Raw genomic sequence first — 114,274 nt, forward strand, 5'->3', positions numbered from 1 at the left:
CGGTGGTTTTAGCGGTGGGGAAACGCCCGGTCCCATTCCGAACCCGGAAGCTAAGCCCATCAGCGCCGATGGTACTGCACTCGTGAGGGTGTGGGAGAGTAGGACACCGCCGGACTTCTTTCAAGAGAAGGGGTTTGTGGGGGGACGAGCACCTGCGGTGCGCGCCCCGCCACAAACCCCTTTTCTGCGTCTGTCATCGTGGAGCGGGTGGAGCGACCACCCGAGGTAGCAGGAGGAATCGGTGTCCGAGTTCGGGCGAGGCGACGACGGAGGCCGTGACCGCGGTGACCGCCGGTCAGACCAAGGCCGCGGCGACCGCGGCGACCGCAAGCCCCAACGAGACTCCGGGGACGGCCCTCGGCGGGACCGCCCCACCGGAGGCGACCGCTACCCCCGCCGCTCCGACGACCGACCCCGCACTGACGACCGCCGCTCCGGCGGCGACTTCCGTCCGCGCCCGGACAGCGGCCGTTCCCACGACAAGGACCACGGCCGCCGCGACTTCCGCGATGGCGACCGTGGCTCGCGCGGCGGCGACCGCGACTTCCGCGGTGACCGTCCCTCCGGCTCCGGCGACCGCTCCTCCAGCCCGCGTGGCGACCGCTCCTACGGCGCCCCCCGCAGTGAGGGCGGCAACCGCTCCTTCGGTGGCGACCGGGCCAACCGCTCGTTCGGCGGCGACCGAGGTGCCCGTTCCTTCGGCGGCGACCGTGGCGGCCGTTCCTTCGGCGACCGTGACCGTTCCTTCGGCGACCGCGGCAGCCGCCCGACCAGCGGTGGCGACCGCCCCTCCGGCGATCGCGCGAACCGCTCCTCCGGTGGCAGTGACCGTCCATTCGGCGACCGCGGAAACCGTTCTTCCGGTGGCGATCGTCCGTACGGTGATCGCGGCAACCGGTCTTCCAGTGGTGGCGAGCGCTCCTACGGCGACCGGGGAAACCGGTCCTCCGGCAGCGGTGACCGCTCTTATGGCGACCGTGGCAGCCGCCCGACCGGCAGTGGTGATCGTTCTTACGGTGATCGCGGCAGCCGTCCGACCGGGAGCGGCGATCGCTCGTACGGGGATCGCGGAAACCGGTCCACTAGTGGTGACCGCTCTTACGGAAACCGGTCCTCCAGCAGCGGTGATCGTTCTTACGGTGATCGCGGCAGCCGCCCGACCGGCAGTGGCGATCGCTCGTACGGGGATCGCGGAAACCGGTCGTCGGGCACTGGTGACCGCTCCTACGGCGACCGGGACAACCGGTCTTCCAGTGGTGACCGCTCCTATGGTGACCGCGGAAACCGGTCCTCCAGCAGCGGTGATCGTTCTTATGGTGATCGTGGCAGCCGCCCGACCGGCAGTGGTGACCGCTCGTATGGCGACCGTGGGAATCGGTCGTCGGGCAGCGGTGACCGTTCTTATGGTGATCGCGGCAGCCGTCCGACCGGTAGTGGTGACCGCTCGTACGGGGACCGGGGAAACCGGTCCTCCGGCACTGAGCGCTCCTTCGGCGACCGCGGTGGTCGCTCCTTCGGTGATCGTGACCGCTCCTTCGGTGACCGTGGGAGCCGCCCGACCGGCGGTGACCGCTCGTTCGGTGCTGACCGGGGAGATCGGCCGTCCAGTGGCGACCGGGGTTCCTCCGGCGATCGCGGGAACCGCTCGTCCAGTGGGTACGGCGACCGCCCGTCCGGTGGGTACCGGGGCGACAAGGATTCCGGCACCCGGTCGTTCGGCGACCGTGGGCCCAAGAGTGGCGGCGGATATGGCGGACGCCCGTCTGACGCCAACCGCGGCACGCGTGACGAGCGCCCCTACGGCAAGCGGGACGACCGCGCGGCCCGTGGCGGCCGCGACGACCGGCCCCGCACGTTCGACCGGCCCAGTGGCGACCGGCCCAGCATCGACCGGGGCGGCGACGACCGTGGCTCCCGTGGTGAGCGCTCCTTCGGCGGTGACCGCAAGTTCGGTGGCGACCGGGATGACCGCCGCCCGCGTTCCGACGAGGACCGCGCCAGGCCCGCCGATGTCGAGGCCCAGGACACCCCCCAGACCCGGACCGACCAGGATGGCGACGTCGCTGGTGTCCGTGGCGCCCAGGTGGACGCGAGCGGCGCCGACGACGCGCGGGCGGAGCACCGCGAGCACCAGTCGAGCGACGCCCGGGTGGACGACCGTCCGGACCGTGAGCCCTCGGTTCCCGAGGGAGCCGACTACACCGCCCTCGACATCGAGGTGCGGGCCGGGTTGCGGAGCCTGCCCAAGACGCTGGCCGAGCGGGTGGGCAAGCACCTGGCCGCTGCCGGGATGCTGGTGGACGACGACCCCGAGCGGGCCCTCGCGCACGCCCGCTACGCCCGTGCGAGGGCGTCGCGGGTCAGCATCGTGCGGGAGGCGACCGGCCTCACCGCGTACCACGCGGGCGAGTGGGCCGAGGCCCTCTCGGAGCTGCGCGCCGCCCGCCGGATGACCGGCGGCGACCACCACATCGCCGTCATGGCCGACTGCGAGCGCGCCCTGGGCAGGCCCGAGCGCGCGCTGGAGCTGGCCCGCGAGGCGGGCCAGGACATCCCGTCCGACGTGGCTGTCGAGCTGCGCATCGTGGTCGCGGGCGCCCGTCGGGACATGGGCCAGCTGGAGGCGGCGGTGGTCGGCCTCCAGGGACCCGACCTCGATCCCAAGCGCCGCGACCCGTGGAGCGCCCGCCTGTTCTACGCCTACGCCGACAACCTCGCCGCGGCCGAGCGCTCCGAGGAGGCCATCCGCTGGTTCCTCGCCGCCGCCCAGGCCGACGACGACGGTGAGACCGACGCCGCGGAGCGCGCCTTCGAACTCGGCGCCAACGAGACCGACGTCGCCGCCGTCCGCCCGGAAACCATCGTCGAGCTGATGGCTCCCCCCGGCACCCGCGCCCCCCGCGAGCGCCCGGCCCCCGCTCCGGCCACCCCCGCGGTGTCCGACGCGGACAAGTCCGAAGACGACCAGTCGGACAAGAGCGACCCGTCGGGCGACAGCGACCCGTCGAACAGCGCTGAGCCCGCCGACAGCGCGGATTCCGCTGATAGCGCGGACTCCGCTGACAGCGCCGATTCCGCTGACAGCGCGGATTCGGCTGACAGCGCGGACTCCGTCGACAGCGCCGCCTCCGCCGGAAGCTCCGATGAGTCCGATGAGGACTCCGACGGCACCGGGCCGGACGACAGCGCCGACGACGCCGCTCGCTTCGACCCGCCCACAGCCGAGTCCTCCGCCGACGCCGAGAACTCCACCGGCAACCAGGACGCACCCGGCGATGCCATCGCGAACTCGGCCAACAGCCGGGACGCGTCCGCACCGGACACCAGCGACGACGCGGAATCCGCTGATTCGCAGGGCGTGACCGAGGATTCCGGTCCTGCCGGGACCGAGGACACCGCGCCCACCGGCTGGGTCGGCACCGGCGACGCGGACTCCGCCGATGACAACGGCGTCGCCACCACCGCGGGCTCCGGTCCTGTCGGGACAGGGGAAGCGGCACTGGCCGGCTCTGGCGACGACGCTGGTTCGGCCGACGACCACGGTGTCGGCACGACCGCGGGCTCCGGCCCCGTCGGCGCGGATGCCGAGGACGCGGGCCAGGAGCGGTCGGGCAAGGGCGAAGACCGGTAGGCGATGACCGGACGGCTGCTCGACACCTGTGACGCCCTGCTCCTCGACCTCGACGGCACCGTCTACCGCGGCGGCCACGCCGTTCCCGGGGTGCCGGAGGCCATCGGGGCCGTGCGGGCTGACGGGGTGGCCGTCCGGTTCGTCACCAACAACGCGTCGCGGTCTCCCGCTGACGTCGCCGAGCACCTGAACGGCTTGGGTGTCCGTGCGACCGAGGACGAGGTGAGCACCAGCGCCCAGGCGGGCGCGCTCGTCCTCGCCGACCGGCTCGACCGGGGCGCCGAGGTGCTCGTCGTCGGCGCCCCGGCCCTCGCCGACGAGGTGGCGAAGGTCGGGCTCCGGCCCACCGACCAGGCGGGCCCGGACACCGCCGCCGTCGTGCAGGGCCTCTCACAGGACCTCGGCTACCGGCTCCTCGCCGAAGCCGCCGTCGCCCTGCGCGCGGGCGCGCTGTGGGTGGCCTGCAACGTCGACAAGACCATCCCCACCGAGCGCGGCCTGCTGCCCGGCAACGGCGCGTTCGTCGCGGCGCTGCGCGCGGCCACCGACCTCGAACCGGTCGTCGCGGGCAAGCCCGCCGCCCCGCTGATGGAGGCCGCCATCAACGCCTCCGCCGCGCGGTCCCCGCTCGTCGTCGGCGATCGGCTCGACACCGACATCGAGGGGGCGATCGCGGTCGGCGTCCCGGCGCTGTTCGTGCTCACCGGGGTCGACACCCCCGCCACCCTGCTCGCCGCCGAGCCGCACCGCAGGCCCACCCACCTCGCCCAGGACGTCGCGGGCGTGTTCCGGTCCGCCGACGAGCTGGCGGTCGGCCCCAAGCCGTCCTGGGACCTCCGCGTCGGCGAGCACATCGCCATCCGCGGCGACGGCGACCCGCTGGACCTCCTGCGCGCCCTCTGCGCCGCGGTGTGGTCGAGCGCGGTGTGGTCGAGCGGGAAGGAATTCCGGCCCGAGGACGCCGGCGCTGATCGCGCCCTGACGGCGCTGGGTCTCACCGGGTTGCGCCGCGGCGCGGGCCCGGACATCGGATAGTTTGGTGGACGTGCACCCCCAGACCCCGCGACCCGGACCGCAGCCGACGCACGATGAGGCCATCGACGCGGCGCTCACCGGGCTGGTCGGGCTCGACGCGGTCCCCGTCGCCGAGCACGTGGCCCGGTTCGACGCCGTGCACGTTGCCCTGACGGCCGCGCTGGCCGGCATCGACAAGGTCTGACCGTGCCCAGGAGGGCGCGTCTCGACGCCGAACTCGTCCGCCGCGGCCTGGCCCGCTCCCGCGACCACGCGGGCACGCTGATCGCCGACGGGCGGGTCACCATCCGCGGCTCGGTCGCCGCGAAGGCCGCCACCGCCGTCGAGGCCGACGCCCCGATCGTGGTCCGCGAGGACCAGGCCGACGAGAACTGGGCCTCCCGGGGCGCCCACAAGCTGATCGGCGCGCTCGACGCCTTCGACATCGCGGTCGAGGGCAGGCGCTGCCTGGACGCGGGCGCGTCCACCGGGGGCTTCACCGACGTCCTGCTGCGCAGGGGGGCCCGCCACGTCGTCGCCGCCGATGTCGGCCGCGGCCTGCTGCTCTGGCGCCTGCAGACCGACGAGCGGGTCACAGTCCTGGACCGGACCAACGTCCGCGCCCTGGACCCCGCGGCCGTGGGCGAGGTCGACCTGGTCGTGGCCGACCTGTCCTTCATCTCACTCGGCCTGGTCCTGCCCGCCCTGCTGGCCTGCGCGGGCGAGCAGGGCGACCTGCTGCCGATGGTCAAGCCGCAGTTCGAGGTCGGCAAGGAGCGCCTGGGCTCCGGCGGCGTCGTCCGCGACCCCGAACTGCGCGCCGAGGCCGTCCGCACCGTGCTGGGCCACGCCGCCAGGCTGGGGCTGCGCGCGCACGGCGTGGTGGCCAGCCCGTTGCCCGGCCCGTCCGGCAACGTCGAGTTCTTCGCCTGGCTGCGCCGCGGGGAGCCGCTGCCCGATGGCGAGGCCGCGGCCATGGTGGCCGCGGCTGTGCGGGAGGGGCCTGCATGACCCGCGAGATCCTGCTGGTGGTCCACACCGGACACGAGGAGAACCGGCGCACCGCCGAGAAGGTGGCCGCCCGGTTCGCGGGCGCGGGCGTGCGCCTGCGCGCCCTCGACGACGAGGCCGCCGACCTCGACAACTCCTGCTACGGCTCCGTCGTGCCGTTCGACGACGCCGCGGCCAAGGACGTCGAGCTCGTCTTCGTCCTCGGCGGCGACGGCACCCTGCTGCGCGCCGCCGAGGCCGCCCGGCCCGCGGGCGTCCCCGTCCTGGGCGTCAACTTCGGCCGCGTCGGCTTCCTCGCCGAGGCCGAGTCCGAGGCCCTGGACGACGCCGTGGCCCGCGTGGTCGAGGGCGACTACCGCGTCGAGGAGCGGATGACCGTCGACGTCTCCGCCGAGCTCGGCGGCCGGGAACTCGCCCGCACGTGGGCGCTCAACGAGGCGAGCCTGGAGAAGTTCAGCCGCGAGCGCATCCTCGACGTGCGCATCGAGGTCGACGGCAGGCCGGTCTCCTCCTTCGGCTGCGACGGCGTGCTGTGCGCGACCCCCACGGGCTCCACCGCCTACGCCTACTCCGCGGGCGGTCCGATCGTCTGGCCGGACGTCAACGCCATGCTGGTCGTGCCCAGCAACGCCCACGCCATGTTCTCCCGCCCGATGGTCGTGTCCAGGAACTCGGTCGTGGCCATCGAGGTCGACCCCGACGGCCACCCCGCCGTGCTGTGCTGTGACGGCCGCCGCACCTTCGACATCCCCCCGGGGGCGCGGGTCGAGGTCGTCGGCGGCAGCCTCCCGCTGCGGTTGGCCCGCCTGCGCGACGACCCGTTCACCGACCGTTTGGTCGACAAGTTCGACCTGCCCGTGCAGGGCTGGCGCGCACGGTGATGCCATCCCCACGAGTCGATGGGAACCGCTAGGGTTCGCCGTGTGCTAGCCGAGATGCGCATTCAGGACCTCGGCGTCATCGACGAGGCCACGCTGGACCTGCACCCCGGGTTCACGGTGGTCACCGGGGAGACCGGAGCGGGCAAGACGATGGTCGTCACCGGCCTGCACCTGCTCTCCGGCGGCCGGGCCGAGACGTCACGGGTCCGCAGCGGCAAGACCAAGGCCGTGGTCGAGGGGCGATTCGAGAACCTGACCGGGAGCCGGGCCGCGGCCCTGGCCGCCGCGGCGGGCGCCGAGCCGGACGAGGACGGCAGCCTGATCGCGCTGCGCAGCATCGCCACCGACGGCCGCTCCCGCGCGCACGTCGGCGGCCGGGCCGCGCCGGTGGGGCTGCTCTCCGACCTCGCCGAGCACCTGATCGCCGTGCACGGGCAGAACGACCAGCTGCGCCTGCTGCGCCAGGGCGAGCAGCGCGCGGTCCTCGACCGCTACGCCGCCGAGGACGTCGCCGACGTCCTCACCGAGTACCGCAGGGTCCGCGACGAGTGGGTCGCGGTGGCCGCCGAGCTGACCGACCGCACCGCCCGCGCCCGCGAGCTGGCCCGCGAGGCCGAGCTGCTGCGCCTGGGTGTGCAGGAGATCACGGCCGTGGACCCGCAGCCCGGCGAGGACGACGAGCTGGTCGTGCGCGCCCGCAGGATGGCCGACGCCGAGCAACTGCGCGAGGCCGCGACCGGCGCGTCCTACGCGGTCTCCGGTTCCCCCGACGGCGACCCCGACGCGCCCGGCGCGCTCGGCCTCCTCGGGGAGGCCCAGCGCAGGCTCGCGGGCAGCGACGACCCCCGGCTGCGCGAGCTGGAGCCGCGCCTGACCGAGGCCGCCGTGCTGCTCACCGACATCGGCGCGGAGCTGACCTCCTACCTGGAGTCCCTCGACGCCGACCCGGCCGCGCTGGAGCAGGTCCTCGCTCGCCAGGCCGAAATCAAGGCGCTCACCCGCAAGTACGCCGCCGACGTCAACGGGGTCCTGGCGTGGGCGGCGCAGGCCAGTGAGCGGTTGGCCGGGCTGGACACCTCCGAGGGGGCGCTGGCCGAGCTGGCCAGCCGCCGCGACGCGCTGGCCGTCGAGCTCGCGGGCATCGCCGCCGAGCTGAGCGAGGCCCGCACGCACAGCGCCGAGTCCCTGGCCAAGGCGGTCACCGACGAACTCGGCGGCCTCGCCATGGGCCAGGCCAGCCTGCAGATCGGCGTGCGCCAGCGGCCCGCGGACACCGACGACCCGTACGGCCTCGACGTCAACGGCACGCGCCTGCACGCCGGGCCCGACGGCGTCGACGAGGTCGAGCTGCTGCTCGTCGCCCACGACGGCGCCCAGCCGCTGCCGGTGCACAAGGGCGCCTCCGGCGGCGAGCTGTCCCGGGTGATGCTGGCCATCGAGGTCGTCCTCGCGCACTCCGACCCGGTCCCGACCCTGGTCTTCGACGAGGTCGACGCCGGTGTCGGCGGGAGGGCCGCGGTCGAGATCGGCCGCCGCCTGGCCCGGCTGGCCCGCAGCCACCAGGTCATCGTCGTCACCCACCTCGCCCAGGTCGCGGCGTTCGCCGACCGCCACCTGGTGGTCGACAAGAGCGCGGCGGGCGGGGTCACCCGCAGTGACGTCCGCACGCTCGACGAGAGCAACCGCGTGATCGAGCTGGCCCGGATGCTGGCGGGCATGGAGTCCACCGAGACCGGGCGCGCGCACGCCGAGGAGCTGCTGGCCGTGGCCGACGGCGAGAAGCACGACCTCGCGCTGAGCGGGCGCCCCCGGCCAGGCAAGCGCAAACGCACCAGAGGCTGATACGCCATTTGGCGGTAAGTCCACGGCGTGGCGTCCTGGGGATCGGGCCGGGATTTGCCACCATCGGCGGCATGAAGCTGTCCGGACTGCTCAGCCGCTCCCGCCAGGGCCTGCCCGGGGTGACCGGAATCGCCAGGGTGGACCGGCGCACGTCCGAGCTGCTGCGGCGGCTGTCGCCGGGCGATGTTGCCGTGCTCGACCAGCTCGACCTCGACCGCGCCACCGCCGACGCGCTGGTGGACGCCGAGGTCGTCGGGGTGGTCAACGCCTCGCCGTCGATCTCCGGGCGCTTTCCCAACCTCGGGCCCGAGGTGCTCGTCGCCGCGGGCGTCCCGCTGATCGACGGGGTCGGCTCCGAGGCGCTGCGGGCGATCCGCGAGGGCAGCAGGCTGCGGCTGCACGACGGCGGGGTGTACGTCGGGGAGCGCGAGGTCGCCCACGGCGCGCGGCAGAGCGCGGAGTCGGTGGCCGACCAGATGATCGAGGCCAAGGCGGGCATGTCCGCGCAGCTGGAGGCGTTCTCCGCCAACACCATCGAGTTCCTGCGCCGCGAGCGGGCGCTGGTGCTCGACGGCGTCGGCGTGCCCGAGCTGCACGTCCCGATGCGCGGGCGGCAGGTGCTCGTCGTCGCCCCCGGCCACGAGCACGCCGCCGACCTCAAGCGGCTCAAGCGCTACATCTCCGAGCACCGCCCGGTCATCGTCGGCGTGGAGGAGGGCGCGGACAGCCTGCGTGCCCTGGGCCACCGGCCCGACGTCATCGTGGGCAACCCCGACGCCATCTCCACCGAGGCGCTGCGCTGCGGCGCCGAGGTCGTGGTCCCGGCCTACACCGACGGGCAGGCCCCCGGGCTGGGCCGCGTGCAGGACCTGGGCGTCGGCGCGGTCACCTTCCCGTCCTCGGGCAACTCGGAGGACCTGGCGCTGCTGCTGGCCGACGCGCACGAGGCGAGCCTGATCGTCACCGTCGGGTTCCAGGCCACGCTGCGGGAGTTCCTCGACCGCGGCCGGTCCGGGTCCAACCCGTCGACCTTCCTGACCCGGCTGCGGCTGGGCGGCAAGCTCGTCGACGGCAAGGCCGTGGCCACCCTGCACCGCAGCCGGGTCTCGATGGGCGCGGTGCTCCTGCTGGTGCTGGCCGCGCTGGTGGCCCTCGGCGCGGCGCTGGCGGTCTCCGGCGTCGGCACGGCGTACGTGGACTGGGCCGCCGGGGTGTGGGCCGCCGGGGTGTGGGATTCGATCACCGACTGGATCAAGGGGCTGTTCTCGTGATCTCGCTGCGCTACCACGTCATCTCGACCGCCGCGGTGTTCCTGGCGCTGGCCGTGGGAGTGGTCCTCGGCTCGACCACGCTGAGCCGGACGCTGCTCGCCGGGCTCTCGACCGAGAACAGCGACCTGGGCACCGAGGTCAGCAGGCTGGAGGCCGACCGCACCGGGCTCACCGCCCGCCTCGGCGATGCCGACACCTTCGCCGCCACCATCGGCCCGCTGGCCGTGCGCGGCGCCCTCGACAAGCGCACCGTCGTGCTGGTCACCACCCCGGACGCGCGGCCCGCCGACCGCGACGCCGTCGCCGAGCTGATCAGCGCCGCGGGCGCCAGGGTGACCGGCGAGGTGACCCTCAGCGACGCCTTCGGCGACCAGGCCCGCGCCGACGAGCTGAAGGAGATCACCACCCGCCTGCTGCCCGCGGGCGTGCAGCTGCCCACGGCCACCGACCCCGGCACCCTCGCGGGCGGGCTGCTCGGCCCGGTCCTGCTGATCTCCCCGAAGGACAACAAGCCCCAGGCCACGCCCGAGGAGACCACCGCGGCGCTGGCAGGCCTGGCCGACGGCGGCTTCCTCAAGGTCACCCCCGACCTCAAACCCGCCCAGCTGGCCGTCATCCTCACCGGCGGGGCCAACACCGGCGACGCCGCGGGCGACCGGGCGGCCGTCATCGCCCGCTTCGCCACCCAAGTCGACCGCTCCGGGGCGGGCGCGGTCCTCGCCGGTGGCGCCGGCTCGGCCGACGGCACCGGCGCCCTGGGCGTCGTGCGGGCCGACACCGCCGCGACGTCGGTTCTCTCCACTGTGGACAACGCGGACACCGCGGCTGGGCGCGTCGTCACCGTGCTGGCCCTGGTGGAGCAGCTGGACGGGCGGGCGGGCCGCTACGGCACCGCGGGGACCGCGCAAGGCGTCGCCCCCGGCGCTTCCGCCGAATAGAGAAAGCACTTACAGCATCAACTCACAGCGTCAACCCAAGGCCACGAACGACTGAATCCGCGCCCCGAACGGGTAAGCCCGTCGCCAGAGCCGACGGCGGACCCTCGGGCGCGTCGATTATCGAGCAGTCCACGCTCGACTAAGGGGATCTGGCATGTTCAAGAGGATCTGCGCCGTCACCGCCCTGGCTCTGCTCGCGACCGGCGCGCCCGCGTCCGCGAGCACTCCCGAGGGCGCCGCCGACGCAGGCTCGGCCGACTACGTCCGGGACGGCAGCCGCGTGAGCATCCCGGCCGTCGCCGCGTGCGACGTCCAGGGCCCGACCACCAACAGCTCCGGGCCCAGGGCCGAGGCGGGCGTGCGGTTCGGCAGCGGCACCTCCTCGTGCGCCACCACCGTCGTCAACCCCGGCACCGGCGCCACCAAGACGGTGTCGACGGCCTCGGGCACCGAGTTCGAGCTCTCGGCCCTGACGCGGGTCGGCGGCCCGAGCATCCGCGTCGCCGGTTACCGGGTCACGTGCACCGCCACCAAGGCGGGCACCGACGTCACCTGGACCTTCGACGGCATGTCCGGGCTGAGCCCGCTGCCCAGCCCGGTGCCGAGCAACTACCTCCGCGAGGTCCGCAGTTCCGCGGGCTCCCTGCTCGCCACGGTCATGTTCAACGAGGTCACGGTGCCATCGCCCAACGACGGCAGCATCGCCCTGACGATGATGCGCATCCGGTTCCAGCCGGGGTCGGACATGACCGGAGAGGTCCGGGTCGGCGACACGGCGTGTTCGCCGACGGCGTGAACCGGCGGGTTGTGCTGCGCGGGGTCCAGCAGGTGTTAGGGTGGACTTCCGTGGACCTGCGGCTGGTGAACCTGCCGCGGACGGACGCCGGACACCACGGGAGCCTCGTTGCAGCACGCTCGGACGACCAAGCACGTCTTCGTCACCGGAGGCGTCGCCTCCTCGCTGGGCAAAGGTCTCACCGCCTCCAGCCTGGGCCAGCTGCTCACCGCGCGCGGTTTGCGGGTGACCATGCAGAAGCTCGACCCCTACCTCAACGTCGACCCCGGGACGATGAACCCGTTCCAGCACGGCGAGGTGTTCGTCACCGATGACGGGGCCGAGACCGACCTCGACATCGGCCATTACGAGCGCTTCCTCGACCGCAGCCTCGCGGGCAACGCCAACGTGACGACCGGTCAGGTGTACTCCGCGGTCATCGCCAAGGAGCGGCGCGGGGAGTACCTGGGCGACACCGTGCAGGTGATCCCGCACATCACCGACGAGATCAAGTCCCGCATCCGGGCCATGGCCGAGCCCGACGACTCCGGGCGCACGCCGGACGTGGTGATCACCGAGGTCGGCGGCACGGTCGGCGACATCGAGTCGCTGCCGTTCCTGGAGGCGTGCAGGCAGGTCCGCCACGACGTCGGCCGGGACAACGTGTTCTTCCTGCACGTCTCGCTCGTGCCCTACCTGGCGCCCTCCGGTGAGCTGAAGACCAAGCCGACCCAGCACTCGGTGGCCGCGCTGCGCAACATCGGCATCCAGCCCGACGCGATCGTCTGCCGCGCCGACCGGGAGATCCCGGACGGGCTCAAGCGCAAGATCGCCCTGATGTGCGACGTGGACACCGAGGCGGTCGTGGCCGCCCCCGACGCGCCCTCCATCTACGACATCCCGCGCGTGCTGCACCGCGAGGGCCTGGACGCCTACGTGGTGCGCAGGCTCGACCTGCCCTTCCGCGACGTCGACTGGGCGGTGTGGGGCGACCTGCTCGACCGCGTCCACAAGCCCAAGGAGACGGTGCGGATCGCGTTGGTGGGCAAGTACGTCGACCTGCCCGACGCGTACCTGTCGGTCACCGAGGCGCTGCGCGCGGGCGGGTTCGCCCACCGGGCCAAGGTCGAGGTCCGGTGGGTGCCCTCGGACACCTGCGAGAGCGCGGCGGGCGCGGCGGCCGCTCTGTCCGATGTGGACGGTGTGCTGGTGCCGGGCGGGTTCGGCGTGCGCGGCATCGAGGGCAAGATCGGCGCGATCCGCTACGCCAGGGTGAACGGCGTCCCCGTGCTGGGCCTGTGCCTCGGCCTGCAGTGCATGGTGATCGAGACCGCCCGCGCGCTCGCGGGCATCGCCGACGCCGACTCCGCGGAGTTCGGCGACGCCACCGAGAACCCGGTCATCTCCACCATGGCCGACCAGCAGGACGTCGTCGCGGGCGAGCGGGACATGGGCGGCACCATGCGCCTGGGCTCCTACCCGGCCGCGCTGGCCCCCGGCTCGGTCGTGGCCGAGGTCTACGGCACCCGCGAGGTGACCGAGCGCCACCGCCACCGCTACGAGGTCAACAACGCCTACCGCGACCGGCTCGCCAAGGCGGGCCTGGTGTTCTCCGGGACCTCCCCGAACGGCAAGCTCGTCGAGTTCGTCGAGCTGCCGCGCACCGCGCACCCGTTCTTCGTCGGCACCCAGGCCCACCCCGAGCTCAAGAGCCGCCCGACCCGCCCGCACCCGCTGTTCGCGGGCTTCATCAAGGCCGCGCTGGGCTACCTGCAGGCGCAGCGCCTCCCCGTCGAGCTGGACGAGCCGCAGACGGTGAACGCGTGAGCGGCGACCGGCACGTCTTCGACGTGGTGTCCACCCGCGACATCCACGTCGGGCGCATCCTCGCCCTGCGCATGGACGAAGTCCGCATGCCGGGCGGTGACGTCGCCACCCGGGAGGTCGTGGAGCACCTGGGCGCGGTCGCCGTGGCGGCGCTGGACGACGAGGGCCGCGTCGTCCTCATCGATCAGTACCGCCACCCGATGGGCAAGCGCCTGTGGGAACTGCCCGCCGGGCTGATCGACCACGCGGGGGAGGACCCGCTGGAGGCGGCCAAGCGGGAACTGGCCGAGGAGGCCGGGGTCGGCGCCGAGCACTGGTCGGTCCTGGTGGACGTGGCGGTCTCCCCGGGCTTCACCGACGAGATGGTCCGCGTCTACCTGGCCACCGGCCTCACCGACAGCCCCCGCACGGCCATGGGCGAGGAGGAGGCGGACCTGGAGATCCACCGGGTCCCGCTGGCCGAGGCGGTCCGGATGACGATGGCCGGTGAGGTGCTCAACGCCGCCGCGGTCTCGGGCATCCTCGCCGCGCACATCGCGGTCTCGGGCGCTCCCACCAGGGACGCGCGCGCGCCGTGGCCGGACCAGCCGACGGCGTTCGCCGCGCGCGCCGAGGACCGGCCCTGAGCTGGTCGGGGCCTGCGCTAGGCGGGGTTAGTCGATCAGCCTGCGGCCTTCGGCGTCGGTGCCGCCGCTGACGAGCAGGATGATCCCGTCGATCAGGCACCAGACGCCGAACCCGCCGCAGGTCAGGAGTTGGGCGACGGCGATGCCGTAGTGGCCGGTGTAGAAGCGGCCCGCGCCGAAGGGGACCAGGATCTGCAGCAGCCCGGCGACGACCTTGGACTTGGGCGAGTACATCACCGGCGGCGGCGCGTAGTGCGGGTACACCGGCGGCGGCCCGTAGTACACGGGCGCGGGCGGCGGCGGGGGAGCGGCCCACACCGGCGGCGCCATGAACGGCGGGTACGGCGCGGGCAGGTCGGCGAACAGCGCGCGCAGGTCCCCGCGCGTGGTGGAGGTGACCACCGCGTCGACCCGCTGCTCGTACTCGTCCACGGAGAGCCGACCCGCGCCGAAGTGCTCGCCGAGGACGCGCATCGAGTCCTCGCGCTCAGCGGTTCCGATGCGGAGGTCGTCTCCCCCTGGGTCGTTCACGGTCGCCACGATACGTGGACGGCAGGGCGGGCGTTGGCGTTCCCTCGCGGCCCGAGCCGTTACCCTCACCCGGGTGGCGTCCTCCCGTGTCGAGCAGGTGGTCGACGGCTACCTGGACCACCTGGCCGTCGAGCGCGGCACCTCGGTGAACACCCTCGACGGCTACACCCGCGACCTGCGCCGCTACCGCGATCACCTGAGCGCCCAAGGCATCGAGGACCTGGCCGGGGTCGCCGAGCGGCACGTCTCGGCGTTCCTGGCCACCCTGCGCGAGGGCACCGAGGACCACCCCCCGCTCGCGGCGTCCTCCGCCGCCCGCGCCCTCGTCGCCGTCCGCGGGCTGCACCGCTTCGCCGTCCTGGACGGGATCACCGCCCACGACCCGGCGCGCGAGGTCAAGCCGCCCACCCCGCCGCGGCGGCTGCCCAAGGCGCTCCCGGTGGACGACGTCCTGCGGCTGCTCGACACCCCCGCGCCGGATGGCCCCGGCGGGCTGCGGGACCGCGCGCTGCTGGAACTGCTGTACTCCACCGGCGCGCGCATCTCCGAGGCCGTCGGCCTCGACCTCGACGACATCGACCCCACCGACCGGTCGGTGCGCCTGGACGGCAAGGGCGGCAAGCAGCGGATGGTCCCGGTGGGACGCCCGGCGCTGGCGGCCCTGGACGCCTACCTCGTGCGCGCCCGCCCGGTGCTGGCCTCGGGTGGGCGCGGCTCGCACGCGGTCTTCCTCAACGTGCGCGGCGGGCGGCTGTCCCGGCAGAGCGCGTGGACGGCGCTGAAGACCGCGGCCGGGGCGGCGGGCATCGCCGCCACGGTCTCCCCGCACACCCTGCGCCACTCCTTCGCCACCCACCTGCTGGAGGGCGGCGCCGACGTCCGGGTGGTCCAGGAGCTGCTCGGCCACGCCTCGGTGACCACGACGCAGATCTACACCCTCGTCACGGTCACGACGCTGCAGGAGGTGTACGTGAGCGCCCACCCACGCGCCCTGGGCTAGCGCCCGACCCGGAACCTTCACCACGTCTCGACACGCCCACGACGCGCCTGGCCGCGTTGCCGGGACGCCTCCGTACAACCAGTACGACGACGTCCCGGCGCCTTGCCGGCCACACCGTTGGACACGCCGATACATGGCCAAGGCTCCGAGTCGGGGCACTAGGCTCTGAATCGTGACCATCTCTGTTCCTTCCGACCGCCCGCTTCGTTGGGGAATCCTCGGCGCAGGCTGGATCGCGGGCGCCGTCGGCGCTGACATCGCCGCGTCGCGCGACAGCGAGGTCGCCGCCGTCGGCGCCCGTGACGCCGCCCGCGCCCGCAAGCTCGCCGACCGCCTCGGCGCGCCGCGCGCCTACGGCTCCTACGCCGAGCTGGTCGCCGACCCCGACCTCGACGTCGTCTACATCGCCACCACCCACGCCCAGCACCACGAGCACGCCCTGCTCGCCATCGCGGCGGGCAAGAACGTGCTGGTGGAGAAGGCGTTCACGCTCACCGCCGCGCAGGCCCGCGACGTCGTCGACGCCGCCGCCAGGCAGGGGGTGTTCTGCATGGAGGCCATGTGGATGCGCATGAACCCGCTGGTCCGCCACGCGGTGGAGCTGGCGGAGGGCGGTGCCATCGGGCGGGTGCTGAGCGTCACCGCCGATCACGGCCAGCGCTTCCCCTTCGACCCCGCCCACCGGCTGTTCGACCTGGGCGCGGGCGGCGGCGCCCTGCTCGACCTCGGCGTCTACTCCGCGACCGCGGCCTGGCTGTTCCTCGGCGAGCCGAGCGGCCTCGCGACCACCGGCCACCTCTCGCCCACCGGCTCGGACTCCACGCTGGCGATGCAGTGGTCCTATGAGGACGACCGCTACGCCCACGTCGCCTGCACGACGGAGGCGTCGACCCCGTGCCAGGTCCTGGTCACCGGCACCGAGGGCTGGCTGCGGATCGGCACCCCGCTCTACCGGCCGTCGGAGCTGACCGTGCACACCCGCGCCGCGGGAACCGAGGTGCGCACCGAGGCGCTGGCGGGCAACGGCTACGGCCCGCAGGTCGCCGAGGTGGAGCGCTGCCTGCGCGCGGGCCTGGCCGAGAGCCCGCTGGTTCCGCTCGCCGAGACGGTGGCCATCATGGCGCTCATGGACCGGGCCCGTGCTGACCTGGGGGTGCGATACCCGGCCGACGGCTGACAGGGGCCCCGCGCGCGGTCTAACCTGTGCGCCCGGAGGTGCCCGATGAGCGAGGTCGACGAGCCGCGGGAGCTGAGCCTGCCCGCCGTGCTGGCGGCGCTCAGCGACCCCACCCGGCTCGCGGTGGTGGCCCAGCTGATGGCCGAGGGGGAGATGTCGTGCGGGGCGCTGGAGGTGTCGGTGGCCAAGTCGACGCTCTCCCAGCACCTGCGGGTGCTGCGCGAGGCGGGGGTCACCCACACCCGGCCGGACGGCACCCAGCGGTTGCTGTCGGTGCGCCGGGACGACCTCGACCGGGCCTTCCCCGGGCTCTTGGACGCCGTTGTGGGCGCGCTCACTAGCGCGAACAGCTGATCCGTCCACGGCGAGCCGTGTTGGTGGGTCCCCCGCGCGCACTTACGCTGCGGTGGAGACCGACCGCAGGCGACAAGGAGCTAGATCGCCATGTCGACACTTCCGCCTCCGAGAGCCCGGCACGGTGGCGCTGTGGAGCTGAGCATCGCGCCGCGCGCCGCCACCGACGCCGACGACGACCTGGTCGACGACCTCGCGCCCACCGGTTTGGGCCCCAACGGGCGGCCGCGGCGGGTCATCCCCGAGCCGCCGCTGCTCGAGCGCCACGGCCCGGCCACGGTGCTGGCGATCTGCAACCAGAAGGGCGGCGTCGGCAAGACCACGTCCACGATCAACCTGGGCGCCGCGCTGACCGAGTTCGGCAGGCGGGTGCTGCTGGTCGACTTCGACCCGCAGGGCGCCCTGTCGGTCGGCCTCGGCATCCCGGCGCACCAGCTGGACCGCACGATCTACAACGCGCTCATCGGCCAGACCGTCGAGCTGCGCGACGTCGTCCTGCGCACCTGCGTCGAGGACATGGACCTGCTGCCCAGCAACATCGACCTGTCCGCGGCCGAGGTGCAGCTGGTCTCCGAGGTCGGCCGCGAGCACGCCCTGCTGCGCACGCTGCGCCCGATCATCGCCGACTACGACTACGTCCTCGTCGACTGCCAGCCCTCCCTCGGGCTGCTGACGATCAACGCGCTGGCCGCCGCCGACGGCGTGCTCATCCCGCTGGAGTGCGAGTTCTTCAGCCTGCGCGGGGTCGCGCTGCTGATAGACACCATCGAGAAGGTCCGCGAACGGCTCAACCCGAAGCTGGACATCACCGGGATTCTGGCCACCATGTACGACCCGCGTACGCTGCACTCCCGCGAGGTGATGGCGCGGGTGGTGGAGGCGTTCGGCGAGACCGTGTTCGACTCCGTCATCAACCGCACCGTGCGCTTCCCGGAGACGACCGTCGCCGGGGAGCCGATCACCACGTGGGCGCCGCGCTCGGCGGGCGCCCGCGCCTACCGCCAGCTCGCCCGCGAGGTGATCGCCCGGTGACCGCAGGCCCCAAGGGCGGCTCGCCCCGGCAGAAGCACGACACGAAGATCACCGTCTACGTCTCCGACGAGGAGCTGTTGGCCTTGGAGCACGCCCGGCTCGCGCTGCGCGCCCACCACGGCGTGGCCGTCGACCGCGGCCGCGTGGTGCGCGAGGCGGTGGCGGTCGCCCTGGCCGACCTCGCCGACAACGGCGCCGAGTCGGTCCTGGTGCGGCGGCTGCGCCGGGACAGCGGGCCGTGACCGCCGTGGCCGACCCGCCCGCCGACGGCCGGTTCACCGTCCGGCTGGCCAACTTCGAGGGCCCCTTCGACCTGCTGCTGCAGCTGATCTCCCAGCACCAGCTCGACGTGACCGAGGTGGCCCTGCACCGCGTCACCGACGACTTCATCTCCCACATCCACCGCGTCGGCCACGAGTGGGACCTCGACGAGACCACCGAGTTCCTGGTCATCGCCGCCACCCTGCTCGACCTCAAGGCCGCCCGGCTGCTGCCCGCGGGCGACGTCGAGGACGAGGAGGACCTGGCGCTGCTGGAGGCCAAGGACCTGCTGTTCGCGCGGCTGCTGCAGTACCGGGCCTACAAGCAGGTGGCGGCGCTGTTCAGCGAGCTGGAGGCGGGTGCGCTGCGCCGCTACCCGCGCTCGGTGGCGCTGGAGGACCGCTTCCAGTCGCTGCTGCCCGAGGTCCTGCTGGGAGTGGACGCGGCCCGCTTCGCCGAGATCGCCGCCGCGGTGTTCCGGCCGAAGCCGCCGCCCGAGGTGTCGATCGATCACCTGCACATGGGCCGGGTGTCGGTCAGGGAGACCGCCGCCCTGCTGCGCGTCCGGCTGGCCGAGCACGGGACGCTGACCTTCGCCGAGCTGACCGCCGACTGCGAGCACAACATCGAGATCGTGGCCCGGTTCCTGGCCCTGCTGGAGCTCTACCGGGAGGCCACGGTCCTGTTCGACCAGGCGGAGCCGCTCGGCGAGCTGCGGGTGGAGTGGACCGGCGGGACCGTCGAGGAGGCCAAGGCGGCCGCGGCGGTCTTCGCAACCGAGGACGAGGAGTACGGGTGATCGAGGAGGGCCACGCCCCACGGGACGAGCCTCAGCCGGACGTTGGGGTGGCCGTGGAGGACGAGGAGTTCCAGGAGCGGGAGCCGCTGGATGACGACGCGGTGTTCGACGCCGCGCTGGAGGCGGTCCTGCTCGTCGTGGACTCCCCGGTCGACGAGAACGCCCTCGCGGGCGCGCTGGGCGCCTCGGCCACCAGGGTCAGGCTGGGCCTGCACCGCCTCGCCGACGGCTACACCACCCGCCGCTCGGGCATCGACCTGCGCCGATCCGGCGAGGGCTGGCGTTTCTACACCCGCGACGCCTACGCGCCGTTCGTCGAGAAGCTGCTGCTCGACGGCCAGCGGAGCAAGCTCACCAGGGCCGCCTTGGAGACCTTGGCGGTCATCGCCTACCGTCAGCCGGTGACCCGTGCGCGGGTGGCCGCGGTGCGCGGGGTCAACGTCGACGGCGTGATGCGGACGCTGGTGGTGCGCGGGCTGGTCGAGGAGACCGGCACCGACCCCGAGACCGGCGGCCACCTGTACCGCACAACCGAGTTGTTCCTGGAGCGCTTGGGGCTGACGTCGCTGACGGACCTGCCCCCGATCGCTCCGCTGTTGCCAGAAGTGGATGCGATCGACGATGTCGTTGGGTAGTCCGGAAGGAATCCGGCTGCAGAAAGTCCTCTCCCAGGCGGGTATCGCCTCCCGCCGTGCCGCGGAGGACCTGATCGAGCAGGGCCGCGTCAGCGTGGACGGCGAGGTGGTCCGCACCCAGGGCCGCCGGGTCGACCCGCTGACGGCGGTGATCCACGTCGACGGGGTCCGGGTCAACGTGCGCGACGACCGGGTGTACCTGGCGATGAACAAGCCGCGCGGGGTCCACTCCACAATGGAGGACGACCAGGGCAGGCCGTGCGTGGGCGACTACCTGCGCCAGCGGACCGAGCGCCTGTTCCACGTCGGACGGTTGGACGCCGACACCGAGGGCCTGCTGCTGCTGACCAACGACGGCGAGCTGGCCCACCGGCTGATGCACCCGTCGTTCGGGGTGCAGAAGACCTACCTGGCCGAGGTCGCCGCCCCGGTGGGCCGCGACGTGGGCCGCACGCTGCGCCAGGGCATCGAGCTGGAGGACGGCCCGGTGAAGGTCGACTCGTTCAAGCTGGTCGACAACTTCGGGCACCGGGCGCTGCTGGAGGTCGTGATCCACGAGGGCCGCAAGCACATCGTCCGCCGCATGCTGGCCGAGGTCGGCTACCCGGTCTCCAGCCTGGTCCGCACCAGGATCGCCGACGTCGTCCTGGGCAACCAGCGGCCGGGCTCGATCCGGGCGCTGAACCGCGGCGAGGTCGGCTCGCTGTACTCGGCGGTCGGGCTCTAGGCCGTGCTCCACATCTAGGCGCGCTACCACGCAGGCTGGTGCGGCCAGGCCGTGCTCCACGTCCAGGACACGGCCTGGCCCACGCCGTCAGGCGGGCGTGGGCCGTAACCGGCGCTGCACCGCGGTCGCGACCGGTTCGACCACGCGGGCCGCGATGGGGCCGATGATCGCCATCAGCAGCACGTAGGCCGTCGCGAGGGGGGCCAGCTGGCTGTCCACCGCGCCCGCGCTGACCGCCAGCCCGGCGATGACGATGGAGAACTCACCGCGGGCCACCAGCGCGGCGCCCGCGCGGGCCCGGCCCATCCGGCCGATCCCCTGCTGCCGGGCCGCGAACCACCCGGTCGCCACCTTCGTCAGCGTCGTGACCACGGCCAGCGCGAGCGCGTACGCCAGCACCGGCGGAATGTCGCGTGGATCGGTGTTCAGCCCGAACACCACGAAGAACACCGCCGCGAACAGGTCCCGCAGGGGCTCCAGCATCTTCGTCGCGTTCTCCGCGGTGGAGCCCGAGATCGCGATGCCCAGCAGGAACGCCCCCACCGCCGCGGAGACCTGCAGCTGCGAGGCGATCCCGGCCACCAGCAGCGCCGCCCCCAGCACCCGCAGCAGGAACACCTCCGGCTCGGGGCTGTCCACCAGCATCGAGACGAACCGCCCGAAGCGCAGGGCGATCACCAGCACCACGGTGATCGCCACCAGCGCGATGCCCACCGCCGTCAGCCCGCCGAGCAGGGTCGCCCCCGCCAGCAGCGCCGTGAGGATGGGCAGGTAGATCGCCATCGCCAGGTCCTCGAACACCAGGATCGACAGCACGACCGGGGTTTCCCGGTTGCCCAGCCTGCCCAGGTCGCCCAGGACCTTCGCCACGATGCCGGAGGAGGAGATGTAGGTGACCCCGGCCATCGCCAGCGCGCCGACCGGGCCCCAGCCGAGCAGCAGGGCCACCACCGCGCCGGGCACGGCGTTCAGGACGATGTCGAGCAGCCCGGCCAGCCACGAGCGGCGCATCCCGGTGACCAGTTCGGCCGCCGAGTACTCCAGGCCGAGCAACAGCAGCAGCAGGACGACACCGATCTCCCCGGCGATCTCGGTGAACGGCTCGATGCCCTCCAGCGGGATCAGCCCGCCCGCGCCGAAGGCCAGGCCGCCGACCAGGTAGAACGGAATGGGGGAGATCCCGATGCGCCAGGCCAGCCTGCCGAGCAGGCCCAGGCCGAAGAAGACCGCCCCGAGCTCGATCAGCGAGATCGCGGTGTGCTCCACGCCCTGCCCTCAGCCGGTTTCGAGGACTTCGACGGCCTTGGCCAGCCCTTCGGCCGTGCCGACCGTCACCAGCATGTCGCCCCCGGCGAGCCGGAAGTCCGGCCGGGGTGACGGGTGGACCGTGCCGCCGCGCACGATGGCCACCACCGAGACGGCGGTGCGGGTGCGCAGGGCGGTGTCGCCCAGCGTCCGGCCGTCGAAGGGGGTGCGCGGGGACAGCGGGAGCTGGCGGGTGGTCACGCCGGTGACCTCCCGGTGCTGCTCCTCCAGCTGGGCGACCAGCAGCGGCGCGCCGAGCAGGTTGGCCAGGGCCCCGGACTCCTCGACGGTCAGCGGGATCGACGCCACGCACGAGTCGGGGTCGTCCTGCCTCGACACGATGAGGTCGAAGTGGCCGTCACGGTAGGTGATCACCCCGATCCGCCTGCCGGACCGGACCACGAAGTCCTGACGCGTGCCTATGCCCGGCAGCGGGGTCACCTCGACGTTCACCACACCACCGTAACAACCGCGGCGTCGGATTCGTTCCGCGCCGGGCGGGGCGTCGCGCCGAACAGCGCGGTCAGGCGGGGCAGCGGGGGCGTGGGACCCTCGGCGACCGGCCGCGGCGCGGGCGCGCAGTCCACAGCCTCGCAGTCCGTAACCGCGCAGTCCATAGCCGCGCAGTCCGTAATCGCGCAGTCCGTAGTCGCGCAGTCCACGGGGGCACAGTCCACGGCCGCGGCCAGCGACGCCCAGCCCGGGTGGTCGGCGACCGCCCAGCCACCGGCCAGCGCCCGCACCCGCGGCACCTCGGCGAGGCTGTCCGGGTCCGCGACCGCCCGGCCGACCGCGGGGCCGCCCAGCGACAGCAGCCACAGGTGGAACTCCCAGTACGCGTCGTGCACGAGCGGGCCGCCGAGGACGACCCGGGCCGCCGCCCGCAGGCCCGGGGTGTCGACGCGGTGGCGGGCGACCAGCAGGTGCTCCCGGAACTGCCCGGCGCAGCGCGCGGGCAGCCGCAGCAGCTCGGCGACCACGTACTCGGTGCGCTCGCGCTCGTCGGGGCGCTCGGCGGCCCGCTGGAGCAGGTCCCAGAACGCCTCCGCTGTCATCTCCATCCCTGTCAGCGCCACGATGATCAGGGTCGCACCTGGCACCGACAGTTCAGCGGAACAGGCTCCGCGCGATGATCTCCCGCTGGATCTCCGACGTCCCCTCGTAGATGCGCGGCGCGCGCACCTCCCGGTACAGGTGTTCGAGCAGGTGGCCGCGCTCCAGCGCGCGGGCGCCGTGCACCTGCACCGAGAGGTCGACGGCCACCTGCGCGGTCTCGGTGGCGAACAGCTTGGCCATCGCCGAGAGGTGCCCGGTGGCGCCGGGGGTCGCGTCGTGGGCGGCCGCGGCGTCGTAGACCAGCAGGCGGGCCGCGCGCAGCCGGGTGGCCACGTCGGCGAGCTGGTGCGAGACCCCCTGGAACGCCGAGAGCGCGCGGCCGAAGGCGTGCCGCTGCGCCGCGTGGGCGACGGCGGCGTCGAGCGCGGCCTGGGCCATGCCGACGGCGAACGCGCCGACGCTGGGCCGGAACAGGTCCAGCGTGCGCATCGCCACCGCCCAGCCGCCGCCGACCTCGCCGATCAGCTGTTCGGCGGTGACCGGCACACCGTCGAAGCGCAGGGTGCCGATGGCGTGCGGGGCCATCAGGTCCAGGCGCTCGCCGGTCAGCCCCGGGCTGTCGCGGGGGACGACGAAGGCGGTGATGCCGCGCGTGCCGGGGCCGGTGCGGGCGAAGACCGAGTACACCTCGGCCTCCGGCGCGTGCGAGATGTAGGTCTTGGTGCCGCTGAGCCGCCAGCCGCCGCCGTCGGGCTTGGCGGCCAGGGCCAGCGCCGCGGCGTCGGAACCGGCGTCGGGCTCGGTCAGCGCGAACCCCACGGCCACGCGTCCGGCGGCGATCTCCGGCAGCCAGGGGTCGGTGTGGCCGGTGAGCAGCATCGGGTAGGCGCCGAGCCCCTGCAGGGCGAACGCCGTCTCCGCCTCGGTGCAGTGCCGCGCGAGCCCTTCCCGGATCTGGCACAGCTCGACCGCCGAGATCGGCAAATACCCCTGCTGGGACCGCCGGAAGACGTGCTCCAGCAGGCCGTGCGAGGCCAGCGCGGCCAGCAGCCCGCGGTTGATCCGCCCCGGCATCCCCCGCTCGGCCGCGTCCTTCAGCGGCCCGGCGGCCAACTCCTCGGCGCGCTCGCGCAAGGTCATACGACCGCCACCCCGACCAGCTCGATCATCGCTTCGCGGTCGAAGAGCTCCACGACGCCGAACAGCGCGACCGCCGGGTAGTTGCGGCCGAAGTGCTTGCGCCACAACGGTGCCAGCCTGCCCAGCGCGGCCTTGTACGCGCCCACGTCGGTGACGAAGATCTGCATGGACACCAGGTCGCCCGGTCCGCCGCCCGCCGCGCGCAGCGCGGTCACCACGTTGCCCGCGGCGACGTCGAACTGCTCGACCACGCTCGACCCGACGATGGCCCCGGCCTTGTCCTGCGCGGTCTGCCCGCCCAGGTACACCGTCGTCCCCGGCGCGGCCACCACCGCGTGGGAGAACCCGACCGGCGCCGCCAGCTCCGGCACCGGCACCACCCGGTGCCGGGTCACCGTCCACTCCAGACCGGGCGCCTGCCTGCCGACCACGCCGCGTAGAACTCGGCGTGGTCCTCGGTGCGCATCATCAGCGCCTGGGCGATGGCCTCCAGCTCGATGGCGCTGCCCAGGTCCATGTCCTGCTCTCGGGTGAGCAGCACCTTCGTGGCCGAGTACGCCTGCGCGGGCCCGTCGGCCAGCCGCCGTGCCAGCGCGGTCGTCTCCGCGGGCAGGTCGTCGACGACCCTGGTGGCCAGCCCGATCCGCTCGGCCCGCTCCGCGTCGACGGAGTCGCCGAGCATCAGCAGCTCGGTGGCCCGGCCGAGCCCGATGAGCCGGGGCAGCAGGTAGGCCGAACCCATGTCGGCGCCCGCCAGCCCGACCCGGGTGAACAGGAACGCGAAGGACGCCGAGCGGGCCAGCAGCCGGAAGTCCGCGGCCAGCGCCAGCACCGACCCCGCGCCCGCGGCGACCCCGTTCACCGCGGCGATCACCGGCAGCGGGCACTCCCGCAGCGCCCGGACCACCGCGCCGGTCATCCGGGTGAACTCCAGCAGCCCGGTGGTGTCGAGCCCGCGCAGCGCGCCGATGATCTCCTCGACGTCGCCGCCCGAGCAGAAGCCCCGGCCCTCCCCGCGCAGCACGAGGACCTTCGCGTCGCCGCGGTGGGGCAGCTCGGCGATGAGGTCGCGCAGGTCGGCGTAGGCGTCGAAGGTGAGGGCGTTGAGCTTCTCCGGCCGGTTGAGCGTCACGGTCGCGACGCCGTCCTCGACGGTGAAGCCGAAGTGCTTCCAGTCCCCGGTGAACCCCGGCGACGCCCGGTACGGGCTCATGTGACTCCTCCTCCATCCAGGACCAGCGCCTGGCCGTTCACCGCTGCCGCGTCCGCCAGGTACTGCACCGCCGCGGCCACCTCGTCGGGTTCCAGCAGCCTGCCCAGCGGCGCCGCGGCGGCCAGTTGCCGCTCGGCCTGCTCAGGGGTGCGCCCGGTCAGCTCGACGATGCGGCGCACGGACTCGGCGGTCATGTCGGTGCGCACGAACGTCGGGCACACGGCGTTGCAGGTGACCCCGGTGCCGGCGACCTCGGCGGCGACCGCGCGCATCAGCCCGATGGCGGCGTGCTTGGCGGCGCTGTAGGCCGCGGTGTAGCGGGCGCCCGCCAGACCCGCGGTCGAGGCGACGGTGATGACGCGGCCGTGGTCGCGCTCGGCCATCCCGGGCAGCGCCGCGCGCGTGCACAGGAACGCGCCGAGGGCGTTGACGTCCATCGCGGAGCGCCACTGCTCGACGGTGGTGCGCGCCAGCGGGGCGCTCGTGGCCACGCCCGCGTTGTTGACCAGCACGTCGACGGCGCCCACCCGGTCGAACAGGGCGGTGACGGCGGCCTCGTCGGTCACGTCGCAGTCGGCCCGCCCGATGGCGATGACGTCGTCGCCGCGCGCGGCGAACCGGGCGGCGATCGCCGCGCCGATGCCGCGGGTGCCGCCGGTGACCAGGACCCGCGTCATGGCAGCGCCCTCCGGTCCAGCTTGCCGTTGGCGGTGCGGGGGAGGCCGTCGAGGAAGACCACGCGCTCCGGGGTCTTGTGCGGGGAGAGCCGGGCGCGGACGTAGTCGCGCAGCTCGTCCTGGCTGGTCTCGCGGTCGGCCACGACGTAGGCCCACGGTCGCACCAGGCCGTCGACCTCGTGGCCCGCCACCGCGCACTCGACCACGGCGGGGTGCCCGACCAGGCAGTGCTCGATCTCCGCTGGCGCGACCCAGACGCCGCTGACCTTGAGCAGGTCGTCGGCGCGGCCGCGGTAGGTGAAGGCGCCGTCCGGGCCGCGGGTCACCAGGTCGCCGGTGCGGACCGCGCCGGGCCAGGGGAAGGTGCGCGCGGACTTGTCCGGGTCGCCTTCGTAGCGCAGGGCGATGGTGCCGCCGCTGACCTCCAGCGTGCCGACCTCGCCCTCGGGCACCTCGTCGCCGTCGGGGTCGACCACGCGGGCGCTGTAGCCGGGGACCGGGACGCCGATCGTGCCCGGCCGCGGCGTCCCGGGGCGGTTGGACAGGAAGATGTGGTACGCCTCGGAGGAGCCGATCCCGTCGACGACCTCGACGCCGAAGCGCTCCGCCCACTTGCGGTGCAGCTCCGGCGGCAGCGCCTCGCCCGCCGACGTGCACAGCCGCAGGCAGCCCAGGTCCTGCTCGGCCGCGCTCGGGTGGGCGACCATCGCGGCCATCATCGTCGGGACGTTGACCAGGATGGTGGGCCGGTGCTCGGCGATGAGCGCGAACACCCGCTCGGGCGTGGTCCGCTCGGGGAAGACGATGCCCGCGGCGCCGACGCGGAACGGGAACAGCGCGGCCAGGTCGCGGGCGTAGCCGAAGAACAGCTTGGGGACGGGCAGGACGACGTCGTCGCGGCGCAGGGCGAGGACGCCCTCGGCGTAGTTGTGGTGGCTCAGCAGCGGGCTGCGCGCGGTGTGCACGCACGCCTTCGGCGCGCCGGTGCTGCCGGTGGTGAACTTCCACAGCACCTCGTCGTCGGGCCCGACAGGCGCGGTCTCGGCGTCCGGGTCGGCGACCTCGGCGAGGGCGGACAGGTCGAACTCGTTGTCGCCCAGGGCGAGCCCGCCCGCGTCTGCCACCAGGACGCGGCGGCCGTCGGTGCCCGCCTGGCGGACGCGGTCGATGGTGTGCGGGTCGGCGATGATGACGGCGGCGTCGGTGTAGCCGATGAAGTACGCGAAGTCCTTGGCGGGCAGGAAGGTGTAGACCTCGGCGGTGACCGCCCCGACCCGCTGCGCGGCGAACCAGGCGGCGACGAAGTCCAGCCCGTCGGCCAGGGCGAGCAGCACCCGCCTGCCGGGCCGCACGCCCAGCGCGCGCAGCACGCCGGCCAGCCGGTTGGCGCGGTCGGTGAGGGCGGCGTAGGTCACCGGGCCGTCGGCGGTCAGCAGGGCGGTGCGCTCACCGTCGCCGCGCTCGAGGGTGGCGTCGAGGAAGCGGGCGGCGAGGTTGGCGTCCATCAGCGGTCCCCGGTGAGGTCGGCGATGGCGTCCATGAGGAGTTCGGTGAGGGTGTCGAAGGTGGCGTGGCCCTCGGCGGCGGTGGCTTCCGCGGGCGCGCCGCAGTAGGCGCGGTCCATGCCCATCGCGGGGAAGTCGGCGCGGCCCGCGGTGACGTGGGCGGGGATGTCGACGTGGTGGCGGGGGAGGGTGGCCATGACCTCGGTGTCGACGAGGTCGGGTCGCTCGGCCAAGACCAGTGAGGTCTCGTAGCGGCCCGCGTGGCAGGAGCCGGAGCGGAACTCCTCGGTCAGCCGCTGGGCGTTCACCCGCCGCACCAGGTCCACGTGCCCGGTGCGCACCCCGCGCTCGGCCAGCGTCGCCACGGCCCGGCGGATCGTGGCGACGTGCTCGGGCTCGAAGTGGTTGTTGACGATCACCACGTGCGGGAAGCCTTGAGCGGCAAGGGAAGCGCAGACCTGGACGACGAGGTCGTGGAGGGTGTCCTCCTCGATGCCCACCGCTCCGGGGAACGCGGCGCCGTAGCGGGTGACGCCGTAGGGCAGGGCGGGCAGGACCAGCACCCGGCCGCGGGCGGCGGCGCGCTCGCACATACCCGCGGAGATCAGCAGGTCGGTGGCCAGCGGGGCGTGCGGGCCGTGCGGCTCGATCGCGCCGATGGGCAGCAGGAGGACCGGTGGGTCGGCGGTCAGCTCGCCCGCCGCCACCGAGGTCAGCTCGCCGAAGTGCATACCAGCTCCTCCAGTGGCGTGGGCCGGGGCGTGAGCACGCAGAGGTCGGCGCGGCCCGCGGCCAGGATGGTGTTGACCTCGTCGGCCGTGGTCAGGTAGCCGCCGACCAGGGTGGGCACGCCCGCCTCGGCGCGCACCCGGTCCGACAGCGCGGTCAGGTGGCCGCGCCCGTACTCCGGGCGGGTCTCGGCGACGGTGTGCCCGGCGCGCACGTGCACGATGTCGGCGCCGCGGGCGCGGACCTCGCGGGCGATCGCCACGCCGTCGTCGGGGGTGAGGCCGCCGGGGGCGAGGTCGGCCACGCAGAGCCGGACCACGAGCGGCCCGGCCCAGGCGGCGCGGACGGCGTCGAGGACGGCCAGCGGGTAGGCGCGCCGGTCGCCGCCGTGGGCGTCGGCGCGGCGGTTGGTCAGGGGGGAGAGGAAGCCTGCGAGCAGGTGCCCGTCGGCCATGTCCAGCTCCAGCACGTCCACCCCGGCCTGCCGGGCGTGTCCCGCGGCGGTGGCGAAGTGGGTGAGCACGCGGTCCAGGTCCGCGCCCGTCATCTCCGCGGGGGTGTCGCCGAAGGGGCCGTAGGGCACCGGTGAGGCGGCCAGCAGCGGCCAGCGCTCGGGGCGGGGCAGCGGGACGTCGGCGCCCTCGGCCGGTGGCCGGGTGGCGCCGCGCGCCCCGGCGTGGCTGAGGCGCAGGGCCAGGCGCGCCCCGACCGCGCGCACCGCGTCGGCCAGCGCGTCCCACGGCCCGGAGGAGTCGAGGACCGGCGTGTCGAGGCGGGCCCGGCCTTCGGGGGAGACCGCCACCGGGCCGACCGACACCAGTCCGGCGCCCGCCCGCGCGGCGTCCAGCGCGTCTGCGGAGTCCACTTCGGACACCCAGCGGTTGGGCAGCGCGAGGCCGCCGACGTCCAGTGGGGCGAACAGCGGCGGCGCGGTCACCGCACCCCTCGGTATCCGCCCGCCCGCGCCCGCGAACCACGCGTCGGCCACGCGCACCAGGTCCGGGTCGCGCGCGGCGAGGTTGGCGTGCGACACCCGGCCGCTGCGGGTGAGCAGGTTGACGGCGAACTGCACCGGCTCGAAGCCGGTGTAGCGCCCGGCGTTCAGGAAGTACGCCGCGCTGTCGGCCGCGGCCCGCTGGAACCGCTCGACCACCGGCTGTCGCTCCCCCTCGTACTCGGCCAGCGCCGCGGTCAGCTCGCCGTGCCTGCTCAGCGCGTCGGCGAGGGCGACGGCGTCCTCCATCGCCAGCTTGGTGCCCGAGCCGATCGAGAAGTGCGCGGTGTGGGCGGCGTCGCCGAGCAGCACGGTGTTGCCGTCGTACCAGCGCGCGCAGCGGACGCGGGGGAAGTCCAGCCAGCGCGACCGGTTGGACAGCAGCCGGTGGCCCTTGAGGTCCTCGGCGAAGACCTCCTCGCAGAAGGCGATGCTCTCCTCCTCCGAGACCCCGTCGAGCCCGGCCCGCCGCCACACCGGCTCGGCGCACTCCACGATCCAGGTGCCCAGGTGCTCGTCGAAGGGGTAGGCGTGCGCCTGGAACAGGCCGTGGTCGGTCTCCTGGAAGGCGAAGGTGAACGCGTCCAGCGGGCGGTCGGTGCCGAACCAGACGTACTTGCCGCCCTCGGGCCGCACGCTCGCCCCGAACCGCTCGGGGTCGCGGAATCGGCTGTTGGCCCCGTCCGCGGCGACCACGAGGTCGGCTTGCGGCGCCGCGTCGAGCTCGACGCCGAACCTCAGGTCCGCGCCGAGGGCGTGCGCCCGCCGCTGCAGGATCGCCAGCAGCCGGGTCCTGGCGATGGCCGTGAACTCGTGGCCCTTGGCGTGGACCAGCCTGCCGCCGAACCTGATGTCCACGGCGCTCCAGCGCGCGAAGGAGTCGGTGATCTCCTGGTGGGTGGCCGCGTCCGCATCGCGCAGCGCGCCGAGGGTGCCCGCGGAGAACACCACGCCCCAGCCGAAGGTGGCGTCGGGGGCGTTGCGCTCGAACACGGTCACCTCGTGCCCGGCCTTGCGCAGCAGGATCGCCAGGTAGAGCCCGCCGGGCCCGCCGCCGACGATCGCCGCCCTCACGCCAGCACCTCCGCCAGCCGGTCCAGTTCCGCCGGGTCGGCCGTGGTGGGGAACAGGATCAGCTCGTCGCAACCCTCGTCGGCGTAGCCGCGGACGAAGTCGCGGACCGCGCGGGCGTCGGTCAGCGCGCTCGCGGCGATCCGCTCGGCGAAGGGACCGGTGAAGGCGTAGTAGTCGCGCAGGTAACCGCGGCCGCGGTCGGCGTCGGTCAGCGCGAGGTAGCCCTGACCCCACAGCAGCGGCGCGCCCGGCCTGCCCAGGTCCTGCCACGCCGCCCTGGCCTTGGTCGCCGCGGAGCCGAACGCGCGCGGCGGGCCGCCGCCATGGGCGTGGCCGTCGCCGTAGCGGGCCATGCGGGACAGGGCTGCGCCGCTCGTGCCGCCGACCAGCAGGCCGATGCCCGGCGCGCCGAAGAGCGGGGCCGGGCCGATGCCCGAGGACGGGAACTCCCCGCGCAGGTAGGCCAGCTGGGTGGACAGGGCCCGGCCGCGGGTGCGGTGGTCGACGCCCGCGGTCTCGTAGTCGTCGCGGCGGGCGCCGACGGCCAGCCCGAGGGTGAGCCTGCCGGGGGCGAACGCCTCGACCGCGGCGGCCTGCTTCGCCAGGAGGGCGGGGGAGCGCAGCGGGCCGATGGCGATCATCGTGGCCAGGCCGACGCGCGTCGTCACCGCCGCGGCGGCGGACAGGGCGGCGAAGGGCTCGACGCTGTCGTAGCGGAGCCGGTCGAGCACGGCGAGCGTGCTGAACGGGCCCGCGTCGGCGCGCCGCGCCCAGTCCAGCAGGCCCGGCCCGTCCACCGACGGGACGGTTGTGGGCAGTCCGATTCCGACCTTCACCAGCCACACCACCCTGTGTGCTCGGCCATCGACCAAAACATTACGATTGACTCGGGTGGGGTGTCAACTAAACTGCGGACGTGCCCGAGACCGCCCCCCAGGACCTCGTCCTGTCCATCCTCGGGGCGCACCTGCGACCGCGCGCGACGGCCGCGGTGTGGTCCGGGGGACTGGTGACGCTGCTCGGCGGCTTCGGCTTCACTCCCGGCGCCAGCCGCGTCGCCCTCACCCGCCTGGTCAACGCCGGGCTGCTCGACCGCGCCAAGGCGGGCAGGCTCGTGCACTACACCCTCACCCCGCACGCGCTGGCCGTGCTCGCCGAGGGGGACGAGCGGATCTTCGGCCTCGGCGCCGAGCGCGCCGAGCGGGCGTGGACGGTGCTCTGGCACGCCATCCCGGAAGACCGCCGCGACGCCCGCGCCCGCCTGGTCCGCAGGCTGCGCTTCCTCGGCTTCGGGCAGGTCCAGGACGGCACCTGGCTGGCCGCCCACGACCGCGCCGACCAGGTCTCGGCGCTGTGCGCGGACCTCGGCGTCGAGAAGCACACCGGGCTCATGGTCGGCGCCCCCGTGCCGGACTTCTCCGAGTTCGTCCGCCGGGTGTGGGACCTCGACGCCCTCTCCGCCCGCTACACCGCCTTCGCCGACCAGTTCGGCCGCGCGCGCGCCGAGGACGACGCCGCCGCCTTCCACCTGCGGGTCCGGCTCGTGCACGCCTTCCGGCAGTTCGCCCTGCTCGACCCCGAGCTGCCCGCCGACCTGCTCGCGCCACCCCCCGACCGGGCCGCCGCCGTGCGGCTCTTCCACCACCTCTACCCCACGCTGGAAACCCCGGCGCTGCGGCATTTCAACGGAGTGATGACGCCGTGACCGACCAGTCGGCCGCCCTGACCTACACCTCGTACCTGGCCCTCGACGAGGTCCTCGGCGCCCAGCGCCCCCGCTCCGACGAGCACGACGAGCCGCTGTTCATCGTCATCCACCAGGTGTACGAGCTGTGGTTCAAGCAGATCCTGCACGAGCTGACCCACCTGCAGGCCCGGCTGGCCGCCGGTGACACCGCGCACGCCGTGCGGACCCTGCGCCGCGTCCTGACCATCCTCAAGGTCGTCGTCGCCCAGATCGACGTGCTGGAGACGATGACCCCGCGCCAGTTCACCAGCTTCCGGGCCCGGCTCGACTCCTCGAGCGGCTTCCAGTCCGCCCAGTTCCGCGAGCTGGAGGCGGTGCTCGGCCGCCGCGACCGGGGCGCCTTCGCCCACTACGCCGCGGGCGGGACCCAGCGCGCGGGCATCGAGGCGGCGATGAGGCGGCCGTCGCTGATGGACTCCTTCGTGGCCTACCTGCTCGCGCACGGGTACGAGGTGCCCCCCGCTGTGGCGTCGAGGGACGTCAGCACCGCGTGGACGCCGTCACCGGAGTTCCAGCAGGTGCTGCTGTCGGTCTACGACGACGACTCCGGACCGTCCGCGGTGGCCGAACACCTGGTCGACCTGGACGAGGGCATGCAGGAGTGGCGCTACCGGCACATGAAGATGGTGGAGCGCACCATCGGGGACAAGATGGGCTCCGGCGGCTCAGCGGGCGCGGAATACCTCCGCCGGACCCTGTTCACGCCGGTCTTCCCCGACCTGTGGGCCGTCCGGGGCGACCTGTGAGCCTCGCCGAGCACTACACCCGCTTCGACGTCGCCTCGCGGCTGCTCCTCACCGGCCACTCGCACCAGGCGTGGCCCGACGTCGCCCGCGACGCCCAGCTCGCGGCGTTCGACGCCGCGGCGTCCCACGTGGACGGCAAGTGGCTCGACGCGTTCACCAAGGCCGACCGCGTCCGGTCGTACTTCGGCGAGCTGCTCGCCGACCCCGACGGCGACATCGCCCTCGGGCAGAACACCCACGAGCTGGTGATCCGGCTGCTCTCCGCGCTGGACCTGGCCGCCCGCCCGCGCCTGGTCACCACCGACGGCGAGTTCCACACCCTGCGCAGGCAGGTCGCCCGGCTCGCCGAAGCCGGTCTGGAGGTCGTCCGCGTGCCCGCCGAGCCCGCCGACACCCTGGTGGAGCGCCTGGCGTCCGAAGTGGACGACCACACCGCCGCCGTGCTGGTGTCCTCGGTGCTGTTCGAGACCTCGCGCGTCGTCCCGGACCTGGGCGACCTGGCCGCCGCCGCGGCCCGCTCCGGCGCCGAGCTGCTGGTCGACGCCTACCACGCCCTCGGCGTCGTCCCGTTCCCGCTGGCCGAGCAGGGCCTGGCCGACGCCTGGATCGTCGGCGGCGGCTACAAGTACCTCCAACTCGGCGAGGGCAACTGCTTCCTGCGCCTGCCCGCCCACGCCCAGCGCCTGCGCCCGGTGCTGACCGGCTGGTTCGCCGAGTTCGACACCCTCGCCGCCGAACGCGACCCCGCCCACGTCGACTACGCCCCCGGCGGCACCCGGTTCGCGGGCTCCACCTACGACCCCACCAGCCACTACCGAGCCGCCGCCGTCGCCGACTTCTTCGCCGAGCAGGGCCTCACCGACCACGCCCTGCGCGCCATCTCCCTGCACCAGACCACCCTGCTGGCCACGGAGTTCGACGCGCTGGACCTGGCGCCGCGGGTCATCACCCGCGACCGCGACCTGCCGCGCACCTCCTACGGCGGGTTCCTCGCCCTGCGCTCACCGCACGCCGCCGACCTCCAGCGCGCCCTGCGCGAGCGCGGCGTCCTCACCGACAACCGCGGCGAGCACCTGCGCTTCGGCCCGGCGCCCTACCTCAGTGACGACCAGCTGCGCGCCTCGATCGCCGCGCTCGGCGAGGTCAGCCGCCGCCACGGGTGAGCCCCGCGGCGGCCGGGCGCGGGAGGCTCAGGGCGACCAGGCAGAATGTGGCGTCACGTGGGCACGGGTTCGGGAGGCAAGAGCGGTGGGTCAGGGTGAGCTGCGTGGTGTCGTCGCGATGGACGGCCCCTCGGGCACCGGGAAGTCTACCGTCGCCAAGCGGTTGGCCGAGCGCCTCGGCGCCGCCTACCTCGACACCGGGGCCATGTACCGGGCGGTGACGCTGGCGGTGCTGCGCGCGGGCATCGACCCGGCCGACGGGGTCGAGGTGCTGCGCGTCGCCGAGTCCACCGAACTGGGGCTCGACGCCGAGGTCGGCGCGGCCGTGCGCCTCGGCGAGGAGGACGTCTCCGCCGAGATCCGCGGCCAGGAGGTCACCCTCGCGGTGTCGGCGGTCTCCGCGGTGCCGAAGGTCCGCGAGCGGCTCGTCGGCCTCCAGCGCCGGATGATCAGCGAAGCCAAGGCGCGCCGCGGCGGGATCGTCGTCGAGGGGCGCGACATCGGCACCGTCGTCGTGCCCGACGCCGCGCTCAAGGTCTACCTCACCGCCACCGCCGACGCCCGCGCCGCGCGCCGCTCCCGCCAGGACAGCGCCGCGGGCCGCGCGGCAGGCCTGGACGCCACCCTGGCCGACGTCGAGCGCCGCGACCGGCTCGACTCCACCCGCTCGGCGTCCCCGCTGCGCCCGGCCGCCGACGCCGTCGAGGTCGACACCACCGACCTGGACATCGACGGCGTCCTCGACCGGCTCATGGACCTCGTCGACGACCGCGGCCTGCGCGCCGCCGCCGAGGCCAACGGCCGATGACCATGACCGATCAGCGCGGCGCCGACCTGCCGGACGGCGGCGTGCCGTGGCTGGCCGACACCGCCCGCTGGATCGGCACCTGGCTCTACCAGCCCGCCTTCCGCGTCCGGGTGCACGGCCGCGAGCGCGTCCCGCTGACCGGCCCGGTGGTGCTCGTGGCCAACCACAGCTCGCTGCTGGAGCCGCAGCTCATCTTCGGAATGCTGCCGCGCCGATCGGTGTTCCTGGTCAAAGAGGAGCTCTTCGCCGGGCTCGCGGGCCGGTTCCTGCGCGGGTTGGGGCAAATCCCGATCCGCCGCGGCGAACCCGACCGCGCGCCGCTGCTGGCCGCCGTGCGGGTGCTGCGCGGCGGCGGGCTCGTCGGGGTGTTCCCCGAGGGCACCCGCGGCGCGGGCGACGTCGCCGCCGCCGAGCAGGGCGCGGCCTGGCTGGTGCGCACCTCCGGCGCGGTGGTGCTGCCGGTCGTCACCCGCGGCACCCGGCGCCCCGAGGGCGTCCGCAGGCGATTTCGGCCCGTGATCGACATGCAGGTGGGCGAGCCGTTCGCCCTCGACGTCGGACGCGGGCGCACCGGCCTGGAAGAGGCCACCGAACAGATCCGGGTCCGGCTCGCCGGCCTGGTTCACGAACTGGATGAGAAACGACGGGCATGACCGAGATTGATGGCACCTGGGCTGATGAGTCCGACTGGACCGCGGCCGAGGACTTCGACGACACCGACGGCGGTGACACCACCCCGCCGCAGCCGGTGCTCGCCATCGTCGGACGGCCGAACGTGGGCAAGTCCACGCTGGTGAACCGCATCCTGGGCCGCCGCGAGGCGGTGGTGCAGGACGTGCCCGGCGTGACCCGCGACCGGGTCGCCTACGACGCGCAGTGGAGCGGGCGCAAGTTCACCGTGCTCGACACCGGCGGCTGGGAGCCCAAGGCCGACGGCATGGCCGCCGCCGTCGCCGCGCAGGCGGAGTACGCGATGCTGCACGCCGACGCCGTGGTCGTGGTGGTCGACGCCACCGTCGGCGCCACCTCGACCGACGAGGCCGTCGCCCGCGTGCTGCGCCGGTCCAAGCGCCCGGTGCTGCTGGTGGCCAACAAGGTCGACGACGAGCGCCTGCTGGCCGACACCGCGTCGCTGTGGTCGCTGGGCCTCGGCGAGCCGTACCCGGTCAGCGCCCTGCACGGGCGCAACTCCGGCGACCTGCTCGACGCGATCCTCGAGGTCCTCCCGGAGACCCCGCGCGAGACCTACACCCCGGTCACCGGCGGCCCCCGGCGCGTCGCGCTGATCGGCAAGCCGAACGTGGGCAAGTCGAGCCTGCTGAACCGCCTGACCGGCGAGGACCGCGCGGTCGTCGACTCGGTCGCGGGCACCACCGTCGACCCCGTCGACTCCCTGGTCGAGCTGGACGGGCAGGTCTGGCGGTTCGTGGACACCGCGGGCCTGCGCAAGCGGGTCAACTTCGCCAGCGGCATGGAGTACTACGCCTCCCTGCGCACCAAGTCCGCGATCGAGTCCGCCGAGGTCGTGGTCGTCCTGCTGGACGCCAGCGAGGTGATCAGCGAGCAGGACCTGAGGGTGCTGACGATGGTCGTGGAGGCCGGGCGGGCCTGCGTGCTCGCCCTGAACAAGTGGGACCTCGTCGACGAGGACCGCCGCCACGAGCTGGAGCGCGAGCTGGAGCGCGGCCTGGTCCGGGTCACCTGGGCGGAGCGGGTCAACGTCTCCGCGCTGACCGGTCGCGCCGTGCGGAAGCTGGCCCCGGCCCTGCGCACCGCGCTGACGTCGTGGGACCAGCGCATCTCCACCGGCCGACTGAACGGCTGGCTCAACGACCTGGTCGCCGCGACCCCACCGCCGGTGCGCAGCGGCAAGCAGCCCAAGATCCTCTTCGCCACCCAGGCATCCACCCGCCCGCCGACGTTCGTGCTGTTCACCACCGGCTTCCTCGAGGCGGGCTACCGACGCTTCCTGGAGCGCAGGCTGCGCGAGGAGTTCGGCTTCGCGGGCAGCCCGGTCCGGATCTCCGTGCGCGTGCGGGAGAAGAAGCAGCGCCGCTAGACGGCGTGCTCCCGCAGCAGCTTGGCGGTCAGCTCGGGTCGCTCCCACCAGAACAGGTGCCCCACGTCCGCCATGACCTCAAGGCGCGCGTTCGGGATCGACCCCGTGACGTGCGCGGCGTTGTCGAAGGTCACGACCTCGTCGGCGGTGCCGTGGATGACCAGGGTGGGGACCGCCAGGGCGCCGAGCTTGGCGACGGCGTCGTGCCTGAGCGCGGCCTGCTGCTGCATCACGATCACCGGCCCCGGCACGCGCTCGGCGAGGGATAAGTCGGTGAACTTGGCATACCAGGACTCGTCGGCGCGCAGCGTGGGCGAGAGGTTGGCCTCGTAACTGGCGCGCATGATCTTCCGAACGTCCCCGGTGGTACGCGCCTCAGCGATCCTGCGAAGGCCAGGGCTGGCCAGCCTGCCCCCGTCAGGCCCCGCGTAGGTACACCCCAAGGTGAGCGTGCGCACCTTGTCCGGATGCCGAACCGCCACCTCCTGAGCAACCATGCCCCCCAACGAGATACCCAAAACGTGCGCGTCCCCCCACCCAAGCGCACGCACGAGCGAGGCAGCGTCATCGGCCAAGTCGGTGATCTCATAGGGCGGCTCCGCCTGACTACTGTCACCAATCCCACGATGGTTGAACGCCACCACATCAAAGTCCCGCGCAAGATCAGCGAGGAACGCCTCACCCCACATGAGGTGGTGCCCCGCCAACCCCTGGATGAGCAACAGCGGCCTCCCCTCCCCCCGCCGCTCGTAGTGCAGTCGACGCCCACCCAGCTCAGCGATCGGCACAGCGAGTCCTCCTGTCCCCAGAACATCGGCGAGCCCAGATTAGGCGGGAAGACCCATGGGACAGACGTGGCCGCCAACACACCCACCCGCATCGCCCTAACCACGACAAGCCACCGCCACGTCACAGCCCACGTATGCCGCCCCCCCGACGCCGCCGAGTCCAACCCGCGGTCCGGGGACACCCCCCGGAACCCGCGGCCGACAGATCCCCCACCCCACATGAACCCCCACCACCCCCATGCGCTACTCTTCACCTCGCACGCACACCGCGAGCAAAGATCGGGCTGTGGCGCAGCTTGGTAGCGCACTTGACTGGGGGTCAAGGGGTCGCAGGTTCAAATCCTGTCAGCCCGACGATCTGAGAAACGCCCGTCGACTTGGTAGAAACACCAGGTCGGCGGGCGTTTTGATGTTCCTGGGATGATCTTTAGTTGATCGTCGTTTGTGGACGGTAAGATCGTTGTACTGGCGGGTAAGGAGCGAAACAGGAGAAGTGCGCTCCAGATCGCCTGTTGATCTGGTCAAGGGGTCGTGGTTGATCTTCCCGATCGGGTGAACTTCGCCAACTGCGTTGAAGTGTCCGCATTTGCGCAGGTCGGGCGCATACTGGATCTGGTTTGGGTTGGTTTTTGTCGGGTGGCGGCGGCCTGGGTGAAGATGCAGCTGTCGGTGTCGGTTGATGGGTGATGCGTGGGGTCGCGGCTGGTTGGGGTCGTCTGATCGCGGGGTGGGGAGAGGCTGTGGCGCGGGGTGTCAACGCTGGACCCTCACGCTGGCAGTGTGAGGGTCAGGGGTTCGAGTCCCCTCAGCTCCACAAGCGAATATTATTCAGATCACCCATCCTGCCTGCGTCAACAGGCACGGTGGGTGATCTTGTTTGTGGGTCTAATGTGGACAGTTGTGCACTGAACTGGAGCAAAACTGGAGCAGCGCCTGAAATGGCGTGAAACAGGGTCACGGGCTTGCTCCAGGATCGGTAGCCCGACTGGGTGGTGTTGAGGTACCTGCTTGGGGTCACCTCGCGGCGGGTACACGTGAGTGCATCGGCGGTGTTGCGCAGGTTCGAGTCCTCGGCGGGAGTACCAACCTCATCAATCAACCGTGGCCGCGCCGTGGCCCGCGTCCTCCTGCTTTTGGCCGCCCTTACCGCAATAGGCTTGCTGGTCCTTGCCTGCACAGCCTCTTCTGACGCGAGCCCGCCACCTCGGCAGTGTTCGTGCCGTCGCTGCGGTGTCCGCCACCAGCGGAATCGCACTGGTAGCTAGGTCTGCCGCACGCCCACACCGATCTGTCGAGACTTCCGATGGCCTGCACACCTTCCGCGTGGCATTGGTCCTACCCAGCCATCGATCCGCTGGGCCAGGTGGTTGGCGAGCTGAGCGTGGTGCGCCCAGTGGTGGCCACGGGTTGGACACTGAGGCATACGGCTCCGAAGCGGGCCGCTGTGGGCGTGGGATTTGGTAACCGTCGGTGAACTGGTGTGACTGTGAGGCCGCATGCATGGGGAGCGAATGTGACGCCTGCAGACGCCTCACAGCGAGGTTGGTCCCAAAGGTTCTTTGGTCTGGCACATCAGCCGTGACAGCCTCCACCCGGTCTGAGTGTGGAGGTGTGGTTGTGGGCGGGTTGGGAACCTATAGTGCGACCCGAAACGCCGGTAGGTTCCGAACCAAGCCCACGGCGCGTCAGTCTCCGTGCGCCCCAATTCTGAGATTTAATGGCTCGCTCACCCTGTAATTCGCTGATCAAGCAGGGCAGCACCGGCCCTCCGGGACCGGTGGGGATCGCAACACCTACGGCGATCGGCCCGTGCGGGTCGTCACCGTCGGCAGCACCGGCCCTCCGGGACCGGTGGGGATCGCAACAGGTACATGTGCGGGGTCGCGTGGAAGCGCATCAGCAGCACCGGCCCTCCGGGACCGGTGGGGATCGCAACCCTCAGGAACCCCACCAACCCGCCCTCACCCGTCAGCAGCACCGGCCCTCCGGGACCGGTGGGGATCGCAACCTCGACGAGGTGTGCCATCCAGCCGTCGATGTGGCGGCAGCACCGGCCCTCCGGGACCGGTGGGGATCGCAACCATCTCTGCCCTTGCCGCTGGGTTGGTCAGGGCACGCAGCACCGGCCCTCCGGGACCGGTGGGGATCGCAACACCCCGATCCCCGGTATGCCCGAGGACGACCAGGGGCAGCACCGGCCCTCCGGGACCGGTGGGGATCGCAACAACAAGGGTGGGTTCAACAAGTTCCACTCGTTCAAGCAGCACCGGCCCTCCGGGACCGGTGGGGATCGCAACCCCAACGGGGCCAACGACGACCTGGTCGACGCCGGCAGCACCGGCCCTCCGGGACCGGTGGGGATCGCAACGCTTACAAGACGTACGACGTGTAGCGCTGCGCTTAGCAGCACCGGCCCTCCGGGACCGGTGGGGATCGCAACTCCCACACCATCGTGTCGACCTCGAACTCGGCGACAGCAGCACCGGCCCTCCGGGACCGGTGGGGATCGCAACCGCATCTGCACCGGCGGCCCGTCGACCGTCGTCAGCAGCACCGGCCCTCCGGGACCGGTGGGGATCGCAACCCGCAGGCCGACCCGCCCCCGGACGTGTCGTCGAAGCAGCACCGGCCCTCCGGGACCGGTGGGGATCGCAACACCGATGCGGTGACGGTCACCTCGGCGCCGTAGCGGCAGCACCGGCCCTCCGGGACCGGTGGGGATCGCAACAACCTGGCGCAACAGGACATGGTCGCCATGCGCATGCAGCACCGGCCCTCCGGGATCGGTGGGGATCGCAACACCCAAGCGACGGCAGTCAACCAGGAAAGGTGAGGCAGCACCGGCCCTCCGGGACCGGTGGGGATCGCAACACGTGCAGTGCCTCGTGCAGTCCGCCAGCGCGAAAGCAGCACCGGCCCTCCGGGACCGGTGGGGATCGCAACCACGCGCGGGGCGCGGCCGGGGTCGAGCAGCAGCAGCACCGGCCCTCCGGGACCGGTGGGGATCGCAACGCCGACCCGAGCAGCACGACGGCGAGCCACGCAGGCGCAGCACCGGCCCTCCGGGACCGGTGGGGATCGCAACTTCGACCGGGACGGCATCCCCACCGTGCGCCCACGCAGCACCGGCCCTCCGGGACCGGTGGGGATCGCAACAGGTGCCGCACGTGGCTGCCGGGCGTGACCTCGCCGGCAGCACCGGCCCTCCGGGACCGGTGGGGATCGCAACGCGGGTCATCCAGGTTTGGAGGGCTGCGCGGATGGGCAGCACCGGCGCTCCGGGACCGGTGGGGATCGCAACTGCGCGGTCTCGGACAGGCGCCCGGACCACGCGGTGGCAGCACCGGCCCTTCGGGACCGGTGGGGCTCGCAACATGACCAGCTCGGCCGTGCCGCATACCACCAGGACAGCACCGGTCTTCGGAGCCAATGGGGGATTGCAATGACGGTCTTCGGGTCGGGGACGTACACCCCAGCTGTAGCACCGGCCCTCGGACCGGTGGGATCGCAACAGCACCGAGGACGGACAGCTCGCCGAGCTGCGAGCGCAGCACCGACTCTCCGGGGGCCGGGTGGGGATCGCGACATCAGGAACGCTGGGTCTCCCCTTCCACAGCGGCAGCACCGGCCCTCCGGAGTTGGCATCGAACTGCTCGACCGGCTTGGTGGAGTGCGCGTGGTGCCACCAAGGTCTTGACGCATATCTTGAGGTCGCCACGATGGGTTGGTGGACTTGCTCCCTGCTTGGCGACGCCTTGGTGACGTTCGAGCGTTGGGCGGCCTTTGGCTAGTTCATGCGGCCCCGAACCTCCGTTCGGCTGTTTGGGTGAATCTTCAAAGTGGCACCCGTCAGCGTGCGGTTTGTTGTCGGTGGGTGGGTTTAGGGTCGCGGTGCTCGGTCGGGGAGACGGAGCTGAAGGAGATTCCTGTTTGTGGGCGCATAGTCCTGGTCGTGGTGCCCAGTGGCACTCGTTGGCTGCTCATGTTCGTGCTACTGCTGATTTGGCTCGTGGGTTCGCGGATGGTTTCGGTGCCGGTGATCTGGCATGGGCCTTGGGGATCGCGCACGATGCTGGGAAAGTGAGGGATGTTTGGCAAAGGCGGCTGTTGCAGGTCGCGGCGTCGGGTGCCGCTGTCGGCACCGATCACAAGATGCTGGGCACGTGGCTGTTGTTGAGGCGGGCGCTGGGTGCCTCGGTCGCGGTGTTGGGTCATCATGGTGGTCTGGAGTCGCCGAGCAACTTGCAGGCGGTGAAGCCGGAGGGTGACGCCGCAGGGGATCTGGAGCGGTTCTTCACGCTGGTGCCGGAGGCGAGAGGCCTTCAGGAAGGGCCCTCACTGATTCCCGCGGCGTGGGGTGTGGAGCGAGGGGCGCAGGAGTTCGGGATTCGAATGGTGTTCTCCGCACTGGTTGATGCGGACCACTTGGACACCGCTGCACACTTCGAGGGCGAGGACGTGCGCGTTTCGTCTGCTGTGGACATGCGTTCGTTGGCGGAGAAGTTCGAGACAGGACGCCAGACCTTGCTGAAGGATCGCTCGAGGTCTGCGGTCGATGATGTCCGGGCGGCGTTGTTCGAGGAGGTCGTGGCGTGGTCGACGCGGGAGCGGGGTGTGTATCGGTTGCCCGCGCCGACGGGTTCGGGCAAGACCTTGACGGCGGGTGCGTTCGCGTTGCGGCATGCGGCTCATCATGGGATGTCGCGGGTTGTGGTGGCGGTGCCGTTCACGACGATCACCGAGCAGAACGCTGAGGTGTATCGGGGTCTGTTGGGGTCGGATGCGGTGTTGGAGCACCACTCGAACACCGAGGTGGACACTGATGACAGCTGTGTGTTCGGCCGCGGGAACCCGGCTTTCGGGGCGGAGAACTGGGATGCGCCGTTCGTGGTGACCACGACGGTGCAGTTGTTCGATTCCTTGTACGGGCGCAAGCCCGCGCGGTCGCGGAAGTTGCACCGGTTGGCGAACTCGGTGATCGTGTTGGACGAGGTGCACGCGTTGCCGGTGCATCTGCTGGAGCCGATCCTGGACGGTCTGCGTCTGTTGGTGCGGTACTTCGGGGCGACGGTGGTGCTGGCGTCGGCTACCCAGCCCGCGTTCGAGCACTTCGCTGCCGGTGAGAAGGCGGACATCAAGCCGCTGGTTGCCGATCCGGTGCGGTTGTATTCGTCGCTGAAGCGGGTGAGGTACGAGTGGCGCCTGGACCCGAAACCCACGATGGCGGACATCGCCACCGAGGTCGCGCACCAGGACCAAGCCTTGGTCGTGGTCAATACCGTCGACAACGCGCGCGCCATGTTCCGGCACGTCGAGCGAGCCAAACCCGGTGCCGAGTTGTTCCACCTGTCTACCCGCATGTTGCCACGGCATCGCCGTGACGTGCTCGACAAGGTCAAGAAGCGTCTCGATGGTCGCTCGCCGGTCACCGTGGTGTCCACGCAGCTGGTGGAGTGCGGCGTGGATGTGGACTTTCCCGTGGTGTTCCGTGCGCTCGCCCCTGCGGAGGCGCTGCAGCAGGCAGCCGGCCGCGCCAACCGTGAGGGCGGGCTGCCCGGCCTGGGGCGGGTGGTGGTGTTCGATGCCTCTGACGCGGTGGTCCCGCGTTTCTACCGGGCCGGTGTGGACAAGACTCGATCCTTCTTTGGTTCGGGAGTCGATCCCGATGACCCGGTGGTGCTGGACCAGTACTATCGAAGCCTCTACACCGGACTGAATCCGGAGGAACAGGAACGCCCGCTTTCGATTCGCAGCGCCAGGGACCGGTTGGATTTCCGGGCCATCGCCGAGGGGCCGACGATTTCGAGAATCACCCCACAGCGAAACGAGGCGGTCGAGGTCCGGGACCCGATGTTGGCGTTCAGGATGATCGACGACGACTCGGTTCCCGTGGTGGTGACCACCTTTGGTGACACAGCGCGGGTGCGGGAGTTGGTGCGCCTGGTTCGCGTGGGTGAAGGGCCGCTGCGGGCTGTGTTCCGGGAGTTGCGTGGGTACATGGTGCGGTTGCCGCGGCACCTGGTTGATAACCCGCAGGTAGCAGCGATGTGCAGGCCTCTGGTGTCGGGTCAGCGGCAGGTGTGGGAGTGGGTCGGGGAGTACGACGAGCAGGTCGGTATCGATGTCGACGCGATCGCTGAGGAGACTGTGTGGTGAGGCTTGATCTTCCGACCTCGGCGGGTGCGCCGCCGGTGGTCGTGCAGGTGTGGGGTCCCGGTGCGTTGTTCACCCGTCCGGAACTGAAAGTGGAGAGGGTGTCTTATCCGGTGATGACGCCGACCGCCGCGGTCGGTGTGTTGGAGGCGATCTTCTGGAAGCCGCAGTTCACCTGGCAGGTGGTGGCGATCGAGATGCTCCGCGAGATCAAGCAGTTCACCCAGCGCCGCAACGAGACCACCGACCTGGCGTCGCTGGCTGACGCGGCTTCCGGCAGGCGACGGGTGGACACGGTGGCCAACCGGGTGCAGCGCAACTCCGTGTGCCTGCGGGATGTCGCCTACCGCATCCACGCCCACGTACGCCTGCGCGATGATTGCCACAAGCCCGAATCCGCCTACCGCGACCAGTTCCGCCGCCGTGTCTCGCGGGGCAGCTGCTTTTCCCAGCCCTACCTCGGAACACGGGAGTTCTCTGCCTACTTCGGTCCCGCCGACGACACCCCCGCGTTCCGGTACACCGAGGACTTGGGGATCATGCTGCACGGCATCGACCATACGACCACGCCTCCGTCGTTCACCTGGTTCACCGCACGTTTGGACCGTGGGGTGCTGCACGTGCCCGCGTCGGGGATTCCCGCCGGTGTGGTGGCCTGATGCTGCTGCAGCGCCTGGCCGAACACGCCCGCCAGGACCCCGACGCCCGTCCGTTCCACCGCAAGCTCGCGTTCCGCTGGGAACTACGGCTGTCCGCAGACGGCGCACCGCTGTCGAAGGCGCTGGAAAGCCTGATGGTTGTCGATGACAAAGGCCGCCCCCGGCCATCCGAGCACACCGTGCCCGCAGTGGTGCGCACCGTGGGGGTGGCCGCCAACCTCGCCGCCGACGACGTCCAGTACGTCCTCGGATGGGTCGACGCGGATACCAAGCCCGCGCGCGCCGAGCAGTGCCACGCCGCGTTCATCGATCTCACCCGACGCTGGGCGGCCCGCCATCCGGACGACATCGCCGCTCGCGCGATGTCCCTGTTCTACGAGCGGAACGGACCAAACCTGCTCGCACCGACCGAAGACATCGGCAGCAAAGACCGCGTGCTGGTCACTGTCGAAGGCATGCCCGCCTACCGATCGACCTCGGCAGCGACGTTCTGGGCCGAAGAGGCCGCTCGCCGCAAAGGCGGCGCGAACAGCGGCTTGTGCCTGGTGTGCGGGCAGTATGGGGCATTGTTGGACACCATCCCCAGCAAGGTCCCCGCGCGATGGGTCCCTGGCGCCAGCAACGACGCCGCACTGGTCAGCATCAACGAGCGCGTCTTCGGCTACGACCTCACCACACAGCTGGATTGCACACCGATCTGCATCGGCTGCGGTGAAGCCGCCTCCAACGGCCTGGTCCGCGTCTTGACCTCTCCCCAAGCGGTCAACTACGGCGGTCAGGACAGCCGCCTGGCCTGGTGGCTGACGGACCCCGCGGCCTTCGACCCGATGAACCTCGTCTTCGACGGCGACCCGTCCGCGATCAAGAAACACCTGGACGCTGTGCACCAGGGCGACCAAGGCCGGTTCGAAACTCTCAGCGAGACGACCGACCTGTCTCGCTTCTGCGCGCTGAGCCTGGGCGGCAACGTCGCGCGGATCATGGTCCGTGACTGGATCGAGATGCCTTTGCCCATCCTGAATCGCAGAATCACCGCGTGGTTCGACGACCACCGCATCAGCCCGCTGTGGGCCACTGACAGCGAGTGGCAGAGCCTGCAGCGCATGGTGAGGGTCACCGGACGTTGGTTGAGACGGGAGAAGCGTTACGCTTTCCTCGGCGCCAAAGGAACTGATCGCCCCGACGGCGTCCAGCGCGACCTGCTGCGCGCCTTGCTCCGTGACGTGCCGCCGCCGCCCTCGTTGCTCGCGCACCTGGTCAATCGGATCCGCAGCGACGGCCATCTCGACACCACCCGCGCCGCGCTCATCCGCTTGCTACTCACTCGCTCTCATCTGTCCGTGGAGAAGCCGATGCCGTCACTCGATACCACCAGTAGCGACCCGTCCTATGTGTGCGGACGAATCTTCGCCACGCTCGAGTCCCTTCAGTACGCCGCCCTTGGCGGAAAGCTCAACACCACCTACGGCGACCGCTACTTTGCTGGAGCCATCAACAATCCGCGCGCCGCGGTGGTCAATGGGCGTAAAGACGCCAACGCATGGCTACGTAAACTCCGCCGTATCAACCGCGGCGCCGCGGTGAACCTTGACAAGGCCCTCGACGAGCTGTTCGACCTGCTCACCAGATCAGGCGGTTTGCCCAGTGGCACAAACGTTGCCCAGCAGTCGATGTTCCTGCTCGGCTACCACCACCAGCGCGCCCACAACTTCGCCGCCGCCAGCCCGCCTGATTCAACAACCGGTACCGCCTCGGAGGACACGACCGAATGACCACCGCCCACCTCAACCCCGCCGTCCGCCACGACATGGTGTTCCTCTTCGACGTCACCGACGGCAACCCGAACGGCGACCCCGACGCGGGCAACCGACCCCGCACCGATGACGAAACCGGCCAGGGTCTCGTCACCGATGTCGCACTCAAGCGCAAGATCCGTGACACCGTCGCCCTCGCCGCAGGCGACGACCCGCGCTACGGGGTGTTCGTCCAGGCCGGGTACGCCCTCAACCCACGCCTCGAGGCCTCCTACGCCGCGACCGGACTCACCCTCGGCGACAAGAAGATCACCGCCGATCAAGCGGAAACCGCGCGCAGCTGGCTGTGTGACCGCTACGTGGACATCCGTCTCTTCGGCGCCGTCCTGTCCGTCGGCAAGACCGGCAGGCTCGGGCAGATCCGCGGCCCACTGCAGGTCGGTATCGCTCGCAGCATCGACCCGGTCTTCCCCGCCGACCACGCCATCACCCGCGTCACCCAGACCAAGCAGGAAGACATCGACAAGGGCGAGTCCACCGAGATGGGCGGTAAGTGGACCGTTCCTTACGGCCTCTACAAGGCGGAGATCTACTACTCCGCCACGCGCGGCGGTCAGACCGGAGTGGACACTCGCGACTTCGAGCTGCTGTATCGCTCACTGGAGATGATGTTCGACCACGACCGCTCAGCCACCCGAGGCCGCTTGACCCCCCGCGGGCTGTATGTGTTCAGCCACAGTGACGCCTTCGGGTCCGCCCCCGCGCATCGGCTCACCGAACGCGTCCACATCAACCGCGCCACGACGCAGCGACCCGAGCCGACAGACCTGTCACGCCACGACTCTCCGGCCCGCGTCTTCACCGATTACAAGGTGACCGTCGACGAGACGAACCTGCCCGACGGGGTCAGCCTGACCACCGTGTTCTCGTGAGCCAGGTGGGGGAGCAGGTCCTGACTGGTCTATCTCGCGTGGACAGTATTCCGATCTCCGCGATCGAGCACTACGCGTACTGCCCACGTCAGGCCCTGCTCATCCACCAGGAGAACTACTTCGACGCCAACGTCGACACCGTCCGGGGCGACCTCGCCCACGAGGCTGTCGACCGCGGCGGCACGCTGACCGGTCGCGGTGGGACGGTATGGCGCTCGGTACCGGTGTGGAGCACCACTCTGGGTGTGCACGGCGTGTGCGACAGCGTGCACCTGCGCGAGGGTGTACCCGTGCCGGTGGAACACAAGTCCGGCTCCTACCGTCCGGGTGGGGCCGCTGATCTGCAAGTGGCCGCACAAGTGCTGTGCCTCCGGGAGATGTTCACCGCAGACATCCCCCACGGCGAAATCTTCGTCGGCCGAACGCGCCGACGCCACGAGGTCACCGTCGACGCCGCTCTCGTGGACCAGCTCAGCGCCACCGTCATCCAGCTGCGAGCAGCCCTGCAGAATCCGAGGCTGCCGCCCGCGGTCAACGACCGCCGCTGCCGCCGCTGCTCCCTGGAACCCGGCTGCGTCCCCACACTGCCCACCACACCCGCCGACCTGTTCAGCCCTCGACCGGTCGGGGACTGGACCGACTGAAACCGACGATGAACGAACTGCTGCGCACCCTCTACGTCACCACTCCCGGAACCAGCCTCCACCTCGACGGGGACACCGTCCGCGTCGTCCACCCCGACAAACCCGGCCGCCACCTGCTACCCCTGGTACGGCTCAGCGACGTCGTCGCGTTCAACGGGGTCACCGTCACCGACGACCTGCTCCACCGCTGCGCCGCGGACACCCGACCGGTCACCTGGGTCACCCGCAACGGACGCTTCCTCGCCCGCGTCCACGGCCCGCAGACCGGAAACCCACTGCTGCGGTTGGCCCAGTACCGCGCCCACGACGACCTCGAGCACCGAGCCACCCTCGGCCGTGCGTTCGTCGCCGGGAAACTCCACAACTACCGCCAACTCCTGCTGCGCACCGCACGCGACGCCACCGGCGCCCGCCAAACCCTCCTGCGCGACATCGCCGACCGGCACGCCACCGCCTTGGCGGACCTGCCGACCGCAACACACCCGGACACCATCCTCGGTATCGAAGGCCGCGCCGCCCGGGACTACTTCCAAGCCCTGCCTCACCTGGCAAAGGGCGCCCCTCCCGGACGAAGCCGAAGACCACCTTTGGACCCGGTCAACTGCCTACTCTCCTTCGGCTACGCCATGCTCCGCATCGCGGTGCAAGGCGCCTGCGAACAGGTAGGGCTCGACCCCCACATCGGCTATCTCCACGGCATCCGCCCCGCCAAACCCGCTCTCGCCCTCGACCTCATGGAAGAACTTCGTCCCCTGCTCGTCGACCGCCTCGTCTTCACTCTCATCAACCGCGGCCAACTCGACGAACGCCACACCCACACCGAACCGGGCGGCGCCGTCACCCTCACCGACGATGGCCGCAAGATGTTCCTCCACCACTGGTCCACCGCACGAGAACGCACCTGGCACCACGCCACCCTCAACCGCGACACCCCCGCCGCGCTCCTCCCATTCCTCCAAGCCCGCCTTCTCGCACGCCACCTCCGCGGCGACACCCCCACCTACCACCCCTGGACCATCACCTAACCCATGGAACTCCTCGTCACCTACGACATCGAAACCACCACCCCAGCAGGCGAACGCCGCCTCCGCCGCGTCGCCAACACATGCGAAGGCTACGGCCACCGCGTCCAGAAATCCGTCTTCGAAGTTGTCTGCACACCAGCCCAACGCCTCACCCTCCACGCCACCCTCACCGCCCTCATCAACCCCAGCACGGACAGCATCCGCATCTACCAACTCGACCGCGGAACCTTCACAAACGCCACCCACCTCGGCAACGCCTACACACCACCCCACCACGGACCACTCATCCTCTGACTCCAAACACGACCACCACCAAGGCTCGGAACCACAAGCGCGACCTGACACGCCGACAGGTCCCTAACTAGAACGTCGGCATGTCACGCCCGCAGTCCGCACCAGCAGGCATCCACAGACAATGAAAGAGCAGACTCCCCTGGTCATACAGCAGCACCGGCCCTCCAAGACCGGTGAGGATCGCAACATCCGGTCGCAGTGCCGCCGCCACGTCGCCCGGCAGCAGCACCGGCCTCCAAGACCGGTGAGGATCGTAACCGCGGTGCAGCGGGGCCACCAACATCGAAGACGCCACCGCCCATCTGGAACAGTTCATCGCCTCCCTCGGCGTAGAACTGGGCGAGCCGGTCAACCGCGGCTACCCACACATCCTGCTCGGTCGCGAGAACTGAGTCCCACCTTGTGCCCCATCGGCTGGGTACGCTTGGTTCGGAACCACAAGCGTGACCCAACACGCCGATAGGTTCCGAACCCGTCCGTCGGCGTGTCACGTCGATAGAGCCACATAACTTGCCTTCTACTGACGCTGAAGATCTACTATCCCTGCTCATGCAGGGCAGCACCGGTCCTCCGGGACCGGTGGGGATCGCAACCCGAAGGCAGTCGACCAGCGTTCCCCGCCGGAGGCAGCACCGGTCCTCCGGGACCGGTGGGGATCGCAACGAGAAGTGGCACGACAGCAGGCACCTCGCCTTCGCGCAGCACCGGTCCTCCGGGACCAGTGGGGATCGCAACTGGAACTTTCGCGCCCAGAACGTCGCCTTGCGGATGAGCAGCACCGGTCCTCCGGGACCGGTGCGGATCGCAACCGGTGGTCGCGGTGGTCTACCGCGTCCTCGACGAGGCAGCACCGGTCCTCCGGGACCGGTGGGGATCGCAACTGTGATGGCGGACGAGGCTGGACGTTCGTCGCACACGCAGCACCGGTCCTCCGGGACCGGTGGGGATCGCAACAAGCGGGACGCGGAGAAGCCCGTCCACATCAATGGGCAGCACCGGTCCTCCGGGACCGGTGGGGATCGCAACTGGAGCGCGTTCGGCGTCACGGTGACCGGCGCAATGCAGCACCGGTCCTCCGGGACCGGTGGGGATCGCAACTTGAGGTTGGAGTGCACGTTCACGAACCACGCCCCGGCAGCACCGGCCCTCCCGGGACCGGTGGGGATCGCAACCACCAGGTCGCCCAGACCGCGATTGCGCCACTCGCGCAGCACCGGCCCTCCGGACCGGTGGGGATCGCAACGCTCAGCGGCACCCCGCATCACCCACGGTCCCGGGCAGCACCGGCCTTCCGGGACCGGTTAACTCGTCACTGGCGAATACGCGGCTCTACCGGTTCTCGGCGTCGCCTTGGGCTTCCTCCTCCTTCGACATGAACTCCGCCACCTCTGCGGGCACGTCCCGTTTGAAGCGCGCACCCTCCACGTGTCCACCCATCAGCTCAAGCACGCAGGCACTCAACAGCAGATGTTCCGCGCGTCTGTTGCGATGGGACCTGTACCCGCGATGCTCGCTCTGACAGCTTGGTCGAACTGGGGGTGACGATCGGTCGCATGGCCCTGTACTACTACTACTACTACTACGCGCAGCAGGAACGGTATTCGACGAGTTCGGCTAGATCATTTTGGTCGCCACACGCGACAATGGAGGCAGGTCCGGCGGCGCGCGCTTCGAATGGGACAGCAGTCCGCCGGACACTCTGGTCGACACTTCCTGTGGATCGTGACCCGCAGGGATGAACCAATGCCCCAGCCGGGTGCCATTCCCTGCACCACCCTGCCCGACGCTTTCCGCCCCGGTAGTGCTGATCACGACAACACAATCGGTCAATGACGGACAGGGGTGCGGGGATGCGGTCGTGGTGGCGGACTGTGGTGGCGGCCGGGGTGTGCACGGTGGCGGCAACGGTGGTGCCGGGCACGGCACACGCCAAGGCGAGCCCACAGGGACATGTCCTGGCCGGGGTGCCGCTGCGGGTGGCGGTGCAACGGCTGGTCGTGGCCGAGGAGCAGCGGGAGGGCTATCAGCGCGACAAGTTCAAGCACTGGGTCGACGCCGACCGGGACGGGTGCAACACCCGCGCCGAGGTGCTGCTGGAAGAGGCTGTCGAGGAACCGGAGACCACCGGCCGTTGCACCGTGGTCGGTGGGCGCTGGTACTCCTTCTACGACGACGTCCACGTCGAGGGCGCCCGGGGTCTGGACATCGACCACATGGTGCCGCTGGCCGAATCATGGGACAGCGGAGCCTGGGACTGGACGCCAGAGCGCCGCCAGGCCTACGCCAACGATCTGGACGAGCCGGTCGCGTTGTGGGCGGTGACGGCAAAGTCCAACCGCAGCAAGGCAGACCAGGATCCCGCCACCTGGCTGCCGCCCTACCAGGCTTCTCTATGCCGCTACGTCGGCGCGTGGGTGTCGGTGAAGACCCGCTGGGAACTGACGGTCGACCCGGCTGAGCGCGACATGCTCACCGCCAAGGCCGCAGAATGCCCGAACGAGGAAATCATCGATGTAGGCATGAAGCCACAGTGACCCCGTCGGCACGAACGAAGGAGTCACGGGCAAGGTGACACGCATTGGGCGTGGAACGGGATCAGCAGGCTTCAGAGGGCGTGCGCCGGTCAGCAGCAGGCCAAGTGAGGTGACGTCAGGCCGACTTCCTCGGCGACCTCAATGCGGGCGGCTTGCTCGGGCCTCAGTGCTGGTCGACATGACCGGCGACCGGTGCGATCCCCGTGGGGGCCTCGCGCGTTCGAAGACCAGCAGCCCGTTCGGTGAGGAGATGAACACGCCGACGGCCGCGTGGTCGCAGTACTTGGTCCCGCTGCCGTGGCTACTGGTCGGTGGCGGGGCGGTCAACGTAGTCCCCTGGGTCGCTGTGCGACCACCACGAGCCAGTCTCAGGATTTGCGTCCTGCTGTGGAGGGATCTTGAACGGCTACGATGTGCTTTGGCGTCTTGGAAGGACGTCAAACTGCGCAGCTATCAACTGGGCTGGCGATCTGCGGTTAAGCGGTTCCGGTTTGTTGGTGGATGTGAACCGGCACCCAATTCTGGCTCAGGATTGTCAGATTGTGTGCGTCTGGTGTCTTGCGTAGGTGCCTGTCAGTTAAGCTTTGCGGGTGGTTGTGTGCTCCGGTAGCGCGCCGTTGGGGCTCTGGGCCGGTATGACTGGTGTTTGTGGCTGATGAGGTGCGCAACGAGCTGAGCGGTATGCTGGGCGGTTCGGTTGTGCAGGCGGGTCGGATTGACCGGGTGGTGTTTTCTGCGCCGGTGCCTGAGGTCGTGGTGGTGCCTCGTCAGTTGCCTGCGGCTGTGTCGGATTTTTGTGGGCGTTTGTCGCAGGTGGCGGCTTTGGAGGCGTTGGTGGAGGGGGCGTCGGTGATCGCGGTCGATGGTGCTGGTGGGGTGGGGAAGACGACGTTGGCGGTGTGGTGGGCTCATCGTGTTCAGGGGCGTTTTCCTGGTGGCACGTTGTTTGTGAATCTGCGTGGTTACGGTCCCAGCGAGCCGCTGTCCCCGGGGGTGGTGTTGACGGATTTCCTGATGGCGCTTGGTGTTGCGGAGGGGCGGGTTCCGGGTGAGGTGCAGGCGCAGAGTGCCTTGTTCCGTTCGGTTGTGGCTGCTCGGCGGGTGTTGGTGGTGTTGGACAATGCCGGGTCGGCTGATCAGGTTCGTTCGTTGCTACCCGGGTCGGTGGGCTCGTTGGCGTTGGTGACCAGCCGTTGGGCGTTGTCGGAGCTGGTGGCGTTGGATGCTGCCCGGCGGGTCACGGTGGATGTGTTCGAGCTTGATGACGCTGTGCGGTTGATGACGGAGGTGGTGGGCGAGGCCCGGGTTGAGGCCGACCCGGAGGGTGTGCGTGAGTTGGTGTCGGTTTGTGCGCGATTGCCGTTGGCGGTGCGGGTGGCCGCGACTCGGGTGGCGTCGCGTCCGTTCCTGTCGGTGGCCGATGTGGTGGAGGAGATTCGGGGGGAGCAGCGTGGCCTGATCGGGGTGGATGGGGCGTGGCAGGGTTTGGGTGGGGTGCGGTCGGTGTTCGACTGGTCCTACCTCCGGTTGGACCCGGATCACGCGCGGGTTTTCCGCCTGTTGGGGTTGCACCCCTTGCCGGAGTTCAGCACGCACGCCGTCGCTGCCCTCGCCGCCCTCGAGGTTGGCCCCACCGTCCGGATATGTGAGGGGTTGGCCGAGCACCACTTGGTCGAACCTGTCGCCCGTCACCGGTTCCGGATGCATGACCTGTTGCACGACTACGCCGCTCATCGCGCCGACCTGGACGAGACACCGCGGGCGCGGGAGGAGGCGGTGGCGCGGCTGTTGGGCTGGTACGCCGCGATGGCGGATGCGGCCGATCATCTGGTGTATCCGGTGTCGGCCCGGCTGCCGGTGGACCTTCCCGTGGTGCGGGCGCCGGTGTGGGATCGGGAGGGGGCGTTGGGGTGGCTGCGTTCGGAGCGGGCGGCGTTGTCGGCGGTCCAGCGCATGGCCGCGGATCACGACATGCACGCGGTGGTGATCGCGTTGGCGGTGTCGTCGCGTCATCTGGGGTTGGGGCCGCGGGCGTGGTGGCGGGAGGAGTTGCGGGCGAAGTCGCGTGGTGTCGAGGCGGCTCGGCTGTCGGGGGATGGGGCGGCCGAGGCGTTTTTGCGGATTCTGCGTGGCCATAGTCACCGGGGTTCGGGTGAGGACGTGGCGGCGGAGGCCGACTTCCGATCGGTGGTGGAGTCGGCGGAACGGTCAGGTGATCGGGTCTTGCGGCGGCGGGCGTTGGCGGGGCTGGGGTTCCTGCGCGAGGCACAGGGACGCCACGACGAGGCGGCGGAGTACTACCTGGCGATGTGGGAGGCGACGAGGCAGGAGGGGAACACCTCGGCCGAGGCCATCGCGTTGGGAAATCTGTGTCTGGTGAACGTGGCGCGAGGGCGGTTCGAGGAGGCGCTGGACTACGCGCAACGGGCTTGGCAGTTGCGCAGCGACACCGGCGACCCATTGATCATCGCCTACGCCGAGGACGACCTGGCGCTCGCACGGCAGGGGCTGGGTGAGCACGACACCGCGATCGGGTTGTGGGAAAGGGTGGTGGACGTCTACGCGCGGCACGGCGGCGCGGAGTCGTACCTGGCCACGGCCCTGGAGGCGATGGCGGCCTCGCTGGTCGCCACCGGCCGGGACGAGCGGGCCGTGCACGACCTGCGGCGGGCCGCCGGGATCCTGACGGACCTGGGCGACCCGCGCGCCGAGCTGGTTCTGCGACGTGCCGAGGACCTCGCGTCCGATCGTGCCGACGGGCCAGGTCAGGCGACGGACTCCCCACAGGTGGGACAGTCCGGCTCCGGCTCGGATGATTCGTAGAACGTGCTGTGCCGCATCGTGATGAGGTTGTATCCGATCTCGCGGTTCGCCCGCAGCCGGGGGATCCCGGTGATCAGGCTCATCACGGCGTGCCCGGCCAGGTGTCCAGCGATCCCGGCCGAGACCGCGTTGACCGCGTGCGTTCCGGTCGTCCCGCTCGTGTCCGGCCACGAGGTCGTCGGCGGTGATGCAAGCCGTTCCCGTGCGGCGGCGGCGCGCGCGCAGTCGTAGCACGGTCCCTTGCCGGGCACGAACAGCCCGATACCCGTTCTGGGCCCGTGATAGCCGCCGTGGACCCACGCTGTGCCGGTGTCCAGACACGCCCGATTGGTCCACGACCGGATCTCGCGTGGGGTGTCGGCGGCCATCAACAGCACGTCACATCCCGCCGCCAACCGCCGTAGCATCGCCACGCCGTCGATGGTGGTCCGTTCTCCGGTGACCTCGGCCTCGCCGTTGTGTCGGCGCAGCACCTCGACCGCGACCTCGGCCTTGGGGCGGCCGAGGTCGTGCTCGGTGTAGAGGACCTGCCGGTTGAGGTTGGACAGCTCCACCACGTCCGGTTCGACCAGGTGTAGCCGCCCCACCCCGGACTGGACCAGCGTGAGGGCGGCGGTGCTGCCGACTCCGCCGACACCGACGACCGTGACCCGCGCCTGCCGCAGCGCCAACTGCGCGTGCCAACTCGTGGTGCGTGGAGAGGTGTCCATCCACCACCACAATGCCCGACTGCGCCCGAACCGCTCCCGCTGGGCTTCGGAGAGCGCATCGCCGAGTGGTTCGTCGGCGTCCTCCAGATGGCCTGCGGCGGCCAACGTGTCGATCGCGGTGCGGACCGTGTCGGCAGGTACCTCCGGGTGACGGTGGATCAGGTCGGCGATCACCTGATCCACCATGCGCGTGCCGTCCAAGAGGAGCAGCAACGTCCACACCGTGCCGTCCGGATCCGGGATCACCGCGGCGATTCCCGGCAGGGAACCGCCGATCTGCACCAGATCCTCGCCGAGGCGGACCGGCAGGTGCTCGTACTTGATACGGGGGCGGTGCATCACACTTCTCCTGTCCACATCGTGTTACGCCTCGTCCGTCCGCTTGTCCTTGCACGGGGTCCGATCCCGCGTGACCGGGATGAACGTGATGATCATGTCCTCACCCCCTTCCCCTCCCTGCCGAGGCGGAGAGGGGAGAGGAACATCAGACACCCTTGCGGTGGCTGCCGTTCGTCCGGCGGTGGGTAGTGGAACTGGAGCCGGTTCACCCGGTCCTCCTCTCCTTCGGTGGCCGCTGCGTGCCGGCCGAGATGAGGATGCGGCGTGACCTCGGACAGGGCGGGGGACAAGCACCGGGACAAAACCGGGACAAAGCCACGCCCGAACGGGTGAAAGTTCGTCTCGGTGTGGATCACGCCGACTGGCGGCCTGTCAAACTCCGGACAGGCTGAGCCTTCGGGGAGGGCGCGGGTGGAGATCCGGCTGTTGGGCGGCGTCGGAATTCACAGCGATCAGTGCGAACACAAGCTGAAGACCAAGACGCAGGAGTGCATGCTGGCCGCGTTGGCCCTGTACCCGCGCACACCGGTCAGCATCGGGAAGCTGACCGACTGGCTGTGGTCGCCCGACGACCCGGAACACAAGCAGGCCGCCAACCCCGCGTCCACCATCCAGACCTATGCCAAGCGCATCCGCCGGGCCTTTGAACTCGCGGGCGGTGAGCGGCGGTGGTTGGAGGGCGAGTCACGTCCAGGATTCTTCGTGCTCGACATCGACCCGATGCTGGTGGACTACCACCGGTTTCTGCGCCTCGCCGAGATTGCGCGAGAAACCCGTGACCTCGACCGGTTCGACGAGGCGTTCGCCCTGTGGCGGGGCACGCCGCTGGCCGGGCTCGGCGGTGACTGGGCCGACCGCCGCCGCGCGGACATGGACGCCCGACACCGGACCGTCAAAGAGCATCACCTCGACGCCCTGCTGGACACCGGCCACGCCGACCGGGTGATCGAGGAGCTGCACGTCCTCGTTGAACACCACCCGACCGACGAGTTCCTGCTCCTCGGCGTCCGCGCCTTGGCCGCGCTCGGACGCCAGACTTCCGTCCCCGCCTGGATCGAGCGCCTCACCACTTTGATGCGCCAGATCCACGGCGCCGAACCCTCCCCGGACACACTCACCCACGCCCATCGCACCACCGCCACAACCCGCTGGCCCCCTCTACTGGCGTCCGCCGTGCCGTCGGCGCCCAGCGGCCTGCTGCGCGATCTGCGCGAGTCCACCGGCCACCCGGACGAACTCAACATCGTCTGCGGCAGCCCCGGGGTCGCGGTTCAAGGCCACACCGTCACCGTCGCGCTGGCGGGCCCCGCCGCGGTGTCGGTGGAGAACGCTGTCCGGGAGCACCGGCAGGTGACGGACCGAGTGTTGGGCGAGGGGTTCACCGGGCGGGCGTGGGTGCTCGCGGAGATCGACCAGCGGCTGGCCGAGATGCCCGGCGGTTACGTCTGGGTCGCGGGGGACGCCGGGGTGGGGAAGACGGCGCTGGCGGCGTCCCTGGTGCGGGAGCGGGGGTGGGTGGGGCACTTTGCCGGGGTGAGTCGGGGCGCGACGGTGCGGGTGGGGTTGCAGAACCTGGTCGGCCAGTTGGTGCGACGGTGGACGCTGGCGGACATCGCGCCGGGCGCGATGGTGCCGGAGTGGGCGTTCACCCCTGAGGGGTTCGAGGTGGTGCTCCACGCGGCGGCGAAGCGGGCGAGGGTCGCGGGGAGCCCGCTGGTCCTGGTCGTCGACGGGGCAGACGAGGCGGAGGTCGATGGGCAGCCGTGGGGGCTGCCGTCTGTGCTGCCGGACGGGGTGTTCGTGGTGGGCACCTACCGGACCGGCCACCCACCGCCGCGCGCTGGCGGTCACCCGGCCGTGGTGCGGCTGGCGGCCGACGATCCGCGCAACCGGCTCGACGTCGAGACACACCTGCGTGCGGTGCTGCCGCCGGGGCTGGCGGGCGAGGATGTCGTCGCCGCGCTGTCGGACCGATGCCAGGGCGTCTGGGTGTACCTGCGCTACGCCGTCGAGGAACTGCGGAACGGGGTCCGCAGGGTGCGTGACCTGGCCACTCTGCCCTCGGGCCTGTCCGGCTATTACACCGACACCGTGGACCGCTGGAGCCGGAGCCCGGAATGGGACACCGGGCTGCTACGGCTCTTGGGCGCGGTCGCCGTTGCCGGGGAGTCACTCGACGCCGCCGAGCTCGCGTTGGCGGCCGACGCCGACGCGAGCTCGGTCCGGCGCTGGTGCCACACCACCCTCCGGCCGTTCCTCGCCGTGGAGCGCGCGGGACCGACAGCCCGCAGATTCGCCGTCTACCACGCCAGCCTGCGGGAGTTCCTGAACGGCCGCCCGCTGGACGACCTCGGGTCCGAGGAGGACTGGCACTGGAGCGAGACCCTGGGTGCCGCGGCGTCGATCGCACGCCACCGGATCATCGACCGCCATCTCGGCAGGTTCGGCGGGCTTGATGCCGGGCTGCCGAGACTGGCTGCCGACCCCGACCTGCTGACGGCGGGGTCGGGATACGCGGTGCGGCACTTGGCGGGGCATCTGCTCGACGCCGGGCGAGCCGAGGACCTCTGCCGGCTTCTCGCCGTGGGGGGCCGGATGGGCAACACGTGGTTCGCCGCCCACGAGCACGCCGACGCAGTCGACGACTACCTCGACGACATCGCCGCCCTGCGGGCCCATCTCGCACGCCGAACCGACGAGGCGCTGGCCGCGTGCAGGCCCGCACCGACGCTGGTGGACGAGGCACGGTGCGCGCTCGCTGTCTCCTCGATCACCAGCCTCACCGCGAACATCCCGGCCGACCTGGTGGTCGCCCTGGTGGAGGCCGGGATGTGGACGCCCTCGCGGGCGCTCGCACACGCCCGCAGGCTGCACGCCCCGCCTGCCAGGGCGCTGCTGCTCGCCGCGCTGGTCCCGCTCCTGCCGGATGACCTTTGCCCCCCGGCGGTCGCGTGGGCGTTGGCTGCCGCCCGCGATCCCGTCACTCACATCACCGGCGACGTGCTGACCCGCGTCGCGCCGCACCTGACGGACGTGGCCGACGCGGTATCGATCGCGTCCCGGGTGCGGCACGGCGGGTGGCGTGCCGCCGCGCAGGCGGCGATCGCGCGGCGCTTGGACGGGCAGGCCCGGCGGCGTCTGCTTCGGGAGGCGCTGGACTCGGCGATGTCCGTCGCCGGTGAGCACGATCGCGCGGAGGCCGTCCGGCGGATTCTGCCGGAGCTGCCCGACGACCTTGTCGACGACGCGGTGTCCGCTGCGGCCAAGACCGCCCCGCCGCGCGACACACCCCGGCCGGAGATCGGCACGTTGCTGAGGCACGCCACAGCGGACGGCAGCGAGCCCGCACGGGTCGACGAACTCGTCGCCCTCATCCCGACCAGTTCCGACGACGACCTCGCCGAGGTGCTCGCCGCCGCGACCGGAGTTACCGACCTCGATGCCCGGGCCGTCCTGCTGACGGCGGTCGCGGCCCGGCTGCCCGTCGGTGAACGGCCGCCGGTGCTCGCTGCCGCGCTGACCGCGGCCCGCACCATCACCGCCGACCCCGCTGCCACCGTCGACGAAGCCACCACGGCGGCCGACCACCGGACCCGCGCCGGGGTGCTGGCCGGATACGCGTTGCCCGACGAGCGCACCACCGCCGTGGGACACGGCCCACCGCTGGTCGCCACCCGCGCGCTCTCCGAAATCCTGGCGATGAACGACCCGTTCCGCAAAGCTCGCGCACTCGCCTCGGCCGCGCCCGGCCTGGCCGTCGCCGAGGTGGATGTGGCGCTTTCCGCCGCCGAACTCCTTCCCGAGGAAGCCCGGACGCGCGCGCTCACCGGCCTGGTGCCCGTCCTTGGCTCCGCCGCCCACCTCGCACGGGCGACGACGGCGGCGCCGAGCCGGGACCGCGGGCTGCTGCTCGCGGTGGTGACCCGCGCCGCGGCGGTCCTGCACGGCCCTGACCTGGTCGCCTTGCTGCGCCGCACGATGCGGTCGGTCAGCCGGACGACTTGTCTCGCGCTCCTGGACAGGGCCACCCCGAGGCTGGCGGAACTCGCCGGTCCCGGGTTTCCCGACAGCCTCGCTGCGGCGATCGACGACGCGCGACGCTGGTGGCCATAAAAGTCTACATAGGACAGAGTGATGCGTTGAGCCCGTAGATTCACGGTGCGGGCGACCAATCCTAGATCGTGGACTCTTGTTGGACAAGCGATCCTTGGAACTTCGGTCCCAGGGAACCGCAACAAGTCGACTGGTATAGGTCAAAAGCGTGACAACCGGGCAGTTTCGCCGTGAGCCGTGGTTAGAATCGATCTTTCGACGCACTGCAGGCAAGTGGGCCCGCGTGTGGCAGGCGTCGATGGGCGTTCGTGTGCCGGAAAGGTGACGGATGGTCATTGAGCAGGCCGGGAGACTGCGGCCAGGCGATCCGAGACGCCTGGGCCCTTACCGGATTCTGCGCAGACTCGGATCAGGCGGGATGGGAATAGTCTACCTGGCGGAGTCGTCCGGAGAGCAGGTGGCCGTAAAGGTGATCCACTCATCGCATGCGGCGGATCCCGTGTACCGCAAGCGGTTCACCCAGGAGATCGCGGCGGCGCGGGCGGTGCGCTCGGAGTACACCGCCACGGTGGTCGATTCGCAAGTGGTGGGCGACCCGCTCTACGTGGCCACGGAGGTGGTCCGGGGACAGGCGCTCGACCGATTGGTGGTGCCTGGAAGGGGCCTGCCCGCCGAACGCGTCGTCTCGCTCGCCCGCGACACCGCGCGGGCGCTGCGCGACATCCACCGGGAAGGGCTGGTGCACCGCGATCTCAAACCCTCCAATGTAATGGTCGGCCCGACCCGCGCCGTATTGATCGATTTCGGCATCGCGACGACCGTCGCCGACATCGGACGCCTGACGAGCACCGGAAAGGTGATGGGAACCCTGCCCTACCAAGCCCCGGAACTAATCAGGGGAAACGGCACCGCGTCAGTGAAGTCCGACATCTTCGCGTGGGGCTGTGTGGTCTTCTACGCCGCGGCCGGGCGGGGTCCATTCGGCGACGGCGCGGCGGGCGAGGTAATCCCGGCCATTCTCGGCGCGGAACCCGACCTGCGCGCTGTGCCGGGCGAGCTGCGCGAGATGGTGGGACTGGCACTGTCGAAGCAGGCACGGGACCGACCGGACGCCGATGAGGTGGCCACCGAGCTGGAATCGGCCGCCGCGTCTGTGGTGGTCTGCGGGGCGTCCCAGGGAGGTTACTCGGACCGGCTGCGGAAACACCTGGCGGAAAACGGGTTCACCGTCCGTATCTCCACCGTCCCGGACACCCTCGACGGCGCGGGCGTGCTGCTGATCCTGGGCACCGACCGACCCGATCCGGAAACCGTCGACATGCGCCTTGCCGCGGAGCGGCGCAACGTCCCCGTCCGGAGGATCGCCGTCGCCGGTCCGCGGCAGCCGGAGGAGTTCCTCGACGCGCGCGCTAACGCGCTGCCGGGCCCCGCGCACCTCGCGCGGCTGCGTGCCCTGGCGCGCACAGAGCAGCGAACACACGACGCCACCAGCCCGGTGGACCGCACGGCCGCGCTCGTCGCCGCCGTCCGCACCGCGTTGCGGGCGGGCGACCCCGTCACGGCCGACCGGCTGACCACCGACGCGCTGCTGGCGGCGGCCGGGCGGACGGACGAGGGCTGGATGACCCGGTCCCACGTCGGCCGCATCGGCACGGCGTTCCTGCGCGAGTTCGCCGACGTGTGGCAGGAGGAGACTGACGGCAAGCACGGTTTTCGCGCCCAGCGCGGGCTTCTGCCGGAGAACGCGCGGAACAGGATGGTCGCCCTGTCACGTGCCTTCGGGTGGGACTATCAGCACTACATACCGGGCGACTACGAGGCGTGGGTGGCCGACCGCGTGGATGTCCCCGGGTTCTTCCCCACGCTGCGTTCGTCCAATCGATCATCCGGCTGGTACGACAGGTGGAGCATGACGGTCATCGCGATGCACGACCGGATCAGCGAGGAGCGGCGCAGTGGGTGACATCATCGGGTTCGTGCTGACGGGGCTCGCCATCCTGGCCGGGCTGGGTTTTCTCGTGCTGGTCGTGCAGCAGATCAAGCGGTCGATTGTGGACGTTCCACTGAGCCGGTTCGCCATCGTGACCCGCAAATACAGCTCGTTCCGGCACGCCGATTCGCTTGCCGCGGCGGTGAACCGGCAGACCAGGCTGTTGCCCGGCGGCCGCATCTACTTTCGCCCCCGCTGGCTCTACCGCGTACACGTCCAAGACCTGATCAGCATTCCGGTGGACTCGATCGGGATCGTGCACGCCAAGATGGGCAGCTCGCTCGAGCACGGACAGCCCATAGCCCGGCACGTCCCATGCGACCACTTCCAGGACTTCGAGACGTTCCTCGACCGCGGCGGGCAGCAGGGACCGCAGATCGAGATCCTGCACGGCGGCGGCCAGTACGCCATCCACCCCACCGTCTTCGAGGTGCGGATCGTCAAACGCACCTACGTCCCGCTGAGGACCGTCGGCGCCGTGGTGGCGAAAGTGGGTGGGATCATGCCGCACGGCTACACCCTCGCCCGGCACGTCGACTGCGACTACTTCCAGGACGGGGTGAAATTCCTGAAGTACGGCGGGCAGCAGGGCCCGCAGCAGGCGCTGCTTCCCGGTGGGGGCTACTACGCCATCAACACCGTCATGTTCAACGTGCTCACCAAGGACCAGATGAACCTGGAGACGGTTCCGCTGTCCCACCACGACCTGGAGCCGGAGGACCTGCGACTGGTGTCGGTGGAGAGCGAGGAAACCGGGGTCGTCATCGTCACCGAAGGGCTGCACCCGGTCAACGCTGCCGAACCCGCGCCGAGGATCGAGGGCCACAAGAGCTTCCAGTTCCCATGGATCTTCCTGGCCAACGGCGGCCAGTTCGGCCCGCAGGCAGAGGTGCTGCCGGGCGGATCCACCTACGCGATCAACCCGTTCTTCGCCCGCGTGGTGCGGATTCCCTCACGGGAGCTGATCCTCTCCTGGGGACGTAAGGACACCGACGCCGACCGCTATGACTCCGAACTCGACCCGATCGAGGTGACCCTGGACGGGTTCCACGTCTCGGTCGAGCTGACCCAGACCCTCGCCATCCCGCCGAAGACCGCGCCGCACCTGGTCAAGCGGTTCGGCGAGGACGACGAGGCGCACGGCATCGCGGGCGCGCGCAAGTCGGCCGCGGTGAAGCGGCTGGTCACCCGCCTGCTCGGCGAGGTCGTCAAAGGCTACTTCAACGAGGTCTCCAACAGCCACCCCATCGAGGAGTTCATCAGCGACCAGAACCAGATCCGCGGTGAGCTGATAACCCTGGTCGAACAGGCGCTGCGGGAGCAGAACGTCTCACCCCGACTGACCACCATCGGCGCGATCAAACTCCAGTCCGACGAGATGAATGAGCAGTTCCGCCACCAGGCGAAGCTGCGGCAGCGGAGCAAGCAACTCAGCCAGCAGTTGACCAACGCGACAGTGGAGACGGACCTGAAGCGGGAGAGCATCAAGCAGGAGAAGCTGGAGCGCTCGGCAGGGCTCGAGGAAGACGTCCGCATCCTGGGCCGCGACCAAGTCGCCGCCGAGCGGATAGCCAGGATCGAGGCGAGCGCACCGGTGCCCCAAGTCGTCATCACGTCGAACGATCCAGAGGTCCTCGGACTTCCCAGGCGGGTCCGTGCCGTTTCTCAGCGCGGCGGGCAGCTCCCCGCGTGGGTGCTGGAAACCGAGGACGTGCAGCCGCAGCCGACGCAGATCACCGAGGCCTATGACCGGAGGGAACAGGTGGATGACGACCAGCACTGACCGTCCCCGCCTGGGAATCGACCTCGGCACCACCACCACGTGCGTCTGCGTGTTGGACGGCAGCGGGGAGGCCAGGGTGTTGGCTAACCGGAAGGGCAGCGTGACCACCCCGTCGGCGGTGTACCTCGCCGCGGACGGCACAGCGGCGGTGGGTGACGCCGCGCTGGACCAGCGTGCGCACGAGCCGGGGCGAGTGATCACAGAGATCAAGCGCGAGATCGGCGGCGACTACACCGTCTCGGTTCCCGGCGGGCACCTGCGGCCCGAACAGATCTCGGCCCTCATCCTGCGGGAGGTCGTCGAAGACGCACTCGATGCGCTCGGCGACACGGTGCCCACTGTGGGTCCGTTGGCCAGCGTTGTCGTCACGGTTCCCGCGTACTTCGGGACGGAAGAGCGGTCGCGCACCCGCGAGGCGGGACGCCTCGCCGGGCTGAATGTGCTCGACCTGATCAACGAACCGACCGCGGCGGCGCTGGCCAGCGGGCTGCGCGGCACCCCGTCCGGTCGGGCGGTCCTCGTCTACGACCTCGGCGGTGGCACCTTCGACGTCACCGTCGTGCGCATGTTCCCTGACAAGGTCCGTGTCGTGGCGACCGGCGGGGACGCCCGTCTTGGCGGCGCCGACTGGGACCGGGTGCTCGTCGACCTCGTCCTTGACCTGATGGGTGACTTTTCCGATGAGGAGGATCCGCGGACGTCTCCGCGCCTGATGGCAGGTCTGCTCGGCCAAGTGCAGGCGGTGAAAGCCGCACTGTCGACCGCCACCGAGCAGGTGCTGACCCTCCGGACCGCGCGAGGTCACGTGCGCCGCGTGGTCATCTCCCGCGGCGACTACGAAAAGGCCACGTCCGACCTGCTCGACCGCACCATCGATTTCACCGGCGACCTCATCGAGCAGGTGCGCGCCGCCGGGGTGTCAATGATCGACGACGTCCTTCTGGTGGGAGGGATGTCCCGGACGCCCGCCGTGGCGAGACGGCTCGCCGAGACGTTCCCACACCTGCCCGCGCCGCGGCTCACGGCCGATGCGGAACTGATGGTCGCCAAGGGCGCCGCGCAGGTCGCCGCAGGCGAGACCCGGGAGGTCGTGGATGTGACGTCCAAGGGCTACGGCGTGCTGATCACGCGCGATGCCGGTCGCCCCTCCTTCGGCAGCGCGGTGCACTGGATCATCACCCCGAACACCCCGCTGCCCACCAGCGGACGGCACACGTTGTGCACCGTGCGCGATGGGCAGACCGCGATGCGGATAGCCGTGTACGAGTCCAGGACGGACGTGCTGTCCGAGGACGAGGCCGACCACCTTCGGCTCAACGAGCGCACCATGGAAGGACTTCCGCGGGACAGCAGACGCGGCGACCCGGTCGAGCTCGACTTCTCCCTCGACACCGACGGGGTGCTGCGGATCGACGCCCGCGCGACCAACGGCGCGCAGGTGCGGATCGAGACCCAGGTCCGTGGCGGCGGAGCCGACACCGTCGCGCCGCTGCCCGGCCTGCGGCGGTGACATGGCCGAGACGGACCTCCCCGGGCTCCATAAGGCCGACATCCGCGCCTACCTCGACGAGGTCATCACGCCAGTCGAGATGGAGTGGTCACCTCACCGGAACCTGTTCCGGGTGTACCGGCTGCCCGTCGACTGCACCGCCGACAAGGTCGACTCGGCGCTGACCTCCATCCCGGCGCTGTGGGGCGTTCCCGAACTGCGCGAGCACACCCGGGCCGTGGAGCGGCTGCGGCGCGGGCACCCGACCGCCGCGCGGATTCTGGGCGACTCTGGCGAGCGCTTGGCGCACCGAACCGCCGTGGCGGCGGAACGCACCGCCCTCGCCAAGGTGGTCGACCAATTCCTGCGGTCAGCGCCAGGTATGCCCGCTACCGCCGTCGCCGCCCTCGTCCGGCAGTCCGCGGGCCGCTGGAGCCGCCCGGACGTCGTGGCCGCACTCGAACAGCACCGGGCGGCCGAGCGCGAACCCGTGGCCATCGAGGTCACGCCGGACACGCCCCGGTCGCGCCGGATCGCCGCCGCGCTGGCCGACCTCGGTATCCCCAGCCTGTGGGAGTACATGACCACGAAACTGCCCTCCAGCGGTCCGGATGCCCACGCGCACGCACTTCGACGCAGGCGCGCACAGCTGCGAACCCGGCGAGGAGTTGATGTCGAGGCCGAGCTGACGGTCCTCAAGATCGTCGAACAAGCGATGGACGAGCCCGGCGGACTGGGCCCGCTGCTGCGCCACGAGTTCCTCACCGAGCTCTCGGTGGCCGTGCTGCTGGGCTATCAGGAGGTCAGTTTCCTCGCGGCGGCCGACCCGCAGCGGTGCGTCGCGAGCGGCCTCCCACGCGACCCCGACACCCTCGCCTACGCCGTCTGGTGCCGACGCATGCACCGTTCCAACTGGGAGTTCGACTACGCGCAGGCCATTGCCGACGGCAGGCTGCACGCCGCCCTCGCGGTGCTGTCGAGCAGGCGGCTGGGTGAGGGCTGGGAGCGCGTACGAGACGCACTGACCGCGACCGTGGACCGTTTGGCCAGTGACCTCGCAGCCGCCCGCGAACTGGAAGACACCGCGCCGGAAGACGCGGCTGCCCGCTACCTGGCGGTGCGCCGGGAGCTGACGGACCCCGCCATCGAGTCGGGCCTGCGCCGCTGCCCGGCCACCGCGCCTGCCGAGGTGTCCGCAAAGACGCACCACGACGGCGTCGTGGTCACCTGGCAGGAGTCGACGTCGACCGCGGGCCGCTTGACCTATCGGGTCAGCCGGGGCGCAACGGTGGTCGTTCACGACACCGACGCCTTGGCGCTGGCGGACGTGCCGCCCTTCGGTGTTCCGACGTCGTACACGGTGCAGGCCCTGCGGGACGGCGTCCCTGGAGGGATGGCGCACAGTGGAGAGGTCGTGCTGGCGCCCGAGGTGCTGGACTTGACGATTGAGTCGACGATGCTGTCGGTGCACGGCCGCTGGCGGCTGCCTCCAGGGGCGGTCGGGGCGTCGGTGACCAGGATCGCGCCGTCGGGCGACATTGCGGAGACGGCCACGCCCAACGGGACCGGATTCGACGACACCGCTGTGGTGCCCGGTGTGCAATACCGCTACGTCGTGCGCGCCCGCTACCCTGGTCGGGCGGGCAAACCCGAGGACAGCGCGGGCTTGGCGGTCTACGGCGAGTGTCCCGGGAACCCCCGCCAGATCACCGACCTGCGAGCCAGCCTCACGGGTGACACCCTGGAGCTGGCCTGGAGCAGGCAGAGCGGCACCCCGGTGGCGATCCGCGTCCCGCCCGACGGGGTCGCGCCCGCGCCGCAGGTTCTCCGTGCCGCCGACGCGGTGGTCGCAGGCCGGGTCGTCGCGGTCAGCGACACGGGCCTGGCATCGGTCCCGCTGGCGGACCTGGCAGGGCAACGGGTGCTCGTGCCGGTCACAGTGTCCGGCCCGCTCGCCGCCATCGGCCCGGCGACGCGGGTGGCTCCGCCGCTGGAACCGGTCACCGGCCTGCACGCCAGGCAATTCGGCCCACAGGTGGTGCTGACGTGGCAGTGGCCGATGTGGGCCACCGACGTGCGAGTGGTCTGGCGGGCGGACCGGCCGCCCACTGGGCCACTGGACCCGCAGGCCACCGTGGTCGAGATCAGCAGGTCCGCATACGCGGGACGCGGCGCGCGGATCACCGCAGCCCTGCCCGGCGAGCACTGGTTCGGGGTATCGGTCGTGGACTCCGACAGGTTCGGGCCGATGGCCACGGTGTGTTCGACCCGGCTGCGCGAGGTGCGCTACAGCGTCCGGCGCGCGGCCTGGTGGCGCCGGGACGAACTGCTGGTGGCCGTGCACAGTTCGGAACCCGCCCCCGACATCGCGGTCGTCGCCAAGTCCGGGTCGCGTCCACTGGCCCCCGAGGACGGCGTCGAGATCCTGCGGCTGCCCGCCCCCGGACCTGCCGAGCCCGTCCGGCTCCAAGTGCCGCGCCAACTACGGCGGCCGGTGTTCCTCCGCGCGTTCTCCCTGGACGAGACCGTCGCCCTCTCGCACCCCGCCCCCCACCTCCTGGTCGTGCCCTGACCCGAGAGGAGACCACTGTGGCTGCCCCGACCTGGAACGTCCCGACCCGGCGCGTCCCGGCCTGCCCCCACTGCCATACCCGGACACTGGGGAAGGCGTACCTGACGCAGTGCGCCCCACGCTGCGGCGAAGCCGCGATCCGGTTCCCGGTCTCCGCCGCCCGCAAGGGCAGGTGCCCGCACGGGCGTGCCCCGAAGGCCCGCCGGGCCTGCCCGGCCTGCGGGCAGGCCGTGCCCCGTGAGTACATCGAGGGCCGCCCCAGGGTGGTCGCCGTCGTCGGGGCGGCGGGGTCCGGCAAAAGCACCTGGGTGGCATCGGTCATCCGGCGGATCGCGAAAGGGCACCTGGATGACCGCTTCCCCGGGATGTCCCTCGACGTGCTCGGCGAGGAGAGCAGGCTGCGGCACGAGCGGGATCGCGTGCTGGTCGCCGAGACCGTGCTGCACCGCGCAGCGGGGCCCGGGCCACTGCTGGTCAGCCTGCGCGTCCGACCGCGGGCGCGAGCCGTGGTGATCGCGTTCTACGACAGCGCCGACGAAACCGCTGCGAACCTGGCGCACGCCGACGGCATCGTCCTGGCCGTCGAGCCCGGGGCCGTGCCTGATGACGCGGGGATCGCCCGACTGGCCGAAGCTGTCCGCGCGGCGCGCGGCCTGCGCCCACACTGCCGAATCAGCCTGCCCCTAGCTATTGTGCTGACCAAACTGGACACGGTGTGGGACATGGTCGACCCCGGATCGCCGCTGCTGCGACCCGTGCCCCAGACAAGCGGCTACGCGCTGTCCGACAGCGTGGATGTCCACCACGAGACCACCGCCTGGCTCGGCCACTGGAACAGGACGGACCTCATCCGAGGCGCCCACACCGCTTTCCGCCGCCACCGCTACTTCGCCGCGACAGCACTCGGCGACCGCGCGGACGGCAGGCGGGAACCGGTGGCCTACCGGGTGGAGGATCCGCTGCTGTGGCTGCTCGCCGAGTTCGGCGCGATCCCGGTGCCCCGGGGCGGGGAGAGGACGACCTCGTGATCGTCCAATTCTTCCTCTACCTGCTGCTGGCCGTGTTCGTGCTCGTGATCACCGGGCCAGTCCTCGTCACCGCGGTCGCGCTCAGCCTGACGCTGGCGCTGGTCGCCATCACCCGGGAAGCGCTCGACTGCCTCGCCTCCCGGGCGACCACCGAGCACTTGGCGCTGGACACCTTGCCCGATCCCGCCGACCGGCGGTACCTGTCCGGCCCGGCCCTGCGCGACCACCGGCGCCTCGGCGCGGCCTGCTTCGTGGCGCTGCACCAGCGCGGGCTGACCCAGTCCGACGAGAGCTTCGCGGGCAACGCGCTGCGGCGGGTGCGCCCGATCCGGGAGTCCCAGGTCATCACCCGCTCACCCACAGTGCCGTTCCTCGCGGTCACCGCGCGCACCGGGTTCGCCATCGGCTACACCCTCGCGCTCATCCTGCTGGCCACCACCTGGGTGGTGCAGCTGGTGCTCCTCTCCGCCGTGGTAACGGGTTTCCGACTCCTCGCAGGCACGTTGTGGCTGTTCGAGGCACTTTCCCTGGCACTGCGAGGAATCACGACGGAGTGCCCCCACTGCCACACCCGACTCGCCCGCCCGGTGTTCGTCTGCCCCTGCGGCCGGGAACACCGCGCACTCGTCCCAGGTGCGCAGGGCGCGTTCCTCCGCACCTGCCGCTGCGGCCAGCACCTGCCCACACTGCTGCTCACCGGCAAACGCGGCCTCTCCCCGCGCTGCGGCAGCTGCGACGTCCCCCTTCCCTCCCCGACCCAGCTGATGCCCACGCGCCACGTCCCGGTAGTCGGCGGCACCGGCGCCGGGAAGTCGGTGTTCCTGCACACCGCGGTCGCCTGCCTGAGGTCTGGCTACGACGCCGTCCCCGCGGACCCGTTCACCGACAGCAGGCTGGCCGAAACCGGCGCTCTCCTCACCGACGGCGTGTTCCCACCCCGCACCCCGGTGAACCAACCGGTCTCGCACACCCTGCGGGTGCGCAACCGACTCCTGCACCTCTATGACGCGGCGGGGGAAATCGTGCAGGACGCCGACCTCATCGCCGACTCCGCCTTCCTCGCCCTCAGCGACGGCGTGATCCTCGTCGTCGACCCACTTGCCCTCCCCGCCGTCCGCGCCCGCGCTGACCCCGACGTCATCGCCGCCTCCCGCCCGTCCCGCACCGATCCCAAGACCGTCCTCGACCTGCTCACCGAAACCCTCGCCGAGCACCACACCACCGCACCTCGCCGCGTCGCCATCGTCATCACCAAGGGCGACACCCTTCCCAGCCCCGTCCACCCCTACGCCACCCGCCCGCCGGACCGCCGCGCCGCAGCCCGCGCGTGGCTCATCACCCATGGCCACGCCGACCTCGTCCACTCCGCGGAACACCACTTCCCCCACGTCCACTACTTCGTGGTCACCTACCTCACCACCTCCACCAACCCCCACGACGACCCGGCCGCCCCTGTCCACTGGCTGCTGACAGGAACCACCCCATGACCTCATCAACCAACTGCGGCCGCGCCCTGGCCCGCGCCCTCCTGCTCCTAGCCGCCCTCACCGCGATCAGCATGCTGATCCTCGCCTGCGCGACCCTCTTCTGCCGGTGAGCCCGCCGCCCCGGCATCGCTCGTGCCGTTGCCGTGCTGCCCGCCACCAACGGGATCGCAACGGTGATCCGATTTACCACGCGTCCCAGACCGATCTGCCAAGACCTCCGATGCTCCGCACACCTTTCTTGCGGTTCTGATGCTCGTTGGCCACTATGGACATAGTTGGCTCCGTTTCCAGGGGGTGATGGTTGAGTGTCAATACATAGTCCTAACTGGTCGGATTTGTCCCTTCAGGACGCGTGAAGTCGTCGTTTCCGTGCGTACTAGTTTGATGCGTCCCCGGGGTGCCACGGATTTCTGTGATGCGTTCGCGAAATGGTGCACCGGCTGGTCCGCGTAGGTGTCGGCCGATTGGGATTTCTTTGTGTTCGCATTTTCCTTCGTTGTGTGCGTGTGTGTTCATGCAGATGTTCGCGCGGTAAGGGCCGCGCCAGTATCGGTGTCGGTGGTGGGGTGAGCTGCGGCTGTTGCCCGCCGGGTCTTGGTCGGCGTTGTCCTCGTCGTCTGGAGGTAGGTCTTGGGTTCTGAATTGGGGGTGGACTCGGATGATGTTCACGGTGCTGGTCGCGGCGATGCCGGCTCGGGTATCGCCTCGGGTGATGGGTCGTGGTGCGGGGAGTGCGTGGGTGTGGGTGAGTGGTTTCTTCAGGGTGTGGTCGAGTAGCTGCCAGAGGCCGTAGAGGGTTTGGACCCATCCGGCGCAGTGGCTGGTGCCGGGTTTGGGTAGCGGCTCGCCCCAGGTCAGCGTCGTGGAGAAGGTCGCGTGGGCCGGTGGTGGGTTTGTCCGGGCCAGGACGTTGCGCACGTGGTCGGTGAAGTGGGCCGCGCTGTAGGGGGTCTGTGTCGCCGCCCAGTGGGCGACGTACGTCTGCGGTGGCAGACGGTCCCAGCGTGGTGGCCGGTAGGGAGTGTAGAAGCAGAGGTCGACCCGGTTGTCGGAGGGTGGTGGCGGGCATGACCAGCTGACGGCGACGATGGGGGCTTCGATGTGGCCGGGGACTTTGTGGAGCCAGGGTGCCGGTGTCCAGCCCGAGCCTGGCAGGTCCTGGAAGCGTGGGACGTCGTAGAGGGCGCCGCCGATGCAGGTCTCGAACAGTGTGAAACCGGCCAGGCTGGGCAATCGGTCCGGTCGGGCGGGTTCGGTGGACGGGGTGCAGGAGTAGGTCAACGCCATCGTGACCGCCTCGTGGTCGACCCAGCTCAGGCTCGCGTTGCGGAGGCGGTCGGCTTCCGCGTGGGCGAACCGACGTCCTTCTTCGCCTATACCTTTCGTTGCGAGGGTGGCGTAGTGCTCGTGAAGCCGCCTGCGGAGAAAGGGAAGCTGCCCGGAGGGCGGGGCGACCCACGGTGCGGGTTGGAAGACCGAGGCGTCCGGGATGGGGTCGGGAATCGTCAGGCCACTGATGGCGGGGTGCATGAAGCAGACTCCGGTACGAAGACGGTGGTACGCGCCTTGTTCACAGGCGACGCAGCGCGTGCAGGACCCGGTCGAGCAACGCCAAGTCCTGCTCATCGGGGTGTCGACCCGACGCGGCCCGCACTGGGGCGGCACGGTCCTCGTTGAGATCCCGCACAAGCACGGGCCGCCCCGAGGCAGGCAGATGCCCGAGACTGGGGAGGTAGGCGGTCAGCGGACCATCACCACCACGGCGCCGCGCGGCCTCACCGAAAAGTGGTGTTGAGGTCTCCGGCGAGCAGCACGAATGAGACAGGATCATCACCGCTTCCGCCGACCTCATCGCGGACCGCCCTCTTGCGGACGAGCTGATCGTGGTGTGGTCGGTGAGGTCGGTCGTCGACGACATGTGGTTCCTTCGGGGTTGCTTCTGTCAGGCACGATGGGGTGTGGTGCACCGAGACGGAGAGAAGGCAACGGACGGAGTGCCCGTCAGGATTGGGTTGGCCACCACGGGTGCTCGCGGGCAAGTGCGTCGGTGCCCACCCGGTGCGCAAGCGCTTGGGGACGCAGGTCGAGGTGGTCGAGTTCGGTATTGGTGACCCAGCGCGGTTCGCCGTGGCCGGTGTGGATGGCAGCGGGGTCGGTCACGGTCACGTCGAACAGCAGCGCCAGTTCGTAGATCGCCGGTTGTTGATCCGGGTGGTGGCCGGGCAGTTCCACGGCGGCACAGAAGTCCATGTGGGCGATGTGGGCGCCGAGGTGTTCTCGCAGAATGCGCCGAAGAGCGTTCTCGACAGGTTCACCGGCGTGCACGAGTCCGCCCGGTAGCCGGTACATCGTGGCGTCCGGGTCGCAGACGACCAGGAGCCGCTCGTCGTGCCCGACAAGGCCGTACACCGCGACGAGCGGCCCGAGGGCGGATGAGATGGTGGTCATGGTGCTCTCACAATCGGCGGGATGGGCATCGTCGAGGCTGCGCGGGTCGAGGTACGGCTTGGTACTCGATGGCCGGTGCCTGCGGATGCAGCGAGCATGGGGGTGTTCCCCGCAAGGACGTGTGGCCCGAAGACAGGAGGATCGGCTGCGACGTGGGTTTACGGGGACAGGTGGTGGGTCTATGCACCGTCGGGCGTTCTCGAGAACGGGAGGATGGTCCCGCCGTGTGCCGGGGCGGCGTTCTCGGTGGCGAGGTCTGCGGCGCGGTTGAGGATCGACTGTGAGTCGTGCCGGTTGTGGGACAAGTCGAGCAGGTGGTTCATCAGGTGGGTGTATTCGGCGAGTGCTTCTGGTGTGTCGTAGTAGTGGGTCGACCATGCCGTTTGCTGGTGCGCGGTGATCCAGTCTCTGATCCGGGTGAGCGTGAAGGCGCCGATCGGGGGCGGTGGGGAGTTCTCGGGCAGGACGTGTATCGAGATCGTTTTCCCGGTGCTCAACGCTTGCAGGCGCCGGAGTTGGTCGCCCATGACGGCGGCGGGCACTGTGGGGTTGTGCAGGGCGCGTTGTTCGGTGACCCAGGTGATCTTGACAGTGGTGGATGCGAGGATGTTTTGGCGGCGGTGAATTAGTGCTCGGTGGCCGTCGATGTCCAGTTCGGGTTTGGTTTGCTTGCGGGCGGTCAGGATGGCGTGGGTGTAGTCGGGGGTTTGCAGGACGGCGGGGACGGTGTCGGGGTCGAACAGGGTGATGGAGTCGGCGATGGCTTCCAGCCCGATTGCCAGTTCCCCGTCGTGGTGCAGTCCGGCGGGCAGCGGCTCGGCGTACCGGCGTGATCGGGCGGCATCGAGCACTGCGACCAGGTCGGGCACCTTCTCGGGGAACCCGCAGTGCTGCACCATGACTTCCAGCACGGCCCTGGACGGCAGGTTCTTCCCCGCGAACAGCTGGGTCACCGATGCACGGCTGACCCCCAAGCGCTCGGCCAGATCCACGTGCCGGAGCCCGGCGTCGGCACAGAGGCGAACAAGCTGGTAAGCCAGCAATCGCCGCGCTACCGCGACCTCCAAATCCGGCCGCATCACAACACCCACAACAACGCACGACCGAGGACCAGGTTCGACGCGAACCGTCCACCCGGTCGAGGCAGGCCAGTGGCCAAGCCCTCCTGGCGCCAGACGACAGCCTGGTCCGGATTGCGGCAGTAGGCGATTGCTTCGGTTTCATAAAAGGTTGGTGCGTCAGTCCAGCCGTGCATGGTCCGGTCCTTTCTGATGCGAGGAAGGGGTGACCCGCTCCGTGGGAGGGCGGAGCCGGGCTGGGCCCGGGGGCGCTGGTGTGGCGAGGGGTGACTGGTCTTTCCAGCGACCGCGCCCGGGGGAGTGGCCGCGGCTCGAGCAGGCGTGGCCGGGTGCATCGGTGAGCCTGCTTGATAGTCGGTGGGATGGTGGCAGACGTGGGGTCGGGCTGGGCGACCCCACGTCGGGGTGTCGTTTGGCTAGCTGACGGGGTTGAGGGTTGGTGGTTCCTGTTCTGTGGGCGTGGTGCTCGTCGTTGTGGTGTCGTCGGTGAACAGTTCGATGAGTTGGTCGCGTGCTTCGGTGGCGGCGCTGATCAGCCGTTCGCAGGTGTCGGGGTGGGCGAGAATGAGGGTCACGGCGTTGACGCTTCCGACCCGGTCCCCGATCACCACTTCGACGTACTGGTCTACGGGCTGTACGTCGATGGCGATGGGGCACCCAGGTGCGAGGTGGTGCCAGCTTTCGCTGGTGAGATGGTGGGACATGGAATCTCCTTCGGATGTTGTCGGCGAGTACGTTGATGCGGATGTGTCGGCTCGGCTCAGGTGATGCGGAGCAAGTCGCGGTGAAGGGGTGCGTTCACCGACGTCGTGAGTGGTGAACGTGTGGGTCAGCGAGATGGTGTTTCCCGGTGGCAGTCGACGCCCGTAGCTGTTGACCGTGGGTGGACAGGACGTCCGGGTCGTCCTCACGGAAGTGGTGATCACGGACGGGTGGAATGAACAGGGTGGAGTCCTCTGCGCGGCTCAACCCGTCTGGTTCGGCCTCGTCGTGGCCGGTTTCAGGGATACCGATCTCAGTGTCGGTTGGGGTCTGGAGTCCTGCTACGTAGTTGTAGGCGTCGTGCGCGGCATCATTGGCGTCGTCGGCGAAGTCCTTGCACCGCTTGAGGTAGCGGCGACAGACGAGGGTGCACGTCAACACGGATGCGAGCTGGGCCACCATGATGATTCCGAGAGTGAGGCCAGACATTGCAGGTCACATCCGGCTCACATCGGGGTTTACGCCGAACGATCCGTTGTACGCGGTAAACATGGTCACCACCTTCTGGAGGAGGCGCGGCGGACAGCCCCGACGACTGCGGCCCAGGTCGGCAGTTCCATGCCCGTTCCGGGATCAGAGAGCCAACGCAGTCGACCTTCATCGTGACCGGGTGAAGGCAACGGGATCGTGGCTCCGACCTCATACCACCCGACCTGTGTGGACGCGAGATCAACCACTGTGGACTTACGCATCGTCGTCCGTGGCTGTGTGAGGAAGATCCAGCTGTTGAGCTTGCCACGCGGCTCGCCACGAACGCCGATGATCGGCGGACTGATCATCGCTTGAACAAGGTGGTGGTTCACCTCGCCGCCGAACCCGGCCGACATCACCAACGCGTCCACAATGTCACCCAATCGCAGCCGGACTTCGCCGGTCACCGGCTCGATCGTCGTCGGCCAACTCGGCATGTGATCGTGATAGCGCGACAGCGAACTCGTGTCGATCGAATCTCGCTGCTGGTCAAGTGCGGTGACGGTGCTCATGACTACGCTCCTTCGCGTAGGGATGGTTCGGCGAAGCCGACGCCTAGTGGGAGAACCTCGGCTCCGCCGTGCTCTGGTGCGCGATGATCGACACCACGCAAGTTGTTCCATGCGGTTGTGAGCATGAGAGGTCGCCTGTGACCTGATATCCCAGTGACCTTCCTGGATGAATGCCGTGCTTTCGTGAGAATGTTCAGGCCGTTCCGGGGGAGCGGTGATCACGACTGCCTCCGGTGACGCCCCGATGTGCAGGGGTCGGGGACACCTGCGGCGGCCGGAGGCTGCGGGAGCAGCGGCTGCGGTCGGCACGCAGTGTGGACCAGGCGGCAAGGCACGGTGCTGGATCGCCTTCTGCCGAGCGCGTTCCCAGCGGGCGTAGCGCCGCTCGTGCCTGATCCAGCGCAAAGGGCTCATCGCTGTTTACTCCTGGGCCTGGGACGCCAACCGGTGCGGATGCCCGGACTGCGCCTCCGCATCGGTCGTCGCGTCCGCGGTGTCCGTGAGGGCAGGTTCTGCCGGTGTGGACGAGGGCGGCGGAGCTGCCATGCACTGGCAGGGGGAATCGTGGGCGTGCCGACAGCGTCGCAGCAGCGTGTGCTGCTGGGCGGTCTACGATGTCGCATCGGCGGGCCCACCTCCTCTGGTGCCCACTGGTGACCAGTGGTGACAATCAGTGTCACCACTGGTAGGACGGCTGGCAATACCCCATTTGGGCGACTAGGTGCGGTCTTCCTCATCTGAACTCAGGCTCAAAAACGCCGCAGGCGGCGCTATCCTCTGGTGCATGGTTGTCACCAGGGGTGTCACTCCGCGGAACAAGGCGCTGGGCGAGGCCCTACGTAAAGCCCGCGAAGACGGGAAGCTGGGTCTGCGCGAGCTGGCACGGCGGTTGGATATGGACCACTCCCTGCTCAGTCGCTTCGAGAGCGGCCAGCGCACTCCCCGCACCGAGGACGTCGCCAGCATCCTCACCGCGATCGGCGTCACCGGCCCGGTCCGCGAGGAGTTGATGGACTTCGCTCGCGAGCCCGAACGCGCCCAGTGGTTGGGCGTGGGCATGACCGAACAGCAGCGCCAACTGGCCACGCTGCTGGATTACGAACGTCAAGCGGCCAGCATCATCAACGTCAGCCCGCTGTTGGTGCCCGGCTTGCTTCAGACCAGCGACTATGCCCGCGCCATCATGCGTTCTGGCCGTGTGCCTGAGGGTGAGATCGAGACCCGAGTGGCAGTGCGGCTGGGGCGCCGCGACACATTGACGCGCCGCGACCCCGCGCGGCTACTGGCGCTCATCGGCGAGCAGGTCCTATTGCAGCGCATCGGCGGCCCTGCCGTCATGGCGGAGCAGGTTCATCACCTGGCCGAGGCTGCGCAGGCGTCCAACATAGATATCCGCGTCCTGCCGCTGGACTGCGCCTGGCATCCCGGCCTGGAGGGACCGTGGAAGCTGGTGGAGCCGCGCGAGGACTCTGACCTGAGCCCGGTCGTACACCTGGAAAGCCGCCGCAGCGGCGTCTTCCTGCACCGGTCACAAGATGTCGATGCCTACAGCGAGGGCGTCGAGAGGGTGCTGAGCGAGGCGCTCACTTCCGCCGAATCTGCGGAGGTGATTGCCCGCGAGGCCGACCGATGGAAGAGGGAACTGAATGGAATGGAAGAAGTCGAGCCGTAGCACCAACACCGACAACTGTGTCGAGGTGCGCCAAGACCTGGCGGCAGTGCGGGACAGCAAGAACCCGCAAGGTCCAGCGCTGGGGTTCTCCGCTACCAGCGTCTCGGCTCTGATCGTCAAGGTGGCTCGCCACTGAGAAACGGCTGCGGCTCCCCGCCAGACCAATTGGCGGGGGCCGCTGTCCGCCGAACCTCCCCTGGGGTCGGCAACCCATACCGCCTTCCCATCAGAAGCAAGTGGACCGTTCAGAACCCCCGACTGGGTCTTAGCTGAAGGATGTGGGCCTTTACGCCGATGCGGCCCAGATGATGCTTCGCGAAGCGATGAGTCAACAGGAGTCGGCGCGGCTCATCGCCCGCGAAGCAGAGCAGATCGAGGAGATGATCCGATGAACGCGTTACCGTCACGACGCAGCTATAGGAAGCCGAGCGTCAGCACCAACAGCAGCTCGTGCTTCAACGTCCGCAACGACCTTGGCGGACTCCACGACACCAAGGATGCCAACGCCGTTGACCTTGAGGTGGTGGGCTTCCCGCAGTTTGTGGGCCTCATCAAGGCGGACAAGATCACCAAGCCTGTCGCCTGAATAAACAACTCGGCCCTCGGCGCAGGCTCCGTGCCGGAGGCCGACTCATGTTATGAGTGTGTGGTGGGTGGGCGGTCGACCGGCTGAAGCCAGGACCGCTCACCCGCTGCTGGTGCTCCCACCATTGCGTCGTCCTCAGCTTTCAAGCCGATGCCGTAGCCTTCGACCATTGCGGCGCACTGAGCGTGTCCTCATCCCCAAGCGGGGTCGTCATAGGCGAGGGGCGTGCCGCCGGGTTCGATCGGTGGTTCCCATTCCTGCCAGCGGACTGAGGTCGGCTTGGTGCCGGTCTCGGCGAACTGGTGCACGGCGGTTCGGATGTCGGTGAGCGGGATTTCGGCGTCGGGGGGGTAGTGGAAGATGTTCCACTGCCAGTCGTATTCGAGGCAGGTGCCTCCGTGGCGGGTGTTGCCCTGGCTGAAGAAGGCTTCGTTGGCGTGGGTGTACTGCAGGGCGCCCACGTCGCCGTTGAGTCCGACGTAGAGGGCCGGTCCCACGTCGCCGTGGCGGGTGATGGTGGTGACGTTGCCGTAGTCGGTGCTGAGTCTGTTGACCAGGGCCAGGGCGGCGTCGATCTCGGCGGGGGTGGTGGCCAGCAGTTCGTTGTGTTGGTCGGGGGAGTGCCAGAAGGCCAGGGTGGTCACGTCGGGTCTCCGGTGAAGGTGTGGCGTTCGGTGGGTGTGATGACGGTAAGGGAGCAGCCGGGAGGCAGTAGCCAGGGTAGGAAGACCGGGCAGGATGTGCTGCCCGAGCACAATCGGTTGTTGATCACGATGGTGGCGTGGGCGGTGAGTCCGGTGGCCTCCCATCGTTGTCGGATGAGCGCGGCCAGTTTGATCTCCGCGTGTGCTCGGATGGAGGCGTGTTGTGCCCCGACGCGGGCCAGGTAGCTCGCGGCCAGGCGGGCGGTGTCGTCTTCTCCGCTGATCAGGGTTTGGGCGGGGCGGTCTCCCACGAACCAGCGGCCGTGGGTCTTGCGGCCGGTGCCTGCGCCTTCGAGCGGGGGCGGCAGCTCGGCGCGCAACTGCTCCACGCGGTGGGCGGGTTGGGCTCCCACAGGCGGGGTGGGGCCCGGTCGGGGGCCGGAGGGGCGTGACATGGGCGGCGGAGGCGCGGTGTGCGCGTCGGCGGCGATCGAGTTCACATAGACGGTGAACTGGTGGGTGGCGGCGTCGTGCTGGGCGACGGCCTGGCCGAGCCCGTGCAGGGCATCGGTGAGCGCTGCGATCGCTGTGCCTGGTTCGGGACGGGCGCTGCCTGCGGTGGCCTGTTCGATGAGGGTTCGGGCCTCGTCGAAGGCGGTCGCTGCGGCCAGTAGCGCGGCTCGGCCGGTCGCGAGCCGGGCTAGCCCGGCCCGGATCGCGGTGGCGACCTCGGCGATGGACACCGGCCCATCCTGGCTGTGCCTCACCGGCCCTGCCCGGACATCGAGACACCCGCGGGCAGGTCCACCCGATCGGATCAACACACCAAGGCTGAGCCGGCGAGAAGACTGGTAGTCGAGGTTGGGCCGGTGATCTTGCACTAGCGCACCAGCTGCGGTGCCAGCCTGACCGGTGCTGGCCATGGGGTTTCGTGCCGGAGCGGGTACTTCGGCGGCCGGGCGCGGAAGCCGAGCGTGGCCGCCCAGGTGAGGACATGAATGCCGCGTTCGAAGCCGCACTTTTGCCCAACTCACGCTCGCCAACGTCCTGGTGCGCGCGGGCCGGGTCGACGAAGCGGCAGCGATCGACCACGAAGCCTGTGTACGACCGCCTCGTTGCTCCATCAGCTTCGAGCTTTCGGTGGCGTGCTGAGCCTGGCACCGAAGTCGAGCCAGGTCTCGTTGTTCCTCGCCGCTCTGGCTGGCCTTTCGGCCGCCTCCGGGGAAGGTGTCGTCGTGGCCGGTATGACCGGCGACGGGGCGCGCTTTGCCTACCTCGCGGAGGGCAACGCCAAGCAGGCGCGCAAGCGTGTAGCCGCCGACCTGCTGATCCGGGACGAAGCCGGGCGTGTTCTGTTGGTGAACCCACTATAAGGACAACTGGGATCTCCCCGGCGGCATGGAGAGCGACAAACAGCCGCGAGTGGCATGCGCCCGCGAGCTGAACGAGGAACTCGGCCTCACCATCACAGCTGGCCGCGTCCTGGTGCTCGACTGGGTCGGACCATACGGACCGTGGGACGACCAGCTGGTGTTCATTTTCGACGGCGGGATGTTGCCTCCCGCGCGAGTGGAGGCCATCCAGATCTGCGATCCGGAGATCGGCGAGTTCGCCTTCGTCGAACTCGCCGAGGCCAAGACCATGCTGCGGCCCGACATGGCACAGCGCCCAGCTCGCGCCTATGACGCTCTCGCGACGGGCGTCACGGACTACTCGGAGTAACTCGGTCAGCACCAGCACGCTCATGCTAAGAGCCGGTCGCAGTCAACACGACGGTCGCCACGGCGCCCAATGCAAGGAAGGGGCCGAGCGGCATCGGGTCGTCACGTTCGACATGTCCGGTCGCTCTGAGCGCAACCCGAACGATCGCTGCGAGCAGCCAACCGAGAAATGTTCCGGTGAACAGCGCCGTCCAGCTCCACCAACCAAGCGCGAGCCCTAGGAGACCGGCAAGCTTGACGTCACCGGCACCGAGTCCGCCGACCGTGAGTGCGAGGCCGAGGTAAGCCGCGGCGAGGACGACCATGCCGGTCACAGACCGCAGCAGCTGGTCGTAGCTCGACTCGAGCACAGCATCCGCGCCGAAGGCGGCGGCGAGGACGAGGTAGCTGGGAAGCACTACCGCTCCGGGAAGGCGCTGCTCGGCCAAATCGACCATCGCGAGCGGTACCAGCACGGCTGCTAGGTAGCTGTATGCCAGCAAGGCGAGGCTCCAGTCCAGCCGCCAGGCCAGCGTCGTGAACAGCAGCCCGGTGAGCGCTGCTGACCCCGTCCAGTTCCAGCGACTGAATGGCTTCGTCCGCAGCAGCTTTCGCGTCAGCAAACCGAACACAACTCCGGACAGCAGGCCGAGTCCGGTCCAGGAAATGATCAATGTCGGTGAGGTCAAGTGCCCTCACCGCTTATCACCGGTCGTGGCAATATCAACACAGCTTTCGCCCCCAAGGCGCCGCACCCTTCGCCCTAAGTGATACCTCACAGCAACCCGCAGGGTGAGCGAAGTAGACCGATCGAGTGAATCTTAGCAAGTAGATGCCATACCAACTTCAAAGTCAGTGCATTCCGACTTTGCAGTCGGTGGTCTTCCGTGGTGTAGACGTGTTAAGTGTCATGAGACACAAGACGATCATTACGGAAGTGTGGGGGTGCACCTGTGGCATGGGGGACGTTTCGCTTCGGGGGTGGTCGCGTGGTCATCAGTGCTGTGGCCTGCGCGGTTCTCGCGGCTTGTAGCTCCGGTAGTCCGGAGGACCCGCCTTCCGGGACGTCGAGTCCTGAGCAGGTACCTTCGGCGCCGTCGAGTCCGAGTGCTACGGCCTCCGCAGCGGATAAGGCGAAGAACGATGCTTTGGCCGCCTACCGGGGAATGTGGCAGGACTTTGTCGAGGCCGGGCGTAGATCCGACTGGCAGTCCGCGAAGCTGGGGCAGCACGCGACGGGCGTGGCGCTGACGAACATGTCGCGCGGCCTGTACGCCGATCATTACAACGGCCTGGTTACCAAGGGTGAGCCGGTGCTGAACCCGACCGTGTCCTCGGCGGAACCGGTCGATGACCCGAAGAAGATCATTGTTTCCGACTGCGGTGACTCGACGAATTGGTTGAAGTACCGCGCGGACAACGGCCAACTCGCTGACAAAGAGCCGGGAGGACGCCAGGCGATCAACACCATCGTCGAGAAGCAGTCCGACGGCTCCTGGAAGGTGTCCGATTTCGGCGTACACGACGTGGGGACGTGTTGATCATGCGACGTTTTGCGACCATTACTGGAATCGTCGCTGCAAGCCTGCTCGGTCTCGCAGCTCCCGCTCTGGCAGATGGCGGCTGGGGGAGTGCGAATTGCAGTCAGGTTCCCACCCCGGCGTGCGAGCTGGGAGCTGGCAGCAACGGTAACAACGGACGGCCCGACAACCCTGGACACGGCAACAATCCTGGCCGCCCTGGGACCGGCAACAACCCCGGCAGCGGGAAGCCGACCAAGCCTGGCGACACCATCGTTGGCGGTGACTCGAACCTGGCGAGTTGCTCGTATGTGAAGAGTGACTATCAGCCGCCGGCCGGTGGCGTGGTTACCGCCTCCTACAAGCCGCCGACGACCAACGGCGGCGTGGTCCACGCTGCGGTGTTCCGGCCGACGGCGGTTCGTGCCCAAGCGGCGCAGCCTGGTCAGGGGCCGGGCGCGTGGTACGTGTGGAAATGCACCACCGAGGGCGTCGCCGATGGGCTCTACCGGCCACCGGTATGGATTGCCGACGGTCAGCAGCCCGGCGCGGCCTTGTTGCCCTCGCCCGCCGAGCTTGCGCAGATGGCCCGTAGGCAGCTCCGGCTGCCCTCGCCGTCGATCGCGGCGAACCCGGCTGGCGACCAGTTGGTGAACCTGCCGACCTGGATGTGGCTGTCCGGTGGCTGGGGACCGGTCTCGGCCACCGCCGCGGTTCCTGGCGTGTCGGTGACGGCAGTCGCGACGCCGACCTCCGTGACGTGGGCGATGGGCGACGGCTCGACCGTCACCTGCACCGGTGCCGGAACGCCCTACAAGGCAGGCGCAGATCCCAAAGCGCCGTCGCCGGATTGCGGCCACGTCTACCGCCGATCGTCAGCGAGCCAACCGGGGCAGGCATACCCGGTGACGGCGACCGTGTACTGGACGGTGACCTGGTCCGGTGCGGGCCAGGGCGGGACGTTCCCGGACATGACCACGACGGGCAACGCGACCTTCCGCGTGGCGGAATCGCAGGCTCTCAACAACGGTGGCGGCTGACCCCCACCACGGCCTCCCGGCGAGGCGCCACTTCCCGGCCCACAAAGCGATGACCACCTGTTCCGCTCGCTGACAACCCACCGGCGACGCGGCGCACTACCCCCATGCCTTTTGGAGGTACCGGCGTGAGCACCAACACCACGACCCGGCCCGAAACCGACCGAGCCATGAGCACGGCCAACAGCCCCTGGATCAACGACGGCAAGAAGCCTCCCGCCTCGCGGTTGCGCACCACAGGACGCCGCCGCAGCGTGCCGTACCTGCTGCTCGGCGTGCTGCTCGTCCTGGCCTGCGTGGGCGGCTTCGTGCTGATCTCGCTGCACTCGGGAGATCGGCAGGCCGTGCTCGCGCTGGCCCGCGGCGTGCCGGTCGGGCACGTGCTGACCACGCAGGACCTGCGGCAGGTCAACGTCGCGGTCGACCCCGGTGTCGCGGTCGTCGGCGCGGATCAGGCGGCCGCCGTGGTTGGTAGGCCGATGGCCACCAGCTTGTCGGCCGGGGCGCTGCTCACCCCGGACGCCGTCGGCGGCGCCGCGCTCCCGACGAGCGGGCAGGCCATCGCCGCCCTCGCGCTCAAACCAGGCCAGTTCCCTGCGGAGGTCGGTCCGGGAGCGCGGGTGTCGGTGGTGTTCGTGCCTGGCCAGGCAGGAACCGCGACCAGCCCGCCCGCCGATGGCGGCACGGTCTGGCCTGCGGTGGTGACCAGCGTGACCACCCCGGCGAACGACCAGAACACCGTGGTGTCGGTGCAGCTGTCCGAGGCCGCCGCCCGCCAGGTCGCCGCGGTGCCGGCCGGTCAGTTGTCGATCGTGATGCTCTCTGCTGGGGGTCGCTGATGTTGATCTCGGTCCTGTCCCTGAAAGGCTCACCGGGCGCCACCACGCTGGCCGTGGCCTTGGCCGCCCGCTGGCCCGCTCCGGCACGCGCACTGGTGGTCGAGGCCGACCCTTCCGGTGGCGATCTCGGCCTGCGGTTCTCGCTGACCTCGACACCGGGCCTGGTGAGCCTGGCCGCCGCCGCGCGCCGTGGCGGCGACACCGACCTGGTGTGGCGGCACACCCAGCAACTTCCCGGCGGCCTGCCGGTGATCGCCGCCCCACCCGATGCCGACCAGGCCCGCGCGGCGCTGTCGGCCTTGGCTCCCGACCCGACAAGCGGCCTGGGTGTTCTGCGCGCGGCGGCCAACCAGCCGGGCACGGTGGTCATCGTCGACTGCGGGCGAGTGGACCCCGGCTCGCCCGCGCTGCCGATCGTGCGCGCCTCCGACGCGGTCGTGCTGCTGTCGCGGGCGCACGCCGACGACCTCGCACACCTGCCGCGCCGGTTGCCCACCGTCGGCCGCTGGAGCCCCAACCCCGTGCTGCTGCTGGTGGGCGAGGGCTACTCCACCGCCGAGGTCGCCCACGAACTCGGCGTGCCGCCGCTGGGACGCGTGCCCGACGACCCGAGCGGCGCGGCCGTGCTGTGCGGTCGGCCGAACAAGCTGCGCTGGGGTCGCAGCGGCCTCGCGCATTCGGCGCTCGGCCGCTTCGCTCACCGCATCGCCACCGAACTCGCCACCCGCGAGCGCACAGCAACAAGTCGAACTCAGCTCCGGCCTGCTGAGCCGGTGACGCAGGTGCCGGTCCTGCGCTCGGTTCCGGGTGTGCCGCCCGGCGCGGTCTCGTCCCACGGTGTCCGCGTCGCACCGAGCCCCGCCACCGCCCACCGCGACCGGCAGGGAGGGCAGGCGTCGTGACGTACCCGAGCAACCAGTACCCGGCGCCGGTGCCTCTGCGCCCCCACCAGCAGCAGCCCGGATCGGCTCCGTTCGGTAGCGCCGCACCGGGTACAGATACTGGTGTGCCGCCGCTGGGGTGGGGCACTGACGAGGACACGGCTGACTTGTCGGCCGCCACGACGCGGCTGCGGCAGCATCTGCGGGAGCGGTTGAACGCCGAGCTTCCGCAGCGGGTGGCCGATCAGCAGGACCGCACCGGGACGACGGCCAACCGCGAGGCCCGGCGCGAGCTGGCACGCGGCATCCTCGACGAGGCGCTGCGCGTGCACACCGAGAACGAGCTGGCCGCGGGCCGGCAGCTGCTGCCCCGCGAGGTCGAGCAGCGGGTCGTCGGGGAGGTCGTCAACGAGCTGTTCGGCATGGCCGGGCTCCAGCCGCTGCTGGACGACCCGATGGTGGAGACGATCAACGCCAACAGGTTCGACCGGGTGTTCGTCCAGTACAACGACGGCCGCCGCGCCCCGGTCGCCCCGATCGCGGGCTCGAACGAGGAGTTGACCGACCTGGTGCGGCTGCTGGCCGCCCGCGCGAGCAGCCAGGAGCGGAGGTTTGACCAAGGCTCCCCGGCGGTCAACCTCCAGCTTCCCGGCGGGGAGCGGCTGTTCGCGGTGATGGGCTTGACCGCCGGGGGCGTGACGGCGTTGTCGATCCGCCGCCACGGCTACCTCACCGTCACGCTTCCGGAGCTGCGCCGCCGAGGTACCGTCGATCCCGGCTTGGAGGCGTTCTTGCGGGCGCTGGTCAAGGCCCGCAAGAACGTCTTGATCACCGGCGGTACCGGCGCGGGCAAGACCACCTTGCTGCGTGCGCTGGCCAGCGAGATGGACCCGTTGGAGCGCATCGTCACCATCGAGGACGCCTTCGAACTCGGCTTGGACCACGACCCGGACATCCACGCCGACGTGACCGCCTTCCAGGCCCGCGAACCCAACGTCGAGGGCGAGGGCGCCATCAGCCAGGCCGAACTCGTGCGGTGGGGTCTGCGGATGAGCCCGGACCGGGTGATCGTCGGAGAGATCCGCGGCCCCGAGGTCATCCCGATGTGTAACGCGATGTCGCAGGGCAACGACGGCTCGATGGCCACCCTGCACGCCTCGTCCTCGCGGATCGCGTTCACCCGGCTGGCCTCCTACGCCGCCCAGGGCGTCGAGCGGCTACCGCTGGAAGCCACCAACCTCCTGGTCGCCTCCGCGGTGCACTTCGTGGTGCACCTGGCCCGCGCACAGGACCGCCGAACCCGAGTCGTGTCCTCGATCCGCGAGGTCGTCGGCGCCGACGGCCCGCAGGTGATCTCCAACGAGGTCTACCGCCCCGGACCCGACCGCCGCGCCCGCCCCGTCGCCGGAGCACTGCGCAGCGACACCCTCGACGACCTGGCCGACGTCGGCTTCGACCCCGCCGTGATGGAGAACCCCGAGGGCTGGTGGGGACCGTGAACATCACCCTCAGCCCCACCACCGCTGCTGCCGCGCTGTTCGGCGTGGGCACCGGGCTCGGTCTGCTGCTGGTGGTCCTCGGCTGGCGCGGAACCGACCCACGGCGCCAACGCCGCACCCGGAACCGCGCGGCCGGGACCGTCGACCAGCACCGCAGCCTGCGGATCGCGCTCGCCGTGACCGCCGGGGTGGTGACCGGTCTGCTCACCGGCTGGGTCGTCGGCGCCGTCCTGGCCAGCCTCGCCGCCTGGGCGCTGCCCAGGGTGCTGGGCCGCGACCCCGAGCACGCCCGCCGCGTGGCGCGCATCGAGGCCGTCGCCACCTGGACCGAGATGCTCCGCGACACCCTCTCGGCCGCAGCCGGTCTCGAGCAGGCCATCCTCGCTACAGCGCCGCTGGCGCCGACGGCCATCCGCGGCGAGGTCGGCGAGCTCGCCGCCGGGATCGAGAACGGCGACCGACTCGCGCCCGCCCTACGTCGCCTGGGCGAACGCCTGGACGATCCGGTCGGCGACCTGGTGATCGCCGCCCTGCTGCTGGCTGCCGAACAACAGACCCGCCAACTCGCCGAACTGCTCGGGTCGCTGGCCGACGCCGCCCGCGGGCAAGCCTCGATGCGGATGCGCGTGGAGGCCGGACGTGCCCGCACCCGCACCTCGGTGCGCGTCATCGTCGGCACCACCCTGGCCTTCGCCGTCGCCGTGGTCCTGCTCAACCGCAGCTACATGGGCGCCTACGACAGCGCCGCCGGGCAGATCGTGTTGCTGGGCATCGGAGCGCTGTTCGCCGCCGGGTTCGCGTGGCTGAACCGCATTGCCCGCGTTGCCCAGCCCGACCGCTTCCTCTCCACCGCCGACCACGACTGGGCGACCAGCCCGGCACGGGGTCTCGTCACCGCGAGGCAGGAGTGAACGCCATGATCACCTACATCGCCCTGGGAATCGGTTCCGGGATCGGCCTGTGGGCCTTGGCGGTCTACCTGTTCCCACCGCGACCGGCCCTCGGCGCGGTCCTGGCCCACGCCACTGCCCCACCCGCTCCGCCACCCATCCTCGCTACCGACGACACCGGCTGGGCCGTCCGCCTCGGCCGCCCCGCCGTCGCACCGTTGCGCGCGCTCGGGCTCCCTGGCCCGCGCCTGGCCAAGGATCTGGCGGTCATCGGCCGCTCGACCTCGACCCACCTGGCGGAGAAAGCCACCCTCACCGTCGCCGGGCTGCTGCTGCCCGTCCTGCTGACTGTGGTCCTCGCCGTGGCCGGGCTCGGCCCAGGCTTCGAGTTTCCGATCATCGCCGGACTTGTTCTGGCGGCCGTCGGCTTCGTCCTGCCGGACCTGCAAGCCCGCTCCGAAGCCGCGAAGCTGCGCACCGGGTTCCGCCACGCGCTCTCGGCCTACCTGGACCTGGTGTGGATCACCCTGGCCGGGGGAGCCGGGGTCGACAGCGCGCTGGGCGACTCGGTCAACATCGGCCGAGGGTGGGCGTTCGAGCAGATCCGCCGCGCAATAGACACCGCCCGCCTCACGCGCGCGACCCCGTGGGCGACCCTGCGCCAGCTCGGCGAGGAACTCGACGTGACCGAACTCGCCGAGCTCGCCGCCTCGGTCAGCCTGGCCGGCACCGAGGGCGCCAAGGTCCGCACGAGCCTGGCCGCCAAAGCCGGAGCACTGCGCACCCACCAGATCACCGAGGCCGAAGGCGACGCCCAAGCCGCCACCGAACGCATGAGCCTGCCGGTGATGGCGCTGTTCCTCGGGTTCCTGGCCTTCATCGCCTACCCCGCGCTCACGCAGGTCCTCAATGGACTCTGACATGGGTTGTGACATCTCGCGCGGACAACGACCGAACGTGAACGACAAGGGAGGACAACACGATGCGCACACAAGTGGAGGCATTGTGGACAGTGGTACAAGCACGGTGGGAGGAGCTGCGCCGGCAGCCGGAGGCCGGGTACTCGACCGAAACCGTCCTGGTGACCGCGCTGCTCGTGGTTGCCGCGCTCGCGGTGATCGCGATCGTCATCGCGAAGGTCACCGAGAAGGCCAACGGCATCACCATGTGATCCCCATGAGCCACAAGCACAGCAAGCGGTCACCAGCGACTCGCGCCGGATGGCGTCGGGTCCGTCAAGCGCTGCGCGGTGATCGGGGCTCGGTCAGCGCGGAACTGGTCATCGCCACACCACTGCTGTTGCTGATGCTGCTGGCCATCGTGCAATTCGCGCTCTGGTCACACGCCACCCACATCGCCCAAGCCGCCGCCTCGCAGGGGCTCGCGGTCGCACGGTCCCAGAACGGGACCGCCGCGGACGGCACGTCCAGCGCGCGGCAACTGCTCGACCAGCTCGCGAGTGGCCCGCTCACCGGCCCCTTCGTCGCCTCCGACCGGACAGCGGCCTCGGCGTCGGTGCGGGTCAGCGGGACCGCGACCTCGGTCGTGCCGTTCCTGAGCCTGCCCGTGCACGCCGAGGCCGTCGGGCCCGTCGAACGTTTCGTCCCCGACCTGGCGGGCGGGTGAGCCGCGATGCCATCGCAGACGACGACGTCCCGTGCACTCGTCACGCCCGCAGGGCGGCGTCACGGCCGCGTGCGCCCCGGTCAGCGGGGGTGGGCGGCCTGGTGGCGCGCAGATGACGGCTCGGTGGCCGCTGAAGTCACCATCGCCGCGCCGTTCCTGGTCATGCTGCTGGTGTTCGTCGGCGTGGTCATACACCGGGGGGTGGACGCGCGGATCCGCATCGACGACGCCGCCCACCAAGCGGCCCGTGCCGCCAGCATCGAACGCACCCCGACGGCCGCGACCGCCGCGGCCCAATCGACCGCCGCGAGCGCGCTGTCCTCAGCGGGCGTGGCCTGCGCGTCCCTGTCGGTGAGCACCTCGACCGGCGGCCTGCGCCCTGGCGGCACGGTCAGCGTGACCGTGTCCTGCGCGGTCGACTTCGGCGACGCGCTCGTCCTCGGCGTGCCCGGCGGCAAGACCCTGTCGGCCACCTCGGTCGAACCCGTGGACCTCTGGCGTTCGACCCTGAACACCGGGAGCCAGCCATGACCCGGCGAGGCCGACACTTCCGGCGAGGCCGATGGTCGACCTGGTGGTCGACGTGGTGGCGCACGCGCCTGCGGTGGTGGCGCGCCGACGAGGGCCGGGCGACCGCGTTCGTCCTGGCGCTGACCGTCGGCATCCTGGCCTTGGCCGGTCTGACCCTCGACGGTGGCCTCGCGCTGGCCGCAAAAGTACGGGCCAACGGCCAGGCCGAGGCCGCCGCCCGCGCTGGCGCCCAGGCCATCGACCTGTCCGCCTACCGCGGCAACGGCACCCTGCAGCTCGTGCCCGCCCAGGCGGTCGCCCACGCCCAGGCGCACTTGGCCGCTGAGGGCGCCTCCGGCACGGTGACGGTCTCCGGCGACACCGTCACGGTCACCGTGACCGCCTCGCAGACCACCCAGTTGCTCGGGCTGGTCGGCATCGGGTCGCTTCACGTGCACGGGCAGGGCAGCGCACATCCACAGCGCGGGGTGACCGCCATCGACCCATGACCACACCCTCGCCCGTCGTGAACACGCCCGTCGCAGAGAAAGGGGAAGCAGCATGGCAACACCCGAGGAAATCCGCCAGCGCGTCGAGAAGGCCGACACCGCCCGCAGCGCCCGCCGAGCCGCCGCCGCGCAGCAGGTCGGCGAACTCGCAGGGCGCCGAGCCGCGATCCTCGCCCAACTCACCGAGGTAGAGCGTGAACTCGGCGAGGTGGTCGCCGACGCCCAAGACGTCATCGACGTCGACGAGCTGGCGGCGTTCACCGACCTCAAGCCATCCGACTTCACCGGCTGGCTCGCCGGGCGCAAGCCTGGCCGCGGCAAGCGAAAGAAGGCCGCGACCGCGACCGGCGCGCCGGGGGATACGCGCTCCATCTCCGGACCGAGGACACCGGCACCTGAGCAGAGGTCCAACTCCCGCGAGAGCTCGACCGCTGCCGGGACGGACAAGCCCGAGCCGCTCGTCGCCCACGCGAGCTGACCGTGCCCGCGCTCGCGCCGCCCACGGGATTCGCCCACGCCTCCGACTCATCACGGGCGGGTAAGCGGGCGGCGAGCGACCACGTCCAGGTCTGCTGAGGAACGAGCACATCATGGCCGCATCACCGCATCCCTCCCGCCACAAACCGCGTCAGCCGCCGCGAACGCGAGGCCGGATGTGGCAGGGCGCCGGGCGGGTGCTCGGATTCCTCGCGAGGCTGGTGCGCGGGCTGCTGGCGGCTGCCGTCCTGGTCACGCTGGTGGCCGGGTTGCCGTGGGCGTTGACGCACTTCCTCGGCTGGCCCTTGCCGGACCACCTGCCCTCCTGGGCGGAAGTCCAGGGTGTCCTGCTCGGCCCGATGACCACCACGTTCCTGCTGGACTTCCTCGCCTGCCTGACCTGGCTTGTGTGGGCCTTCTTCACCCTCGACGTAGCCCGCTGCGCGGTCGAGATCGCCCGCGACGCTCGGATGCCCGACCTCTCAGGGACCGGACCGGTGCACCGGATCGCGGCCGTCCTCGTCGGCGCGGTCCTGATCTCCATCCTCGGTCAACGCGCCGGCCTGCCCGCCCTGAGCCCATCCGCGGCGGGCGGTGCCGCAGTTGACGTGGTGGCGACGGCTCCCGCCTGGACCACGCCCGCCGAACAAGCGACGTTCACCGTGGTGCGACCGATCGCCCACAGCGCGCCGTATCACCACGAGGCGGCCGGGATGGTCGAGCAGCCCGGCCGCGCGAAATCCGCCGTCGTGCTTGCGTACAACCCCGACACCGGCGTGTACGACTCGCTGTGGCGGATGTCCGAACGCACCCTTGGTGACGGCAACCGCTGGCCAGAGATCTACGCACTCAACAAGGGCAAACCCCAACCGAATGGTGGCACCTTCACCCGCCCCGGCCTGATCTTCCCCGGCGAGGAGATGGCCCTGCCCGAGGACGCCAACGCTGGCTCCCCACCACCCACCGCCCCGGCGCCACCGCCAGTAACCCCGCCCCCTCCGGCCGAGCCGCCACCCGGCAACACGACGACACCGGCTCCCTCCAGAACGCAGCCACCCGCCACCACCGAAGCCCCTCGCACCACCCAGGCTCCGCCAGCGACCCAGGCGCCGCCGAGCACCGACGCGGTGGACGAGCCGGGGTTCAGCTGGGGCGAGGACCTGTTCGTCGGCCTCGGCCTGGCCGCAGCGGTCAGCGCCGCCTTGCTCGCGGCCCGGCGGCGGAACCGACGCCGTTACCGCCCCGGTAGCGGCGACCGCAGCGACCTACCCGTCGCCCCGGTCGTCTACCAACTGCGGCTGGCACATCTGCGCGCCGACCACGACGACACCGGCGGCGACGAGGTGGACCTCGACCGGCCGGGCGAGCGCCCACCACGCGCACCGGCACCGCCACTCGTACTCGGCACCCATACCGACGCCGACGACGTCCCCAACGACCAGGCGCCGATCCTGCCGGTCGGTGTGCGGGACGGCCGCGAGATCGCCGTGGACCTGGCCACCGCGCACGGCCTGGGCCTGCTCGGCGCGGGCGCCCCCGCAGCGGTCCGTGCGCTGCTCGTGACCATCCTCAGCGCGGCCTTCACCACCACGCACAGGTCGGCCACGGTCATCGTGCCGGCCGAGGACCTCGCGGCGCTGTTCGGCAGGCGCGTGGCGCAGGCACCCCTTCCGGCGGGTGTGCGGGTGGCAGCCGATCTCGACGCCGCGCTGGACATGCTGGAATCCGAGACCCTGGTGCGCGTCGGTCAGCTCCCGCCTACTGGCCAACCGTGGGAGCCGGTTGTGCTGGCGGCGCGCGCACCCGGCCGCCAGGCCCGCAGGCTGCAGGCGGTGTTGGACAACGGTTCGACCGTCGGCGTGACCGGGCTGCTGCTGGGCCAGTGGAGCGCCGGGGTGACCGCCTACGTCCGCGACGACGGCACCATCTCCACCACCAGCCCCGGCCTCGGCGAGCCGCTGCGCGGCGCGCGTGTGTTCCGACTGGGCGACGACCACCTCGCTGATCTGCTGGACCTGCTGCGTCACGCCGACCCCGGCGACGAGCCCGAGCATCCGGCTGTCGTGCCGCGTCCTCACGTCGTAGGCGACTGCGTTCCCATCGTCGTCGGGCCCGCGGGCATCGTCGCGGATCGCGGCACGGCCGTTGACGGTCACGAGGACGCGGTTGCCGAGGGCACGACCCAGGCGCCGGTCGCCGACACGGACTTGGAGCTGTTGGCAGCCCTAAGCGATGAGGACCGGCGAGGCGACGGTGAGCTGGAGATCCTTGGGCCGGAGCCTGCGCCCGCGACGTCACCCGGTCTTCGGGTGCGTCCCGTCCAGCCTGGTCGCCCCGACGCCGACCAAGCAACCCAGAATGCGGGTGAAGACCATCGGCATGGCTGGCTGGCGGAGAGCGAACCACAAGGCCCCGCCGAGCCGCGCGAGGCGTCGTCCGCGCCGTTGCGCGTCAGCGTGCTCGGGCCGCCGCGGGTGTGGTGGCATCCCACGCTGGCAACATTCGACGGCGAGGCCGCCGAACACGAGATCACCTCGGCGTTGCAGCCACGCCTGCGCGAACTGCTGGTCTTCCTGGCGCTGCACCCCGACGGCGCCAGCCGTGAGGCGCTCATCGCCGCCCTGTGGGCCACGAGCCCGCCGGAGAGAACCACCAACGCGATGAACACCTCGCTCTCGCGTCTGCGCCGCGCCTTGGCCGCCGCAACCGGCAACGTGTTGTGCGACCTCGTGGTGGTCGGTGAGGGCCGCTACCGGCTGGACCCCGACCTGGTGGAGGTCGACTACCACCACTTCGCTGCTGCCGTGGCCACCCGCCGCGCCGCCGTCACCGACGCCGATCGGGTCCAGGCGTACCGGCGGATCGTCGACAGCTACACCGGCCCTCTGGCCGACGGGCTTTCCACCGACTGGATCGAGACCGCCCGCGAGGCCATCCGCCGCGACGCCATCGACGCCGTCGCCGCCCTGGCCCGCGCCCTGGTCGAGGAAGACCCACAACAGACGCTGGACCTGCTCGAGATCGCGCGCGCGTTCGACCCGCACAACGAGCTGATCTACCGCGACATCATGCGACTGCAGGAACGCCTCGGACAGCTCGACGCCATCCCGCGCACCCTGACCCTGCTGACCACGCGGCTCGCCGAGGTCGACGATCGGCCCACGCACCAGGCCGTCGACCTGGCCGACCGGCTACGTCGCCGCCACGACGCGCCCGGCGAGCCGGGGCGAGCCGACCGCGGGCGCAGCCGAGCCGGATGAACCCCGCAGGCACCCTCGTGCGCGGCGTCGGGTCACCCGACGCCGCCACCGGCACGAGGGCGACGCCCGGAGGAGTGGAACCGGCCGTCACCGGCCGGGGAGCCAAGATCCACGACATCATCGAGAATGGCCGCTCCCGCACCACTGCGACGGCTGTGCGCCTGCGCCTGAGAGAGCAATTCCAGATGGGCACGAGTCCACTCGATCAGAGGCTCGGCCAGCGTCAACACCTCGGCGACCGCCGGGATCAACGAGTACACGACTTCCGGCGGAAAAGACTTATCACAACTCTCGCGGACGATGAGCCCCTGTTCGCGCATCTTTTTCAATGTGCGCGCCAGAATGCTATCGTGCAGTACAGCGTGTTTGTCCGTCCAATTCTCGTCGATGGAATACGAGTTGACCGTGGAAAGAATCTCCACCCGACGCAGCGGGCCGTCCCGGAGTGCCACCAAGATGGCGGGCACCCACTTGTCCCCGAAAAGGTTCTTCAGGTCATACAGCCCACGAAGGACCCTGTCGTCTCGCTCCGTCACCGCGCCTCCCCGTGTGCACTGACCGGGCCCCCACTGCGCGCCCGCTCGTCGCGTCCCGTGGCAGCGCCTTCCCCGACCCTGCCGGTACAGCGATCATGCCTGATCAGCGCGACCGCTCCCGCACCCCGCGCCTCCCTGGAGATGGATGTCGAGCCTTCCACGTTACGCCAAACGGCCGAAGTCGCCCACCGTATTCCTACGCAGCCCAGGCCCAAAATATCACTCTGAGTATCGGAATTGGAGATCGACAGCGCGTACGGTCACTTCCGTCGGGGGTTCATACAGGGGATCACATTGGGGATCAGGTTGGGGATCCTGTTAGAGCGCCACCCCCTCCGGTCGGCGAAGACGCCGGTCAGAGTGCCTGTAGGGGGATCCGCTGGTATCCCAGACTCGCTTGGCCACAAGCCGGTGAACACATCGGGGGCGGGCTCGTGGTCGGCGCTGCTCGTCTCGACTCCTGTGGTGTCATCCACTCCATCCTCTTTGTTTCACCCTGTTCCATTCTTTTATTACCTCCCATTATTTGTTCTTTGGGTATCTATTCGGGATGAATCATTCCTCGTGGATGTCATGTTGCGTATTTCGCTCCACCGCTGACCTGTGGAAATGCTGTTGCATGTCGATTGAAATGGTGGACGCGCGTCGATTGATTGACGCGGAAACGGTGACGAGATGACGGTCCGCAAAGAGTCTTGAAAAGGGCTGTCAAACCTATTGCGTGACGCGCGGCGTAGAGTCATAATTGAATTGCCACCGGGGGAATCCGGAAAATACGCCGAATACCACGCCCGGCGTGAGCCATGTCCGACAGGTGGGGAGTGACACCACATGAATGCCGCTGAAATCGTTGAGTGTGACGCCGATGTGGAAACGTTCGATGACGGCGACCCATCGACCTTTGCGGTGTGTTTGTGCGGCTGGTCGGAGGTGTGCCCCGACGAGGAGGTCGCCCGCGCCGTCGCGGTGATCCACCAGCGCAACTCGGACGACGCCACCGCACGCCACAAGGCGCGGCACGACAACGACACCACCTGACAACGCCCGCACCCCCCGACCTGATCCGACCCCAGAACAGGAGCACCCGACGATGACCACGCCCACCCCGCCTGCCACGTCCGCCCCGGCATCCGCCGCCGCGCCCACCACTGCGGCGAGTGGGTCGGTGTCGCGGTTGCGCGCCGGTGAACTACGCGCGATGGTCGCCAAAGTCCTCGCCGACAACACGGGCACCGACCTCACGCCCCGCAACATCGCGCACAGGCTGAACCGGTCCTCCGGGGCGGTCGGCAACGCCTGCAAAGTGCTCGCCGACCGGGGGGAAGCCGAGATCGCCTCAACCACCCCGCTGACCTACCGGGCGACCGCGACCACGGCGTCCGCCGCCGCGCCCACGATCACCCCCGCCCCACCACGCACACCCCGCCCGAAGACCCCGAAACCGACCACCCGCACCCCGACCGCCGCGACCGCGCCCACCAAGTCCGGTGCGGGCAGGTCCACCGCCGGGTCGGCGGTGGTGGTCACCGGTCCGGTGAAACGCCCCAACGGGATGGACTACCACCCCCGCCTCGTGGCGGGGACCTCGTTGCCGGACGTGACCGCGCTGCGACGGTTGCGCGACGCCGGGGTCTCCGCACTGCTGTACGGACCGCCCGGCACGGGCAAGACCTCGGTGGTGGAGGCGGCGTTCCCGGACTGCGTCACGGTTCAGGGCGACGGGGACACCGTGGTCGCCGACTTCGTGGGCGACTACACCAAAACCCCGGACGGCGAGTTCGTGTTCGTCCACGGTCCGCTGATCCGCGCCATGCGCGAGGGCGTGCCGCTGTTCATCGACGACGCCACCCTGATCCCGCCGACCGTGCTCGCCGTGGTCTACCCCGCGATGGACGGACGCCGCCAAATCATCATCAAGGCCAACGGCGGCGAGGTCGTGGACGCCGCGCCGGGGTTCTACGTGGTCGCCGGACACAACCCCGGCGTGCACGGAGCGGTGCTCACCGACGCCCTGTCGTCCCGGTTCTCCGTGCAGGTCCAGGTGTCCAGCGACTACGACCTCGCCGACCAGTTGGGCGTGGACCGCAAGGCGGTGCGCGTGGCGCGCAACCTCGCCACCCGGCAGGAACGCGGCGAGGTCGGGTGGGCACCCCAACTGCGCGAGTTGTTGGCGTTCAAGAAGATCGCCGCCGTGTTGGGCACCGACGCCGCCGCCGGGAACCTCGTGGGCATCGCACCGGAAGAGGACCGCGCCACCGTCGCCGCCGTCGTGCGCGACGCGTTCGGGCGCACCGTCACCCCGCTCGCCCTCGGTACCCGCATCACCACCACCAAGCCCTGACCCAATTCACCGCGCGCGAACCGCGACCGTCGCGAAAGGACCCGTAACCGTGAGCACCCACTTCACCGCCGACCCGACCGCCACCGGTGCCGCCGTGTTCCCCGCCCGCCCGGAATGGCTGACCCTGTCCGCCGCCTTCGCCGACGAGGTCCCGATCATCGCCGACCGCGACGACCTCCTGGTCACCGTCGCCCCCGGCGCGGGCGGGGGTGCCCCGGCGTGTTTCTACCCCGCCCGCGCGCTGATCGAGGTCGACGGCGACCACCTCGGCGTGGACCCCGCCACCGTGGACCCCGCGAACCTGTCCGACCGCCCCCGCTACGCCCCGGCATGGGGTGCCCTCACCCACGAATGCGGACACGCCAAACACACCGCCTGGGAACCCCCGGACGACGCCCCGCCCGGCGTGGTCGCCGCCGCCATGCTGCTGGAAGAGCCCCGCATGGAAGCCGCCCAAGTCCGCCGCCGCCCGGACGACCAGCGCTGGTTGCGGGCATGCGTGCGCGGCATCGTCGCCGCCGACCTGCACCTGTACGCCGACCCCGCCACCGCCCCACAAATGACCCCCGCGCACGCCGCGCACACCGCCGCGCTGTTGCTGGGACGTGCGGACGGCGGGGTGCTCAGCCGCGCCGAGGTCGCCCCTGTCGCCCGCGTGGTCGAGGGCGTGCTCGGGGCGGAGGTGCTGGGCAAGTTGCGGGCGGTGTGGCGCACGGCGTTGCGCACCGCCGACGACGACGGCGAGACCATGATCGCCCTCGGGCGGCAATGGTGCGAGATCCTCGGCACCGACCCCGACACCCCCACCGACCCGGACCCCGGCGCGGCACCCGACCCCTCCGGAACCCCCAACCCGTCCGGTGGCACCCCCGGCACCGGTACACCCAACGCCCCCGCCGACCCGTCGCCGTTGGCGGACGCGATCGCCGCCGTGCTCAACGGGGTGGCCGCAACGGTGGCGCGGGAGAAGGCACCTGAGGACCCCGCCGCCGTCGCCGCCGCCGAGAAGGCGGCCTCCGACGCCGCCGACAAGGAGGCGCGGAAGGCGGCACGGCAGGTGTTCGCCGTCGGCGGTCCGCGCACCGGTCACACCCGGCTGGCGGGCACCCGCCCGCCCACCCCGGAGGAGCGCACCGCCGCGCGGGTGTTGGCGCGGGCGTTGGACACCGCAGGGGTGCGGGAACGAGTCGCGGTGAAGTCCACCTCGGAGGTCCCGCCGGGGCGGTTGCGGATGCGCGGGGTGCGTGCCGCCGAAGCCCAACGTGCCGCCGGGGCGGTGATGACCGCGCAACCGTTCACCCGCACCACCCGCACCCCGGTCACCGTCCCGCCGCTGCGGGTCGGGATCGCGTGCGACGTGTCCGGGTCGATGCAGTGGGCGTGTGCGCACGTGGCCTCGACGGCGTGGATTCTGGCCAACGCCGCCCGCCACACCAGGGTGCCCACCGACACCGCGAGCGTGATCTTCGGCCACCACGTGCGCCCGCTGACCCACCCCGGCCGCCCGCCCGTCGAGGTCACCGAGTTCGACTCCAACGACAACTGGGAGGACATCCCGGTCGCGTTGGACGCCCTCGACGGTGCCCTCGGGTTGTCCCGCCCCGGCGCGGCGCGGCTGCTGGTCATCGTCTCCGACGGCGACTTCCGCCACCAGCCCCGCATCGACGGGCAGCGCAAACTCGACCAGTTGCGCGCGTCCGGGTGCGCCGTGCTGTGGCTGACCACCAGCACCCACGACAGCCCCCTGGCCGGGTCCACCGTGCACGTGCTGACCGATCCCGCCACCACCGCCCGCGCCATCGGGCACGCCGCCACCGCCGCCCTCCGCGCGACCACCCGCTAGCCCCACCCGGTCCGGGGCGAGGCACCCCCGCCCCGGACCACCCACCCCGCGCCAACCCACGACCACGAGGTGACCCCGCGATGACCGACAACCGACTCGCCACCGTGGGCGACGTGATCGCCGCCCTGTCCACCTACGACCCGACCACGCTCCTGCGGATCGCCGCCCAACCCGGCTACCCGATGGAACACCACCTCGCGCGGGTGGTGTGCACCCCCGACGACGCCGAAGACAAGGGCACCCCGCCCACCGACCCGCCCGTGGTGTGGCTCGGCACCGGTGAGCAGCTCGGCTACCTCCCCGCGTCCGCCGCCGATGCCCTCGGGTGGTCGCGATGACCCCAACGCCTGCCCAAGCCCGCCCGACCGCCCCGACGACCTCACCCCTCCCGCCGATGAACCAGGAGGCCACCGTGACCACACACCACGGCGCGACGCCGACACCAGCCACCCCCACGACTTTCCCGCCCGAGACGGTGCTGCTGGCCCCCGCAGTTCCACACGCTGTGCCGATGCGCCCGCCCGCCGGGGCATGGGGGCTCGTCGTGGTCGCCGTGCGGACCACCGACGCCGCCGGAGCCCCGGTCCGCTTCACCAGGGACACGCCCGCACCCGACCCCGCGCACACCGACACCGCCGACCTGCTCGCCGGGGTGTGGCTACCCGAGCCGCCGCCCGCCACCCTGCACGCCGGGGACGTCGTCGTGCGCCCACGTGCCTCGACCACCGACCCCGCCCTGACCGATGTCGAGGTCCTCGCCGCGATGCAGGGCGAGTGGCGCACCGTGGGCACGTGGGAGGCGGTGGACGCGCGCTGGCCGCACGAGGTCGCCATGGCGGTGCTCACGAACATGCGCTACCTCGCCGACGCCGCCCTCAACGACGCCCAGCGGGCGACGCTGACCGGGCCGATCGCCGCTGCCATGCCCAACTGGCTCTCACGCGGCCTCGGGCTCGCCGGCGAGCCCGAGCCCGAGGCCGCGGCGCCTCGCCGCGCACCCGACGGCCTCGCCGAGCTGCTCGAAGCCGGACTGCTCGCCGAGGGCGAGCAGGTCGTACTCGACGGGCACACCGCCACCGTCAAGGCAGGCGGGGTTCTCCACCACGGACCCGACGAGTTCGCCGTGTCCACCGTCAACGCCCTCGCCACCCAACTCTGCGACTTCACTGCCAACGGCTGGCACCTGTGGCGATGTGCCCGTGACAACCGCCTGCTGGCCGACCTGCGCACCGAACTCGCCCTTCGCTGACATCGACCACCCGGAAGGACTCCGAGATGACCACCACGATGACCGAACGAGACGAGACCACCGGAACCAGCCCGCACCGCTACCACCACACCCGCACCGTCGAGGTCGCCGGACGCACCGTCCGAGCCCACGTCGAACGAGGCCAGTACCTCACACGAGCCGCGCCGTCGCCGAGGTTCTCAACGACCAGATGACGTGGACCAGCCTTGCCGCCGACGCACCCAGCGACTGGTGGCACGACACCCCGAGGCCAGGACCCGACATCGACGACCCCGCCCGGTTCCTCAGCCCCGTCACCGAACGCCTCCTGCAGCGCGCCGCCACGATCCTCGCCGCCCCGCCGACCACACGCACCATCTCACCGCACCTGCACGGCGCGATCAGCGCGCTACTGGCGACCAGCTACGGCTACGACGCCGAACACCGCATCGCCCCCGACGAGATCACCTGGGCCTACACCCACGGCGGTGCGCTGCACATCATCGAACACCCCGACGGCAGCGTCACCTTCACCAAAGCCCACCGCGAGGACTGCCCCTTCATCATCAGCCGAGGTGCGCAGGAATGCGACGAGAACTGCTACTTCCCACACCCCGCCGACGTCGAACGCGAACCCGGCCGATGATCCCCACGACCGCCGACTTCTACGACGAAACCGGACGCCGCGCCCGCTGGCTCGGAGCCCTCCACGGCGACGCCGACCCCGAAACCCTGCGGAGCCTCGACTCCGGCCGACTCATGCTGGAAGCCACGGACCCGACCACGTTCGCCGACGCCGTACTCGCCCTGCTCGACGCGTTCACCGAACAGAGCCTCGGACAAAACCACCATCCCCGCGACGGCTGGCCGTGGCCCTGGCCGGACAGCCGCAGCACCGACTGGATCTACACCTTCGACCGAGGGCGCGCGTGGGTGATCACCGGCCGCATTTGGAGCTACGCGATGCCGCGAGTCGACCACCCGCCACAACGACCCGCCGCGACCGGGCACACCCAGCCCGGACCCACCCAGGACCAGACCGAAAAGCACGACAACACATGCCCGACCTCCTAGACCTCACCGCACCCCGGCCGCATTGCCCGGACTGCGAAGTCGCCATCGGCCAGCCACACGTCGAGGGCTGCGACGTGGCCGTGTGCCTGCACACCGGGCTTCAACGCCTGAGCTGCGACCGCAACCACGACTGCGGCAAGGACACCTGGTCCGGCCGCTGGCCCGGCGAGACCGACTGCGAACGCCTCGGCTGGATGATCGGCCCCGGCCTACCCGACCTCCACCGGCTTCTCACCGAGGCGACGTGGAACCCCACCACCCAACAGTGGGACGCCCCCTCCTAGCCGAACCGCTCGCCAAACCCGACGGGGCGGCTACCGCACGCCCCACCCACCAGCGACCCCTACGGGTCGCTGGTCGGCCTTTCATAGCCAGCACAGACCAACGCCGCCGCGCCCACATCGACCGGCCACAATCACGGGTCGCCGCCGTCCTGGCCGCCTCTGTCGAAGGCCCCCGGCCCCAAGAAGCGCCAGAAGAAGAGGCTGGACTCGCCGGCTGAGGTTCAGTTCCTTTGACGGGCTACGGAAACGCGTTCTCGTGCTGGACATCCGCGTGGTGCCCCCCGAGGGGCTCCATATTCGCTGCGGCCCGAACCGGGACGAAGTTCTCGGCGGAAGTAGGCGCACCTGTTCGCCTGATAGCCGTCGAACGATCGCTCCACGCGACGTGCCATCGGCTTCTTCGGCGTCATCGAACTACCAAGCAGTCCAACGATCTACATCATCACGACATCCACGACAGGCCCCCGGATACGGTCCACCCGACGGAAGTTCCTGCACACCGTGGGCGACATACAACCCCGGACACCCTTAAGTAGGAACGTAAAGTCCCCGGACGTCGTCGTGCCCCCAACGATGAACCGTTGGAGGCACGTGACGACATGACCGTCCGGCAACGGGTACGGCTACTCCGTAGGCGCGACAGTCGTCGCGGCGAGGGAGTACTTCTTCGGCTTGTCACTGGTTCGCACGGCGTAGCCGCTCTCGACCAGCTTCTCCAAAGCGTTGTGTACCGCACCAGAGGATCGATTCAACGCCTTGCCGATCGCGTTCGGACCGAACTCACCCGAGTTGTCCCGCAGGTAGTCCTCGACTATGCCGCGCAACGCTCCCGGTGCCAACCGCTGAGACTTCTCCGACTGCTTCCCCGGATCGACGTCGGTCGGCTGGTCGTCCGTGGGCTGGTCGTCCGTGGTGATGGACCAGCGGTCAGCGGGGCGGGAACCGCCGTCGGCGATCCCGGAGGTGCGGGTAACGAGGCCGTCCTTCTCCCAGCGAGTGAGGATCTTGGGTGCGGTCGACTTGCCGATCCCGGCGGCGGTGGACAGGGCGGTGGCGGTGCTGCCGGGGTTGTTCCTGAGTGCCTGCCACAGCTTCTCCTCGGTCTCCGTGCGCGGCTTCGCCGGGTCGGTCGCCGATGCGGGGACGGCTCGAAGGGTGCGGTTGGTGGACATGACTACCTCGCAGCGGTGTCGTTTCAGATTGGGTGGTCATACCCCGGCCGGAGCGGGTGCAGCCCCCGGTGCGCATCCGGTGGGTGTGTCGGGCCGCACGACTATGGACGCTTCCTTCGGCGCATGAAGTCAAGTGGTACATCGAAAAACCCTTATCTCCTGTGGACATACGCCCGCATCGCGTTACGTCGTTAGTACAAACCGGTCCACTTCGCGCCCGTACCACCCATGGGCGTTGACACCTCCGCGCGCACGAAGCGTCCATACACGTCGACCGACCACAACCGTTGGAACCAAGGATGGTTGACCGAATGCTCGACCTGAACGAACTCGCCACATCCGCGCGCCCGGCCGCGGCGGGATTGCGGCTCCCGCAGCTCGGACTCGCTCCTTGGACGGATCGACGAGTCCACGCCGGTCCGAAGGACAAGCCGTTGCTCGGCGGCGAGCGCGTGAACTTCCTGCGCCGGTGACACCCACCACTCGACCACCCCGACTCGAAGGGCACCGCCATGACCGCCGAATCCGATGCCGTTCCGCCCCACCAGCACGCCGCTGCCGCGCCGAACACCGCCCTGCCACCCGACGACCCCCGCCACGTGTCTCACGCCGCCACAAGCCGACGAGGAGACGGCGTTGTTGCGGCGGGAAGGGCTGCCCCGCCGACGCGACCGTGCGCGTGCCGTCGCTGGGCCCCACGCCGATGCGCGTCCCGGGCAACGCCTGGGCGATGCTCGTGCTCGCCGTGGACATCCTCGGCGAGGTCGACTCCGACACCGCCGGACAGGTCGCCTTGTTCGCCGGGACCTGGCTCGCCGACCAACCACCCGCCGATCTCCACGACGGCGACCTCGTCATCCGCCCACTCCCACCCGAGCAGGCCGGGCGACAACCACGCCGCCGACCCGGAGGTGCTGCTGGCCTACCGAGGCCGGTGGATGCCCATCGGTCGCTGGGCGGGATTGGACGAACGCTGGCCGTGGACCCTCGCGCCCACGGTCGCCGCCACGATGCGCCTCTACATCGACGCCGCCGAGACGCTCAGCCGCGACGTGGTGTTGACGTCCGAGCGCCCCGGATCCTCGCCGCTGCGCTGGGCGGGCACGGTCCTGAGCGGTCTGATGGCGGCCCACCTGGTGACCTACGGCGAGGAACTCGTGTGGGAACGCTGCGCGGGCCAGGTACGCCACACCGCTCGACTGAGGATCGACGGCACCTTCCTCCTCGCGGACGGCGAACGGGTCTTCGCCACCCCGTCAGCCACCGCGACCGCCCTGAGCGGCAAGCCCCACCACGGCTGGAACGCATGGCGACGCACCTCCGACGGTCGCTCTCTGGCCGACCTGCGCGCCGACCTCCGCGCCCGACGGGGCCGCTAACCCACGCACCACTCGACACCACTCCGAGCCATCAACGCAGCGTCGGACCGCCCGACCGTGGGTGGGCGGTCCAACGGCGTTCACTCGCGAAGGACTCGTCATGACTGAACCTGACGTCCCGGCGAACCTGCAGGTCATATGGGGCGCGCGGGTCGAGATCGAACGCGGCTACCGGTTGGAGGCGATCGCCGTGGCACTGTCCAACGACATCGCCGAGCTACGCGAGGACGGCGGCCTCCCCGAGCACATGCACACCCGCATCACCGTGCTGCCCCAGCACCGACTGCTGGAGATCCGGGTCGAAGGCCTGTCCGTTGAGACCGACCCGGACCGCACCACCAGCCGCGAGGTGATGAACACGCTGTTCGAGCTGGCCAGCGACCACAACATCATCACCCTCGATACCGTCTCCCCGCCGTTGTTCACCCAGCGGATCGTGCTGGTCGATCCCTACGGCCAGCCCTTCGCCGCCAAGGCAGGTACGGGCATGGGCGAACCCGAACCGTTCACGCCGGGCACGCGAAGCTAGTGTCCTGAGTCGGTAGTTCGTTGGTAGTTATAGGGTGTGGCGGTGCCGAGCCCGAAGCTTGATCCGGTGGTGTTGTCCGACGAGGAGCGTTCGGTGTTGTCCGGGTGGGCGCGGCGTCGGAAGACCGCGCAGGCGCTGGCGTTGCGGTCGCGGATTGTGTTGCGCTGTGCCGAAGGTGGCTCGATCGGTGAGGTCGCCGCGGTGGTGGGTGTTTCGCGGAACACGGTGTCGAAGTGGCGGTCGCGGTTCGTGGCTGACCGGGCTCGACGGGTTGTCCGACGAGCCCAGGCCGGGTCGACCACGTGTGATCACCGACAACAAGGTCGACGAGTTGATCGTCAAGACGTTGGAGGAGACGCCGGGGCAGGACACCCACTGGTCGACCCGGTCGATGGCCCGCTCGATCGGGCTGTCGCAGTCGGCGGTCTCGCGGATCTGGCGGGCGTTCGGGCTCAAACCGCACGCGATCGAGACGTGGAAGCTCTCGACCGATCCGCAGTTCGTGGACAAGGTCCGCGACGTCGTCGGCCTCTATTTGGCGCCACCGGAGAACGCGCTGGTGCTCGCCGTCGACGAGAAGTCCCAGATGCAGGCGATCGACCGGACCGCGCCGATCCTGCCGCTCATGCCCACCACCCCGGCGCGGATGACCCACGACTACGTGCGCCACGGCACGACCAGCCTGTTCGCCGCCCTCGACCTCGGCAGCGGATCGGTCATCGCCCAGCACTACCGGCGCCACCGCCACCAGGAGTTTCTCCGGTTCCTGAAGTTGATCGACACCGCGGTGCCCCAAGACCTCGATCTGCACCTGGTGCTGGACAACCACGCCACCCACAAGACCCCCAAGGTCAAGGAATGGCTGATCCGCCACCCCCGGTTCCACCTGCACTTCACCCCCACCAGCGGGTCCTGGCTCAACCTGGTCGAACGCTGGTTCGCCGAACTGACCAACCGCAAACTGCGCCGCTCCGCCCACCGCTCGGTCACCGAACTCGAAGCCGACGTCCGCCGCTGGATCAACGACTGGAACGCCGACCCCAAGCCATTCGTCTGGGCCAAGACCGCCGACCAGATCCTCGACACCCTCACCGCATACTGCACGCGAATTAACGACTCACGACACTAGCGGTACTTGACACTGGCCTGCGTTGCAGTGTTCTGGCCGCGAGGACAGCCCTCGATGAATTCGCCGATTTTAATGTTTTGGCAGATCCACGTGCGGTAGCTGTCCACCCTCGTCATGACACGAGGAGTCCTGGAATGACAGCGCTCGCCCGTGAAGGAGATGATGCCGATCAGCCTGCGATCAACGGGACTGATGGCAGGTCCTCCATCATCGCCGCTGCAGAAACCTTTGATGTACGTCGAACCTGAAACCGCGCAGATCATCGTAGGCGTGATGCGGGCGCCGAACCAGTTTTTGCACGTGTTGAGGGGAGTCAGGGAAACGGTGACAGCCTCCGATAGGGTAGACGAAATTGAGTCGTCGTCCAGATAGCGCCCGGCACCCCAGCCGGACACGGTAACCGGTCCTGAATCGAGGGCTTTCGCGGTGCCCAGCTGCACGGCCATGACGTTTTCATTCATCTTCGCATGCGCAGGGAGCTTGATCACCGCGATGTCATTGAGTAAAGTCAGTCGATCGAAACCTGGGTGCACTACCCAATCGCTCTTCGTAACGGAAACAATTTGCGTGTTGGTTAGCATGGGCCTGCTTCGGTCGAACAACCCGAGGAAAATTTTCCCCTGCGACCTCTGGTCAAGGCAATGTGCGGCGGTAAGTACCGTGGATTGAGAGACGAGGGTGGCGCCGCACCAGTGCGAATCGTCGAGGTTCAATCCAACCAGGTACGGGGTCCGTTCGCGAAAGATCGTCGTCGGACGCTCTGTGTCAATGATGGCCTGCGCCTGAGGAACACCGATCAGCGATGCGATCACAGCAGCCACCAGTAACGTGACCGGGCGACTCGTCCACTTCATACCGTCCACTCCCTGCTCGGCATGATGGCGCATGCGGACATGACACCACCATCGATGACGTCGGAACTGTTTCGTGCGGCGATGGCACCGATGCCGACAACATCGGGCCGCGCCGAACGGTCAACGAGTTCAAGATAATGATGGTGGATGGAGTGAGCGCAGGGAACTCACCAGACGACGGTCCACCGATTGGGGTACCTGGCCACAGGATGCCATCACAGCCACCACCACACCCCTCGGATGGCGAGCGACTCAGCCAGGCATCGCTGGAGCGGTCGAGCACATGCTTACCGCTCGGCGGGTGATGTGGGCCGGGTCCCGCTGTTCGAGGCTACTCTCGCCGACTGCGAACGGGTGCGTGGTCATGAGTATCTGACAACGACAGTCGTCCGCTAGAATTTGGCACTCTTGCGAGTTTAGCGTTGTTGCTCGGACGTCAGAGCGCAACGCTGACGTCCACTCATGGGCATGAGAGCGCGTTTCGGTTAGAGACTTGTTTGCGGTAAATAGTCAGGTGTATATTTAGCGGTCAAGTGCGCGGAAGCTGCGCCGCTGTAGGTTCCGCGCACAGATGACCGATTTTGTCCAAGTGGCCTGCGGATTCCGCGCTACTTGAACACCGCGTCGTGATGGTTTCTCCGGGCTTGTTGAGCATGCTCGCTGCTTCCTGCGGCTGCGTGTGGCCTATGGAGAGTCCCGAGCTGCAGGTTTCCGTGGCACCTGATCAGTTGGTCATGTCGTGGTAATCTATCGCTGAAAGTGTTCAAATACGTGCGGAACCTACACCGCGATAGAGGCTGCTGGGCGGGTCGCCCCGGCGTAGTCGTCGCCGTTGTACCGGTATTTGTCGATCTGTACCGGTTGGCCGAAGGTCGGTGCGTTGATCATCAGTCCGCCGCCGATGTAGAGGCCGACGTGGTGGATGTTGCCGGGTGTGCCGTAGAAGACGAGGTCGCCCGGTAATAGCGGCTGCCCGGCCGGGACGCGCGGGCCTGCGTTGAACTGGGTTTGGGCGGTGCGGGGCAGGTTCACTCCGGCGGCGTCGTAGGCGGCCTTGGTCAGTCCGGAGCAGTCGAAGCCAGCGTGTCCGCCGTCGGGGCCGTTGCCGCCCCACACGTAGGGCAGTCCTCGTTGTCCGCAGGCGTAGTTGATGGCGGCGAGGGTGATGGCGTTGGGGGCGTGTATGGCGTTGCAGTCGCCGTTGCCGACGCCGCTCGCGGCGGCCTCGGCGTACTTGCCGGCCTGTTCGAGCACCATGTCGACGTACCAGTCGGCGTGGTTGTAGGCGAAGATCGCCGCCCGCAGGTCGCCTCGTCGTACTCCGTTGTCGCAGAGCAGGAAGGCGGCGGCGTGGATGGCGTCGTGTGGGTTGTACCGCGAGGGCGGGCTGGCGCCGCCGGGTGGGATCCGGTGTGCGGCGATGACGCCGTTGAAGGTCGGGGCGAGGAACTGCATCGGCCCGCCTGCCCCGGCGTAGTTCTCGCCCTCGGTCACGCCGGGTGCCTTCAGTCGGCCGTGGTCGGTCTCGACTTTGCCGATCGCGGCGAGCACGGTCCAGTCCAGGCCGGGGCAGTGCGGGGCCGCGGTGACGTAGAGCAGGCAGTAGTCGGGTGGGATGTCGGCGATCGGTGTCGTGCAGTTGATGGTGGTGTTCGAGGAGCTGCCGAACAGCGCGTCCACCACAGCACTGACGCTTTGGCCGATCATGACGGGGATGAGCAGCAGGATGGCCGCGGCTCCGATGGCGATCTTGGCGAGCACGCTCTCACCACCTTCCCGGTCGGCCCGCCCCGCGTGGCGCCCGCGGGCTATGTGAGGTGGGCGGCATCGGCGAGGGCGGCGGCGACATCGGTTGCGGCGAGTCGACTCCCGTCGAGGTCTCCTCGGTGGGCGTGACCGGCGGCGGCACGTGCGGCCAGGCGGCGGGCAATCCCGACAGCGCTCGCCGGGACGCTCCGGCGGCTGCGGTCAGCGGTAGCCAGACCTCGTCGGCAGGGCTTGGATGGCTGGTCTCGGGGTTGAGCAGCTCGGCCGCCGCGGTGGCGATGGGCACCGAGCGTCGGTCGTCGAGCTCGCGCCACGCCTTCGCCAGCATCCGACGGGCGGTGGCCTCGCGCCGCGAGGTCGGCAGCCACACCAACAGCGGCGTGGTGATACCGGTGGCGTGCGCGAGGGCGGCGTAACCGGCCAGTTTCCCGGCGAGCTTGCTCAGCGGCTCGGTGCCGAAGTCGTACTCGAGAAACCACTCGACCTGCCGGTCACCGTGCTGGTCGTGGTGGCGCCAGCGGCCGTAGCCATCGGGTTTGATCAGGTCGCCGAAGTGGCGGGCGCAGCGGGTCTCCGACCACCACGCCGCCAGCTCGACCTGTTCGCTCGCGTGGGGGTGGCGGGCGCGGTCGACCAGGGCGGTGAACCACTCGTTGACCCCGATGGTGTGGGCCAGGCGCAGGCTGTGGGCGACGCCGAAGACCCGGTCGTGTCGGTAGCCGAGTTCCTTGACGTCCAGGCCGTCCTCGGCGGCGAGCACCGCCGCGCCGGCGGGCGCCAGGACGTAGTGCATGGGCGCGGTGCCGAGGGTGACGAACGGCTGGAACCGGTCGACGACACCCCACAGGTAGAGCTCGCGCAGCCGCATCCGCCCGGATCGGAAGCTGGGGAAGGCGAGTGCGGTGATCTGGTGGGCGGTAAGGACTTTGTGTTCCCAGAGCATCCGGGCGATCCACTTGTCGCGCGGGGTCAGCCGCCACGCCAGCACGGCTTGGTGCTCGGCGGTGTTCGCGACACGCGGGGTGGGCCGGGTCGGCTTGTGGCCGCGCAAAGCGCGCTGGCGGGTAGGATTGGTGATCATGTTGGGCGCCTCCGGACATACGGTGCCAATTGGTGATGCTGGATGTAACAACCACTGCCGTTGCATCGACATGTTGGTAAGTTCCGCCAGTCGAGCATGAAGGGATGGCTGATGTTGACCTGCACTTTTGTCGACATTTCCTATAGTGACGATATGAGGCCCGTTCAGGTTGAGTTAGATAAAATGAGTCAAGCTGGATGGAGTTTGGTATCAACGGACGTCACTCGATACTTTTCTGGACAATGGTTTTTGCGCTACACCATGTGGTGGCAACGCTGATTCCAAATCACCCGGCGCGGCGAGGGTCGGACTCGCGCGGCCGCGCGACGGGCTCGTTCCGATTCGCGACCCGCGACGGACTCGAAGGACTGTGAGGTGCCTTGGTGGCGGCGCCATCGGTCGCGCGAGTGCGAGCCGTGCGGCGCGCGATGCTGCGGATCTCTCGTGCCCGTCCGGGGACGGCGGGCGGGAAGGGCTGGGTGAGCATGGTGAACGGCTGCACTTCCTCGCCGTTGAGCACCAAGCGCACAGCCGCGTGATAGACGCCGAGGTGAGCGAGATCGTGGTCGGACAACCGGGGCGCGGTGTGGCGGGACAACTCGCGCGAGTCCTCCGGGCTCGCGTTGAAAAAGATCTTCGAGCGGGCGTTGGTCGACATGCCCTCCCGCAGTTCGCGGGGAAGCTGGCCGAGGTGCTGGTGGGCCAGGGTCATCGCGACCCGGAAACCGCGAGCCTCGGCGAGCATGTCCTCGATCGGATAAGGCAGGTTCAAGAAGTTGTGACACTCGTCGATCACCATCGAGGCGTCCCGGCGTTGCCGTTGCGGTGTCCGCGCCCGGCCGGTCGTGGCCTGCCAGGTCCGCGCGACCACCAACGACCCGACCAGCCGTGTGGTCTCCTCGCCCAGTGAGCCCTTCGGGATGCGCACCAGGCAGATACCGCCGTCGAGAACCTGACCCATGTCCACTGTGGAGTGCCCGCCCGCGATCGCATCGCGCACGAACGGCCGCAACAGGAAAGCGCGCAGTTTGTTCATCAGTGGACTGATGACCTGGCTACGGCTGGAGTCGGTGAGTTCCTCGTACCAGGACCAGAACCCGCGCAGCACGGGGTCGGTGATCCCGGCGGTGACCCGACTGCGGAACGCGGGGTCGGCCAGCAGCTTGGGCAGGTCCACCAGCGTGGCGACGCCATCCTGGGCGCGCAGGGTGAGGCAGGCGGCGCGCATGACGTCGTCGGTACGCGGTCCCCAGAACGCCGAGTAGACCCGGCGGAAGACGCTGACGAGGTTGTCTACGGTCAGGTCGGTCTCGCCGCCGTCGAGGGGGTTGAGGCAGGGTGGCCGGGACTTGCTGTCGGCGTCGAAGACCACGACTCGTTCGGCTGCCGAGCGTGGAAGGCGGGACAGGACGTCGGTGACGAGGTCGCCCTTGGGGTCGATGAGCACGATGCCGCGGCTGGCCTCGGCGTCGGCGAGGATCATGTTGCCGAGCAGGGTGGACTTGCCGGAGCCGGTGGCGCCGATGACGTGCAGGTGGTGGCGGGCATCGGGCACGCGCAGCGCGACGGGCCGCTGGTGGCCGGTGTCAGTGACCCCGAGTGGTTTGGCCTTCGGGCCGGGAGTGGCGATGCCCGGTGGGGGTGCGATGGCGCGGGCTCCGGCGCGTTGGATACCAGGGATGGCCTCGTCGGTGGGCAGGTGCGCGATCGCCGCCAGTTCGGGCACCGACAGCAGGTCGCCGCGTCCGAGCCGACGGGAGTCGATGACGCGGCCGGGGTGGCGGAGGTGGTGGCGGGTGTAGTGGTTGTGCTCGGTGTAGGAGGCGAACGAGGCCGCCAGGGCGTGGGCCCGGCCGCGGGCGACCTCCCGTGCCCGGCGGGCCTCGTCGGCGTCGGTGTCAGCTGAGAGCAGGGTCGCCACGGCGTAGCGGACGACGGTCTCGAACTGGCTGCCGCGCTGCTTGCCCACGATGGCCCGATTTTGCGCGGCGTATTCCAGCGAGGTTTGCGGGTCGCTGTGCAGGGTGCCGGTCGTCGTTCGTGCCGATGTTGAACGTCGGGTGCGGTTACCGGGGGTGATGGCGGCGGTGAGGATGTCGAGCAGGCGACCGACCAGGCGGGTCGAGCCGCCGGTGTGGACTCGTCGGGCGGCGCGCCGGGCGCGTTGAACGCGGCGGTCGGTGACCGGGCGGGCCAGCACCTGTACGCAGGCGTACTCGGCACGTCCGAGCCCGACCGGCGCGCCGATCAGCGCGCGGATCGGGTCGGCGTCGAAGGCGCTGCGGATGGGCAACGCCTCGGGGCGGGCCAGCCGTAGCTCGCCGCCGACCACCAGGCGCCGCTGCCCCTCGCCTGGTGTCGGCAGCGGGGGCTCGGCCGGGCCGACGCGGGTGTGGGAGCCGGGCCAGGCCGCCTCCACGGCGCGTTCGACCAGGCCGGGTGGGATGACGCCGGGGACCCACAGCCGGATCGCGACCCCGGCTTCGGAGAACACGTACTCGCACGCCACGTGCGGCTGGCCGGTGAACGCCCGCCGCCACCCAGGGCGCAGCAGCCCGACGAGGTTGGCCCACAGTGCCGACCCGCCCGCGGGGTCCACGGTGGGTGGGGCGAGCACGGTGACCTGACGGGCGTCGGCCAGCAGCAGCTCGTGGCAGCGTCGGCCCCACCATCGCCGGCCGAGCACGATCCCGGTGACGAGCACCGCGAGGACCGGCGCCGCGACCGGGCCCCAGTCCAGGGCGAGGTCCCGCAGCCGGGCCAGCAGCGCGAGCAGCGCGCCGCCGGGATCGCGCAGGTAGTCCTCCATCCACCCGGCGGCGGCCTGGGTCGAGTGCGTGGGTGCGGCGGTGGGAAGTGGTTCTGGTGGCTGGTCGAGGGCAGGCAGTACCCATGTGCGTGTTCGGGGCAGCATGAACGAGTCCCTTCACGGGAGAGGTGCGTACGAGGTGTGTGGTGCGCGCCCGCTCAGGCGGCGTCGAGGTGGACCTGGTCGTCGCCGGAGTCGGAGCCGAACTCGTCTCCGTGGAAGCCCAAGTCGACGAATGCGGCCTCGGCCTCGTCGACCGGTTCGGCGGTGCTGGCGTAGGCGGCGAGTTCGGCCGGGTTGCTGGTGACCAGGTAGTGCTCGGTCGGTGAGGCGATGCTCTGAAACGCCACCCTTTGTGTGCCCGCCGACAGCAGGCCTTGGCCACGGTCGGCGGAGAGCAGGAACGCTCGTTCCCCGGCGGAGAGGTCGAAGGTCTGGGTGATCTCGTCGATGGCCTGGGACGCCTGGCGCAGCAGGATCTGGGTGGCCGCGTTCGCCACGACGGCCTTGCCGAGGTCGCTGCCGAGGACGTCGGCGGTGTCCTGGGTCGCGACCGTCAGCCCGGCCCAGTGCTTGCGGGACGCCTTGGCCATGCGGAACAGGAACTCGGCGCCGGAGGTCTCCTTCATCAGCAGCCACGCCTCGTCCACCACGACCAGGCGTGGGCGGCGGATGGCCGGGTTGGACACCCGCCGCCACACCGCGTCCAAGGTCAACAGCGTGCCGACGCCTTTCAGCTCGTCGGGCAGGTCGCGCAGGCTGAACACCACGAGGTGCCCTTCGGGGTTGACGCTGCTGGGCCCGTCGAACAGTTGCTTGAACGCGCCCTCGACGAACGGGTGCAACCGAGCGGCGAGCTCGCCCGCGGCCCGGTCGCCGGCCTGCCCGGCGCCCGCGAGCTGGTCCCGCAAGACCCGCAGCGTCGGGGACGGCCGGGTCCACGTGCGCGCGTCGGCGGTGATGCCCACGCTCTGGTACGTGGCGGCGATCGCCCGGTCCAGCGCCGCCCGTTCCGCCGCCTCCAGCTCGCCACCGATGAGGACGGCGATGACGGTGTGCAGGAACAAGCTGCGCCGGACGAGCGCGTCTTTCGGGGCGGTGCGGCGGCCGTCGGCGCGGGTGTGGATGGGCAGGTCGAAGGGGTTGAGGCGGACGCCGCGCGCGCCGAGGTGGACGTAGGTGCCGCCGACCGCGGCGGCCAGGCGGGCGTATTCGTCCTCGGGGTCGACGACGGCGATCTCGATGCCGCGGTACAAGCTGCGCAGCAGCTCCAACTTCACCAGATACGACTTGCCCGCACCGGAGCGACCGAGGATCACGCTGTTGTGGTTGTGCATCCCGTCGCCGAACCGATCCCAATGCACCAGCCCCTGGCTGCCGACGTTGTAGCCGTAGAGCACCCCGGATGGTGCCGCGACCGAGGTGGGGTCGGGGGCGGGCAGGTCCGGGCTGGTGAACGGGAACGCCGCCGCCAACGCGCTGGTGTCGAACGTCCTGCGCATCCCGATGAGGTCCAGGCCCATCGGCAGCGTCGACACCCAGCCCTGCAGGGACCGGTAGGTGGTGTGCTTGGCGTCCAGCAGCAGCGAGGCGCACAGCGACCGCAGCGCGGCCACCTCATCCGTGAGCGCCTTCTCAGTGGCGGCGTGGATCGTCAGGTACAGCCCGACCCGGAACAACTTTCCCTCTCCGCGGGCCACCCTTGAGCTGAGGTCGTAGGCGTCCTCGGTGGCGGCTTCGATCTGCGGGTCGAACAGGCGGCCGTGCTCGGCGGTGTGACGTCGCCCGGCCTCCAGCTTCGCGAGCTGTTTCTTGAGCCGGGAGGCGGCGGTGGCGGGGTCGATCGGTTCGATGTGCACCGAGACGTCCAGGCGGCCGGGGTAGGTCAGCAGCGGGGTGAGCCAGCCGGGGTGCACCTCGCGCGGGAAGCTGACCACGGCGAAGCTGGCGACCCATTCACCGCCGACCTCCAGGTGCCGTGCGGCTACCGACAGGGCGTCGGGGGTGAACGCGGCGGCTGCCGATGAGGCCGTCGCCGGGGCGGCCAGCCTGTGGTTGCCACGGGTCTTGCGTGTGCGGGAGGCCATCAGGACCGCCCCCTCTCGTCCTCGTAGTCGTCCGGGTACTCGTCGTCCTCGTAGTCCCAGTCGTCGCGGTACTCGTCGCTGTTCTTCGGTTGCCCCGACGGCGCGCGGCTGGGCGCCGTGGTGCTGTGCGCGAAGTAGGAGCCGTCGAAGTCATCTACGAGGTCGTCCTCTGCGAGGTCTGCGCCGGAGGTGGTGGTGATGACCTCGTCCGCGCCGGCCAGCCCCGCTGAGGGCGGCAGCAGGCTGTCGGGATTGCACGCGGAGGCCAACACCGCCGTGGCCTGGCTCGCGTCGAGCGGGGTGACCACGATCCCGGCCGGGGACAGCAGCTCGATTGCCTCGCCGAGACGGCGCACCAGCCGCGACTCCGCCGCTCGGCGGGCACCGGCGTCGATCTGTCCGCCCGCCTGCGTGCGGCGCTTGCCCGCCATAGACCCGAGCACCGCGAGCGGGCCGGGCCCACCCAAACCATCGGTTGGGACTGCCGGCTGCAGGCCCTCGCGCAGGACGAGCAGCACTTGGCGGCGCAGCAGGTCGGATTGCTGCCCAAGCTGGATCAGGTAGTCGGCGTGCTCGAGCGCGGCGGCCTCCAGCGCCGGGTGTGGCAGTCCACCCGCGCGCTCGCGTAGTTCGGCGATCTGGGTGGAGAGGTCGAGGCGTTCGGTGCGCACGAGCACCTGCACCGGGGCGGTCAGGGAGTGCAGGTAGCGGCCGAACGAGGCGACCAGTGCTTCCTGCTCGTTCGCCGTGCGCAGCGCGAAGTTCACCGTCGAGGCGACCGCGACCACCGCCAACCCGTCGGCGCCGAGGTCGACCACTCCGGTCTCGGTGACGGCCTCGGCCGGCAGTCGCAACGCCGAGGGCGACACCTGTTCGGTCTGCCCGGTCCGGCCCTTGCCGTTCTTGCGGCGACCTGCGGTCTGTCCCGTGGTCCGGTCGGTGTCCGGGGTGAGCCAGGCAGGTGCCGGGCGCACGCCCTCCGGGGCAGCGACCCGGTGCCGGGGTGCGACCCGTTGCCGGATCGCGGCGACGAGCAGCTTGTCCATCGGAACCCCGTCGCGCTTGCCCAGCGCGAGCATCGCCGAGGCCGCGCCGACCGGGACCGCGAAGGCCAGGAACACCGGGATCGACACCAGCGCGCGGGTAGCCACCCAGATCAGATAGAGCACCGCCCCGGCGGCGGACAGGATGGCCAGTTGACGTGCGGTCAGCGGCCCAAGAATGCGGTCGTGCATGTCGACATCGGCCGGGATACGAACGGGAGCGGTCATGAGGTCTTACCTCCTGGTTTGGGCCTCGGCCGCGCCGGTGGCGGCGGTGGTGACGGTGGTGAGCTGAAGACCGGCCGCGTCGTCGTGGGTGGTTTGGCGGGTTTGGGCAGGTCCAGCGGCAGCCGCAACTGCTGTCCCGCGCGCGGCGCGGGGCGAGGCGGTGTCACTGGTGCCGCCGATGGCGGAGCGGCCGCGGGCTTGGGGACGGGAGTCCGGCGCACGCTGTCCAGCGGCAGCGGGTACTGGCCGCCGCGGGTCGCCCGGTTGCCCTTGTACGGGTCGAAGGGCAGCTCCGGCTGGACCACCCGACGCCCGCTCGGTCGTGGACTCGGTGGAGGCGGCGGACTCGCCGGGCGGGGCACT

Annotated in this window: 106 protein-coding genes, 2 tRNA genes, 1 rRNA gene, 1 pseudogene and 2 CRISPR repeat arrays (1 of these 112 cut by a window edge); of the genes and pseudogenes, 76 read left to right on the top strand and 34 right to left on the bottom strand. The window is 70.5% G+C overall.

The window, feature by feature from the left end; all coding sequences use genetic code 11:
• Positions 1-115: ribosomal RNA gene (gene rrf, locus ACTG9Q_RS27885) — 5S ribosomal RNA — on the top strand; the annotation flags it as partial.
• Positions 116-295: 180 nt separating this feature from the next.
• Here rrf and ACTG9Q_RS27890 read toward each other — a convergent pair.
• Positions 296-2,131 carry a hypothetical protein gene (locus ACTG9Q_RS27890; RefSeq protein WP_455575894.1) on the bottom strand — a complete coding sequence of 612 codons (1,836 nt, stop codon included), beginning with the start codon at positions 2,129-2,131 and terminating at the stop codon, positions 296-298.
• On the opposite strand from ACTG9Q_RS27890, the gene ACTG9Q_RS27895 reads away from it, so the two are divergent.
• From ACTG9Q_RS27895 to ACTG9Q_RS27945, 11 genes are all read left to right on the top strand, one after another.
• Positions 2,084-3,631 (top strand): hypothetical protein, encoded by a 1,548-nt coding sequence (locus ACTG9Q_RS27895; RefSeq protein WP_455575895.1) that lies wholly within the window; start codon positions 2,084-2,086, stop codon positions 3,629-3,631. The two genes, ACTG9Q_RS27890 and ACTG9Q_RS27895, sit on opposite strands and share 48 nt — an antisense overlap.
• A gap of 3 nt (positions 3,632-3,634) precedes the next feature.
• A complete protein-coding gene (locus ACTG9Q_RS27900; RefSeq protein ID WP_455575896.1) occupies positions 3,635-4,666 on the top strand; it encodes an HAD-IIA family hydrolase in 1,032 nt (343 codons plus the stop codon).
• Between the two features lie 4 nt (positions 4,667-4,670).
• Positions 4,671-4,850 (top strand): hypothetical protein, encoded by a 180-nt coding sequence (locus tag ACTG9Q_RS27905; protein ID WP_455575897.1) that lies wholly within the window; start codon positions 4,671-4,673, stop codon positions 4,848-4,850.
• Positions 4,851-4,852: 2 nt separating this feature from the next.
• Positions 4,853-5,656: a TlyA family RNA methyltransferase gene (locus ACTG9Q_RS27910; protein ID WP_455575898.1), complete on the top strand. Its 804-nt coding sequence runs from the start codon at positions 4,853-4,855 to the stop codon at positions 5,654-5,656.
• The gene (locus tag ACTG9Q_RS27915) at positions 5,653-6,537 is read left to right on the top strand and encodes an NAD kinase (protein WP_455575899.1); all 885 of its coding nucleotides are present in this window, start codon (positions 5,653-5,655) and stop codon (positions 6,535-6,537) included. The genes ACTG9Q_RS27910 and ACTG9Q_RS27915 overlap by 4 nt, the downstream gene beginning before the upstream one ends.
• Positions 6,538-6,591: 54 nt before the next feature.
• On the top strand, positions 6,592-8,379 hold the full coding sequence (gene recN, locus ACTG9Q_RS27920; protein WP_455575900.1) for a DNA repair protein RecN: 1,788 nt from the start codon (positions 6,592-6,594) through the stop codon (positions 8,377-8,379).
• A gap of 71 nt (positions 8,380-8,450) precedes the next feature.
• On the top strand, positions 8,451-9,650 hold the full coding sequence (steA, locus tag ACTG9Q_RS27925; RefSeq protein ID WP_455575901.1) for a putative cytokinetic ring protein SteA: 1,200 nt from the start codon (positions 8,451-8,453) through the stop codon (positions 9,648-9,650).
• Entirely contained in the window at positions 9,647-10,588 is a 942-nt protein-coding gene (locus ACTG9Q_RS27930) for a copper transporter (RefSeq protein WP_455575902.1), read from the top strand. The genes steA and ACTG9Q_RS27930 overlap by 4 nt, the downstream gene beginning before the upstream one ends.
• Positions 10,589-10,742: 154 nt before the next feature.
• Positions 10,743-11,384: a hypothetical protein gene (locus tag ACTG9Q_RS27935; RefSeq protein WP_455575903.1), complete on the top strand. Its 642-nt coding sequence runs from the start codon at positions 10,743-10,745 to the stop codon at positions 11,382-11,384.
• Between the two features lie 108 nt (positions 11,385-11,492).
• A complete protein-coding gene (locus ACTG9Q_RS27940) occupies positions 11,493-13,190 on the top strand; it encodes a CTP synthase (RefSeq protein WP_455575904.1) in 1,698 nt (565 codons plus the stop codon).
• A complete protein-coding gene (locus ACTG9Q_RS27945) occupies positions 13,187-13,816 on the top strand; it encodes an NUDIX domain-containing protein (RefSeq protein ID WP_455575905.1) in 630 nt (209 codons plus the stop codon). Before ACTG9Q_RS27940 ends, ACTG9Q_RS27945 begins: the two co-directional genes overlap by 4 nt.
• A 27-nt stretch (positions 13,817-13,843) precedes the next feature.
• Here ACTG9Q_RS27945 and ACTG9Q_RS27950 read toward each other — a convergent pair whose 3' ends face one another.
• Positions 13,844-14,347 (bottom strand): DUF1707 domain-containing protein, encoded by a 504-nt coding sequence (locus ACTG9Q_RS27950; RefSeq protein WP_455575906.1) that lies wholly within the window; start codon positions 14,345-14,347, stop codon positions 13,844-13,846.
• A gap of 73 nt (positions 14,348-14,420) precedes the next feature.
• On the opposite strand from ACTG9Q_RS27950, the gene xerD reads away from it, so the two are divergent.
• The 8 genes from xerD (at position 14,421) to ACTG9Q_RS27990 (ending at position 20,332) form a co-directional block, all read left to right on the top strand.
• A complete protein-coding gene (gene xerD, locus ACTG9Q_RS27955) occupies positions 14,421-15,347 on the top strand; it encodes a site-specific tyrosine recombinase XerD (protein ID WP_455575907.1) in 927 nt (308 codons plus the stop codon).
• A 172-nt stretch (positions 15,348-15,519) separates the two neighbouring features.
• Positions 15,520-16,524 carry a Gfo/Idh/MocA family protein gene (locus ACTG9Q_RS27960; protein ID WP_455575908.1) on the top strand — a complete coding sequence of 335 codons (1,005 nt, stop codon included), beginning with the start codon at positions 15,520-15,522 and terminating at the stop codon, positions 16,522-16,524.
• A 45-nt stretch (positions 16,525-16,569) separates the two neighbouring features.
• A complete protein-coding gene (locus ACTG9Q_RS27965) occupies positions 16,570-16,878 on the top strand; it encodes an ArsR/SmtB family transcription factor (RefSeq protein WP_455575909.1) in 309 nt (102 codons plus the stop codon).
• Positions 16,879-16,968: 90 nt separating this feature from the next.
• Entirely contained in the window at positions 16,969-17,910 is a 942-nt protein-coding gene (locus ACTG9Q_RS27970) for a ParA family protein (RefSeq protein ID WP_455575910.1), read from the top strand.
• Positions 17,844-18,152, top strand: coding sequence for a hypothetical protein (locus tag ACTG9Q_RS27975; protein ID WP_455575911.1), 309 nt, complete (start codon positions 17,844-17,846; stop codon positions 18,150-18,152). Before ACTG9Q_RS27970 ends, ACTG9Q_RS27975 begins: the two co-directional genes overlap by 67 nt.
• On the top strand, positions 18,149-18,970 hold the full coding sequence (locus ACTG9Q_RS27980; RefSeq protein ID WP_455575912.1) for a segregation and condensation protein A: 822 nt from the start codon (positions 18,149-18,151) through the stop codon (positions 18,968-18,970). Before ACTG9Q_RS27975 ends, ACTG9Q_RS27980 begins: the two co-directional genes overlap by 4 nt.
• A complete protein-coding gene (scpB, locus tag ACTG9Q_RS27985; RefSeq protein WP_455575913.1) occupies positions 18,895-19,605 on the top strand; it encodes an SMC-Scp complex subunit ScpB in 711 nt (236 codons plus the stop codon). Before ACTG9Q_RS27980 ends, scpB begins: the two co-directional genes overlap by 76 nt.
• Positions 19,592-20,332, top strand: coding sequence for a pseudouridine synthase (locus tag ACTG9Q_RS27990; RefSeq protein ID WP_455575914.1), 741 nt, complete (start codon positions 19,592-19,594; stop codon positions 20,330-20,332). The genes scpB and ACTG9Q_RS27990 overlap by 14 nt, the downstream gene beginning before the upstream one ends.
• An 87-nt stretch (positions 20,333-20,419) precedes the next feature.
• Here ACTG9Q_RS27990 and ACTG9Q_RS27995 read toward each other — a convergent pair whose 3' ends face one another.
• The 11 genes from ACTG9Q_RS27995 to ACTG9Q_RS28045 are packed head-to-tail and all read right to left on the bottom strand — an operon-like array spanning position 20,420 to position 30,861.
• Positions 20,420-21,598 (bottom strand): cation:proton antiporter, encoded by a 1,179-nt coding sequence (locus ACTG9Q_RS27995; RefSeq protein WP_455575915.1) that lies wholly within the window; start codon positions 21,596-21,598, stop codon positions 20,420-20,422.
• A gap of 9 nt (positions 21,599-21,607) precedes the next feature.
• The gene (locus tag ACTG9Q_RS28000) at positions 21,608-22,090 is read right to left on the bottom strand and encodes a cation:proton antiporter regulatory subunit (RefSeq protein WP_455575916.1); all 483 of its coding nucleotides are present in this window, start codon (positions 22,088-22,090) and stop codon (positions 21,608-21,610) included.
• The gene (locus ACTG9Q_RS28005) at positions 22,087-22,713 is read right to left on the bottom strand and encodes a DUF4240 domain-containing protein (RefSeq protein ID WP_455575917.1); all 627 of its coding nucleotides are present in this window, start codon (positions 22,711-22,713) and stop codon (positions 22,087-22,089) included. The genes ACTG9Q_RS28000 and ACTG9Q_RS28005 overlap by 4 nt, the downstream gene beginning before the upstream one ends.
• A gap of 31 nt (positions 22,714-22,744) precedes the next feature.
• Positions 22,745-23,833, bottom strand: coding sequence for an acyl-CoA dehydrogenase family protein (locus tag ACTG9Q_RS28010; RefSeq protein WP_455575918.1), 1,089 nt, complete (start codon positions 23,831-23,833; stop codon positions 22,745-22,747).
• A complete protein-coding gene (locus ACTG9Q_RS28015; protein ID WP_455575919.1) occupies positions 23,830-24,228 on the bottom strand; it encodes a RidA family protein in 399 nt (132 codons plus the stop codon). Before ACTG9Q_RS28015 ends, ACTG9Q_RS28010 begins: the two co-directional genes overlap by 4 nt.
• Positions 24,225-25,046 carry an enoyl-CoA hydratase family protein gene (locus ACTG9Q_RS28020; protein ID WP_455575920.1) on the bottom strand — a complete coding sequence of 274 codons (822 nt, stop codon included), beginning with the start codon at positions 25,044-25,046 and terminating at the stop codon, positions 24,225-24,227. Before ACTG9Q_RS28020 ends, ACTG9Q_RS28015 begins: the two co-directional genes overlap by 4 nt.
• A complete protein-coding gene (locus ACTG9Q_RS28025; protein ID WP_455575921.1) occupies positions 25,043-25,723 on the bottom strand; it encodes an SDR family NAD(P)-dependent oxidoreductase in 681 nt (226 codons plus the stop codon). Before ACTG9Q_RS28025 ends, ACTG9Q_RS28020 begins: the two co-directional genes overlap by 4 nt.
• The gene (locus ACTG9Q_RS28030) at positions 25,720-27,228 is read right to left on the bottom strand and encodes a benzoate-CoA ligase family protein (RefSeq protein ID WP_455575922.1); all 1,509 of its coding nucleotides are present in this window, start codon (positions 27,226-27,228) and stop codon (positions 25,720-25,722) included. The genes ACTG9Q_RS28025 and ACTG9Q_RS28030 overlap by 4 nt, the downstream gene beginning before the upstream one ends.
• Positions 27,228-27,959 carry a creatininase family protein gene (locus ACTG9Q_RS28035; protein ID WP_455575923.1) on the bottom strand — a complete coding sequence of 244 codons (732 nt, stop codon included), beginning with the start codon at positions 27,957-27,959 and terminating at the stop codon, positions 27,228-27,230. Before ACTG9Q_RS28035 ends, ACTG9Q_RS28030 begins: the two co-directional genes overlap by 1 nt.
• Entirely contained in the window at positions 27,941-30,025 is a 2,085-nt protein-coding gene (locus ACTG9Q_RS28040) for an FAD-dependent monooxygenase (RefSeq protein ID WP_455575924.1), read from the bottom strand. The genes ACTG9Q_RS28035 and ACTG9Q_RS28040 overlap by 19 nt, the downstream gene beginning before the upstream one ends.
• Complete coding sequence (locus tag ACTG9Q_RS28045) at positions 30,022-30,861, bottom strand: LLM class flavin-dependent oxidoreductase (protein WP_455575925.1); 840 nt, start codon at positions 30,859-30,861, stop codon at positions 30,022-30,024. Before ACTG9Q_RS28045 ends, ACTG9Q_RS28040 begins: the two co-directional genes overlap by 4 nt.
• Positions 30,862-30,941: 80 nt before the next feature.
• Here ACTG9Q_RS28045 and ACTG9Q_RS28050 point away from each other — a divergent pair, with 80 nt between their 5' ends.
• From ACTG9Q_RS28050 to der, 6 genes are all read left to right on the top strand, one after another.
• Positions 30,942-31,730, top strand: a complete 789-nt coding sequence (locus ACTG9Q_RS28050) for a PaaX family transcriptional regulator (protein WP_455575926.1) — start codon at positions 30,942-30,944, stop codon at positions 31,728-31,730.
• The gene (locus ACTG9Q_RS28055; RefSeq protein ID WP_455575927.1) at positions 31,727-32,518 is read left to right on the top strand and encodes a tryptophan 2,3-dioxygenase; all 792 of its coding nucleotides are present in this window, start codon (positions 31,727-31,729) and stop codon (positions 32,516-32,518) included. Before ACTG9Q_RS28050 ends, ACTG9Q_RS28055 begins: the two co-directional genes overlap by 4 nt.
• Positions 32,515-33,681 (top strand): kynureninase, encoded by a 1,167-nt coding sequence (locus ACTG9Q_RS28060; protein ID WP_455575928.1) that lies wholly within the window; start codon positions 32,515-32,517, stop codon positions 33,679-33,681. Before ACTG9Q_RS28055 ends, ACTG9Q_RS28060 begins: the two co-directional genes overlap by 4 nt.
• A gap of 118 nt (positions 33,682-33,799) precedes the next feature.
• On the top strand, positions 33,800-34,489 hold the full coding sequence (gene cmk / locus ACTG9Q_RS28065) for a (d)CMP kinase (RefSeq protein WP_455576065.1): 690 nt from the start codon (positions 33,800-33,802) through the stop codon (positions 34,487-34,489).
• Positions 34,486-35,142, top strand: coding sequence for a lysophospholipid acyltransferase family protein (locus tag ACTG9Q_RS28070; protein ID WP_455575929.1), 657 nt, complete (start codon positions 34,486-34,488; stop codon positions 35,140-35,142). The genes cmk and ACTG9Q_RS28070 overlap by 4 nt, the downstream gene beginning before the upstream one ends.
• The gene (der, locus tag ACTG9Q_RS28075; protein ID WP_455575930.1) at positions 35,139-36,548 is read left to right on the top strand and encodes a ribosome biogenesis GTPase Der; all 1,410 of its coding nucleotides are present in this window, start codon (positions 35,139-35,141) and stop codon (positions 36,546-36,548) included. The genes ACTG9Q_RS28070 and der overlap by 4 nt, the downstream gene beginning before the upstream one ends.
• Here der and ACTG9Q_RS28080 read toward each other — a convergent pair.
• Positions 36,545-37,336 carry an alpha/beta fold hydrolase gene (locus tag ACTG9Q_RS28080; RefSeq protein WP_455575931.1) on the bottom strand — a complete coding sequence of 264 codons (792 nt, stop codon included), beginning with the start codon at positions 37,334-37,336 and terminating at the stop codon, positions 36,545-36,547. The two genes, der and ACTG9Q_RS28080, sit on opposite strands and share 4 nt — an antisense overlap.
• Before the next feature lie 280 nt (positions 37,337-37,616).
• Between ACTG9Q_RS28080 and ACTG9Q_RS28085 the strand changes: the two genes are divergently transcribed.
• The 12 genes from ACTG9Q_RS28085 to ACTG9Q_RS28140 all read left to right on the top strand — a co-directional run bounded on the left by ACTG9Q_RS28085 (position 37,617) and on the right by ACTG9Q_RS28140 (position 54,154).
• Positions 37,617-37,690: transfer RNA gene (locus ACTG9Q_RS28085), tRNA-Pro, on the top strand.
• Between the two features lie 177 nt (positions 37,691-37,867).
• The gene (locus ACTG9Q_RS28090; RefSeq protein ID WP_455575932.1) at positions 37,868-38,023 is read left to right on the top strand and encodes a hypothetical protein; all 156 of its coding nucleotides are present in this window, start codon (positions 37,868-37,870) and stop codon (positions 38,021-38,023) included.
• Positions 38,024-38,070: 47 nt separating this feature from the next.
• A tRNA-Ala gene (locus tag ACTG9Q_RS28095) sits at positions 38,071-38,150 on the top strand.
• Between the two features lie 940 nt (positions 38,151-39,090).
• Positions 39,091-40,710: direct repeats of the CRISPR family, unit length 37 nt; unit sequence GCAGCACCGGCCCTCCGGGACCGGTGGGGATCGCAAC.
• Between the two features lie 517 nt (positions 40,711-41,227).
• Complete coding sequence (cas3, locus tag ACTG9Q_RS28100) at positions 41,228-43,492, top strand: CRISPR-associated helicase Cas3' (RefSeq protein ID WP_455575933.1); 2,265 nt, start codon at positions 41,228-41,230, stop codon at positions 43,490-43,492.
• Complete coding sequence (gene cas5c / locus ACTG9Q_RS28105; RefSeq protein ID WP_455575934.1) at positions 43,489-44,148, top strand: type I-C CRISPR-associated protein Cas5c; 660 nt, start codon at positions 43,489-43,491, stop codon at positions 44,146-44,148. The genes cas3 and cas5c overlap by 4 nt, the downstream gene beginning before the upstream one ends.
• Positions 44,148-45,920, top strand: a complete 1,773-nt coding sequence (gene cas8c, locus ACTG9Q_RS28110) for a type I-C CRISPR-associated protein Cas8c/Csd1 (RefSeq protein WP_455575935.1) — start codon at positions 44,148-44,150, stop codon at positions 45,918-45,920. Before cas5c ends, cas8c begins: the two co-directional genes overlap by 1 nt.
• Positions 45,917-46,834 carry a type I-C CRISPR-associated protein Cas7/Csd2 gene (gene cas7c / locus ACTG9Q_RS28115; RefSeq protein WP_455575936.1) on the top strand — a complete coding sequence of 306 codons (918 nt, stop codon included), beginning with the start codon at positions 45,917-45,919 and terminating at the stop codon, positions 46,832-46,834. Before cas8c ends, cas7c begins: the two co-directional genes overlap by 4 nt.
• Before the next feature lie 38 nt (positions 46,835-46,872).
• Positions 46,873-47,478: a CRISPR-associated protein Cas4 gene (cas4, locus tag ACTG9Q_RS28120; protein ID WP_455575937.1), complete on the top strand. Its 606-nt coding sequence runs from the start codon at positions 46,873-46,875 to the stop codon at positions 47,476-47,478.
• Between the two features lie 8 nt (positions 47,479-47,486).
• A complete protein-coding gene (gene cas1c, locus ACTG9Q_RS28125) occupies positions 47,487-48,503 on the top strand; it encodes a type I-C CRISPR-associated endonuclease Cas1c (protein WP_455575938.1) in 1,017 nt (338 codons plus the stop codon).
• A gap of 3 nt (positions 48,504-48,506) precedes the next feature.
• Complete coding sequence (gene cas2 / locus ACTG9Q_RS28130) at positions 48,507-48,797, top strand: CRISPR-associated endonuclease Cas2 (protein WP_455575939.1); 291 nt, start codon at positions 48,507-48,509, stop codon at positions 48,795-48,797.
• 556 nt (positions 48,798-49,353) lie between these two features.
• Positions 49,354-49,895: a CRISPR direct-repeat array (repeat unit 37 nt; unit sequence GCAGCACCGGTCCTCCGGGACCGGTGGGGATCGCAAC).
• Between the two features lie 797 nt (positions 49,896-50,692).
• On the top strand, positions 50,693-51,331 hold the full coding sequence (locus ACTG9Q_RS28135; protein WP_455575940.1) for an HNH endonuclease family protein: 639 nt from the start codon (positions 50,693-50,695) through the stop codon (positions 51,329-51,331).
• A gap of 648 nt (positions 51,332-51,979) precedes the next feature.
• Positions 51,980-54,154: an NB-ARC domain-containing protein gene (locus ACTG9Q_RS28140; RefSeq protein WP_455575941.1), complete on the top strand. Its 2,175-nt coding sequence runs from the start codon at positions 51,980-51,982 to the stop codon at positions 54,152-54,154.
• On the opposite strand, the gene ACTG9Q_RS28145 is transcribed toward ACTG9Q_RS28140, so the two are convergent.
• Positions 54,097-55,203, bottom strand: a complete 1,107-nt coding sequence (locus tag ACTG9Q_RS28145; RefSeq protein ID WP_455575942.1) for a HesA/MoeB/ThiF family protein — start codon at positions 55,201-55,203, stop codon at positions 54,097-54,099. The genes ACTG9Q_RS28140 and ACTG9Q_RS28145 overlap by 58 nt on opposite strands.
• A gap of 411 nt (positions 55,204-55,614) precedes the next feature.
• On the opposite strand from ACTG9Q_RS28145, the gene ACTG9Q_RS28150 reads away from it, so the two are divergent.
• The 7 genes from ACTG9Q_RS28150 to ACTG9Q_RS28180 all read left to right on the top strand — a co-directional run bounded on the left by ACTG9Q_RS28150 (position 55,615) and on the right by ACTG9Q_RS28180 (position 69,605).
• A complete protein-coding gene (locus tag ACTG9Q_RS28150; protein WP_455575943.1) occupies positions 55,615-59,316 on the top strand; it encodes a BTAD domain-containing putative transcriptional regulator in 3,702 nt (1,233 codons plus the stop codon).
• 268 nt (positions 59,317-59,584) lie between these two features.
• Positions 59,585-61,219: a protein kinase domain-containing protein gene (locus tag ACTG9Q_RS28155; RefSeq protein ID WP_455575944.1), complete on the top strand. Its 1,635-nt coding sequence runs from the start codon at positions 59,585-59,587 to the stop codon at positions 61,217-61,219.
• A complete protein-coding gene (locus tag ACTG9Q_RS28160) occupies positions 61,212-63,029 on the top strand; it encodes an SPFH domain-containing protein (RefSeq protein WP_455575945.1) in 1,818 nt (605 codons plus the stop codon). The genes ACTG9Q_RS28155 and ACTG9Q_RS28160 overlap by 8 nt, the downstream gene beginning before the upstream one ends.
• Entirely contained in the window at positions 63,013-64,539 is a 1,527-nt protein-coding gene (locus ACTG9Q_RS28165; protein WP_455575946.1) for an Hsp70 family protein, read from the top strand. The genes ACTG9Q_RS28160 and ACTG9Q_RS28165 overlap by 17 nt, the downstream gene beginning before the upstream one ends.
• A gap of 1 nt (position 64,540) precedes the next feature.
• On the top strand, positions 64,541-67,090 hold the full coding sequence (locus ACTG9Q_RS28170; RefSeq protein ID WP_455575947.1) for a hypothetical protein: 2,550 nt from the start codon (positions 64,541-64,543) through the stop codon (positions 67,088-67,090).
• 17 nt (positions 67,091-67,107) lie between these two features.
• Positions 67,108-68,118 carry a hypothetical protein gene (locus ACTG9Q_RS28175; RefSeq protein WP_455575948.1) on the top strand — a complete coding sequence of 337 codons (1,011 nt, stop codon included), beginning with the start codon at positions 67,108-67,110 and terminating at the stop codon, positions 68,116-68,118.
• Positions 68,115-69,605, top strand: a complete 1,491-nt coding sequence (locus ACTG9Q_RS28180) for a TRAFAC clade GTPase domain-containing protein (RefSeq protein WP_455575949.1) — start codon at positions 68,115-68,117, stop codon at positions 69,603-69,605. Before ACTG9Q_RS28175 ends, ACTG9Q_RS28180 begins: the two co-directional genes overlap by 4 nt.
• A gap of 321 nt (positions 69,606-69,926) precedes the next feature.
• On the opposite strand, the gene ACTG9Q_RS28185 is transcribed toward ACTG9Q_RS28180, so the two are convergent.
• The 7 genes from ACTG9Q_RS28185 to ACTG9Q_RS28215 all read right to left on the bottom strand — a co-directional run bounded on the left by ACTG9Q_RS28185 (position 69,927) and on the right by ACTG9Q_RS28215 (position 74,877).
• Complete coding sequence (locus ACTG9Q_RS28185) at positions 69,927-71,135, bottom strand: hypothetical protein (RefSeq protein ID WP_455575950.1); 1,209 nt, start codon at positions 71,133-71,135, stop codon at positions 69,927-69,929.
• 40 nt (positions 71,136-71,175) lie between these two features.
• Complete coding sequence (locus tag ACTG9Q_RS28190) at positions 71,176-71,523, bottom strand: hypothetical protein (RefSeq protein WP_455575951.1); 348 nt, start codon at positions 71,521-71,523, stop codon at positions 71,176-71,178.
• An 83-nt stretch (positions 71,524-71,606) separates the two neighbouring features.
• Entirely contained in the window at positions 71,607-72,053 is a 447-nt protein-coding gene (locus ACTG9Q_RS28195; RefSeq protein ID WP_455575952.1) for an NUDIX domain-containing protein, read from the bottom strand.
• A 179-nt stretch (positions 72,054-72,232) separates the two neighbouring features.
• Positions 72,233-73,132 (bottom strand): helix-turn-helix domain-containing protein, encoded by a 900-nt coding sequence (locus tag ACTG9Q_RS28200; protein WP_455575953.1) that lies wholly within the window; start codon positions 73,130-73,132, stop codon positions 72,233-72,235.
• Between the two features lie 416 nt (positions 73,133-73,548).
• Entirely contained in the window at positions 73,549-73,836 is a 288-nt protein-coding gene (locus ACTG9Q_RS28205) for a hypothetical protein (protein ID WP_455575954.1), read from the bottom strand.
• Between the two features lie 94 nt (positions 73,837-73,930).
• Positions 73,931-74,323: a hypothetical protein gene (locus ACTG9Q_RS28210; protein ID WP_455575955.1), complete on the bottom strand. Its 393-nt coding sequence runs from the start codon at positions 74,321-74,323 to the stop codon at positions 73,931-73,933.
• Positions 74,324-74,388: 65 nt separating this feature from the next.
• A complete protein-coding gene (locus tag ACTG9Q_RS28215) occupies positions 74,389-74,877 on the bottom strand; it encodes a hypothetical protein (RefSeq protein ID WP_455575956.1) in 489 nt (162 codons plus the stop codon).
• Between the two features lie 784 nt (positions 74,878-75,661).
• On the opposite strand from ACTG9Q_RS28215, the gene ACTG9Q_RS28220 reads away from it, so the two are divergent.
• From ACTG9Q_RS28220 to ACTG9Q_RS28230, 3 genes are all read left to right on the top strand, one after another.
• Positions 75,662-76,549: a helix-turn-helix domain-containing protein gene (locus ACTG9Q_RS28220; RefSeq protein ID WP_455575957.1), complete on the top strand. Its 888-nt coding sequence runs from the start codon at positions 75,662-75,664 to the stop codon at positions 76,547-76,549.
• The gene (locus ACTG9Q_RS28225) at positions 76,524-76,685 is read left to right on the top strand and encodes a DUF397 domain-containing protein (RefSeq protein WP_455575958.1); all 162 of its coding nucleotides are present in this window, start codon (positions 76,524-76,526) and stop codon (positions 76,683-76,685) included. Before ACTG9Q_RS28220 ends, ACTG9Q_RS28225 begins: the two co-directional genes overlap by 26 nt.
• Positions 76,686-76,937: 252 nt before the next feature.
• Positions 76,938-77,135, top strand: a complete 198-nt coding sequence (locus tag ACTG9Q_RS28230) for a hypothetical protein (protein ID WP_455575959.1) — start codon at positions 76,938-76,940, stop codon at positions 77,133-77,135.
• A 191-nt stretch (positions 77,136-77,326) separates the two neighbouring features.
• Here ACTG9Q_RS28230 and ACTG9Q_RS28235 read toward each other — a convergent pair whose 3' ends face one another.
• Positions 77,327-77,779 (bottom strand): Imm1 family immunity protein, encoded by a 453-nt coding sequence (locus ACTG9Q_RS28235; RefSeq protein ID WP_455575960.1) that lies wholly within the window; start codon positions 77,777-77,779, stop codon positions 77,327-77,329.
• Positions 77,776-78,522 (bottom strand): DddA-like double-stranded DNA deaminase toxin, encoded by a 747-nt coding sequence (locus tag ACTG9Q_RS28240; RefSeq protein WP_455575961.1) that lies wholly within the window; start codon positions 78,520-78,522, stop codon positions 77,776-77,778. The genes ACTG9Q_RS28235 and ACTG9Q_RS28240 overlap by 4 nt, the downstream gene beginning before the upstream one ends.
• 402 nt (positions 78,523-78,924) lie before the next feature.
• On the opposite strand from ACTG9Q_RS28240, the gene ACTG9Q_RS28245 reads away from it, so the two are divergent.
• Both ACTG9Q_RS28245 and ACTG9Q_RS28250 read left to right on the top strand, forming a co-directional pair.
• Positions 78,925-79,152: a hypothetical protein gene (locus ACTG9Q_RS28245; protein WP_455575962.1), complete on the top strand. Its 228-nt coding sequence runs from the start codon at positions 78,925-78,927 to the stop codon at positions 79,150-79,152.
• Between the two features lie 25 nt (positions 79,153-79,177).
• Entirely contained in the window at positions 79,178-79,501 is a 324-nt protein-coding gene (locus tag ACTG9Q_RS28250; protein ID WP_455575963.1) for an NUDIX domain-containing protein, read from the top strand.
• A 25-nt stretch (positions 79,502-79,526) separates the two neighbouring features.
• On the opposite strand, the gene ACTG9Q_RS28255 is transcribed toward ACTG9Q_RS28250, so the two are convergent.
• Positions 79,527-80,168 (bottom strand): prepilin peptidase, encoded by a 642-nt coding sequence (locus ACTG9Q_RS28255; RefSeq protein WP_455575964.1) that lies wholly within the window; start codon positions 80,166-80,168, stop codon positions 79,527-79,529.
• A gap of 459 nt (positions 80,169-80,627) precedes the next feature.
• On the opposite strand from ACTG9Q_RS28255, the gene ACTG9Q_RS28260 reads away from it, so the two are divergent.
• The 13 genes from ACTG9Q_RS28260 to ACTG9Q_RS28320 all read left to right on the top strand — a co-directional run bounded on the left by ACTG9Q_RS28260 (position 80,628) and on the right by ACTG9Q_RS28320 (position 92,527).
• On the top strand, positions 80,628-81,020 hold the full coding sequence (locus ACTG9Q_RS28260; protein ID WP_455575965.1) for a hypothetical protein: 393 nt from the start codon (positions 80,628-80,630) through the stop codon (positions 81,018-81,020).
• A 2-nt stretch (positions 81,021-81,022) separates the two neighbouring features.
• The gene (locus ACTG9Q_RS28265; RefSeq protein ID WP_455576066.1) at positions 81,023-82,039 is read left to right on the top strand and encodes a hypothetical protein; all 1,017 of its coding nucleotides are present in this window, start codon (positions 81,023-81,025) and stop codon (positions 82,037-82,039) included.
• Between the two features lie 125 nt (positions 82,040-82,164).
• Positions 82,165-82,875 (top strand): SAF domain-containing protein, encoded by a 711-nt coding sequence (locus tag ACTG9Q_RS28270; RefSeq protein ID WP_455575966.1) that lies wholly within the window; start codon positions 82,165-82,167, stop codon positions 82,873-82,875.
• A complete protein-coding gene (locus ACTG9Q_RS28275) occupies positions 82,875-83,777 on the top strand; it encodes a MinD/ParA family ATP-binding protein (protein ID WP_455575967.1) in 903 nt (300 codons plus the stop codon). Before ACTG9Q_RS28270 ends, ACTG9Q_RS28275 begins: the two co-directional genes overlap by 1 nt.
• A 104-nt stretch (positions 83,778-83,881) precedes the next feature.
• On the top strand, positions 83,882-85,255 hold the full coding sequence (locus ACTG9Q_RS28280; protein ID WP_455575968.1) for a CpaF family protein: 1,374 nt from the start codon (positions 83,882-83,884) through the stop codon (positions 85,253-85,255).
• Positions 85,243-86,166, top strand: coding sequence for a type II secretion system F family protein (locus tag ACTG9Q_RS28285; protein WP_455575969.1), 924 nt, complete (start codon positions 85,243-85,245; stop codon positions 86,164-86,166). The genes ACTG9Q_RS28280 and ACTG9Q_RS28285 overlap by 13 nt, the downstream gene beginning before the upstream one ends.
• A 5-nt stretch (positions 86,167-86,171) precedes the next feature.
• Entirely contained in the window at positions 86,172-87,065 is an 894-nt protein-coding gene (locus ACTG9Q_RS28290) for a type II secretion system F family protein (RefSeq protein ID WP_455575970.1), read from the top strand.
• 62 nt (positions 87,066-87,127) lie between these two features.
• Positions 87,128-87,316 carry a hypothetical protein gene (locus ACTG9Q_RS28295; RefSeq protein WP_054044579.1) on the top strand — a complete coding sequence of 63 codons (189 nt, stop codon included), beginning with the start codon at positions 87,128-87,130 and terminating at the stop codon, positions 87,314-87,316.
• A 5-nt stretch (positions 87,317-87,321) separates the two neighbouring features.
• Positions 87,322-87,771 carry a TadE/TadG family type IV pilus assembly protein gene (locus ACTG9Q_RS28300; protein WP_455575971.1) on the top strand — a complete coding sequence of 150 codons (450 nt, stop codon included), beginning with the start codon at positions 87,322-87,324 and terminating at the stop codon, positions 87,769-87,771.
• A gap of 123 nt (positions 87,772-87,894) precedes the next feature.
• Positions 87,895-88,302: a pilus assembly protein TadE gene (locus tag ACTG9Q_RS28305; RefSeq protein WP_455575972.1), complete on the top strand. Its 408-nt coding sequence runs from the start codon at positions 87,895-87,897 to the stop codon at positions 88,300-88,302.
• Complete coding sequence (locus ACTG9Q_RS28310; protein WP_455575973.1) at positions 88,299-88,790, top strand: pilus assembly protein TadG-related protein; 492 nt, start codon at positions 88,299-88,301, stop codon at positions 88,788-88,790. Before ACTG9Q_RS28305 ends, ACTG9Q_RS28310 begins: the two co-directional genes overlap by 4 nt.
• Before the next feature lie 52 nt (positions 88,791-88,842).
• Positions 88,843-89,268, top strand: a complete 426-nt coding sequence (locus ACTG9Q_RS28315; RefSeq protein ID WP_455575974.1) for a hypothetical protein — start codon at positions 88,843-88,845, stop codon at positions 89,266-89,268.
• A 196-nt stretch (positions 89,269-89,464) separates the two neighbouring features.
• On the top strand, positions 89,465-92,527 hold the full coding sequence (locus tag ACTG9Q_RS28320) for a BTAD domain-containing putative transcriptional regulator (RefSeq protein WP_455575975.1): 3,063 nt from the start codon (positions 89,465-89,467) through the stop codon (positions 92,525-92,527).
• A 32-nt stretch (positions 92,528-92,559) separates the two neighbouring features.
• On the opposite strand, the gene ACTG9Q_RS28325 is transcribed toward ACTG9Q_RS28320, so the two are convergent.
• A complete protein-coding gene (locus ACTG9Q_RS28325) occupies positions 92,560-93,063 on the bottom strand; it encodes a winged helix-turn-helix transcriptional regulator (RefSeq protein WP_455575976.1) in 504 nt (167 codons plus the stop codon).
• A gap of 831 nt (positions 93,064-93,894) precedes the next feature.
• Here ACTG9Q_RS28325 and ACTG9Q_RS28330 point away from each other — a divergent pair.
• From ACTG9Q_RS28330 to ACTG9Q_RS28370, 9 genes are all read left to right on the top strand, one after another.
• A complete protein-coding gene (locus ACTG9Q_RS28330) occupies positions 93,895-94,101 on the top strand; it encodes a hypothetical protein (RefSeq protein WP_455575977.1) in 207 nt (68 codons plus the stop codon).
• A 52-nt stretch (positions 94,102-94,153) separates the two neighbouring features.
• On the top strand, positions 94,154-95,404 hold the full coding sequence (locus ACTG9Q_RS28335) for an AAA family ATPase (protein WP_455575978.1): 1,251 nt from the start codon (positions 94,154-94,156) through the stop codon (positions 95,402-95,404).
• A 49-nt stretch (positions 95,405-95,453) separates the two neighbouring features.
• Positions 95,454-97,247 carry a hypothetical protein gene (locus ACTG9Q_RS28340; protein WP_455575979.1) on the top strand — a complete coding sequence of 598 codons (1,794 nt, stop codon included), beginning with the start codon at positions 95,454-95,456 and terminating at the stop codon, positions 97,245-97,247.
• A gap of 80 nt (positions 97,248-97,327) precedes the next feature.
• Complete coding sequence (locus ACTG9Q_RS28345; RefSeq protein WP_455575980.1) at positions 97,328-97,585, top strand: hypothetical protein; 258 nt, start codon at positions 97,328-97,330, stop codon at positions 97,583-97,585.
• 74 nt (positions 97,586-97,659) lie between these two features.
• Positions 97,660-98,496, top strand: coding sequence for a hypothetical protein (locus ACTG9Q_RS28350; RefSeq protein ID WP_455575981.1), 837 nt, complete (start codon positions 97,660-97,662; stop codon positions 98,494-98,496).
• A gap of 26 nt (positions 98,497-98,522) precedes the next feature.
• The gene (locus ACTG9Q_RS28355) at positions 98,523-98,690 is read left to right on the top strand and encodes a hypothetical protein (protein ID WP_455575982.1); all 168 of its coding nucleotides are present in this window, start codon (positions 98,523-98,525) and stop codon (positions 98,688-98,690) included.
• On the top strand, positions 98,687-99,121 hold the full coding sequence (locus tag ACTG9Q_RS28360; RefSeq protein ID WP_455575983.1) for a hypothetical protein: 435 nt from the start codon (positions 98,687-98,689) through the stop codon (positions 99,119-99,121). Before ACTG9Q_RS28355 ends, ACTG9Q_RS28360 begins: the two co-directional genes overlap by 4 nt.
• On the top strand, positions 99,118-99,549 hold the full coding sequence (locus ACTG9Q_RS28365) for a hypothetical protein (RefSeq protein ID WP_455575984.1): 432 nt from the start codon (positions 99,118-99,120) through the stop codon (positions 99,547-99,549). The genes ACTG9Q_RS28360 and ACTG9Q_RS28365 overlap by 4 nt, the downstream gene beginning before the upstream one ends.
• Positions 99,534-99,833 (top strand): hypothetical protein, encoded by a 300-nt coding sequence (locus ACTG9Q_RS28370; RefSeq protein ID WP_455575985.1) that lies wholly within the window; start codon positions 99,534-99,536, stop codon positions 99,831-99,833. The genes ACTG9Q_RS28365 and ACTG9Q_RS28370 overlap by 16 nt, the downstream gene beginning before the upstream one ends.
• Before the next feature lie 623 nt (positions 99,834-100,456).
• Here ACTG9Q_RS28370 and ACTG9Q_RS28375 read toward each other — a convergent pair.
• Positions 100,457-101,005, bottom strand: a complete 549-nt coding sequence (locus tag ACTG9Q_RS28375) for a hypothetical protein (RefSeq protein ID WP_455575986.1) — start codon at positions 101,003-101,005, stop codon at positions 100,457-100,459.
• Positions 101,006-101,316: 311 nt separating this feature from the next.
• Here ACTG9Q_RS28375 and ACTG9Q_RS28380 point away from each other — a divergent pair, with 311 nt between their 5' ends.
• From ACTG9Q_RS28380 to ACTG9Q_RS28395, 4 genes and pseudogenes are all read left to right on the top strand, one after another.
• On the top strand, positions 101,317-101,478 hold the full coding sequence (locus tag ACTG9Q_RS28380) for a hypothetical protein (RefSeq protein WP_455575987.1): 162 nt from the start codon (positions 101,317-101,319) through the stop codon (positions 101,476-101,478).
• A 465-nt stretch (positions 101,479-101,943) separates the two neighbouring features.
• Positions 101,944-102,384, top strand: a complete 441-nt coding sequence (locus tag ACTG9Q_RS28385) for a restriction system modified-DNA reader domain-containing protein (RefSeq protein ID WP_455575988.1) — start codon at positions 101,944-101,946, stop codon at positions 102,382-102,384.
• 100 nt (positions 102,385-102,484) lie between these two features.
• Positions 102,485-102,913, top strand: a complete 429-nt coding sequence (locus ACTG9Q_RS28390) for a hypothetical protein (protein ID WP_455575989.1) — start codon at positions 102,485-102,487, stop codon at positions 102,911-102,913.
• A gap of 36 nt (positions 102,914-102,949) precedes the next feature.
• Positions 102,950-104,042: pseudogene (locus tag ACTG9Q_RS28395) on the top strand (IS630 family transposase).
• On the opposite strand, the gene ACTG9Q_RS28400 reads toward ACTG9Q_RS28395, so the two are convergent.
• From ACTG9Q_RS28400 to ACTG9Q_RS28430, 7 genes are all read right to left on the bottom strand, one after another.
• The gene (locus ACTG9Q_RS28400) at positions 104,039-104,929 is read right to left on the bottom strand and encodes a serine protease (protein ID WP_455575990.1); all 891 of its coding nucleotides are present in this window, start codon (positions 104,927-104,929) and stop codon (positions 104,039-104,041) included. The pseudogene ACTG9Q_RS28395 and the gene ACTG9Q_RS28400 sit on opposite strands and share 4 nt — an antisense overlap.
• 747 nt (positions 104,930-105,676) lie before the next feature.
• A complete protein-coding gene (locus ACTG9Q_RS28405) occupies positions 105,677-106,603 on the bottom strand; it encodes a C40 family peptidase (protein ID WP_455576067.1) in 927 nt (308 codons plus the stop codon).
• A gap of 58 nt (positions 106,604-106,661) precedes the next feature.
• The gene (locus tag ACTG9Q_RS28410; protein WP_455575991.1) at positions 106,662-107,744 is read right to left on the bottom strand and encodes a replication-relaxation family protein; all 1,083 of its coding nucleotides are present in this window, start codon (positions 107,742-107,744) and stop codon (positions 106,662-106,664) included.
• Positions 107,745-108,030: 286 nt separating this feature from the next.
• Complete coding sequence (locus tag ACTG9Q_RS28415) at positions 108,031-110,553, bottom strand: type IV secretory system conjugative DNA transfer family protein (RefSeq protein WP_455576068.1); 2,523 nt, start codon at positions 110,551-110,553, stop codon at positions 108,031-108,033.
• Between the two features lie 158 nt (positions 110,554-110,711).
• Complete coding sequence (locus ACTG9Q_RS28420; RefSeq protein ID WP_455575992.1) at positions 110,712-112,640, bottom strand: VirB4 family type IV secretion system protein; 1,929 nt, start codon at positions 112,638-112,640, stop codon at positions 110,712-110,714.
• Positions 112,640-113,911, bottom strand: coding sequence for a PrgI family protein (locus ACTG9Q_RS28425; protein WP_455575993.1), 1,272 nt, complete (start codon positions 113,909-113,911; stop codon positions 112,640-112,642). The genes ACTG9Q_RS28420 and ACTG9Q_RS28425 overlap by 1 nt, the downstream gene beginning before the upstream one ends.
• Positions 113,908-114,274, bottom strand: the final stretch of a protein-coding gene (locus ACTG9Q_RS28430; protein WP_455575994.1) for a hypothetical protein. 1,727 nt of this gene lie beyond the right edge of the window; only the last 367 of its 2,094 coding nucleotides appear in the window; its start codon lies beyond the right edge, outside the window — the gene reads right to left on this strand; the stop codon is at positions 113,908-113,910. The genes ACTG9Q_RS28425 and ACTG9Q_RS28430 overlap by 4 nt, the downstream gene beginning before the upstream one ends.

This window comes from Actinokineospora lacus, assembly GCF_053813445.1.

Bases quoted from the DNA above. Each gene is read 5' to 3' on its own strand.
- ACTG9Q_RS28170 (WP_455575947.1), top strand. From the start codon at position 64,541: ATGGCCGAGACGGACCTCCCCGGGCTCCATAAGGCCGACATCCGCGCC.
- ACTG9Q_RS28205 (WP_455575954.1), bottom strand. From the start codon at position 73,836: ATGTCCCACCATCTCACCAGCGAAAGCTGGCACCACCTCGCACCTGGG.
- ACTG9Q_RS27915 (WP_455575899.1), top strand. From the start codon at position 5,653: ATGACCCGCGAGATCCTGCTGGTGGTCCACACCGGACACGAGGAGAAC.
- ACTG9Q_RS28310 (WP_455575973.1), top strand. From the start codon at position 88,299: ATGACCCGGCGAGGCCGACACTTCCGGCGAGGCCGATGGTCGACCTGG.
- cas2 (WP_455575939.1), top strand. From the start codon at position 48,507: ATGGAACTCCTCGTCACCTACGACATCGAAACCACCACCCCAGCAGGC.
- ACTG9Q_RS27965 (WP_455575909.1), top strand. From the start codon at position 16,570: ATGAGCGAGGTCGACGAGCCGCGGGAGCTGAGCCTGCCCGCCGTGCTG.
- ACTG9Q_RS28220 (WP_455575957.1), top strand. From the start codon at position 75,662: ATGGTTGTCACCAGGGGTGTCACTCCGCGGAACAAGGCGCTGGGCGAG.
- ACTG9Q_RS28370 (WP_455575985.1), top strand. From the start codon at position 99,534: ATGCCCGACCTCCTAGACCTCACCGCACCCCGGCCGCATTGCCCGGAC.
- ACTG9Q_RS27900 (WP_455575896.1), top strand. From the start codon at position 3,635: ATGACCGGACGGCTGCTCGACACCTGTGACGCCCTGCTCCTCGACCTC.
- steA (WP_455575901.1), top strand. From the start codon at position 8,451: ATGAAGCTGTCCGGACTGCTCAGCCGCTCCCGCCAGGGCCTGCCCGGG.
- ACTG9Q_RS28400 (WP_455575990.1), bottom strand. From the start codon at position 104,929: ATGCGCCATCATGCCGAGCAGGGAGTGGACGGTATGAAGTGGACGAGT.
- der (WP_455575930.1), top strand. From the start codon at position 35,139: ATGACCGAGATTGATGGCACCTGGGCTGATGAGTCCGACTGGACCGCG.
- ACTG9Q_RS28010 (WP_455575918.1), bottom strand. From the start codon at position 23,833: ATGACCTTGCGCGAGCGCGCCGAGGAGTTGGCCGCCGGGCCGCTGAAG.
- ACTG9Q_RS28315 (WP_455575974.1), top strand. From the start codon at position 88,843: ATGGCAACACCCGAGGAAATCCGCCAGCGCGTCGAGAAGGCCGACACC.
- ACTG9Q_RS28335 (WP_455575978.1), top strand. From the start codon at position 94,154: ATGACCACGCCCACCCCGCCTGCCACGTCCGCCCCGGCATCCGCCGCC.
- ACTG9Q_RS28390 (WP_455575989.1), top strand. From the start codon at position 102,485: ATGACTGAACCTGACGTCCCGGCGAACCTGCAGGTCATATGGGGCGCG.
- ACTG9Q_RS28295 (WP_054044579.1), top strand. From the start codon at position 87,128: ATGCGCACACAAGTGGAGGCATTGTGGACAGTGGTACAAGCACGGTGG.
- ACTG9Q_RS28365 (WP_455575984.1), top strand. From the start codon at position 99,118: ATGATCCCCACGACCGCCGACTTCTACGACGAAACCGGACGCCGCGCC.
- ACTG9Q_RS28385 (WP_455575988.1), top strand. From the start codon at position 101,944: ATGCCCATCGGTCGCTGGGCGGGATTGGACGAACGCTGGCCGTGGACC.
- ACTG9Q_RS27970 (WP_455575910.1), top strand. From the start codon at position 16,969: ATGTCGACACTTCCGCCTCCGAGAGCCCGGCACGGTGGCGCTGTGGAG.
- ACTG9Q_RS28200 (WP_455575953.1), bottom strand. From the start codon at position 73,132: ATGCGGCCGGATTTGGAGGTCGCGGTAGCGCGGCGATTGCTGGCTTAC.
- ACTG9Q_RS28195 (WP_455575952.1), bottom strand. From the start codon at position 72,053: ATGACCACCATCTCATCCGCCCTCGGGCCGCTCGTCGCGGTGTACGGC.
- ACTG9Q_RS27990 (WP_455575914.1), top strand. From the start codon at position 19,592: ATGTCGTTGGGTAGTCCGGAAGGAATCCGGCTGCAGAAAGTCCTCTCC.
- ACTG9Q_RS28215 (WP_455575956.1), bottom strand. From the start codon at position 74,877: ATGAGCACCGTCACCGCACTTGACCAGCAGCGAGATTCGATCGACACG.
- ACTG9Q_RS28225 (WP_455575958.1), top strand. From the start codon at position 76,524: ATGGAATGGAAGAAGTCGAGCCGTAGCACCAACACCGACAACTGTGTC.
- ACTG9Q_RS28375 (WP_455575986.1), bottom strand. From the start codon at position 101,005: ATGTCCACCAACCGCACCCTTCGAGCCGTCCCCGCATCGGCGACCGAC.
- ACTG9Q_RS28345 (WP_455575980.1), top strand. From the start codon at position 97,328: ATGACCGACAACCGACTCGCCACCGTGGGCGACGTGATCGCCGCCCTG.
- ACTG9Q_RS28020 (WP_455575920.1), bottom strand. From the start codon at position 25,046: ATGAGCCCGTACCGGGCGTCGCCGGGGTTCACCGGGGACTGGAAGCAC.
- ACTG9Q_RS28155 (WP_455575944.1), top strand. From the start codon at position 59,585: ATGGTCATTGAGCAGGCCGGGAGACTGCGGCCAGGCGATCCGAGACGC.
- ACTG9Q_RS28070 (WP_455575929.1), top strand. From the start codon at position 34,486: ATGACCATGACCGATCAGCGCGGCGCCGACCTGCCGGACGGCGGCGTG.
- ACTG9Q_RS28425 (WP_455575993.1), bottom strand. From the start codon at position 113,911: ATGACCGCTCCCGTTCGTATCCCGGCCGATGTCGACATGCACGACCGC.
- cmk (WP_455576065.1), top strand. From the start codon at position 33,800: ATGGACGGCCCCTCGGGCACCGGGAAGTCTACCGTCGCCAAGCGGTTG.
- cas8c (WP_455575935.1), top strand. From the start codon at position 44,148: ATGCTGCTGCAGCGCCTGGCCGAACACGCCCGCCAGGACCCCGACGCC.
- cas1c (WP_455575938.1), top strand. From the start codon at position 47,487: ATGAACGAACTGCTGCGCACCCTCTACGTCACCACTCCCGGAACCAGC.
- ACTG9Q_RS28145 (WP_455575942.1), bottom strand. From the start codon at position 55,203: ATGCACCGCCCCCGTATCAAGTACGAGCACCTGCCGGTCCGCCTCGGC.
- ACTG9Q_RS28380 (WP_455575987.1), top strand. From the start codon at position 101,317: ATGCTCGACCTGAACGAACTCGCCACATCCGCGCGCCCGGCCGCGGCG.
- ACTG9Q_RS28420 (WP_455575992.1), bottom strand. From the start codon at position 112,640: ATGGCCTCCCGCACACGCAAGACCCGTGGCAACCACAGGCTGGCCGCC.
- ACTG9Q_RS28185 (WP_455575950.1), bottom strand. From the start codon at position 71,135: ATGCACCCCGCCATCAGTGGCCTGACGATTCCCGACCCCATCCCGGAC.
- ACTG9Q_RS28415 (WP_455576068.1), bottom strand. From the start codon at position 110,553: ATGGAGGACTACCTGCGCGATCCCGGCGGCGCGCTGCTCGCGCTGCTG.
- ACTG9Q_RS28210 (WP_455575955.1), bottom strand. From the start codon at position 74,323: ATGTCTGGCCTCACTCTCGGAATCATCATGGTGGCCCAGCTCGCATCC.
- ACTG9Q_RS28265 (WP_455576066.1), top strand. From the start codon at position 81,023: ATGCGACGTTTTGCGACCATTACTGGAATCGTCGCTGCAAGCCTGCTC.
- recN (WP_455575900.1), top strand. From the start codon at position 6,592: ATGCGCATTCAGGACCTCGGCGTCATCGACGAGGCCACGCTGGACCTG.
- ACTG9Q_RS28330 (WP_455575977.1), top strand. From the start codon at position 93,895: ATGAATGCCGCTGAAATCGTTGAGTGTGACGCCGATGTGGAAACGTTC.
- ACTG9Q_RS28035 (WP_455575923.1), bottom strand. From the start codon at position 27,959: ATGCACTTCGGCGAGCTGACCTCGGTGGCGGCGGGCGAGCTGACCGCC.
- ACTG9Q_RS28300 (WP_455575971.1), top strand. From the start codon at position 87,322: ATGAGCCACAAGCACAGCAAGCGGTCACCAGCGACTCGCGCCGGATGG.
- ACTG9Q_RS28360 (WP_455575983.1), top strand. From the start codon at position 98,687: ATGACGTGGACCAGCCTTGCCGCCGACGCACCCAGCGACTGGTGGCAC.
- ACTG9Q_RS27935 (WP_455575903.1), top strand. From the start codon at position 10,743: ATGTTCAAGAGGATCTGCGCCGTCACCGCCCTGGCTCTGCTCGCGACC.
- ACTG9Q_RS28290 (WP_455575970.1), top strand. From the start codon at position 86,172: ATGATCACCTACATCGCCCTGGGAATCGGTTCCGGGATCGGCCTGTGG.
- cas7c (WP_455575936.1), top strand. From the start codon at position 45,917: ATGACCACCGCCCACCTCAACCCCGCCGTCCGCCACGACATGGTGTTC.
- ACTG9Q_RS28025 (WP_455575921.1), bottom strand. From the start codon at position 25,723: ATGACGCGGGTCCTGGTCACCGGCGGCACCCGCGGCATCGGCGCGGCG.
- ACTG9Q_RS28405 (WP_455576067.1), bottom strand. From the start codon at position 106,603: ATGATCGGCCAAAGCGTCAGTGCTGTGGTGGACGCGCTGTTCGGCAGC.
- ACTG9Q_RS28030 (WP_455575922.1), bottom strand. From the start codon at position 27,228: ATGGACGCCAACCTCGCCGCCCGCTTCCTCGACGCCACCCTCGAGCGC.
- ACTG9Q_RS28410 (WP_455575991.1), bottom strand. From the start codon at position 107,744: ATGATCACCAATCCTACCCGCCAGCGCGCTTTGCGCGGCCACAAGCCG.
- ACTG9Q_RS28230 (WP_455575959.1), top strand. From the start codon at position 76,938: ATGAACGCGTTACCGTCACGACGCAGCTATAGGAAGCCGAGCGTCAGC.
- ACTG9Q_RS28275 (WP_455575967.1), top strand. From the start codon at position 82,875: ATGTTGATCTCGGTCCTGTCCCTGAAAGGCTCACCGGGCGCCACCACG.
- ACTG9Q_RS28250 (WP_455575963.1), top strand. From the start codon at position 79,178: ATGGAGAGCGACAAACAGCCGCGAGTGGCATGCGCCCGCGAGCTGAAC.
- ACTG9Q_RS28355 (WP_455575982.1), top strand. From the start codon at position 98,523: ATGACCACCACGATGACCGAACGAGACGAGACCACCGGAACCAGCCCG.
- ACTG9Q_RS28190 (WP_455575951.1), bottom strand. From the start codon at position 71,523: ATGTCGTCGACGACCGACCTCACCGACCACACCACGATCAGCTCGTCC.
- ACTG9Q_RS28165 (WP_455575946.1), top strand. From the start codon at position 63,013: ATGACGACCAGCACTGACCGTCCCCGCCTGGGAATCGACCTCGGCACC.